Below are 93133 nucleotides of genomic sequence, written 5' to 3'. Positions count from 1 at the left end.
GCACCGTCAGGCGCTCAAAAAGTCTCGGGGGATCCGGCTGCTCGCGGGGCAGGGGGTGCCACGTCGCGGCGCCGGAACCATGTCCAACGACCGGCGGCCCGGGATGATTCCCGAGGACGTCTCACGCACCGTGGATAGCAGGTGCACGCCACCGGAACCGTGCTCAACGACGTGCCTGCCGGGATGATTCCCAACGACTCACGCCGCCAGAACCGTGCTCAACGCGTGGCGGCCCGGCGAGATTCCCCGGGACCCGCCCCGCCTGGGGCAAGCCGCGCTCGGTCGTTCACCCGGTTACAACGCCACCGACCCGCCGACGATTCCACCCCCAGAGTGCCGCCCACCACCCCCGAACCAGACACCCACCCCAAACCCCCAGCCCCGCCCCCAGCACCGCGCCCTGCCACCCGTGATCAAGGAGTTTGCGGCAGCTTTCTGCGCCGACGAGGACACAAACTCCTTGATCACCCCCCCCCTGAACCACCCCGGCCCCACCTTGCGTGGTCGATCATGAGGTTGACGGCGGCCGGTGTCCGGTTTGCCGTTGCCAACCTCATGATCGACCGCACTGGGGGCGATCCGTGCCGCTGGGCTGCGAAGACCAGGGGCCGTCGGGGATGGGGGGACGACTCGAACGGGCCGGACACGTGAGGGGTGCGCAGCAATCGCGGCGTCGCCTGCGCGATCTTGCACTTTGTGCCCGCCCTTTGCCCTATTTGCGAGGTTTGCGGGGCACCAAAGTGCAAGATCGCGGACGGGCACGCCGGAACAGCTGCCGATCTTGGAGTTGTGGCACCTCGCGAAAGGTGTCAGACCAGGGCATCCTGTGGCACCACAACTCCAAGATCGACGCGGGCGGGAGGCGGGCGGGAGGGAGGGCGGGCGGTAGGTCTGAGTCAGCGGCGGCCGTGGCGGGCGCGCAGGTAGTCGGAGACCACGTATTCGCCCAGGTCGTCCAGGTCCGGGGTGAACATCCGGCCGCCCGAACGCCGCGCCACCGCGTCCACGAACCGCCGCAGTCCCGGGTCGTCACCCAGCATGAACAGGTTGAGCGTGGCACCGTACCGGGTCAGCCGGTCCACCTCCCGGATCGTCGCCGAGATGGTCTCGGGCAGCGGCGGCCAGTGGAAGTACGCCTCGCCGTCCTCCGGGTCCAGGTGCGCTGTCGGCTCGCCGTCGGTGACGACCAGCACCACCGGCTCGGCACCCGGATGGCGCCGCAGGTGCCGCCCGGCGATCCGCAGCGCGTGCTGGAGGTTGGTGCCCTGCTGCATGTCCGGTTCGACCGCCGCCAGCTCCTGCTGGGTGAGCGGCATCGCCTCCCGGCCGAAGCCGACGATCTGCAGCGCGTCCTGCGGGAACCGGGTGGCCATCAGGTGTGACAGGGCCAGCGCGGTCTGCTTCATCGGACCCCAGCGGCCCTGCGAGATCATCGAGTACGACAGGTCGACGCAGAGCACCACCGCCGCCGACGCCCGCCGTTCGGTCTCCACCACCTCGAAGTCGTCGACCGCGAGCGGCACCGGCACTCCGGGGCCGACCCGTCGTACCGCCCGGGTGAGCGTGCGCACCACGTCGAGCGGCTGCTCGTCGCCGTACTCCCAGGGGCGTGATGCCCCGCTGACCTCGCCGGCGGCGCCCGCGGTGCGCAGGTCGTGCTGGCCGCGCGGGCCGGCGGTCAGGTCGGAGAAGACGCGCCGCAGCGCGGTGCTCGCGAGGCGGCGCAGCGCCTTCGGGCTGAGCGTCAGCCCTTCCGCGTCGCGGGTGACCCAGCCCTGGCGGCGCAGTTCGCGTTCCAGTTCCTGCAACCGGCGTACGTCGTCGGCGGCGTCGCGACCCAGCGTGCGGGCGACCGCCTCCACGTCGACGTCGTCGAGTGTGGCGCCGGGCTGGTCCTGGTCGAGGGAGTCCAGCAGCTCGTCGAGTTCGGCGATCTCGTCCAGCGCGCCGGTGGCCTCGCCGTAGCCGAGCGGCTGGTCGCCGCGGACCCGCTCGCCGCGCTGCCAGTTCAGGTCCGGTCGCAGCGACCGGAGGTGGGCGTCGAGTTGGGACAGCTCACCGGACAGCCGGTCGCCGAGCGACTGGCGCATCAGCCCGGCCAGTTCCTCGCGCTGCCGGTCCGACAGCGACCGCATCAGCCGTTCCCCGGCGGCGGCCCGCCGGGCCAGTACGTCGATCAGCTCGTCGACGTCAGTGGGCCGTTCCGGGAAGAACTCGCCGTGCCGGCGCATGAACTCGGCGAACGCGTCTGTGGTGTCCTCGGAGCGGGCGTGCCGGGCGAGCAGGTCGTTGAGGTCGCGCATCATCTCGGCGAGCTGCCGCTGGACGGCCGGGTCGGCGGTGGCCCGGGCCGCGTCGCGCAGCCCGGCGAAGCGCTGCTCCAGCACGTCGCCGCGCAGCCCGTCGAGGATCCGCTGGTACGTCTGCCGCGCCTCGGCGCTCGCCCAGTCGTACCCGGAGAGCTCCGACACCGCGCGGGCGGTGGAGCGGGGCAGGTTGTCGAGCACGGCCTCGGCGAACCGGGCGTCGTCGCCGTCGCGGCCGCGCAGCTCGTCGCGTTCGGCGGCGAGCGCCTGGTCGAGCAGGGCCCGGGCCCGGGTGACAGCGCCGTCCAGGTCGCCCCGGCGCAGCGCCTCCCGGCGCAGGCGGCGGGCCCGGGCAGCCAGGTCGTCCAGCCCGCCGCGCCCCTGCGGACCGCGCCGCAGCAGCTCGCGCAGCGATTCGCGCAGGCTGCCGCCGGCCAGCACGTCCGAGCCGACCGCGTCCACCGCGGCGCGCACGTCGTACGGCGGGGCGAGCGGATCGGGTCCGCCGCGCCACTGCCCGTACCGGAAGCGGTTGCCGCCGGCCATCGTCAGTCCCGGTCCCCGTAGACGGTGCGCCCGGAGTCGGTGACGTCCTTGCCGAGCCGGCGGGTCAGGTGCAGCCCTTCCAGCACGAACTCGATGCCGGCGGCGGCCTCCTCCGGGCTGGGCGCGTCGCCGAGGCCGAGCCGGTCGAGCACCTTGGCGAGCCCCGGTACGGTGCCGACCTGGCGCAGCAGCTCGGCCGAGGAGACCAGCTCGCCGGTCTCGACGGCGCCGCCCTCGGCGACCAGCGCGGTGAAGCCGGACAGGTCGAGCCCGGCGAGCCGGGCGCGGAACGTCTCGGCGGTGGCGGTACGCAGCAGGTGCGCGAGCACCTCGATCTCGCGTCCCTCCTCGCCGCTCTCGAACTCGACCTTGCCGCGCAGCGTGGAGGTCACCGACACGGTGTCCCCGATCCGGGCCACCGGCGCCTCCGGCCGGGACGCCGACCCGGCGCCGGCCGAAGCCGAGGCGACGGCAGAGGCACCGGCACCGGCACCAGCACCGGCACCAGCACCAGCACCAGCACCAGCACCAGCACCAGCACCAGCCAGCAGACCGGAACGGCGCAACGCGGCGGCCGCGACGGTCTCGGCGGCGGCGATGGCGAACCGGGCGGACACTCCGGAGCGCGGGTCCACCGACGGGGACTCCCGTACGTCGCGGGCGAACCGGGCGAGCACTTCCAGCACGTGCTCCGGCACGACGGCGACCAGGTCTGCCTCCTGCCGGATCAACGCCAGCTCCAGGTCGAGGTCGAGCGGGTAGTGGGTACGGATCTCGGCGCCGAACCGGTCCTTGAGCGGCGTGATGATCCGGCCCCGGTTGGTGTAGTCCTCCGGGTTGGCGCTGGCCACCAGCAGCAGGTCCAGCGGCAGCCGCAGCTGGTAGCCGCGCACCTGGATGTCGCGCTCCTCAAGCACGTTGAGCAACGCCACCTGGATGCGTTCGGCCAGGTCGGGCAGCTCGTTGACGGCGAAGACGCCCCGGTTGGTGCGCGGTACGAGCCCGAAGTGGATGGTCTCCGGGTCGCCGAGCGTACGGCCCTGGGCGAGGCGGATCGGGTCGACGTCGCCGATCAGGTCACCGACGCTGGTGTCCGGCGTGGCGAGCTTCTCGCCGTACCGCATCGAGCGGTGCAGCCAGGTGATCGCCAGGTCCTCGCCGGCCGAGGCGACGAGCGCCTGGGACGCGGGGGTGAGCGGGTGCATCGGGTGCTCGTTCAGCACCGAGCCGGGAATCACTGGGGTCCACTCGTCAAGCAGCGCGCCGAGCGAGCGGATCAGCCGGGTCTTGCCCTGCCCGCGCTCGCCGAGCAGCACCATGTCGTGCCCGGCGAGCAGCGCGCGCTCGACCTCGGGCAGGACCGTGTCCTCGTAGCCCACGATGCCGGGGAAGCGGTCCTCGCCGGAGCCCATCCGGGCGAGGAGGTTGTCTCGGAGTTCCTGTTTGACCGTGCGGTAACGGTGGCCGGCGGCGCGCAGCTCGCCGAGCGTGCTCGGCAGGTCGGCGGGCGGGACCGGGGAAACCTGATTGGGAGCGGTCACCCGATCCACGCTAGCGCGCTCCGGCGGCCGGCGGCCTCCGTCGTCGATGTCGCGACAGGGGAGGCCACCGGAACGCTCACCTGCCGAGCCGGGCGCGGACCATCCGGGGCACGGCGGCCAGCCCGGTGACCGGGCGGAACGCGTGCGCGGCGGCGACCAGGGCGGCGTACTCGTCGTCGGCGAGGTCGATCTCGGCGGCGGCCGCGTTGCGTTCCATCTGCTCGACCCCGGAGGCGCCCGGGATGGCCACCACGTTGGGGTGCCGCAGCACGTACGCGAGCGCGATCTGGCTCGGCGTGGCGTCGTGCGCGTCGGCGACCTCACGCAGCGTGGCGATCAGCGCGGTGCCGCGTTCCAGGTTCTCCGGCAGGAAGTACGGGTTGGCCCGGCGTACCGCCCCGGCCGGCGGGTTCGTGGCGTCGTAGCGGCCGGAGAGGAAACCCTGCGCCAGCGGGGAGTACGCGATGACGATCCGGCCGGCCTGCTCCGCGTACGGGATGAGGTCTTCCTCGGGGCCGCGGTCGATCATGCTGTAGCGGACCTGGTTGCTCAGCACCCGGCGGCCCAGCGCGGCCTCGGCGAACCGCCACCGGCGCAGGCCGTAGTTGCTGACGCCGACCTCGCCGACCAGCCCGACGTCCTGCAGCGCGCGCATGCCGCGCATGGTGGTGGTGTCGGCGACCACCGGGTTGGCCTGGTGGACCTGGTAGAGGTCGATGCCGTCGACGCCGAGCCGGGCGGCGGAGGCGACAGCGCGCTGCTGCACCACGGGGGCGACCGGCAGCAGCGGGAAGATCTTGGTGGCGACCACGACCTTGGCCCGGTCCTCGCCCAGCGCCTCGCCGAGGATGCGCTCGCTGCGGCCGAAGCCGTACAGCTCGGCGGTGTCGAACAGCGTGACGCCCAGGTCGAGCGCCCGCCGGACGATCTCGGCGGCGCGGCGCTCGTACTCCGGGCCGTAGCCCCACTCCTTGGAGCCGAACTGCCAGGTACCGAGGCCGATCTTGGAAATGGGCTTGGGGGTGTCGAGCGGCACGTAACGCATGAGGCCGAACGTACCCGCGCCGCTGCGGCCACACTCCCACGGCGACAGAATGACCTCGTGACATACCTCGCCAGCGACGACCGTTACCACGAGATGATCTACCGGCGCAGCGGCCGGAGCGGGCTGAAGCTACCCGTCATCTCCCTCGGCCTGTGGCACAACTTCGGACCGGACCGCCCCTTCGAGCGGCAGCGCGACATCGTCCGCCGCGCCTTCGACCTCGGCATCACCCACTTCGACCTGGCGAACAACTACGGCCCGCCGCCCGGTTCGGCGGAGGAGAACTTCGGCCGGCTGCTCGCCACCGACCTGAAGCCGTACCGGGACGAGCTGGTGATCTCCAGCAAGGCGGGCTACCTGATGTGGCCCGGCCCGTACGGCGAGTGGGGCTCGCGCAAGTACCTGATCTCCTCGCTGGACCAGTCGCTGCGCCGCCTCGGGGTGGACTATGTCGACATCTTCTACTCGCACCGGTTCGACCCGGGGACCCCGCTGGAGGAGACGATGGGCGCGCTCGACGCGATCGTCCGCTCCGGCAAGGCGCTCTACGTGGGCATCTCCAACTACGACTCGGAGCAGACCGAGCGGGCCGCCGCGATCCTGCGCGACCTGGGCACGCCGCTGGTGATCAACCAGCCGTCGTACTCGATGATGAACCGCTGGACCGAGCGCGACGGCCTGCTGGACACGCTGGAGCGCGTCGGTGCCGGCTGCGTCGCGTACAGCCCGCTCGCCCAGGGCCTGCTCACCGACCGTTACCTGGACGGCATCCCGGCCGACTCCCGGGTGCGCACGAGCGTCTTCCTGGACGAGAGCGACCTCGACGACCAGACGATGGCGACGGTCCGCGGGCTCGCGGCGGTGGCGCGGCGGCGCGGGCAGACCCTCGCGCAGCTCGCCCTGGCCTGGGCGCTGCGCGACCCGCGCATGACCAGCCTCATCATCGGCGCGAGCAGCGTGGCGCAGCTGGAGGGCAACGTCGCCGCGCTGGAGGACCTCGACCTGGACGGTGACGACCTGGCCGCGATCAGGGCGGTGCTGGGCTGAGTCACCAGATCCGGCGCCGCCCGGCGCGGTGGTTGCGGACACCGCACGGCCGCCCGGGCGGCGGCCCGCCGGTCCGGCTCAGTCGCATCCCGACCACTGCCGCCGCGAGCAGCGCGACGACGAGCGCCGCCGCGCCGACGAGCAACGGCCGGGACAGCGGTCCGTCGTCGGTCACCGCCGCGACCGGCACCGCCGGCTCGTCGCCGGTCGCCGCTCCGGCGAGGGTACGCGGAGGTGACGCGCTCGCCTGCGGCGCTGCCGGCGGCGCGTCCGGCTCACCGCGTGCCGCCCGGAGGATCACGTCCGAGCAGGAGTAGTACGTGTCCTGGGTGTCCGAGTTCTGCCAGATGACGTAGACGATGTGCCGGCCGGTCCGCTCGGCGGGCAGCCGCCCCCGCATCTCGTACGCGCCCGAGCGGATCGGCGGGTCGGTGACCTGAAGGAACGGCTTCTTCTCCAGGTCCGCCCAGGTCAGCACGCGCTTCGGTGAGTACGAGCCGGTGGTGACGTAGTACCGGAACGTGCCCCGGTGCGGGATGGTGGTGCGGTAGCGGAACGTGTGCGACGCCCCGGCGGTCAACGTGGTGGCCGGCCAGTCGGCGCGCGGCAGGTCCAGTCCCCGGTACGCGGACAGCCCGCCGCTGCACAGCTCCCCGTCCGGGATGCGTTCCCGGTCCCGCCCGTCGATCCGGGCCACCCGGATGTTGTCCCACTCGCGTACCGCCGCTCCGGCGGCGACCGCCGCCCGGCAGGCGGGCGTCTTCGCCCGACCGCCCTCCGGCCCGCACGCGGCGGCCCGGCTCAGCGGGCTGGTCGGCGCACCGTGCGCCGCGGCCGGCGCGGCGGTCAGCGGCACCGTCGCGGCGACGGCGGCGAGCGCGGCGAGCGCGCGACGTGCGGCCATGTGATCGACCTCCCGCGCACTGGTACGGCCACGAGCCGCCAAAGGTTCGATCCGCGCCGATCGGCCGGGGCAACGTGACCGAACGGACAACCGGGACGGCGGCGGACGCCGTAGGGGTCCTACAGTGACGAAACCCTGTGATCGAGGAGCGCCCCTTGACCGAGCCGGCACCGTCCCCCGAGCCGTCCCGCGCCGCCCCCGCGGCCGGCCCCGCCCCGGGCGACGTCCCCGCCACCGCGCAGCCGTACCTGCTGGTCCTGCCCACAGTGGAGGGTGCTCCCCCGCCGGTGCCCTGGCCCGGCGCCGAGGGGCAGCCCGGCTGGGCCATTCCGGTCAGCGTGCCGCCCGGCACCCAGGGGTACGCCTTGTTCCTCCCGCTGGTCCCCGCGATCGGCCAGCCGACGGCGACCGGCCAGCCTGCGGCGGCGGTGCCCGCCCAGGCCACCGCGCCCGCCGCCGAGCGCTCCCCCGTGGAGGGCGTCGCCCCTGCCGCCGCACTGGCCGACCGGCCGGCGGGCGAAGAGCCTGTCGCCGCCCCACCGGACGCCGTTCCGGCCGCTCGCCGGGAGCAGGCGGGCGGAACGTCCTCGGCCACCGGCGACGCGGCATCGTCCACGCCGGATGCCGCCCCGGCGGCGTCGGCCGGCACCCAGGCGGCCGACTCGAAGCCGTCCGTCGCAGGCGCCGCCGCAGCGGAGGCGGCCACGACCGGCTCCGGTGAGGCCGGCGCGATTCCCGGAGATGGCGCTCCGCAGACGGCCACGCCCGCGACCTCCGGCCCGCCGGGAGCCTCGCAAACGCCTGCTGCTCCCCCGGGCACGCAGCCGGCATCCGGGTCATGGGTGGCGCCGGGGACGCAGTCGGCCTCCGGGCCGTCGCCCGCGCCGGGTGCGCCGCGCGCTCCGGGTACGCCGCCTCCACCCGGCGTTGGGCCGACGCCCGCGCCGCCGCACCCCGGCATGGCGTGGGGTGGGCACCCGCAGGCGCCGGTGTGGGCGCCGCGCCCGCCGGTGCCACGGACCTCGTTCCTCGGCGCGCGCTGGCCCGGCCCGAAGGCGGCGACCGGGCGGGCCGTGCCGCTCGCGGTGCTGGCCGCCGCGATCGGCAGCGCGGTCTTCGTGCCGCTGGGCCGCGTCGGCGTCGGCTGGTTCCTGGGGTGGCTCACGCTCACGCTCGCGGTGGGGCTGGCGGTCCGGTCCAGGACCACGGATCTGCCGCGCGCCGACAAGCTCATCCGGGCCGGGTGGGCGGTGGCCGCCCTGGCCCTGATCGCCGTACCGGCGTTCCGCAACGCCTGGTGGCTGGTGACGTTCTGTGTGCTCGGCGCGCTCGGCTGCGCCACGCTCGCGATCATCGGCGGCCGGCTGGTGCGCTCGATCCTGTTCGGCCTGGTGGCCACGCCGTTCGCGGCGTTGCGGGGCCTGCCCTGGGTACGCCGGCACGTCACCGCCTCGCCGCAGGAGGCGACGGTGCGCAAGGTGACCGTCTCGGTCGTCGCCACGGTCGTGGTGCTCCTGGTCTTCGGCAGCCTGCTCGCGTCGGCCGACGCGGCGTTCTCCGAGGCGCTCGGCTCGCTCGTTCCCGAGATCAACATCGGTACGGTGTTCGGCTGGCTGTTCCTCGCAGTGGTGGGCGGGCTGATCGCCGTGGCCGCGCTCTACACGCTCGCCGCGCCGCCCGACCTGTCCACCGTGGATCGCGCGGGTGAGCGCCGTCTCGGCCTGCTGGAGTGGGCCCCGGCCATCGGCGCGCTCACGCTGCTGTTCGCCGGGTTCGTGGTGGTGCAGTTCACCACGCTCTTCGGCGGGCAGCGGCACGTGCAGCGGGTGGCCGGTCTCAGCTACGCCGAGTACGCGCGCAGCGGTTTCTGGCAGCTGCTGTTCGTCACGCTGCTGACCGTGGTGGTGCTGGGCGGGGTGAGCCGCTGGGCACGCCGGGAGCAGCCGGTCGAGCGGCTCCTGCTGCGCGTCCTGCTCGGGCTGATCAGCGCGCTGAGCGTGGTGATCGTGGCGTCGGCGCTGTCCCGCATGTGGACGTACCAGAAGGTCTACAGCTTCACCGGCGAGCGGATCTTCGTGATGGCCTTCGAGATGCTGCTCGGCACGGTGTTCCTGATGATCCTCGCGGCGGGCGTGCGGTGGCGGGGCCGGTGGATTCCCGGCACCACGCTCGCGCTGGCTGTGGCGATGCTGCTCGGCCTGGCCGTGCTCAACCCCGAGGACTACGTCGCCCGCCGCAACACGCTGCGCTACGAGCAGACCGGCAAGATCGACGCGTGGTACCTGCGGGCGCTGTCCGCCGACGCCACGCCGGCGCTCGCCAAGCTCCCCGATCCGGTACGCCGGTGCACGCTGAGCTGGATCGCCGACGACCTCGCCGAGCCGGACCCCTGGTACGCCTGGAACCTGGGCCGCCAGCGCGCCCGGAAGGCGCTGGAGAAGGTCGGCCCGCAGGCGATCGGCGGCCAGAAGGACTGCCGCCGGGCCGACCAGTTCGACCTGCCGAAGACGCGACGCCCCCGCTGACCTCGCCGGCCGGGCCGCGGATCACCGCGGCCCGGTCAGGCCGGGGCGCCGCCGAAGCCGATCTCGTTGCCGTCCGGGTCGTGGAAGATCACCTTGCGGACGCCGTTGTCGTAGGTCTCCCGCGCGGCCGGCTCCAGCCCGCGGGCGGCGATCGCCGCGACACGGGAGTCGAAGTCTTCGACGAAGATCGTCTGCATGGCGTGACCGGCGTGGCCGGGCCGCACCTCAATGTAGAGGTAGCGGTGCTCCGCCAGCTCCCACACCGCTTCGTGGTCGTTGGGCAGGAACTGCGGCGGGTCGCCAAGCAGTCGCTCGTACCAGGCCGTCGACATGGCGAGATCACTGATCGGGACGCCGGCGAACAGGTCGACAGTCATCCGGCCAATCTAGCCGGGGCGACGTGCCGGCGCGGGCTCACGCCGTACCGGCGCTTGAACGCCGTACTCAGGGCGAACGAGCTGCCGTAGCCGACCCGGCGGGCCACCGCGCCGACTGTGGCGCCGGGCTCGCGGAGCAGGTCGGCCGCGAGCGCCAGCCGCCAGCCTGTCAGGTACGACATGGGCGGCTCGCCGACCAGCGCGGTGAAGCGCCGGGCCAGCGCCGCCCGGGACATCCCCACCTCGGCGGCGAGCGACGCCACCGTCCACGGCCGGGCCGGCTCGTGGTGCAGCATCCGCAGCGCGCGGCCGACCACCGGATCGGCGTACGCCCGGTACCAGGCGGGCGCGGCGGCGCCGGGCCGGGCGAACCACTCCCGCAGCGCGGCGATGAGCAGCAGGTCGAGCAGGCGGTCGAGGACCGCCTCCTGGCCGGGGTCGTCCTTGACGATCTCGGCGGCCAGCAGCGGCACCAGGGGCGTGTCCCAGGACTCGCGCCGGACCACCGCGAGCTGCGGCAGCGCGTCCAGCAGCCGCCGCCCGACAGTGCCCCGCACCGGGTACGTGCCGGTGAGCAGCACGGTCCGGCCGTCCGGCCCGTTGCCCCAGGTGCGTACGCCCCAGCGCGTCATCGCGAACAGCTCGCGCCCGTCCGGTGTGGTGCAGCGCTGCCCCGGGTGCACGACCACCTGCGGCACCGTCGCCGGGTCGTCCGCCACCGTGTACGGGGCCGGGCCGCGCACGATCGCCACGTCACCGTCGCCGAGCCGCGCGGCCTCCCCCTCCTCGGGCACGATCCAGGCGTCCCCGCGCACCACGGCGACCAGCGTGAGCGGTGCCTCGTCCCGGATCAGCATCGACCAGGGCGGGGTGAGGATCGAGCGCAGCAGGAAGGCGCCCCGCGCCCGGGGACCGTCGAGCAGGCCGGAGACGGCGTCCACGAGACGATTGAACACAGGGTCGCGCGTCCTGACCATGGGCCGTCTCACCGCGCGGCGGTTCGATGAGGACATGCGACTCGTACAACAACTGACGCTGGTCGGTGCCACAGTCGGGGCCGGGCTGATGGCGGGCCTGTTCGCCGCGTTCGCGTACGCCGTGATGCCGGCGCTGCGCGGCGCGGACGACCGCACGTTCGTGGACGCCATGCAGCGCGTCAACGTCACCATCGTCAACGGCTGGTTCCTGCTTGCCTTCCTGGGCACGCCGGTGCTGGCCGCGCTCGCGGCGGTGCTGGCGTGGCGGGGTGCGGCCCGGCCGGCGCTGCCGTGGATCGTCGCCGGGCTGGCGCTCTACCTGGTGATGTTCGCCGTCACCGTGGCGGTGAACGTGCCGCTCAACGACGCGCTCGCGGCGGCCGGGGCGGCGGATCCCGGTGTGGCGCGGGAGCGCTTCGAGTCCGCCTGGGTCACCTGGAACGTGGTCCGGACGCTGGCGAGCACGGCCGGGTTCGGCGCGCTGTGCTGGGCGCTGGCGCTTGCGGGCCCGGCGGCCGGTTGAACTGCTACCGCGGGTCTTCGATCAGCGGCAGGTAGCTCTCGGGCAGCCAGCGGACGACCACCTTCGGGAAGAGCATGCCGCCGAGCCGGCGGTAGAACCGCTGCGCCGCCTCGTTCTCCGGCTTCACCTCCCACCGGATGACGAGCCGGTCGACGGCGGCCCGCTCGGCCAGCGCGGTCATCAGCCGTCGGCCCACACCACCGTCCCGGGCCTCGGCACGGACGAACAGGTCGTCGAGCGCGACGATGTCCTCACCGCTCCACATGTGCAGGCGCCGCTGCGCGGAGACGTAGCCGAGCGTCTCACGGTTCCGCTCGGCCAGCAGGACCGTCACGTCGGCGCGGCCGAGCACCTCGCGCCATCGATCGGGGGTCGCGCCGACGTGCTCGCTCTCCCCCTCGTGGGCCGCGATCTCCCGGACCAGGGCGTCCACCGCAGCCGCGTCGTCCGGGCCGGCCTGGCGGATGCGGATGGCGTCGTTCACGGTGCTCTCCCTCACGGTCGAATCACGGGTGGACGCTCATGATCATCCCCCGGAGGCACCGCCTGATGATCCGACTTTCGGGCCGAGACTGCTGCCGTCAGGACGCCGCGAGCAGTCGGACCTCGCAGCGCACGCCGCCGGCCTTCGCGAGCCGTCCGTCACCGGTGACCAGGGGGCAGGCCAGCAGCTCCGCCGCGGCGACGTAGGCCGCGTCGTACGCCGACACGTTGCCCCGCAACTGCCACATCCGGTCCAACAGCGCTGCGACGCCTACCTCGTCGATGACCAGCGAGGGCAGGATGTCGATCGCCTCCTGCGCCCGGGCAGGGCCGAGCCTCCCACCGAGCACCTTGCCCCTGATCACGGACATGACCTCGACCAGCAGATGGCTCGGCGCGGCCCAGTGTGGATCTCCGGTCAGTTCCGCTCGCGCCGCATCCCCGATCGGACCGTCGTCGATCAGGGCGTCGGCCAGCACCGACGCATCCACCACTATCACGCGGCGCTCCCCTGCGGCCCGCGCTGCTCCCGCTGGTCGTTCAGCTCGGCGGCACTCTCGCCCGGCAGGGAGCGAGCGCCGTCCGATCGACCGGCGAAGCGATCGAGGGCGGCTGTGTTTCGCAGCCGTCGAGCCTGCGTCTCCACCAGTTCCAGCAGGTACGTCTGGAGCGACTGCCCGCGCGCCTTTGCCTGCGCCGCCAGGGCATCTCGCACCTCTTCCGGCACGTCGCGGATCTGAAGAGCAACCATGCATTCATTATGCATGCAGAAGGGGCCTGCACAGCAGAGTCCTGCGAGGCTGTGCTCCCACCAGAGCGTTTCGCTCGCATGGAGCCCTCCATCGCTGGCGGGAGTGGCTCGCCGGCCCGCTCAAGTCCTCGTTACACGCTCGGCCCCTCCCGCTGATCGTTCAACCCATCGGATATCGATGCCCGCCGAAGGGCGAGTGCCGAGCGGACACTCATCCGAACGACACGGCGAGCACGGGAACATAAAGTCAGTCCTTTCGCATCGCAGCCGCGATATGGGGAGGGCCATATGAAGCGCAGACGAGTAAGCCTGCTGGACCTCGGCCTGGATTCATCGTTCGACGCGGCGATGACCTTCGTGCAGTCGACGCTTCAGAACATCAACGCCGGGTGCGACGAACCCGTCGTCGACATCGACTTCGTTCGGTCCCGAGATCCCAGCACGGTGTTGTCCGCATTCACCGCGTCATGCGATGTCCTTCACGTCATGGCGCACGGCGACCACACAATCACGCCGACATTCAGCAGCACGGGCGGCGAGGTCGAGATCTCCTTGGAGCATCTTGGGGAGGTGGCGGCGGCACAGAGCAAGGGGATTTCGACGAGCGCCATCATCGCGGACGGCTGCAGGACCGGCACCGGCGTGTGGCAGAAGGCGGTGCGCGACTGCCTACAAGGGGAAGTGACCTACATCGGCACCTCCGCAAACGTCGGCTGGCACGAGAGCGGCGTGTTCTGCTCCGCGTTCTACGGCGCTCTCTTCCGGAACCGCGGCAGAGGCATGTCGCCGGCCGAGCAAGCCTGGGACGCCGCCGATCGCGCCATCAATGCCTACACCTTGCTGACGGACAGGAACTGCCCGTACAAGGTCACGACCTTAAGGCCGAGCCAAAGGGCCCGCACTCTGTTGGGATAGCGCCCAGCCGTTGCACCACGGAATAGAGGCCGGAGAGGCCCTCCAAGCAAGGACCAAGCACTACCGGTGTCGCTGACCGACCGCCACCCCGCCTGCCGTCGCGCGCACTCAGAACCGTCGGCAGGGACCGTCGTGCAGGCATGCCAATTGCTGCCTCGACAACTGGTCACTGCGGTGCCCAGTTCCTCGCCCCTCAGAGGAATGGGCAATGACAACAAGCGGGAACGTCGGGCGAAAAGCAATCAGCGACCCGGTCGATGATCATCCGACCAGGCCGCTGACCTGTTGTCCCAAGGGTGGAGCCGAGGGGACTCGAACCCCTGACCCCCACACTGCCAGTGTGGTGCGCTACCAGCTGCGCCACGGCCCCTTGCGGTCGTCCCCGGTCGCCCGGGCACGGAGAGAACTATACACACGCCGTCCGGCATGGTCATCTCGCGGGGTCCCCCGCACCCGGGTCAGTTCAGCGCCACGTCCGGCGGGAAGTGGGCCACCGCCGCCATCATGCCGCCCTGCCGGCGCAGCACCATCGGCCAGAGATCATCCGGCCGGTCGACGAAGGCGTCGCCGGGCAGCGCGTCGAACACGAACCAGGAGCCCTCCTCGATCTCGCGCTCCACCTGACCGGCGCCCCAGCCGGAGTAGCCGGCGAACACCCGGATGCCGCCGATGGCCTCGCGCAGCTTCTCCGGGTCGACCGAGAGGTCGATGGTGCCGACCGCGCCGGAGACGCGGTGGAAGCCCTTGACCGGGCGGACCGGGTGCCGCATGCGGGCCAGGCAGATGGCCGAGTCGGGCTGCACCGGGCCGCCCTCGAACAGCACCGCCGGGTCGCCGGCCAGGTCGCTCCAGTCGCCGAGCACGTCGGCCACCGAGACCTCGGTGGCGCGGTTCAGCACCACCCCGAGGGCGCCGCCGGGTTCGTGGGCGACGAGCAGCACGACCGTACGGTCGAAGTTCGGGTCCTTGAGCCCCGGTGTCGCGACCAGCAGCCGTCCGGTCATCGACTCCATGGCCCGGCCACCGATCGCCTGCCCCTCACCCTGCATGTCCGACACCCGTCAGCCGTGTGCCCGTACGGGCCCGAGGCCGTCGACCGTCCACCCTGTCAACGCCATGTCACGCACCATAGCCTGCACCCGGCCCGCTGGTTAAGGTCTGACGGCGGGTGATCACGACGGATCGAGGGAGGGCCGAATGGCGGCGCAGGCCGAACTGGCGGTGATCGGCGGGTCGGGGCTCTACGCCCTGCTCGACGGGGTGGAGCACGTGGTGGACACCCCGTACGGCGCACCGTCGGGCCCGATCACGGTCGCCGAGGTGGGCGGTCGCCGGGTGGCGTTCCTGCCCCGGCACGGGCGCGACCACAGGTACCCGCCGCACCTGATCCCGTACCGGGCGAACCTGTGGGCGCTGCGGTCGCTGGGCGTACGCCAGGTGCTGGCGCCGTGCGCGGTGGGCGGCCTGCGGCCGGAGCTGGGCCCGGGGACGTTCGTGGTGCCGGATCAGTTGATCGACCGCACCAGCGGGCGCACGCAGACCTACTACGACAGGGGCGCGGTGCACGTGTCGTTCGCCGATCCGTACTGCCCGGCCGGGCGGCGCACGCTGCTGGACACGGCGGCCGGGCGTGGCGTGCCGGTGGTGGACGGCGGGACCGTCGTGGTGGTCGAGGGTCCGCGCTTCTCGACGCGGGCGGAGTCGCGCTGGTTCGCCTCGATGGGCGGCACGATCGTCAACATGACCGGCCACCCGGAGGCGGTGCTCGCCCGTGAGCTGGCGCTCTGCTACACGTCGATCGCGCTGGTGACGGACCTGGACGCGGGCGTCGAGGCAGGCGAGTCGGTCACCCATGAGGAGGTGTTCCGGGTCTTCGCGGAGAACACCGACCGGCTGCGTGGGCTGCTGCTGGACGCCGTGGCGGCGCTGCCCGCCGAGCGGGACTGCCGGTGCGGGAGCGCGCTGGACGGGATCACGCTGCCGTTCCCGCTGCCCTGAGCGCGGGAAGCGCCCGAAAAGTCGGCTTAAGCCCGATAGATTCGGCTGGTCGGGAGACTGGGCACCGGACCGGATCCGGCATCCGCGTGTGAGGACGGAGGCGGCCGGCCATGGCGACGGTGCGGGAGGCGACGTACGACCTGCTGCGCGCGCTCGGCCTGACCACCGTCTTCGGCAACCCCGGCTCGACCGAGGAGCCGTTCCTCGCCGACTTCCCGGACGACTTCCACTACGTGCACGCGCTCCAGGAGGCGTCGGCGGTCGCCATGGCCGACGGGTACGCCCAGGGCACCGGCCGGCCCGCGCACGTCAACCTGCACACCGCGCCGGGCACCGGCAACGGCATGGGCAACCTGGTCACCGCCTGGCACAACCGGACCCCGCTGATCGTCAGCGCCGGGCAGCAGACCCGCGAGATGCTGCTGATCGAACCGCGCCTGGCCAGCCCGCGGGCGGTCGAGCTGGCCCAGCCGTACGTCAAGTGGGCGCACGAGCCCACCCGCGCGCAGGACATCCCGGCGGCCTTCATGCGGGCGTACGCCTCGGCGGTGCAGCCACCGGCCGGGCCGGTGTTCCTCTCCCTGCCGATGGACGACTGGGACCGCCCGGCCGACCCGCCGCCGCAGGTGCGCACCGTCGCCACCCGGATCGCGCCGGACCCGGACCGGCTGCGGGGCTTCGCCGACGTGCTGGCCGCCGCCAGGACCCCGGCGCTGGTGCTCGGAGCGGCGGTGGACCGGTCGGACGCCTGGCCCGAGGCGGTCGCGCTGGCCGAGCACCTGGCCGCCCCGGTCTGGGCCGCCCCGGCGCCGGAGCGGGCCGTGTTCCCCGAGCGGCATCCGCACTTTCGGGGCGTGCTGCCGTACGCGATCGGACCGCTGTCGGAGGCGCTGCGCGGCCACGACGTGGTGCTCGTGGTGGGTGCCCCGGTGTTCCGCTACTACCCGCACGTGCCGGGCGACTACCTGCCCGGCGACACGCGGCTGCTGCACGTCACCGACGACCCGGACGAGGCGGCCCGCGCGCCGGTCGGCGAGAGCCTGCTCGGCGACGCCGGGCTGACCATGGCCGCGCTGTGCGAGCTTCTGCCGGCGACCGGCCGGGCGGCGCCGTCACCGCGACCGCGGCCGGCCCCGCCCGAGCCGGCCGACCCGCCGAGCGCCGACGCGCTGTTCGCCGCGCTGGCTGACGCGTGGCCGGCGGACGGGGTGCTGGTGCAGGAGTCGCCGTCGAACCTGGCCGCGCTGCGCCGCCGGCTGCCGATCGACCGGCCGCGCTCGTACCTGACGATGGCCAGCGGCGGTCTCGGGTTCGGGCTGCCGGCTGCGGTCGGGATGGCCCTTGCCGAACGCGACACCGGGCGTGGCCGCCCGGTGGTCGCGGTGGTCGGCGACGGCTCGTTCCACTACTCGGTGCAGGCGCTGTGGACGGCGGCGCGGCTGCGCCTGCCGCTCGCCGTCGTGGTCCCGGTGAACCGGCAGTACGCGATCCTCAAGGCGTTCGCCGAGCTGAAGCACACTCCGGGCGTGCCGGCGCTGGACCTGCCCGGGCTCGACGTGACGGCGGTGGCGCACGGCTACGGCTGCGCCGGTGAGGCGACCACCCTGGACGGGCTCGGTGCGGCGCTCGCCACAGCGCTGGCCGCGGACCGGCCGACGGTGCTGCCGGTGGCGATCAGCACCGACGTGCCACGGATCCTGTGAGCCTCAGCCGGGCCGGACGGTCAACGGGGCGCCGCTGCCGGCGTCCAGCACGACACGTCCGCCGAGCGGCGCGTCGAGCGTGACGCTGACCGGCTTCAGCACGAGCTGCGCGGTGCAGACGCCGGTGGAGGCGATCACGGCGCCGCCGATCACCACCACGTCCGGCCGTTCCAGCACCAGCGGGGTGGGCGGCCCGTCGCAGGCGCCGACGCCGAGCACGTAGTCGATCCGGTTGCCCTCGACCGCCCGCAGCTCCTGCGCGGACACCAGGCCCGCCGGCAGCGGCCGGGTGGGCACCGCGCCGCCGGGGGCCCGGCCGGTCACGCGCGGCGCCACGGCGATCCGCGCCACGGGTACGGCCAGCTCGTCCACTGTGAACAGCCAGGCGGGCACCTCGGCGCGGCCACGGCTGGTCAACACCGGCGCGCTGCCCAGCCGTACCCCGGTCACGGTGAGCGCCACGCACGCGCCCGGCGCCGAGGTCGACACCGGGTCGTTCGGGCCGGGCCGCCCGGTCGGTGCCGGGTCCGGTGCGGCCGGGCGCCCGTCGCAGGGCGGCGGGTCGCCCTGGCGGAGCTGGGCGTACGCGTCGGCGGCGCTCACCAGCGGCACCCGCAGCGTGCCGTCGGGGAACCGGATCGTGCCGTCCTTCGGCACGGCGGCCGGGATCGGGATCTGGTCCCGGTACCAGCCGGCCCCGAACGCCGTCTTCGTCTCGTCGGTGAAGCCCGGGTCGCCGGTGAGCACTGTGGCTTCCTGGAGCGGCACGTACCCGTCGCGCCAGCCCGGCACGGGCCGCCAGCCCGCTGCGACCTCCTGCGCCCGCTCGGTGAACGCGGTCCGCTGGTCCGGGCCGGCCGGCGGGGCCACCCCCGGATCGGCGCCGGGCGAGGCGCAGGCGGAGAGGGCCAGCAACGGGATCCCGAGCAGGGCGAGCACGCGGCGCATACCGCTTGGACGCGTGGCCGCCCCGGCCGGTTCCCGGCTCAGTCCTCGCCGCCGAGGTCGGCCTGGTACGCCTCCCAGAGCAGGTCGGCACCGTGCCGCCGGTGCCGGTCCAACGCGCGCAGCAGGTCGCGGGTGCGCGCCCGCACCTCCGCCGCGGACACCCCCGGCAGGCGTACGGCGTGCTGGAGCGCGGCGAGCGCCCCGCTGATCGCGGCGTGCTCGGCGACCAGCAGGCGTACGCCCCGGTCCAGTCGCGGCGCGGCGCGCACCAGGTCGGCGTAGTGGCCGCCCGGTTCCTCGGTGACGCGGACGTGTTCGGCGAAGCCCCGCCGGACGGGGTCGAGGTCGGCGAGCAGTCTCTCCCGCCAGCGCGGCCCGGCGGTGGCCAGCGCCCGCCCGAGGGCGCGCAGGTCGCCGGAGGCGCTCGGGAGCACTACGGTCGGCTGCTGGATCGGACTGGTGACCATGGGACACCTCCCGCTGCTGGGTGCGAACCCGTATGGCGATGGTGAACCCGGTCACCGGCGCTGTCCAGCGGTCGGGGCCGCCTCATCTGCCCCTCGGGCCTCACCTGCCCCGATCGCATCTCGCGCCTCAGACGGCTGTGCGCCCCGGTCCTCGTAGACCGGGGCGCACAGGCCGTGTAGTGGAGGTGCCGGGAATCGAACCCGGGTCCTTCGCCGGTTTGTCAGGGCTTCTCCGAGCGCAGCTCGCTATGCCTCTACTCGGCCCCACCGCTCACGCGAGCAAGTTGGTGTGACGGGCCCAGTCGCTGATTGATCTCGCCGCACGGACCCCGCGACCGGGTCCGATTGGCCAGCCTTCTAGCTGATGCCGGCTAACTGGGTCGAAGGCGCTCCCAGGCCGACAGACTTGCTACTCGCCTCAGGCGGCGAGAGCGAAGTCAGCGCGATTGTTCTTGGCGCTTATTGGTTTCCGACGACCGATTCTCGAGACGACGTCGGCTTCCTCGGCTCGCTTCCCCTGTCGCTGCGTACGAAGTCGAAACCAGTCACCCCCTCGAAGCGCTGCCCCTGTCGGCAGCACACCAAGCGTAACGCCTGGCGCAACCGGATTCATCCCGAGGCCCACTGGACGCGGGCAGCCGGACGAACCGGACGTATCACTCAGCCATGCCCTTGCCGCGCCGGCCCACCGCCCGGGCGATCTCCTTGGCGGCGTCCCGCTTGGCCAGGTCCTGGCGCTTGTCGTACGACTTCTTACCCCGGGCCAGGCCGATCTCCACCTTGGCCCAGCCGTCGGAGAAGTAGACCTGCAACGGCACCAGCGTCAGGCCGCTCTCCTTGAGCTTGCCCAGCAGCCGGTCGATCTCCAGCCGGTTGAGCAGCAGCTTGCGGGTGCGCCGGGGCTCGTGGTTGGTCCAGGTGCCCTGGGCGTACTCCGGGATGTGCATGGCGTGCAGGTAGATCTCGCCGTCCCGCTCCTGGGCGAACGCGTCCACGAGCGACGCCCGCCCCGCCCGCAGCGACTTCACCTCGGTACCGGTGAGCGCCATGCCCGCCTCGTACGTGTCGAGGATGGCGTAGTCGTGGCGTGCCTTCTTGTTGGAGGCGACCACCTTCCGACCCTTTTCCCGTGGCATCGGCGCCACCCCCTTCCCGATCGACTCACCGGCCACCGGCCGGCGAGCGGAGATCATGCTACCGGAACCACAAGGGCCCTCCCGCGCGGTTTATTCCGGCGCGGAAGGGCCCTCGTCGAGCCGCAGGAGGTGACTAGACCCGCAGGTAGAAGCGGAGCGTGACCCAGGCGGTGACCGCGCTGACCACGCCACCGACGGCGGCCATCAGCGGGAAGGTCAGGAAGATCTCGGACCAGGAGATCGGGGTGATCAGGCCCTCCAGTGCGGCCATCGAGCTGCCGGCCGCCACCACCTTCACCCCGATCAACGCGAGCAGGCCGAGGATGGAGCCGAACAGACCGGCCACCACCGCCTCCAGCACGAACGGCGCCTGGATGAACCAGTTCGACGCGCCGACCAGCTTCATGACCGCCACCTCACGCCGCTTGCTGTACGCGGCGACCTGGATGGTGTTCGCGACGAGCAGCAGGGCGGCGATGGCCATCACCGTGGCGATCGCGAGCGCTCCGTTCTGGAAGCCGCTCAGCACGCCGAAGACCTTGTCGAGCAGCTTGCTCTGGTCGACGATCGTGTCGATGCCCTCGGTGGCCTTGTACTTGTCGTAGATCTCCTTGTACTGCTCCGGATCGTTCAGCTTGACCCGGTACGACTCGGGAAGCTGGTCCGGCTTGACGGCGCTGACCAGGTCCGGGGCGTCGGCGTACATCTGCTGGAAGCGCTCGTACGCCTGCTCCTTGTTGACGTACGTCGAGTCCTTGACCAGCGGGTCCTGGCCGAGCTGCTGGCCCAGCGCGTCGACCTGTTCCTTGGTGGCATCGGTCTTCAGGAAGATCGAGACCTCGACGTTCTCGTAGTAGAGGTCCTTCATGTCGCCGACCTTCTGGTAGAGAAGGCCGCTGCCGCCCAGCATGAACAGCGACACCGCCATTGTGATGATCATGGCGATGGTCATCGTGACGTTGCGCCACAGCCCGACCAGTACTTCGGACAGGACGTACTTCATCCGCATCGGGATATCCTCCGGCTCTCCGGCGTGAGGTTTCGTCGTCAGGGTCTACGGAACGTCGGCCGGCTCAGCCGTAGACGCCCCGGGCCTGGTCGCGCACGATGCGGCCGCTCTCGATCTCGATGACCCGGCGCCGCATCTGGTTCACGATGTTGGAGTCGTGCGTGACCATCACGACGGTCGTGCCGGTGCGGTTGATCCGGTCCAGCAGGCGCATGATCTCGATCGAGGTGTCCGGGTCCAGGTTTCCGGTCGGCTCGTCGGCCAGCAGGATCAGCGGCCGGTTGACGAACGCCCGGGCCACCGCGACACGCTGCTGCTCACCACCGGACAGCTCGTGCGGGTAGCGGTGCTCCTTGCCGCCGAGACCGACCAGCTCCAGCACCTCCGGCACGACCCGGCGGGCGACCGCCTTCGTCTTACCGATCACCTCCAGCGCGAACGCCACGTTCTCGTACGCGGTGCGGTTCGGCAGCAACCGGAAGTCCTGGAAGACGCAGCCGATGGAACGCCGGAAGTGGGGTCGCTTCCAGGAACGCATCGAGGTGACGTCCTTGCCGTTGACGACGACCCGGCCCTTGTTGGGCGTGACCTCGTGCAGCAGCAACTTGATGATGGTGGACTTGCCGGAGCCGGATGGACCGATGAAGAAGACGAACTCGCCCTTCTCGATCGAGACGGACACGTTGTCGAGCGAAGGCCGGGACGCCTTCGGGTACGTCTTCGTCACTTGCTCAAGCTGAATCACGGGTCGGTAGTCTACGCGGTGTAACCGCAGAGCCAAGCCCCACGCCCCGCCGAAGCGGTGCGCGTCATCGATTTACCCGGTCAACACGAGATCGATGACGCGCTGCGTCCAAACGTGATCACGCACCGTCAGCGGTGAGCTGCTGCTGCTTCCGCCAGCGGATTCCCGCCTCGATGAAGCTGTCCAGGTCACCGTCGAAGACCGAGGACGGATTGCCCGTCTCCTGTTCGGTACGCAGATCCTTCACCATCTGATACGGGTGCAGGACGTACGAGCGCATCTGGTCGCCCCAGGAGCTGGTGCTGCCGGTCTTCAGGCCGGCCAGCTTCTCCTCCTCCTCCTGCCGCTTGCGCTCCAGCAGGCGGGACTGGAGCACCCGCATCGCGGAGGCCTTGTTCTGCAGCTGGGACTTCTCGTTCTGGCAGGTCACCACGATGCCGGTGGGGATGTGGGTCAGCCGCACCGCCGAGTCGGTGGTGTTGACGCTCTGCCCACCCGGCCCGGACGACCGGTAGACGTCCACCCGGACCTCGTTCTCCGGGATGTCGATGTGGTCGGTCTGCTCGGTGACCGGCAGCACCTCGACCCCGGCGAAGCTGGTCTGCCGGCGGCCCTGGTTGTCGAACGGGCTGATCCGCACCAGCCGGTGCGTGCCGGACTCCACGCTCAGCGTGCCGTAGGCGTAGGGCACCTTCACCGTGAACGTGGCCGACTTGAGGCCCGCCTCCTCGGCGTACGAGGTCTCGTAGACCTCGGTCGGGTAGCCGTGCCGCTCGGCCCAGCGCAGGTACATCCGCAGCAGCATCTCGGCGAAGTCGGCGGCGTCCACGCCACCGGCGCCGGCCCGGATCGCGACGAGCGCCTCCCGCGAGTCGTACTCGCCGGAGAGCAGCGTGCGGACCTCCATCTCCTGGATGGCCTTGGTCAGCCCGGTGATCTCCGACTCGACCTCGGTCAGCACACCCGGGTCGTCCTCGGCCTGGGCCAGCTCCAGCAGCACGCCGGCGTCGTCGAGCCGGGAGCGCAGGTCACCCAGCTTGGTGATCTCGCCGTTGACGTACGACAGCTGCGACGTCACCTGCTGCGCCTTGGCCTGGTCGTCCCAGAGGTCGGGCGCGGAGGCCTCCTGCTCCAGCCGGGCCTTCTGCTCGCGCAGCTTGTCGAGGTCGAGCACGGCCTCGATGTTGCGCAGCGTGGCGTCGAGATCCTTGAGCTGTTCGGCGTAATCGGCAGCGGTCACGACAGACAAGACTACCGGCGCGTGCGAGGAGTGAGCCTGCGAGCCCCGCAGTCACGCGCGAAAAGTCTGCGCTGCCCACTCCAGCGAGTGCGCCCCAGGTGGTCAGCCGACGGGCGCGGTCTTCAGCCAGGACAGCGCCGCCTTGTGGTAGGCGACGGCGAACTCCAGCGCGCTGGCGTCGTAGCTGTCGCCTTCCTTCTTGGCGTTCTTGACCTGCTCCCGCACCGCCGCCAGCGCCTCGGTGTGGTACTCGTTCGCCGTGGCGTACAGGTTCTTGAGCTGGCTCGCCGAGTGCAGGCCGCCGAACGCGATCCGTAGCGCTATCGGGTTACGGATCGTGTCCTTGCCGGGATTCTCCGCGAGCCAGCGGGAGAATGTCCGTTTTCCGGCCGCCGTCAGCGCGTACGGCTGGCTCATCCGCGGCCCGGGCTTGCCGAGCCGCACCAGACCCTTCTCGGCCAGGACCGGCAGCTCCCGGTAGACCTGGCTGCGGGTCATCGACCAGTACGGCGCCAGACGGCGCTCAGCGGCGGCCATCAACTGGCCGCCAGTCATCGGGCCGTCGTGCAGCAGACCGAGCAGAGCTGCTGCCGTCGGGTTGACTCCGGATTCCGCCATGCCCTCTAAGCTGCCACTTTGTCGGCTCCGGCGTCCAGGATTTGCTCATTTCGGCACCCGATGACGGGTCCGATGTGCACTGTCGGATGAGGAAGAGGGCCCGCCCCGGCCGGGACGGGCCCTCTTCGAGCGCCTCAGCCCATGTGCGGGTAGACGTGATCGGTCGCCGGGACGAACGTCTCCTTGATCGTCCGGGGCGACATCCAGCGGACCAGGTTGTGCCAGGAACCCGCCTTGTCGTTGGTGCCGCTGGCCCGGGCGCCGCCGAACGGCTGCTGCCCGACGACCGCGCCGGTCGGCTTGTCGTTGATGTAGAAGTTGCCCGCCGCGTACCGCATCTTCTCCGCCACCTGGTCGATTACCCGGCGGTCGGTCGCGAAGATCGACCCGGTCAGCGCGTACGGCGCGATCGACTCGGCCTGGGCGACCACCTCGTCGAAGCGGGCGTCGTCGAAGACGTGCACGCCGAGGATCGGCCCGAAGTACTCGGTGGTGAACGTCTCGTGCGCGGCGTCGGAGCACTCGAACAGCGTCGGACGGACGAAGTAGCCGACCGAGTCGTCGGCGGTGCCGCCGGCCAGGATCCGGCAGGAGTCGTCGCCCTTGATCAGCTCCAGCGCGGCGGTGTGCCGGCCGAACGCCTTGTCGTCGATCACCGCGCCGCCGAAGTTGCTGAAGTCGGTCACGTCGCCGTAGGTCAGCGAGTCGGCGGTGGCGGCGAGCCGGTCGCGCAGCCCGCCCTCCCAGAGCGACCGCGGGACGTACGCCCGGGAGGCGGCCGAGCACTTCTGGCCCTGGTATTCGTAGGCGCCCCGGATCAGCGCGGTGTGCAGCGCGTCCACGTCGGCGCTGGTGTGCGCGACCACGAAGTCCTTGCCGCCGGTCTCGCCGACCAGCCGGGGGTAGCCCCGGTAGCGGGCGATGTTGTCGCCGACGGTCTTCCACAGGTGCTGGAACACCTTCGTCGAGCCGGTGAAGTGGATACCGGCGAGGTCCGGGTCGGCGAGCACCACCTCGGAGACCTCCTCGCCGCGACCGGTGACCATGTTGATCACACCGGGCGGCAGGCCGGCGGCCTCGAACAGGCGCATGGTGAAGTGCGCCGCGAACTGCTGCGTCGGGGACGGCTTCCAGACCACCGTGTTGCCGAGCATGGCCGGCGCGGACGGCAGGTTGCCGGCGATCGCGGTGAAGTTGAACGGGGTGATCGCGTAGACGAAGCCCTCCAGCGGCCGGTGGTCGAGGCGGTTCCAGACCCCGGGCGAGGACAGCGGCTGCTCGGCCAGGAGCCGCCGGGCGAAGTGCACGTTGAACCGGAGGAAGTCGATCAGCTCGCAGGCCGAGTCGATCTCGGCCTGGACGGCCGTCTTGGACTGGCCGAGCATGGTGGCCGCGTTGAGCGTGTCCCGCCAGGGGCCCGCCAGCAGGTCGGCGGCGCGCAGGAAGACCGCGGCCCGCTCCTCGAACGGCAGCGCGCGCCACATCGGCGCGGCGTCCTTCGCGGCCCGGACCGCGGCGCGGGCGTCGTCGTGGGTGGCGTGCCCGGTGACGCCGAGGACGTGCGCGTGCTTGTGCGGCTGCACCACGTCGATCGACGCGCCGCCGGCCATCCGCCGCTCACCGGCGATAGTCATCGGCAGCTCGATCCGCTCGGCGGCCAGTTCGGCCAGCCTCCGCTGGAGCCGCTCCCGGTCGGCGCTGCCGGGCTCGTAGGTGTGTACCGGCTCGTTGAGGGGCTCGGGTACGGAGAACACGGCGTCCATCACAGCTCCTGGCGATCTCGACGACGGCGGCGAAACCGGACCCGCGGGCCCCGGCCGGGCGGCCGGACGCCGGACACCGCGGGGTGAGGCGGCGGCGGGACCTGCCCCCGATTCTGTCACGAGACGCGCCCGCGGGCCGCGCCTCCCCGGCACACCGGACAAGCCGGCTGTCTCCGGACCTTCGGCCGCCGCCCACCCACGACCGACGAAACATCGGAGTACGGGACGACACGTCGTTGATCCTTCGGCGTGATCGGTTCTGGCACCTGCCGCGCCCGGCCCGCCCGAGGAGCGGCGGCACGCCGCGTACGCTGGATGACCGGTGACCTGCCCGGCCCGGCGCGGGGAGATCCGGCGACCGTCGAAGGGAAGACGATGAGCAACCAGCCCGGCAACTCCACGGCCGCCGAGACGGATCAGCCCGAGGCCGTCGAGCCGTCGGTCGGCGAGGCGAGCACGGACGAGGTCGTCGCGGCCGGGCGTCCGGAGTTCGCCCCGGGCGCGCTCGTGCTCGCCCTGGTCTCGATCGGGTGGCTGACCGCCATGCTCTGGTCCACCCGGGAGGCGATCCACTCGACAGCTGCCGGCGTCACCGCGATCAGCCTCTCCGCGTACGCGCTGCCCGGCGTCATCACCGCCGCGCTGGTCACCGGCGCCACAGTGGCCCTGCTCGCGACCAACCGGCTGGGCCGCGCCACGCTCCGCTTCCTGGCCGCCGTCGGCGCCGGCCTCCTGGTCGGGCTCGTCGCCGCCGTGGCGATCAACCTGACGTACGCGGACAACGCCACCACGAACACCATCGCCGGCACCACGGCGGCAGCCGCGATCATCGGCGGGGCGATGGCCGGTGCGCGCCAGGCCCGGGTGGTGGGGGCGATCACCGTCGCGACGCTCACCGCGCAGATCTTCGTGGTGCTGTTCAGCCGTGCCCGCGACCCGCTCTCCGACCTGTTCGGCGCCGGGGAGACGCAGCAGTCGGTGCTGGACGCCGCGAAGTGGGTCTCGCGTACCGAGTCGTTGCTCGCCGGGCTGCTCGCCGGGCTGGCCGCGTACCTCTATCTCACCTGGTCCCGGCGCCGGGCGGAGCGCCGCGACGGCGCGGCGTCGCCGCTGCGCTGGCCGGCCTACCTGGTCGCCGGGGCGGGCGCGGGCCTGCTCCTGCTGCTCACCGAGGTGATCATCCGGATCGGCGGGCGCGGGCTGCTCGACCTGGCCGCCGCGCTCAGCGAGGCCGACGAGGTGGCGCAGACCGCGCTGGGCACCTCGCGGGTGGACAACGGCATCTGGGTGCTCTTCGTGGGCGCGCTGACCACGCTCATCGTCTTCGGGCGCACGCTCGGCCCGCGTCCGGTGGACGACGAGGACGAGCCGGCGGCCTGAACCGCCGCGCCGTCAGCCCGCTTCGCGCAGCAGCAGGTCCAGCTCGGTCACGTCGTACCACTCCAGTTCGTGGTCCTCGGCGCCGTCGACTGTGAACTGGGCGTCCGGGTCGCCGGCCTGGGCCTCCACCACCACGTCGACGGCGGCCGCCACGTCCTCGACCGCGTCAGCGCCGTCCACGTGCAGCGCGGCCACCGACTTCACGGGAACCGGCCCGGCCGGCCGGACCACGCTCGATCCCAGGTCGCCGACGACCCGGCCGACCGCCCGGGCGGGCAGGTCGGCCGAGACCACCACCCGTCGCCGGGGCGCGGCGGGATCGTGCCGGAGCAGGAGCAGCGCGTCCTGGGCGGCCCGGGTGAAGGCCACGTACTCCAGTTCCTCCTCGTCGCCCTCGGCGTACCACTCGCGCAGCTCCGGGGTCACTGCGTGCGCCGCCTCGGCGCTCAGCCCCTCGTCGCGCAGCCGGGCGAGCATGGGGACAGTCGCCGGCAGGTACACCCGGACAAGCTCGTCGGTCACCGGTCACTCCCACACTCAGGCCGATCGCCGGCGGACGCCGGCTCCGGGCGCCGATCATGCCGTACGCCGAGACCGTCATACACCCGGCACCCGCGCGGGTGAAGTCTCCCGCCGGTGTGTCTCCCGAACGGGCACATGGCCGTGTCACTCAGTGATGGCAAACTGAAGCAAACGAAACCAACCCCGGGAGTCACCGTGGAGTCGAGGTTCCTGCTGCTGTCCGACGTCGCCGCCGAGCTGAACGTCTCGGACTCGCAGGTCTACCACATGGTCCGCAGCGGCGAGCTGCCCGCGATCAAGATCGGTGGCCGGGGCCAGTGGCGGGTCGAGCGCGCCCGGCTGGAGGAATACATCGAGCGCAAGTACGCCGAGACCGCCGAATGGGTGCGCGGCAACCCGCTCGGCGAGCGCGACGAGGAGTGACCGCCCGCCAACCGTGCGCCATTGACGGCGGTCGCACGAGTCCGGGAAGATGAGAGCCTGTCGGAGGCAAACGAAGGCAAACGCAAGGATTTGAGATGGTCGACACCCGCCGTCCCCGCGCACCCCGCCCGCCGGTCCGTCTCCGGCCCGCCCCGCCGCTCGATCCGCCCTGCACCGACGAGGAACCGATCTGGAGTCCCGCCGGGCAGCTCACACTCGACCTGGCCGGCCCGCGCCCCCGTGCCACCGCGCGCCCGCCCGGCCGCGCCCCCGACCCGGCAGCAGCGTGGCCACGCTGGTTCGGCACGCCCGCAACAGCCCTCGCCTCCGCCACGCCCGAGGGAGCGCGGGCCGCGCACCTGTTCGTGCGCACCTTCCTGGAGATCGTGAACGGCTTCCGGCCGCCCGGCCAGCTCCGGCCGCTCTGCGTGCCCGAGGCGGCCGGTCCGGTGTCGGTCGAGCTGACCCGCGCGGCCCGCCGGGTCACGCCGGTGCGCCGCCGTACCGCCCGACCGGCGTTGCTGCTGCGGCGTCTGCGGGTCTGCGAGCCCCGCGCGGGCGCGGTCGAGGCCACCGCCGTGTTCGCCGGGGCCGGCGGCGCGAGCTGGGCGGTCGCGATACGCCTGGAACGCCGCCGAGGCACCTGGCTGTGCCAGGTGCTGGACGTCCTTTGAGCCCGGCCGTCGCCTCTCCGACCTGACTCGACGCGCCGCGGCCACCCGCGTCGACCTGTGAGCGGGCGTAGCCAACCGGCTCCCGGCTCCCGGCTCCCGGCGGAACGCCAATCTCGCCTAACGAGAGGTCAGTGCAACAACCAGGATCTCCGGCCCGCGCCACCCCACCAAATCCCGCGATCTTGCACTTTCGGACCCCCATGTCGGCATGAATCGGTCACAACAGGGGCCGCAACTGCAAGATCGGCCCAGGGAGGACGGGAGGACGGACGGAAGGACGGGAGGACGGGCCGGAGGACGACGACGGGCCCCGGCCGGAAGGCCGGGGCCCGTCGGGGCGCGCGTTCGGGGTCAGTTGCCGCCGTTTGGCGAGCCGTGGCAGCGCTTGTACTTGCGGCCCGAGCCACACGGGCAGGGCGCGTTACGGGACGGGCCCTCGCCGCCGTCGACCTGGCCGGGAGCGGCCCGCCGGGCGGTGCTGGCGGCCACAGCCTGGCCGCTCGCCCCGGCCGGAGCACGGCGCGGCGTGGCGGCGGCCGGGCGCTCCGAGGACTGCTGGCCGATGCCGAGGGCCGGCGCCTGCTGCTCGGGCCGCTCGATCACCGGGGCGCCCCGGCCGGCCTCGCCGTCCACGGCGGGCGCGGAGTATTGCAGGCCCTGCTGCTGCGGCGCGCGGTTGAGACCCTTCGCCCGGATCTCCACCGGCTTCTCCAGCAGCTGCACCTCCTCGGCATCCGGCTCCGCCTCCTCGACCTGGACGTCCAGGTTGTAGAGGAAGCCGACAGTCTCCTCCTTGATGCCGTCCATCATGGTGGCGAACATGTCGAAGCCCTCGCGCTGGTACTCGATGACCGGGTCGCGCTGGGCGTACGCCCGGAGGCTGATGCCCTCCTGGAGGTAGTCCATCTCGTAGAGGTGCTCGCGCCACTTGCGGTCGATCACCTGGAGCAGGACCATCCGCTCCAGCTGGCGGACCGCCTCCTCGCCGAGGCTCTCCTCACGCCTGTCGTACGCGGCGTGCGCGTCCTCCTTGAGGCGGGCGAGCAGGAAGTCCTGGTCGATGCCGGAGCGGGAGCCGAGCTCCTCCTCCAGCTCGTCGATGGTGATGCCGACCGGGTAGAGCTGCTTGAGGCTGGACCAGAGCTGTTCGAGGTCCCAGTCCTCGGCGTAGCCGTCGCTCGTCGCGCCGACCACGTACGCGGTCACCACGTCGTCGATCATGTTGCGGACCTGGTCGGACAGGTCCTCGCCGTTGAGCACCCGGAGGCGCTCGGCGTAGATCACCTGGCGCTGCTTGTTCAGCACCTCGTCGTACTTGAGGACGTTCTTGCGGATCTCGGCGTTCTGGCCCTCGATCTGGGCCTGGGCGCTCTTGATCTGCCGGGTGACCATCTTCGACTCGATGGGCACGTCCTCGGGGATGTTGAAGCGGTCCATCACCGCCTCGACCGCGCCGGCCCGGAAGCGCTTCATCAGCTCGTCCTGCAGCGACAGGTAGAAGCGGGACTCGCCCGGGTCGCCCTGGCGGCCGGCACGACCGCGCAGCTGGTTGTCGATCCGGCGGGACTCGTGCCGCTCGGTGCCCAGCACGTAGAGCCCACCGGCGGCGGCGACCTCCTCCGCCTCGACGTCGCACGCCTGCTTCCAGGTCGGGAGGATCTCCTCCATCGCCTTGGCGTACTCCTCCGGCTGCTCGACCGGGTCGAGCCCGCGCTGGCGCAGCTCGTTCGCGGCGAGGAACTCGGGGTTGCCGCCGAGCAGGATGTCGGTGCCGCGGCCGGCCATGTTCGTCGCGACGGTGACCGCGCCCTTGCGCCCGGCCTGCGCGACGATCTCCGCCTCCTTGGCGTGGAACTTCGCGTTCAGCACCGAGTGCGGGATGCCGCGGCGGCGCAGCATGTGCGACAGGATCTCGGAGTTCTCCACCGAGACGGTGCCGACCAGCACCGGCTGGCCCTGCTCGTGCCGCTCGGCGATGTCCTCGACGACGGCGTTGAACTTGGCCTTCTCGGTCTTGTAGATGACGTCGGGCCGGTCGAGCCGGACCATCGGCCGGTGCGTCGGGATGGTCACGACGCCGACCTTGTAGACCTTGTTGAACTCGCCCGCCTCGGTCTGGGCGGTACCGGTCATGCCGGAGAGCTTCTCGTAGAGGCGGAAGTAGTTCTGGAGGGTGATGGTGGCCAGCGTCTGGTTCTCCTGCTTAATCTCCACACCCTCCTTGGCCTCGATCGCCTGGTGCATGCCCTCGTTGTAGCGACGGCCGTGCAGGATGCGGCCGGTGAACTCGTCGACGATCAGGACCTCGCCGTCGTTGACGATGTAGTCCTTGTCGCGCTTGTAGAGCTCCTTGGCCTTGATGGCGTTGTTCAGGTAGCCGACCAGCGGGGTGTTCACCGACTCGTAGAGGTTGTCGATGCCCAGGCGGTCCTCCACCTTGGCCACGCCGCGCTCGGTGATGGCGATGGTCCGCTTGGCGTAGTCGACCTCGTAGTCGCCCTCGCCGTCGGTGCCGGGCTGGAGCCGGGCCACCACGGCGGAGAACTCCTGGTACCACCGGGCGGAGTGCTCGGCCGGGCCGGAGATGATCAGCGGGGTACGCGCTTCGTCGATCAGGATCGAGTCGACCTCGTCGACCACGGCGAAGAAGTGGCCGCGCTGGACCAGTTCCTCCTTCGACCAGGCCATGTTGTCGCGCAGGTAGTCGAAGCCGAACTCGTTGTTCGTGCCGTAGGTGATGTCGCACTCGTAGGCCGCGCGGTGCTCGGTGGCGGGCCGGTTGGGCAGCACCACGCCGACGCTCAGGCCGAGGAACTCGTGCACCCGGCCCATCCAGGCGGCGTCGCGCTCCGCCAGGTAGTCGTTCACGGTGATCACGTGCACGCCCTTGCCGGCGAGCGCGTTCAGGTAGACCGGCATGACCGAGGTCAGCGTCTTGCCCTCACCGGTCTTCATCTCGGCGATGTTGCCGAAGTGCAGCGCCGCGCCACCCATCACCTGGACGTCGTAGGGGCGCTGGCCGAGCACCCGCGAGGCGGCCTCCCGGCACACCGCGAACGCCTCGGGCAGCAGGTCGTCGAGGGTCTCGCCGTCCTCGAGGCGCTCCTTGAACTGGTCGGTCATGCCGCGCAGCTCGTCGTCACTGAGGTTGACGTAGTCGTCCTCGATCGAGTTGACGGCGGCCGCGATGGCCTTCAGCCGACGCACCATGCGGCCTTCGCCGGCGCGAAGGACCTTTTCCAGAATCGACACGGATCAACGCTCCCCTAGACGGTCTCGAACCATCGTAGGCGCTCCGACGCGACGATGGTCACTGGTGGCGGCGGTCCGGACTCCGGAAACCGACATAACGCCGCCACCGTGCGCCACCGGCCGCTAATCGGGTTACGCCGTGCGCGAACGATCCGGCACGATGGCTCGAATGGAGCCTGTGGAGATCATCGAGGACGGCCTGCTGCTGCGCCCGTGGCGCGCCGAGGACGCCGACGCGGTGCACCGCGCCTGCCAGGATCCGGACATCCAGCGCTGGACCACCGTACCTCGCCCGTACCTCCCGGAGCACGCGACCGAGTTCGTCACCACGATCAGCGCCACCGCCTGGGCCGAGGGCACCGCCGCGCAGTTCGCGGTCTGCGACGCCGGCACCGGTGAGCTGTTCGCCTCGATCGGCCTGGTCTCCGTCGACCGCGCGCTGGAGTCGGCGGAGGTCGGCTACTGGACCGCGCCGTGGGCCCGGGGCCGGGGCGTCGCGGTCCGCGCCACCCGCGCGCTGGCCCGCTGGGCGTTCGACGCGCTCAAGCTGCGCCGGCTCACCTGGCAGGCCGAGATCGGCAACCACGCCTCCCGGCTGGTCGCGCTGCGCGCCGGCTTCCGGATCGACGGTGAGCTGCGGCTGGCACATCCCAGCCCCGGCGGGCGGGCCGAGGGCTGGATCGGCTCGCTGCTCCCCGGCGAGGTCGCCGCGGCGGGCGAGCCGATCCCCTACGGCCCGGACACGCTCCAGGCTCGCCGGGCCGCCGTCTTCGGCCGGCCGCAGCCGGTCCTGTTCGCCACCGCCGGGAACACCGAGCTGCGGCTGCGCGCGCTGGAGGAACGCGACCTGCCCGAGGTGACGCGCACCTGTCAGGACGAGCAGACCGTCCACTGGACCACGGTGCCGCACCCGTACCGGCCGGAGCACGCCGAGGGCTTCCTGCGCGACGTGGTGCGCCCGGCCTGGGCGCGGGGCACCGCGGTGACGTTCGCCGTGGCCGACCCGGACGACCGCTACGTCGCGTCGATCGACCTGCGCATCATGGCCGGAGACCCGCTGGTGGCCGACGTGGGTTACATGACCGCGCCGCACGCGCGCGGCCGGGGCTACCTGCCGGCCGCGCTCGCCGCGGTGTGCGCCTGGGGCTTCACCACGCTCGGCCTGGCCCGGATCGAGTGGCGCGCGAACGTCGGCAACACCGCCTCCCGGCGGGCCGCCGAGAAGGCCGGCTTCACCGTCGAGGGCACGCTGCGCGGCGGCGTCCAGCACCGCGGCGAGCGGCAGGACGTGTGGATCGGCGGCCTCCTGCCGGGCGACCTGGCGTGACGCCGGAGACGACCGAGGGGTACGGCGTACGGCTGCGGCAGTGCCACCTCGCGGACGTACCGGACATGGTGGCCGGTTGCGCGGATCCGGAGATCCGCCGGTTCATGCCCCTGCTGCCCGACCCGTACGACGCCGACGCCGCCCGGTGGTGGATCACCGAGGGGGCACCGGCGGCGTGGGCGGCGGGCGGCGCCGCGTACACGATCGCCGACCCGGCGACCGACCGGCTGCTCGGCAGCATCGGGCTGACCCGGCTCAGCGCGGAGCGGGCCACGTACGAGATCGGCTACTGGGTGGGACCGGCGGCGCGCGGCCGGGGCGTGGCCACCGCCGCCACCCGGCTGCTGACCGAGCGGGCGTTCACCGCCGGGGCGGCCCGGCTGGAACTGCTCACCCGGACGGAGAACGTGGCGAGCCAGCGCATCGCGCTCGCCTGCGGTTACCGGCACGAGGGCGTACGCCGGGCGGCGGGGGCGGACGGCGACGGCGTACGCCAGGATCTGATCGCCTGGGTGCGGCTGGCCGACGACCCGCCCGGGCCGGTCGCCCGGCTGCTGCCGGACCTGCCGGACGGCCGGCTCACCGACGGCGTCGTGACACTGCGCCCGGTGGAGCCGGCGGACACCGACACGCTGTACCGGCTGCACACGCTGCCGGAGGTGGTGGCCAACCGGGTGCCGCCGGTGGCACCGGAGCGCGCGGCGCTCGCGCGGCGCTGCCGGCTGGCGGCGAGCCGCTGGCTGGCGGGCGAGGCCGCCGACCTGGCGATCCTCGACGCGGCCACCGGCACTGTCGTCGGCGGCTGCGCGCTGTTCTACGACGAGCCGGCCACCGGGCAGGCCATGCTCGGCTACAGCCTGCTGCCCGAGGCGCGCGGGCGCGGGCTGGCGGCCCGCACCGTCCGGCTTGTCGCCGAATGGGCGTTCGGCATCGGGGTGGCCCGGCTCTGGGCCGGTACCCGGCCGGACAACGTCGCCTCGCAGCGGGTCCTGGAACGGGCCGGCTTCCGGCGGGAGGGGCTGCTGCGCGGCCGGCTTCCCGGCCCGGAGGGCATCCGCGTCGACTCGGTGGTCTACGGCCGGTTGGCCACCGACGGGAGCTGAGGACGGGCCCCGTGCGGAGCCCGTCCTGCCCGGTCGAGGGGTCACGTGTCGAGCTGGATGATCCCGTAGTCGTACGCGTGCCGCCGGTAGACCACGCTCGGGCGGCCGGACTCCTTGTCCTGGAACAGGTAGAAGTCGTGGCCGACCAGTTCCATCTGGAACAACGCGTCATCGACGGTCATCGGGTCGGCGGGGTGGACCTTCGCCCGGGCGATGTGCCACGGCTGGTCGTCGTATTCGGCGTAACGGTCCTCGTCGGGACGCTCGGCGACGGCGGTGGCGGCGCCGTGGCCGTCGCGCGCCGCCAGACCGGGCCCGTCGAGGTCGGCCACCGGCAGCCCGGCGGTCGCGGCGGCCACTGAGATCGGCGGCCGTCCCCGGTGCACCCGGCGGCGGTCCGCCGCGCGGCGGAAGCGCGTGTCCAGCTTGGCGATGGCGGCGTCGAGCGCGCTGTAGAAGTCGTTCGTGCAGGCCTCGGCCCGGATCACCGGGCCGCGCGTCACGCACGTGATCTCCACCCGCTGGCAGGTGTCCGCCTGGCGTGGATTGCGCTCGTGGAACAACTCGACGTCCACGCGAATGAGCTTCTGGTCGTAGCGTTCGATCTTCGCGAGCTTCTCGGCTACGTGTACCCGGTAATGGTCCGGCACTTCGACGTTACGGCCCTTGACCACGATGTCCACGTGACCTCCCTTGTTCGGACGGTCGTTCGGTCCGGATCATCCGGTCGACGCACCCGGGAGGGCCCGCTCGGCGTCGACCGGTGTTGTTCGGCTACGCCTCCTTCCAGTGCCGGGGGAAGGTTGGCATCCTCACTACCCCCGACACCGAAACGCTAACTCCTGTTCGGCCACCCGTCACCCCTGGTTGCCGAAGGCGGTCGCGGAATTTAACACCTCATACACCAAGGGGTGAAACGGATGCACGAAGCGTCACCGATGGTGCCGCTTTTGCGTTGCGGCGAGCACCGCCGCGGCCTTTGGCGTCATTCCCGCGCGGTGCAACATCCGGCTCACCACCGCCAGCGTGGCGCCGGTGGTGACGATGTCGTCGAGCAGCACGACAGTGCCGGCCGGCCGGTGTCCGCCCGGCGGACGGCGCAGCCGGAACGCGGCCTCGGCCGCGGCGGCCCGCCCGGCGCTGTCCAGCTCCACCGAGTCGGTCCGGGGCAGCGCGCGCAGCGGGCGCAGCACCCGTACCGGCCACCCGGCCGCGCGCAGCCGGTCCGCCGCCGGCCGGACCAACCGGTCGAGGTGGTCGCCGTAGCGGGCCCGGGCCGCGCGGGCGGTGTCCGGGACCGCCACCAGCGTCACCGGGCCGGGCGGCCCCACCGCCGCCGCGACCACCTCGGCCAGCAGCGCCCCCAGCGGCCGGGCCAGCCCGTGCCGACCCCTCTCCTTGTACGCCAGCAGCCCCTCGCGCAGCGCGCCGCCGTACGGGCCGAGCGCCACGCAGGGCGGAAGGCCGGGCGGGGCCGGATCGGGCCGGGCCGGTGCTGGACGCAACGACTCCAGCTCGCGCACGCAGCCGGAGCAGAAGCCGTGCCGCAGCCGCACCGACGTCGCGCCACAACCGGCGCACCCGGCAGGCAGCACGAGGTCGGTCAGGTCCGACCAGAGCCCGCCCAGGTCACGCACGGGCGGTCAGTAGAGGAAGAACGGCGCGGTCGGGTTTGTCGCCCGGCTTCCCGCCGGAACGTCGAGCACCTGCTCCCGCTTCACGTAGTCGAACGGGTTGTTCCGCCAGGCCGCGCCGTCCGTCTCGAACATGAACGAGAACGCGGCCAGGCCACGGTCACCGCCGCCCGGATACCCGGCGAGCTGGGTCACCGGTGCGCCGATCTCCACCGTCAGCGGGGTCTCCCAGGCGCCGTCGACGCTGAGCTGATGGATCGCCGAACGCCGGTCCGCCTCGTTGCCGGCCAGCGCCAGCTCGTTCTCCGCCACCCAGTCCACCACCGTCACGCCGGTGAGCAGCGTGGTGACCCGGCGGGGCTGTCCGAGGCTGACCACGCCACCGTCGACGCTCACCGCGGCGACGAAGACCGCGCCGCCGGAGGCCAGCACGATCCGGTGCCCGTCGAGTGAGCCGGCGACAGCCGTCACCGGCCCGGGTACCGACAGCGGGATCTCACTCATCCGGCCCACGCCGTCGAACCGGTAGAGCCGGCCGTCGGCCGCCACCAGACCGCCCGGGCGGGTCTTGCTCAGCGACCGCAGCCAGGTGGGACGGCTCATGGCCCGGAACGTCCGGTCGCCGGGGCTGAACACCGCGACCGGTTCCGGGCCGGTGCCCACCTTGAGCCGCCTGCGGTTGTCCGGCCCGGTCACCACGAGCGCGGCGAGCACCTGGTCCTCGGCGCGGGCGAGCGACGCGGAGACGACGTTGCGGTTCTCCGCGGGCGGCAGCGGCGCGGCGGCCCGGGACTCGTTGCCGAACCCGAGGGGACGGACGGCGCCGTCGTAGACGGCGTACCGCATCGGATCCGCGCCGCGGGGATAGGCGGTGACCGAGACGCGTTCCCGCCGCAGGTCGACGGTGAGCCGCTTCTGGTTCTGGATCTTCAGGTCGACCTGGCCGTCCAGGTCCGACAACGACCACGCCAACTGCGTGCCGAGCCGGGTCAGCCGCTGTTCGTTGGCGCCCGGCATGTTGAGGTTGATCTCCCAGTGACCGTCCGCGCCGGTCGCGTTGTTGATCAGCTGGGTGCCGTCCGGCAGCCCGGTCACGGCGGGGGCCAGCCAGTCCGACGGACGGTCGGCCAGCCACTTCATCACCTCGGTGATGCGCCGCTCGGTCGGCGCCGTCGAGAGCAGGTAGCGCTGGTCCGGCACCAGCCGGGTCAGGTCGGTGTTCCAGAAGTAGACGGTGCGGGCGCGGTAGTACTCGCGCACCGCCGAGTCACTGGCCAGCAGGATGTTCGGCAGGTCGGTGATCAGCAGGCCGGTGCCGGGGTCGGCGCGGCGCAGCTCGAAGACGTACTGCGTCTCGCTCGCCACCGGCGGGCCGAGCGTGCCGTCGGCGCGCAGCACGCCCACCTGCTGCACCTTGAGCGTCACGGTGCTGGTGCCCTGGTTGTTCGGCGGCGTGCTCTCCGGCTTCTCCCGCAGCCGCACCACCGTCAACTCGATCTCACTGGTCTGCGGCTTGCCCGGAAGCAGGTCGCGGGCCTCCTCGGCGAGGAACTTCCGGGCCCGGGCGTACGCCTGGTCGCGTTCCCCGGCCGCGGCGGCCCGCAGGTAGTTCTCGATGAACGGCACCGGCTCGTTGCTGTCGGCCGGTTCGGGCGGCCGGGCCGGGCTGCCGTTGAACACCCCGGACTCGGCGGCCGGCACCGAACCGTTCACCTGCACGTCGGTCTCGTCCGGGATGCCGCATCCGGCGAGCGTGACCGGCAGCAGCGCGCCGGTCAGCAACAGGGCCAGGACGCGGCGGTTCACGGCCGCGCCTCCGCGTGGTCGCCGCCGGCCGGTCCGGCGGTCAGTGCCGGCACGCCACCGGGCCCGACAGCGGGCAGGCCGCCGTCACGGGGGCCACCGAACGGCACCGTGGCGTCGGCCGGCACCAGCCGCAGCGGGGAGGTGGTGAGCCGGTCCCCGGCGCGGGCCGGCAGGGTGAGCCGGAACTGCGCGCCCTGCCCCGGCGCTCCCCACGCCTCCAGCCATCCGCCGTGCAGGCGGGCGTCCTCCAGGCTGATCGACAGGCCCAGCCCGGTACCGCCGGTCTGCCGGGCCCGCGACGGGTCGGCCCGCCAGAAGCGGTTGAACACCAGCTTCTCCTCCCCCGGCTTGAGGCCGACGCCGTGGTCCCGCACGGTGATCGCCACCGCGCTCTGGTCCTGGCCCAGGGTGATCCGTACCGGCTTGGCCTCGCCGTGCTCGACCGCGTTGCCGACCAGGTTGCGCAGCACCCGCTCGACGCGGCGCGGGTCGACCTCGGCGATCACCGGAGTGTCCGGCAGGTCCAGCTCGATGGTCACGCCGACCCGCTCGGCCAGCCCGGCCAGCCGCTCGGTCACCCGGTGCACCACCGGCACCAGGTCGGTGGGCTCGCTGTCCAGCACCGCGAAACCGGCGTCGAACCGGCTGATCTCCAGCAGGTCGGTGAGCAGTTCCTCGAACCGGTCCAGCTCGGCCTGGAGCAGCTCGGCGCTGCGGGCCACCGCCGGATCGAACTCGTCGCGCTCGGCGAAGATCAGGTCGGCGGCCATCCGGACCGTGGTCAGCGGCGTCCGCAGCTCGTGCGAGACGTCGGAGGTGAACCGGCGTTGCAGGCGGGACATCTCCTCCAGCCGGAGGATCTGCCGTTGCAGGTTCGTCGCCATCTGGTTGAACGAGGCGGCCAGCAGGGCGAGGTCGTCCTCGCCGGAGACCACCATGCGCTGGTCGAGCAGCCCGGCGGAGAGCCGTTGCGCGGTGCGCGCGGCCACCCGTACCGGCGTCACCACCAGGCGGGTGACCAGGGCGGCCAGCAGGCCGAGCAGGAGCACCAGCGCGACGCCGGTGGCGACCACGGTGGCCCGGGCGTCGGCCGCCGTCGCGTCCTGCCGCGCCAGCGGTACGAGGTAGTAGAGCTCGACCTGCCCGAACTTGGTCGGCACCGGGGAACCGTAGACGAGGTATTTCGTGCGCTCGCCGCCGAGCGAGCCGGTACGGATCTGGTGGGCGACCTTGCCGGAGGCGACGGCGGCCCGCAGCTCGTCACCGATCACCGCGTCCACGGGCACCTCGGGCGTGGTTCGCGGTTCGATGAACTCGGCGAAGTTGTCGGCGGTGATCGCCACCACCACGCCGCTGGTCTGGGTCGGGTCTCCGCCGGCCAGGTAGTTGACCGTGCCGTCGATGGTGTTCTGGAGCTGCGCCTCCTGCGGCTGGCTGTAGAGGTTGAACTGCTTGGCCGCGTACTCCCTGCCGTTGCTCAGCCGCAGTCGCACGTCGGTCTCGGCGTTCTCCAGCAGGATGCTGGTGATCTTGTCGGCGATCAGGTAGGCGAAACCGCCCACCAGCAGGCTCGACGCCACGAGCGTGATGGTGACGACACGGACCTGGAGCGACCGCCGCCACGCCTGGTGCACCGCGGCCGCGAGCCGGGCGGCCCGGCCGGTCAGGGCGAGCCAGAGCGCCCGCACGGCGGGTAGCCGGCGGGGCGCGGAGGGTAGCGGGGTCAACACAGTGCTGACCAGGCTATCCGGTGCCCGCCTTGTAGCCCACGCCTCGCACGGTGAGGATGATTTCGGGTCGCTCCGGATCCGGCTCGATCTTGGCGCGCAGCCGCTGCACGTGCACGTTGACCAGGCGGGTGTCCGCCGCGTGGCGGTAGCCCCAGACCTGCTCCAGCAGCACCTCACGGGTGAAGACCTGGCGCGGTTTGCGGGCGAGCGCGACAAGCAGGTCGAACTCCAGCGGCGTCAGCTTCACCTCCTCGCCGTCGCGGCTGACCGTGTGGGCCGGCACGTCGATGGTGATCTGGTTGCCGGGCGGGCCGATGGTCAGCATCTCCGGCGCCACGTCCTCGCCCCGGCGGAGCCGGGCCCGCATCCGGGCCACCAGCTCCTTGGGCTTGAACGGCTTGACCACGTAGTCGTCGGCGCCGGACTCGAGCCCGAGCACGACGTCGACGGTGTCGCTCTTGGCGGTCAGCATCACGATCGGCACGCCGGACTCGCCCCGGATGGCGCGGGCCACGTCGATGCCGCTCATGCCCGGCAGCATCAGGTCGAGCAGGACGATGTCCGGTCGGTTGTCGCGGAAGGCGGCCAGCGCCCGTTCGCCGTCCGCGACGAAGGACGGCACAAAGCCCTCGCTGCGCAGCACGATGCCGAGCATCTCGGCGAGGGCGGGGTCGTCGTCGACCACGAGTACCCGGGCTCTCATGGGGTTTATCGTTCCATCCCCGTTCGTCTGGAGTGTTCGGCGTCTCCACGGAACCGTAGCGCCGAGCGGCCCCACGCACCACAGCAGTCGGCGTGGCCGCCCAGCGTGGCGTGCCGGGGTGGTCGGGTCCACCGGATGCGGACCCGCCGTGCAACCATGATCCCCCGGGCGTCGCCCCGCCCGCCACCTCCGCTCCCCCGCCCAGGAGTACGCGTGCCCGACGCCGGCCCGACCGCGGTGCTGCCGCGCCGTCCGCTGACCGTCGGCGAGCTGCTCGACGCGGCGGTGCTGCTGCTGCGCGACCAGGCGCGGGTGCTCGTCCCCCTCGCCCTCCTGCTGGCCCTCGCCGAACAGGCGGTGCTCCACCCGCTGCGGATGCTGGTCGCGGCCGAACCGCCGGCCTGGTGGCCGGCGGAGATCGGCGACACCCTTCCCGGGTACTGGCTGCTGCTGGCGGCCGGCGCCGGCACCGAAGCCGCGATCATCGCGCTGCTCGGCGCCCCGGCCGCACGCGGTGCCGGCGCGGCGCTGCTGGGCCGCCGTTCCGCGCCGTCGGAGCTGCTGCGCGGCGCCCGGCCGGGCGCGACGCTGCCGGCCGCCGTCCTGGTCGGGCTGACCGTCACCGCCGCCGCGCTGACCGGGCCGGGCTGGTTCCTGGCGTACGCGCTGCTCGGCCTGGTGGTGCCGGTGCTGGTGCTGGACGGGGTGCCGGCGCACCGGGCGCCGTGGCGGGCGGTACGCCTCGCCGGCCGGGTCGGCGCGCGGGCCGCCGCGATCCGGCTGCTGGGCTACCTGGGCTGGTGGCTGATCCGGCTCGGCATCGGGCTGGGCGTCTACTACGGGCTGGGCATGCTGGGTCTGTTCGACGTCTCGGCCTGGGCGCTGCCGGTGACGATCGCCGCCTTCACCGCCGTGAACGCGCTGGCGTACTCGGCGCTCGCCTGCCTGGACGCGGTGCTCCACCTGGAGACCCGGATCCGCACCGAAGGGCTGGACATCCGGCTCTCCCGCGCGCCCGCCGGCGTGCCCGAGCCCGCCCTGCTGGCGGCGTACCGGTGAGCCGGTGGTGGACCGAGACGGTGGCGGCCCTCGGTGACGTGGTGCCGCTGCCGCTGGCCGCGCTGATCCTGCTGGGCGTCGCGCTGCTGGTGGCGCTGGCATGGTACTTCTTCCCCGCGTGGGTGCCCCGCCGGCTGCCCCGGTTCCGGTTCCCCCGGCTGCGGTGGCCACGCCTGCCCCGGCTGAGGTGGCCCCGGTTCCGGCGTCCTCGCCGGTCCCGTGACGACGACCCGCCGCCCGTGCGCCTGCCCGCGCCCCGGCTGCCGGAACCGGCCGGGCCCGGGCTGGCCGACCGGCTGGCGGCCGAGGGCCGGTACGCGGAGGCGGTCCGGGAGCGGCTGCGCGAGATGGTCCGGCTCCTGGTCGTGCGGCAGGTGGTGGAGCCCCGCCCCGGGCTCACAGTCGTCGAGCTGACCGAGGCGGCGGCCCGTGCCCGGCCGAGGGTCCGGCCCACGCTGCACGAGGCCGGGGCGATCTTCTCCGACCTCTGGTACGCCCAGCGCCCCGCCACCGCCGCGCACGACCGGCGGATGCGTGATCTCGCCGCCGACCTGAGTCGCGAGCTGACCGGGGAGGAGCCGCGGTGACCGCCACCGTCGAACCGGAGACCACGACTGCGGCCACGACTGTGCCGCGCCGGCGGCCGTACCGGTTGCTCGTCCCGCTCGGGCTGGCGGTGCTGCTGATCGTGACCACGCTCGTGCTGCGCGCGGTCGACCGGCCCGACGCGGACGAGCCCGGTTTCCTGTCCCCGGTCGCCACCGACGGCGACGGCGCCAGCCGGCTCGCGGAAGCACTGCGGACGCAGGGCGTGCCGGTACGCCGGGAGACGGATCTGACAGCGGCGCTGCGTACCGCCCGCGCCGAGCCGAGCACGCTGTTCGTGCCCGCGCCCGGGCTCGTGCACCCGGACCTGCTCGACGGCCTGACCACCCTCCCGCCGGGCAGCCGGCTGGTGCTGGTCGAGCCGTCCCGGCGGGTGCTCGCCGAACTGGACGTCCCGGTCGAGCCGGCCGGCGTTCGCTGGGCCGCGCGGGCGGTGCCGCCGGACGCGGACGGCACGCCGTGCCGGCTGCCCGAGGCGGTCCGGGCCGGTGTCGCCGCGATCGACCTCCAGCGTTACGCCGGACCGGCCGAGGTCGACCACTGCTACGGCGGCGCGCTGCTGCGCGTCCCCGGGCGGGTCGAGGTGGTGCTGGCCGGCGCCAGTGACCCGTTCCGCAACGAGCGGATCGGCGAGTGGAGCAACGAGGCGCTCGCCACCGGCCTGCTCGGCGGCGACCGCCCGCTGGTCTGGCTCGACCTGCCCGAGCCGGTACCGGCGCCGACCCGCCCGAGCTGGTCCCCGGCACCGTTCACCGAGCAGCCCGCGCCGGCCGGCAGCGGCCGGTCGGAACGACCCGATCCGCCCGACCGAGCCGACCGGTCGTGGGAGAACCCGCTCTGGGGCGCCTTCCCGCAGTGGTTCTGGGCCGTCCTGGTGCAGCTCGCCCTGGCCGGGCTGCTCGTGGTGCTGTGGCGGGCCCGCCGGCACGGGCCGCCGGTGTCGGAGCCGCTGCCGGTGACCGTCCGCTCCGCCGAGACGGTGCGCGGCCGGGCTCGGCTCTACCGCCGGGCGGGCGCCCGGGACACCGTCGCCGGGACGTTGCGCGCCGCCGCGCTGGACCGGCTGACGACCCGGCTCAACCTGCCCCCTGGGACACCCGACGACGAGGTGGCCGCCCGGGTCGCCGAGCGCGCCGGCGCCGACCCGGAACGGGTGGCCGACCTGCTCCACGGCCCGGCCCCGGCCAACGACCGCGAGCTGCTGGAGCTGGCCCGCGAACTGGACGCCCTGACCCGTACCCTGGCCCCGCATCCGAGCGAAGGAGACCCCCGGTGACCGGACCCGTCACGACCACCGCCCCGTCCGGCGCCCGCGCCGCCCTGCACCGCCTGCGGGCCGAGGTGGCGAAGGCCGTCGTCGGGCAGGACGCCGTGGTCACCGGCCTGGTGATCGCGTTGCTCTGCCGGGGGCACGTGCTGCTGGAGGGCGTACCGGGGGTGGCCAAGACGCTGCTGGTGCGGACCCTGGCCGCCGCGCTCGACCTGGACGCCAAGCGGGTGCAGTTCACCCCCGACCTGATGCCCGGCGACGTCACCGGCTCGCTGATCTTCGACCAGCGCACCGCCGCCTTCACGTTCCGGGAGGGGCCGGTCTTCACCAACCTGCTGCTCGCCGACGAGATCAACCGCACCCCGCCCAAGACGCAGTCGGCGCTGCTGGAGGTGATGGAGGAACGGCAGGTCTCCGTCGAGGGCGAGCGCCGTCCGCTGCCGGACCCGTTCATCGTCGCGGCCACCCAGAACCCCGTCGAGTACGAGGGCACCTACCCGCTCCCCGAGGCGCAGCTGGACCGCTTCCTGCTGAAGCTGACAGTGCCACTGCCGGAGCGGGAGGAGGAGCTGGGCGTGCTGCGCGCGCACCACGCCGGGTTCGACCCGCGCGACCTGGGCGCGGCGGGCGTACGCCCGGTGGCCGGCGTGGCGGACCTGGCCGCCGCCCGGGCCGAGGTGCGGAACGTGCACGTGGCCGAACCGGTGCTCGGCTACATCGTGGACCTGTGCCGGGGCACCCGCTCCGCGCCCGCGCTGGAGCTGGGCGCGTCCCCGCGAGGCGCGACCGCGCTGCTGAACACGGCCAAGGCGTGGTCCTGGCTGGCCGGCCGCGACCACGTCACGCCGGACGACGTCAAGGCGGTCGCCCGGCCCACGCTGCGGCACCGGCTGCGTCCTCGCCCGGAGGCCGAGCTGGAGGGCGTGACCGTGGACGCGGTGCTGGAGTCGGTGCTGGCCACCGTGCCGACGCCGCGATGACCTGGCGGGCGGGTCTGCTGCTCGGCGCGGGCGCGCTGACGCTGCCGTTCTGGCCGGCGCCGTTCCTCGGCGTCGCCGTGCTGACCGCCGTGGTGCTGCTGCTGGTGCTGCTCGACCGGGCGTTGGCGGTCCCGCCGGACGCGCTGGTCGTGACCCGTTCCGGGGAGCGGACGGTCCGCCTCGGCGGCACCGCCACCGTCTCGCTGCACCTGGCCAACCCGACCGACCGCACGCTGCACGCCCAGGTGCGCGACGCCTGGGTGCCGTCGGCCGGGGCTCGCCCGGACGTGCCGCCGGACCGCCTGCTCACCGTGCCGCCCGGTGACGCCGCCACGCTGCCGGTCCGGCTCACCCCGACCCGGCGCGGCGACCGGCGGGCGGTGGCGCTGACCGTACGCTCGCTCGGGCCGATGCGCCTGGGTGCCCGGCAGCGCGCCGGGCGCCCGGCCACCCCACAGTGGACGCTGCGGGTGCTGCCCCGCTTCGACTCCCGCCGGCACCTGCCGGAGAAGCTGGCCCGGCTGCGGGTCATCGACGGGGTGCAGGTGACCCGGGGGCGCGGTCACGGCACCGAGTTCGACACGTTGCGCGAGTACGCGGTGGGCGACGACGTCCGCTCGATCGACTGGCGGGGCAGCGCCCGCCGCGCCGACGTGCTGGTGCGCACCTGGCGCCCGGAGCGGGACCGGCGCCTGGTCTGCGTGCTGGACACCGGCCGCACGTCGGCGGTACGCCTCGGCGACGAGCCCCGGCTGGACACCGCCATCGACGCGGCGCTGCTGCTCACCGCGCTCGCCGCCCGCGCGGGTGACCGGGTGGACCTGCTGGCGGCGGACACCGAGATCCGGGCCCGGGTCACCGGCAGCGGCCGCCCGGCGCTGCTCGCCCGGCTGGTCGACGCGGTGGCACCGTTGCAGCCCGCGCTGGCCGAGACCGACTTCGAGCTGATCGCCGCCGAGGTGCTGCGCCGGGAACGGCAGCGCAGCCTGGTGGTGCTGTTCACCGCGCTGGAGGCGGGCGCGATCGGTGACGGGCTGTTGCCGGTGCTGCCCCGGCTGGCCACCCGGCACCGGGTGGTGCTGGCCGCCGCCAGCGACCCGGTGCTGACCGGGCTCGCCACCGCCACCCCGGCCGGCCCGGACGACCCGTACGCGGCCGCGTCGGCGTGGCGGGCGCTGGCCGAGCGGGACCGGGTACGCGCCGCCCTGTCGCGCTACGGCGTGACGGTGGTGGACGTGCCCGCACACCGGCTGGCCCCGGCCGTCGCCGACACCTATCTGCGGCTCAAGTCCCTCGGCCAGCTCTGACCGCACGCCGGCCGAGCACCAGCGCGTACGCCAGGAAGGCCAGCCACACCGCGGCACCGGCCGCCACCCGCAGCACGACCGGCACCGGCGCCGGGGTGACGAACGCCTCGATCAGCGCGGAGACCGCGAACATGCCGACCAGACCGGCCGCGACCACGACGGCGAGCTTTCCCGCCTCGGCGACCGCCGGGCCGCGGCCGAGGTGCGCGGGCGGGGCGATCCAGGCCCAGGCGGTACGCAGTCCGACCCCGGCGGCGACGAAGATGCCGGTCAGCTCCAGCAGCCCGTGCGGGGTGATCATGCCGAAGAAGACGTCCGCCCGGCCGTAGGAGACCATCACGCCGCCGACCACGCCGATGTTCAGCGCGTTCTGCCACAGCAGCCAGAACACCGGCACCACGAGCACACCGGCGGCCAGGCACTGGGCCGCCAGCCACGCGTTGTGCGTCCACAGGTGGAACGCGAAGGTAGGCGCGGCGTACTCGCTGTAGTAGCCGGCGAAGCCGGAGTCGACGAGTTCCCGGGCGGCCTGCTCGCCGATGAACGCGGCGGCGGTGTCCGGGTTGGCGGCGACGAACCAGATGAGGAAGGCGGTCAGGGCGCTGAACGCGGTGGCCACGCCGCACCACCAGGGCCAGGCCCGGTAGAGCGCGGCGGGCAGGTCGGCGGCCAGGAACCGGCCCACTGCCGTCCAGGACAGCCGGGGGCGGCCGGTGACCCGCGCCCGGGCCGCGAGGACGAGGTGGGACAGGCGGTTCACCAGCGCGGGCTCGGGGGCCCGGGCGCGCAGCGCGGACAGGTGCGTGGCGCTGCGCTGGTAGAGCGCGACCAGCTCGTCGACCTCGGCCGCGTCGAGGCGACGCCGCCCGGTCAGGTGTTCCAGCCGCCGCCATTCGGCGTTGTGCTCGGCCACGTACGCGTCGAGATCCACTCACCCTCCCCCGTCCGGCGTCCATGGTGTTCACTGTCGGGGTGCGCGCGCAACCTCCCCCACCGCCCCGGTGGGCCGACGCCGGTCTGGTCAGCGGCGAGGCGGTGGAGCTGGACATCCGGGCGGCCCGGCTGGGCTCCCGGGTGCTCGCCCTGCTGATCGACGCGGTGATCCAGCTCGTGCTGGCACTGCTGCTCGGGACGGTGCTGACGGTGGTGGCGCTCGCCCTGCTCGGTGACGTCCTCGACGCCGCGCTGGCCGGCGCGCTCCAGACCGTGCTGCTGGTGCTGGTCCTGCTCGGCTATCCGGTGGTGATGGAGCGCTTCGCCGGTGGCCGGACGGTGGGCAAACTGGCCGTGGGGCTGCGGGTGGTACGGGCCGACGGCGGCCCGGTCGGTGTGGGCCAGTCGCTGACCCGGGCGCTCGTCGGTGTCGCGGTGGAGTGGCCCGGCCTGGTGCTGCCGCTGTTGAGCTGGGTCGCCGGCGTCACGGTGATGCTCACCGACCCGCGTGGTCGCCGGCTGGGCGACCTGGTCGCCGGCACGCTCGTGGTGCACACCCGTGGCGCCGGAATGTGGCGGCCGCTGCCGCCGGCACCCCCGCCGCTGCTGGCCTGGGCGGCCACGCTCGACCTGACCCGGTTCGACGACGGGCTGGCGCTTGCCGTCCGGCAGTACCTGGACCGGTTGCCCCAGCTCGCCGAGCCGGACCGGTCCCGGCTGGGCCGGGCGCTGTGGGCCGAGGTCGCGACGGTCACCTCACCGCCTCCGCCCTGGGCGGCGCAGGACTGGGTCTACCTGTCCGCCGTGCTGGCCGAGCGGGGGCGCCGGGCCGCGCTGCGGTTGGGCCGCGCCCGGACGGTCACCGCCACGCTCTGGCCGGAGCTGGTCCCGGCGCAGGCGGGCGTACCGCACCCGGCCGCGCCGGCCGCCGGGTTACGGCCCGCCGCGCCGGAGGCCGCACCCGGTCCGGTACGCCGCTGAGCCGCGCTCAGGCGAACAGCTCCCGCCCCCACCAGTCGGCCGCGTCGCGGACGCCCGGCGGGCAGGCGAACAGGCCACTGGAGACGTGCCGCAGGTACTCGTTCATCGCGTCGTTGCGGGCCAGCCGGGTCTGGACGGGCACGAACTGCCGGCGCGGGTCCCGCTGGTAGGCGATGAAGAACAGACCGGCGTCGAGCCGGCCCAGCCCGTCCGAGCCGTCCACGAAGTTGTAGCCGCGGCGCAGCAGGCGGGCGCCGTTGTTCGCATCCGGGTGAGCAAGCCGTACGTGCGCGGTGGCCGCGATGAGCGGCTCGCCGTCGTCGCCCTTCGCGGCGAAGTCCGGCTCGTCGAACTCGTCGCGCCGGCCCAGTGGCGCGCCGCTGCCCTTGGTCCGGCCGACGATCATCTCCTGCTCGGCCAGCGGGCTGCGGTCCCATGTCTCGATGAGCATCCGGATCTTCCGGGTGACCAGGTAGGAGCCGCCGGTCATCCAGTCCGGGCCGTCGCCGGGCTGCACCCAGAGCTGGTCGCGCAGCAGGCCGGCGTCCTCGGCCTTGAGATTGGCGGTGCCGTCCTTGAAGCCGAACAGGTTGCGCGGCGTGGCCTGGTCCCGCGACGTCGACGAGGTACGCCCGAAGCCGAGCTGCGACCAGCGCACGCTCACCACGCCCATGCCGATGCGGGCCAGGTTGCGGATGGCGTGCACCGCCACCTGCGGGTCGTTGGCGCAGGCCTGCACGCAGAGGTCACCGCCGGACAGCTCCGGCCGCAGCGCGTCCCCGGCGAAGTGCGGCAGGTCGGCCAGCGCGGCCGGACGGCGGGCGGCGATGCCGAAGCGGTCCCGGCCCTGCGCGTCGCGGAACAGCGTCGCCCCGAAGCCCACGGTGAGGGTGAGCTGCGACGGGGGCAGTCCGAGCGCCTCACCGGTGTCGTCCGGCGGGGCCTCGGGCATGCCGCCGACCGCGCCGATCACCCCGGCGTCCTTGCCGGCGGTCATCCGGGCCCCGGCGGCGGTCCACTCCTGGAGCATCGCGACGAGCCGGTCCCGGTCCTTCGTGACCACGTCGAACGCGACGAAGTGCAGCCGGTCCTGTGCCGGGGTGGTGATGCCGGCCTGGTGCTCGCCGAGGAACGGCACGGAACCGGCGGCCGATCCGGTGGCGGACGCCTCGTTCCCGCCGGCGAGCAGAGCGCCCGCGCCGCCCGCCACCCCGGCGACCCCGGCCACACCGACGCCGGCCAGTGTCATCGCCCGGCGCCGGGACAGGCCACGGCCGCTCCGCTCGCTGTTCGGCTCGCTCGACGCGTCGCCGCCGGCCGGACCGGTCATCGCGCGACTGCCGCCGCGACCTTGCTGACCGGCTCGGCCAGCGCGTTCACCGCGTCCGACAGCTCCTTCAGCTCAGCCTTGCCGAGCTGCGTGTGCAGCTTCCAGCCGTCGCCGGCCCGGTGCCTGCCGAGCGTCGCCTCCACGTTCGCGAACTCGCCGTCGAGCTGCTTGACCAGGTCGGGCGCGCGCTGCTCCAGCGCCGGGCGCAGTGCGGCGATGGCCGCCTTCGAGCCCTCCAGGTTGGCGTTGAAGTCCCACAGGTCGGTGTGCGAGTAGCGCTCCTCCTCGCCGGTGATCTTGCCGCTGGCGACCTCGTCGAGCAGCGCCTTGGCACCGTTGGCGAGCTGGAGCGGGGTGAGCTTCTCGGCGTCGGCCTTGGCGACGATCGCCTTGACGTCGGCCAGGAGCCGGTCGGCGATCGGCCCGTCCTTGCTGACGTCGCCGGTGGTCCAGAGGTCCTTCTCGATCCGGTGGAAGCCGGTGAACTCCATGCCCTCCTCGACCACCTCCTCGCGGCCGTCGATCTTCGGGTCGAGGTCGCCGAAGCTCTCCGCGACCGGCTCGATCCGCTCCCAGTAGGTGCGGGCCACCGGGTACAGCGCCTTGGCCTTCGCCACGTCGTTCGCCTTGACCGCCGCCACGAACTCCTCGGTCTTCGTCAGCAGCGCGGCGGTCTGGCTGCGCACGTACCGCTGGTAGCTCTCGGTGGCCTGGGTGAGCGCGGCGTCGGGTGCGACGGTCGCGGCGGTGCCGGAGACCTTCAGCGCGCCCCGGATGCCCCGGCCGCTCATGCCCGGCTTGCAGGCCGTCTCGTACGTGCCGGCGGCCAGCTCGACCCGCAGCTCACGGCTGAGCCCGGGGGCGATGTTCTCCACCTCGCCCATCACCCGGTCACCGGCGGCGTAGACGTAGAACTCGTTGACCTTGGAACCGCTGTTCGTCACCTTGAAGGTGACCTGACCGGCGTCGATCTCGGTGTCGCCGACCTCGCAGGCGGTGTCGGTGGCCTTGACGGCGATCGGCCCGCCGTTCGTGGCGTCGGCGTCGTCACCGCCGCACCCGGCCAGGCCGGCGACGGCGAGCAGCCCGGCGGCGGCGGGCGCGACGAGTCGAGTGGTACGCATGGCGCGGGGTCTCCTCGGAAGGGGCGGGTCAGGCGCGGGATGACGGGACGGCGGCCACGTCGGCCGCAACCGGCTCGACGGGCTGAGCGGGCTCGACGGGCTGAGCGGGCTTGACCGGCCGGCCCGGCTTGCGCAGGAACAGCGCGAGCACCGGCACCGCGTACGCGACCCAGGCGATCAGCTCCAGCACCGTCGGCGCGGCCGTGACGTTGAACATGCCGGCGAGCAGCGCGCCGTACCAGGAACTCGGGTCGAGCGTGCCCGAAATGTCGAACGCCAGGTCGTTCAGGCCGGGCAGCACGCCCGCCTCCTGGAAGTCGTGCACGCCGTACTTGAGGATGCCGGCGGCGACCAGGATGAGCAGCGCGCCGGTCCAGGTGAAGAACCGGCTCAGGTTGATCCGTACCGCGCTGCGGTAGAGCAGGAATCCGATCACGACGGCGGTGGCGATGCCGCCGGCCAGGGCGAGCAGCGCGCCGGGCCCGGTGCCGCCGGCCGCACTCTCGGCGGCCGCGTAGAAGATCAGCGCGGTCTCCAGGCCCTCGCGGATCACGGCGAGGAACGCCATGCCGGCGACGGCCAGGGAGCCGACCGCGAGCGCGTCGGTGAGCTTGCCGCGCAGCTCACCGGCGATGGTGCGGGCGGCCCGGCGCATCCAGAAGATCATCCAGGTCACGAAGACCACGGCGGCGACCGAGGTGACCGCCTCGAACAGCTCGCGCGACTCGGAGGTGCGCAGCAGCGAGGTGGAGGTGTACTGGATCAGGGAGCCGAAGACGACGGAGAGCGCCACGGCCAGGCCGACGCCGGCCCACACCTGCGGCAGCCGGTCCCGGCGCTGCGACTTGACCAGGAAGGCGACGAGGATGCTGACCACGAGTGTCGCTTCCAGGCCCTCACGCAGGCCGATCAGGTACGTGGCGAACATGGGAACTCCGTAGTCAGGCTTGCCTCAGTTAACTTAGGGCAGCCATACCTTGCTCCTCTTCCCAGCAAACGTCAAGCTGATCCGCGTAACGTCACCCGGTTCGACATCCGCAAGCCTTCCCCGTACGCGAAAAGGGACCGGGACGGCCGCGCGGCGGCCGACCCCGGTCCCTCCGGGAGCGTGGAGACTCAGTAGCGGTAGTGGTCCGGCTTGAACGGGCCCTCCTGGGAGACGCCCAGGTAGGAGGCCTGCTCCTTGGTGAGCGTGGTCAGCTTCGCGCCGAGCGCGTCCAGGTGCAGCCGGGCTACCTTCTCGTCCAGGTGCTTGGGCAGCACGTAGACGCCGATCGGGTATTCGTCGGTCTTGGTGAACAGCTCGATCTGGGCGATCGTCTGGTTGGCGAACGAGTTCGACATCACGAAGCTCGGGTGGCCGGTGGCGTTGCCCAGGTTCAGCAGGCGGCCCTCGGAGAGCACGATGATGGCGTGGCCGTCGTCGAAGCGCCACACGTCGACCTGCGGCTTGATGTTCTCGCGGGTCACGTCGCTGCGCTTGGCCAGGCCGGCCATGTCGATCTCGTTGTCGAAGTGGCCGATGTTGCCGACGATGGCCTGGTGCTTCATCCGGGCCATGTGCTCGTTGGTGATGACGTCGAAGCAGCCGGTCGCGGTGATGAAGATGTCGGCCTGCTCCACCACGTCGTCGAGCGTGGCGACCTGGTAGCCGTCCATCGCCGCCTGGAGGGCGCAGATCGGGTCGACCTCGGTCACCACGACCCGGGCGCCCTGGCCGCGCAGCGACTCGGCGCAGCCCTTGCCCACGTCGCCGTAGCCCATGACCACTGCCATCTTGCCGCCGATCAGCACGTCGGTGGCGCGGTTGATGCCGTCGATGAGCGAGTGACGGCAGCCGTACTTGTTGTCGAACTTGCTCTTGGTCACCGAGTCGTTGACGTTGATGGCCGGGAAGAGCAGCGTGCCGGCGCGGTGCATCTCGTAGAGCCGGTGCACACCGGTGGTGGTCTCCTCGGTGACGCCCTTGATGGCGGCGGCGATCCGGGTCCACCGCTGGCCGTCCTCGGCCAGCGAGCGGTGCAGGAGTTCGAGGATGACCGCGTACTCCTCGGAGTCGGCGGACTCGACCGGCGGCACGACACCGGCCTTCTCGAACTCGGCGCCCTTGTGGACGAGCAGGGTGGCGTCGCCGCCGTCGTCCAGGATCATGTTCGGACCCTGGCCGTCCGGCCAGTTGAGCACCTGCTCGGTGCACCACCAGTACTCCGGCAGCGTCTCGCCCTTCCAGGCGTAGACCGGCACGCCGGCCGGGGCCTCCGGGGTGCCCTCGGGGCCGACCACCATCGCCGCGGCGGCGTGGTCCTGGGTGGAGAAGATGTTGCAGGACGCCCAGCGGACCTGCGCGCCGAGCGCGACAAGGGTCTCGATCAGGACGGCGGTCTGGACGGTCATGTGCAGCGAGCCGGTGATCCGGGCGCCGGCCAGCGGCTGGGCCTCGGCGAACTCGCGCCGGATGGCCATCAGGCCCGGCATCTCGTGCTCGGCGAGCCGGATCTCCTTGCGCCCGAACTCGGCGAGCGACAGATCCGCCACCTTGTAGTCGCCCTCGGCGAGGGTGCTCGGCCGGGCCTGCGACGACGCGCCGCTGGAGGCCGCCGGGAGGGTGCTGGTCATGGAAGCTCCTGTCGAACGATGGTGGTGCGCAGCTTTCCACCTTACGCTCGCGGACCACTCCCTCCGTGCCCGGTTTGCCGACCGCGCAATCGGCCGGTCGGCGGACAGCGCACGGGGCGGTCGGTGGTGAGCGAACTCTCCACTCACGGCCCGGCCGCCCCGCGCATCCCCCCGGTTTGGTTCCCCCGCACGTCACCGGACCTTTCGGCGCGACAACGCTGCGTACCCATAGGGTCACACCGCATTGGAGGACCGTCAAGCCGTTTCGGGAAAGTCGGACTTGCCCGGATCAGGGCATCCCGCAGGTGGCGACGAATGCCTCACCCGCCCCGCTCACCGCCAGCGGCCCCCCGGCCGCCGTACCCACGGCTGCCTGACCCGCGTCCAGCGTCACCACGCCCACGCCGTCGTCCACTGTCAGCTTCCCGGCCCGGCACAGCACCAGACGTGGCCCGGGCAGTGTCAGCCGCACCCCCGGCGACCCGGCGGTCACCTCGACCCGGTGCAGCGCGAAGTCCTCCACCGGCACCGGCCAGGTCAGCACCCCCGGCTCCACCTGCTCCGGCCGCAGCACCGGCCGGGTCAGCACCTCGAACCGGAGCACCCGCAGCAGCTCGTCCACGTCGACCCGCTTCGCGGTGAACCCGCCGCGCAGCACGTTGTCACTGGCCGCCATGATCTCCACGCCGGTGCCGCGCAGGTAGGCGTGCAGATTCCCGGCCGGCATCCAGATGCCCTCGCCGGGCGCCAGCCGGACGTGGTGCAGCAGCAGCGCCACCACCACGCCCGGGTCGGCCGGATAGCCGGACGCCAGCATGCGGACCAGCTCGGCGTCCGCCGAGCCCGGCGCGGCCTCCGCCGCCGCCAGCACGGCCGCCACCAGCCCGGCGCGCTCCGCCACCGGCCAGCTCAACAGCAGGCGTACCGCCTCCCGCAACCCCGCCGGCCCGTCGCGCAACGCCGCCACCACGGGCTCCAGCACGGGTACCCCGAACGCGGCGATGGCCGCCGCCGACTCCCCCGGGTCGCGGAAGCCGCACAGCGCGTCGAACTCCGACAGCGCCACCAGCAACTCCGGCTTGTGGTACGGGTCCACGTAGTTGACCCGCCCCACGTCGGCGGCGTGCCCGGCGCGGGCCTGCTCGGCGTCCGGATGGGCCTGGAGGCTCAGTGGCGACTCGGCCGCCAGCACCTTCAGCAGGAACGGCAGCCGGGTGCCGAACCGGCCGACCAGCCGCTCACCCAGCCAGTGATCCGGCTCGGCCACCAGCAGTTCGGTGAGGCTGACCGGCCGGCCGTCACGCTGCACGGTGGCCGGGGCGCCCGGGTGGGCACCCAGCCACAGCTCCGCCTCCGGCCCGTTGCTCGGCACCGGCCGCCCCTGCAACTCGGCGATAGCGGTGCGCGAGCCCCAGGCGTAGTCACGGATCCGGCCCTGCAACAACTCCATCGGTCAGCTCCCGGGCCGCCCGGCCACCTCGCCGGTCGCGTGCGCCTCACCCGCCGTGTGCGTGTCACCGGCCCTGTGCGCCTCGTCGGTGGTCGCCGCCTCCGGGACGGCGGTGTCCGCCGCCTGACCGGTGCCCGCGCGCTCGGCGGCCGGCGAGTAGATGTCCGGCTCCAGGTAGATCACCCGGGCGGTCGGCACCTCGCGCCGGATCCGCGCCTCGACGGCGTTGATGTCACGGGCCAGGTCGTGGGCGGTCTCCCAGGCCGGCACCGCGATCTTCGCGGCCACCATCAGCTCCTCCGGGCCCAGGTAGAGCGTCTTCATGTGGATGATCCGCTCCACCTCGGGACCGCTCGTGACGGCCTGCTCGATCTTTGTCAGCTCGCCCTGCTCGGCGCCCTCGCCGAGCAGCAGGCTCTTGGTCTCGACCGCCAGCGTGACCGCGATGACCACGAGCAGGACGCCGATCATCGCGGTGCCCGCCGCGTCCCACATGCCGTTGCCGGTGATCAGCGTCATGCCGACGCCGAACAGCGCGAACACCAGGCCGACCAGGGCGCCGAAGTCCTCCAGCAGAACCACAGGCAGCTCCGGGGCCTTGGCCCGGCGGATGAACCGGACCCAGGACTGGTTGCCCCGGATCAGGTTGGACTCCTTGATCGCGGTACGGAAGGAGAAACCCTCCATCACGATCGCGGCCACCAGCACCGCCACCGGCACCCACTGCCAGTTCTCGATCGGGTGCGGGTCGGACGCCTTGTGGTAGGCCTCGTAGAGCGCGAACAGGCCACCGAGACTGAACAGCACGATCGCCACGATGAACGCGTAGATGTAGCGCTCCCGGCCGTACCCGAACGGGTGCTGTGGCGTGGCCTGCCGCTTGGCCCGCCGGCCGCCGAGCAGCAGCAGGCCCTGGTTGCCCGAGTCGGCCACCGAGTGGATCGACTCGGCCAGCATCGACGACGAGCCGGTGAGGGCGAACGCGATGAACTTGGTGACGGCGATGCCGAGGTTCGCCGCCAGGGCGGCGACGATCGCCTTGGTGCCCCCGTTCGCGCTCATTCCCCGCCTCGCTCGATGCCCCGTATGTTCACTGGTTTGCCAGCTCCTTCATCTCCGTGATGGCCGGTACCGCCATCGGGTCCAGCCCGTGTGCCAGGGCGAGGTAGATCGAGGCGAAGTCGGGGACCGCCACCAGCGACGCGAGCCGTTCCAGCGCGGAACCGCCCTCGGCGGTCACCACGTCACAGCGCACGCCGCGGCGCTCGGCGAGCGTCTGCACCGCGTCCGCGCGGCGCTCCTCCACCGCCAGCGGCTCGTCGGTGTCGTCGTCGGCGTTGAGGCCGCCGTCGCGCAGCAGCACCAGCCGCAGCCGGGTGCCGTCGGACTCGTCGTCGCCCGGGTCGGCGAAGATGTCCCGCTCGCCCTCCGCCAGGCCGCCGAACACCCCGTCGAGCAGGCCGACGCGGCCCCGGCCCGCCTCACCCAGCGCACCGGCGACCACCGGGTAGCGGGCGTTCGCGGACAGCGTGTCACCGAACCGCCGGGCGGCCACGGTGGCCAGCGGGGACGAACCCCACACGATCGGGATCGAACCGGACAGGCCCAGAGCCAGCGACTTCGCCGGGTTGACGAAGGACTCCGCGGTCGGCCGGCATCGATCGGCGTCGGCGTCCAGCCGGGCCGCCGTCTCGGCCAGATCGGCCTCGTTGACCTTCACGAGCCCGAGGGTACGGGCGGCGAGCAGAACCGGCACGGTGAGCGCCCAGAGGCTGGCCCGGGCCGGCGCGCGCCGGGGCACCGGGATGAACGGCGCGCGGGCCCGCTCGGCCACCGACTGGAGCTGCGAGTCGGGCGCGCCGACAGCCACCAGCCGGGCGCCGCGCCGGTGCGCCGCCTCGGCCGCGCCGAGCGCCTCCGGGCTGCGACCGGACGCGCTCACCGCGATGACCACGTCCGCCGCGCCCACCCAGCCCGGCACGCCGGCGCTGCGGTGCGGGATGACCGGCACCGGACAGCGCGGCCCGGCGACCGTGGCCAGCACGTCACCGGTACGCCCGGCGGTGCCGATGCCGGCGATGACCACCGCGCGGGGCCGGCCGTCGTCGGCAAGCACTGACAGATTGGCCTCGGCGGCAAGCGCCGCCGACTCACGTACCTGGGCACCTGCGGACGCGGTGTGCCGGAGCATGCCGCCCGGATCCCGCTCGGAGAGCTGCGCCGCGTCGTCCAGCAGGGCCTCGTCGGCGTGCCGGTGCCCGCTGACCCCGGCCGTACCCTCCATCACCGCGACGACCCGCCCCGCGCCTCGTCGGCGGCGGGGCCACCGCGCGCCTCGTCCAGCAGGAGCACCGGGACGTCGTCCCGGACCTCGAAGATGCGACCGCACTCGGTGCAGGTCAGCGTCTGCGCCCCCGCGTCGTAGTCCAGCGGGGCGTGGTGCGTGTCCGGGCAGGCGAGGATGTCGAGCAACTGCGGGTCCAGGGCCACGGCGCGGCTCCTTCCACGTATGCGGTCTCACCGGTCGGCGGTGCCGAGCGGCGCACGCGATCTTATCGGCCGAGCGGCCACGGCACCGGGCCCCGTTCGGCCCCGGTGTTCCGTCCTCCAGCCGGACAGGTGGCGCCCTCCGGGTAACGGCATGACCACTCACGGTCACGGTAACCCCGGGAGCGGGTCGGGTTCCGGCTCAGTCCGGCAAGCGGGGCAGAACGGTCGTCGCGTCGCCGCCCGCCGGGGGCGAGGGCGGCGGCACAACGATTGTCGCGTCCCCGCCCGCCGGTGCCGGTGGCGCCGGGGCGGGCGCGGGCGCGCCGTACACGTTGCCGGCCGCGCGGGGCGGCGGCGTGCCCCCGTACACCGTGGGGGCCGGTCCGGGTGTGCCGGAACGGTAGGTGGTGGTGCTGCGCGGCAGCGGCACCGGCGGAAGGCCGGCGTCCGCGCCGCCACCGGCGCGGTCGGCGCGGTTGCGGCGCAGCAGCAGGACGATGAGGGCGGCGCCGGCGAGCACCAGCCCGATACCGAACCACATGATCATGGATCCTCCGAACGACGAGTCGTCGGCCGCGGCGGTGGCCGGGGGCACGGCGGCGGCCACCGGCGACGTGTCGGCCGCCTCGGCCGCCGTGGTCTCGCTCGCGCTGGGCGTGGGCGAGGGCTTGCGGGACGGACTGGGGCTGGGTGTGCGCGGGTCGCCGACCAGCCGGGCCGACCCACCGGCCCGGCCGAGCACCTCGCCGTCCGCGGCACTCGCCTCGCCGGCCAGCTCCAGCCGACCATCGGCGGCCCCGGCCAGGAAGGACACCCGGTAGCGCACGGTGACGGCCTTGCCCTTGCAGAGCGGCCGGTCGACCGGCGCGACGGCGGCCGTGGCGACGGTGCCGCCGTCCCCGGAGACCCGCACCGGCACCCATCGCCGCCCGGACGCCATCTCTACCCGGACCTGATCGGCCCGCAGGCCGTCCAGGCGGAGCCCGACCACGGTACGCAACCGCACGCAGCCGTCCGTCCGCTTGCGCACCTCGATCGCCACGGTGCCCGGCGCGCCACCGGCGGTGAAGCTCTTCGCCGAGCGCAGTCCCACCCGGTCGTCCCGGGCCGACGCCGGTGACGCCGGGACGGCGATCAGGCCACCCAGCAGCGCGCCGACGATGGCCCATCGCGCCGCTTGCCGCCCTGCCGACATCTCCACCTCACCGTTGCGTCCGGACCGGATCCGCCGGCCAGGTTACTACCGGCCCGGTCAGGCCCCGGAGCATCGAGCGGCCCACATGTGCGCCGCGCCACGCGATCACCGCCCGCCCAGGTCACCGCCCGACGCGTCCGCCCCGGCGAGGGCCTGCCGGCAGAGCCGGTCGGCCGTACGGGTCGTCTCCGGCAGCCGGTACCGGGGCGTCAGTGCCAGTACCCGATCCACCGCGTCGTCCAACCCCATCCGGTGGCCGACGCTGACGAAGACCGGCCGGACACCGTCCTGGGTCCGCAGCACCCGCCCGACCACCTCGCCGCCGTCGCACAGGTCGGCGCTGTCACCACGCCGAGGGCCCGGCCCCGGTCCACGTGCCGACGAGCGGCGTCTTGCCCACCCCGATCGCGGGCAGCCCGGTCACCAGGCCAAGGTGACAAGCCAGCCCGAACCGGCGCGGGTGCGCAAGCCCGTGCCCGTCACAGACCAGCAGCTCGGGACGGGTGGTGAGCCGGTCCAGCGCGGCGAGCAACGCCGGCATCTCGCGGAACGCGAACAGCCCCGGCACGTACGGAAAGGCGGGTCGCCCCACGCACACCGCCTCGTCCACCACCTCGAGGGTCGCCGCGTCGAGGACCGTGACGGCCGCCGCGAGCAGGTCAGCGTCCTGCGCGTACGCCACGTCCAGCCCGGCCACCGTCGCGGGCGCGGCAGGACCGGGCCCGGTCAGGTCCACCCGGGACCGCAACTCCTCCTGTACGCGTCTCGCCTCCGCCGCGTCGGCGGGCGGCACATAGGGCACGGGTACGCCATCGGTGGAGGGCATGTCGTTCGCGGCTGTCTCAGGAGGCGATGGTGGGGTCGGCGGCGGGGTCACCGGCCTGTTGGAGCTGTTCCTCGAACATCACGAAGGTCCGCCGCCGGATCCCCTTGATCAGCGCCGCCTCCTCCGTGGTGAACGGTCGCCTCTCCGCGATGGCGGGCGCCTCGAGCGCTCGGACCGTTTCGTAGAGCGCGAAGATCGGCCCCTCTCCGCTCAGGCTCAGCCCACGCTCTTCTTCGACGCGCTGCACGAACCGCTCAGGCGAGAGCACGAAGATTTCCTGTTCCCTGGCGAAGATGATCTCATCGATGATGTCGTTCGCCGGCCGCCAACCGCCGGTGGTGCGGTCGAGCCGCCACGCGGCGAGGCCGCCGTCGGAGGTCGGAAGAAACTTCACCGGGTTGTCGTAGTAGTCGTAGTAGCCCGCGAGGCCGAGCCCAGCCACTGCATCCGTCACTGCCGCTCACCGTTCAAGGTCGTTTGAAGCGCGGCCCAGAAGTATTCACGCTGCCGGCGGACGATGCCCTTCCGGATCGCTAACTCCGTGACAGAGAGGCTACGGGCCTCACTCCTGGGGACTGCCTCCAGGTCACGCCAGACCTCGAACAACGAGTGCTCCCACTCCGCCACCTGGTCAAGCGCCGCCAGATGAAGACGGAACTCACCGATGTGCCCGGTCGAGGTCTGCACCGAGAACTGAATATCTCGATATCCACTGTCCTGGGGCTCCCGGAAGCGATCGCTGAACTCCGCCACCTGGAAATGAGGGTTATTGCTCAACTCGGCCAGCCCGGCATACAGGTCGTCAAGCGTCTGGTAGGCGACCCGCCCTGCAGCAAGGTCGCGGAGGCGGGCAGCGTTGCCGCCATTCCGATCGATCTTGTCCTCAGCTCGAACGCGATCCTTCGGTCCGGGTCGTGGCTCGTACTCTGCCCCGCTTGCTGACGAACTGGCCAGTTCACGCCCCAGCGAATCAAGTTCGCGCTGAGCGGTCAAGGCCTCCTGGTACAGGTGATCCAGATACTGCTTGCGATACGCGACATCGCCGGAGCGTGACTTGTCAAAGCTCGGCTGGATAGCCACCGACCGTTCCCCATCGAAGCGACTGCTTACCTGTATCTGGTGCAGAGTAAGCGGGGTCGGCTCGATCGAAGGTGTGGCTGCAGTGGCAACAGTCTCGGAGCCGCGGTCTCGTATTTCAACTAGCACGTCATTCAGTACGTCGATGGCCTGCTGGTGGCTGGCCAGGTGGTGCAGGGTCAGCGGGCGGGCGGTCAGCGAGTTGGCGAGTTCGGGTGTGGCGAGGATCATCCGGACCAGGTCGGGCCGCTCCGCGAGCTGTCGCACCAGCGTCTCGGCCAGCAACTCCTCCCGTCGCGGCGGCGCCTCCCAGCTCTGGTCGAGCATCCGCTGTAGGCGCGGGTCGGCGAACAACCGGGTGAGATCGTTCGCGGCGCCCTCGTCCAGGCCGGGTACGAGCCGCCGCAGCGCCGGCACGTCGGCGTGCTGCGCCAGTTCGACTGGCGTCACCCCGGCGGCGAAGGCGGCATCCAGGTTCCCGCTCGCCGCGAGCACGTCACGCACGTAGAGCCCGGCCGCGATCCGGTCGGCGTGCGCCCGCCGGTGGTCCTGGCGTACCCGGTTCGGTTCCGGCTCGACCGGCGGCGCGTTGCCCGGCAGCGGTCCGTCAGTCCCGCGGTGGAAGGTGGTGGACTCGCCGAGCAGGTGAACGTGGTTGAAGTCCGGAACGTGGCCGTCGACGACCGGCGCTGGCGGCCGTGGCGGCACCGGGCGGGGCAGCGGCTCGGGCAGGACGTTGTAGGTGCCGGGTGGGCGGCCGGTGAGCGGCATCGGGCGCCCGTCGGGACCGAGCACCAGAGCGTCGACACCCACCACGTTGCTGCGGTCCGGACGGCCGCTGTGGTGGTAGATCGGCCGGTCCGCCACCGCGCCCGACTGCGGATCGAGGAAGAGGACAGTGCCGTTCTGGTTCAACGCCACCCACGCGTGCGACCCGCCGCCCTCGAAGCTGGTGATGAGGAACGCGTAGCTGCCGTGGCCGCCCGACGCGAGTTGCGCATACAGGTCCCGGTAGCCGCCGTCCACCAGCCGCTGCCGGTCCCGGCCGGTGATCCCGGGCCGATCCGGCGGGCAGAGGTTCTGGAACCGGCCGCCGGTCGTCTGCTCGACCCGCAGCGGTCCGTCCGCCTCGCCGCCCACCGGCCGGTTCACGTCGCCGTTCAGATAGCCGTCGAACGTACGCGGCGCGGCGACGCGCGGCCGCCCGTGGACCCAGGTCTCGAACAGCGACAACGTGCAGTCGAGGCAGTTGATCCCCCGGGTGGCGTCGGCCGCCGGTCCGCCGTCGTTGGCGAGGCGGAACCAGCCGCCGCGCCGGGGATCGGCGGTACGCGCGACGCTGCCGTCCGGGTTGCGGGGCATCTGCCGTTCGAGGTCGGTCTGGTGCAACGCGAGCGGAGGCCGGAGTCCTCCCCGGCGGCCGTAGGGCCGGGATCTGTCGACCGGCTCGGGGTGACCGTTACCGGTGAGCGCGGAGCGGTCGGTGGTCTCCACCGCACCGACGGCCAGGTCCGCCACGTCGTCGTTGATCCGGTAGAAGTCGAGGTCGTCCTCGACCATCACCTGCTCCGGCAGACGCCCGCCGGCGCGGATCACCTCCACCTCGTCGACGTCTCGGTAGTGCAGGCGTTCTCGCCGCCGGCCCTCCCACACGTGCCTGTCGGCAAGGTCGTGCTGGCCGGCCTGGCGCAGCTCGTGTGCCCGGGTCAGGAGCCAGCGCGCCGCCTCGTAATGCTGTTCGGCGCGACCACGTAGCACCTTGATCTGCGCCTGCCGCCTGTTCTCCTCGTGCAGGGCACGCTGTGACCGCAGGTAGCCCTGGTAGCGGCGCCGGTCGAGGCCCTCCCGATCGGCCTTCAGCCGCGCGGCGCGCTGCTGGGCGGTCTCGCGATGCCACGGCTGGACATCGATCGGACCAGGATTCGGCCCCGGCGTGTCGGTAGGCGGGTTATGCGGAGCCAAGGACTCCAGCAGCGGAAATCGGGGGTTGGGCCCTGGCCGGGGTTCGGGCCCGACATTCGGCGCTCCCGGATGCGGTCCCGGCTGAGGGCTCACCGGTGAGACCGATGACTGTCCCACAAGGCTTCCGTTGCTGATGTGCGCAGCCCGGTCTGTAGGAGTTGGTGCCGCAGCCAACGGTCGATCGGCGAGCGAGGCGGGATGTGTCGTCGGTGCGGCTGCCGCCTGAACCGGGGTGGTCGTAGACGGTGTGGCATGGTCGACCGGCGTCACCACCGGACCCGCGCCGCCATGGGCTCCGGTCGCGGGGAGGGGCGGACCGGCGACTGGCGCGTCCGTGACCACCGACGACAATGTGGGACTCGTGGCGACCGTCGGACGTGCCACGTCGTGCGGCACGGCCGCGCCGTCCAGGGCGGCACCGGCGTGCGGCGCCGTGGCCGTCGGCTCCGGGCCCGGGCGGGGCAGGTCCACGGCGAGCGGGTGTGCCCCGGCGACTTCGGGCGAGACGTGCGTGGGGGTCACGGGGACCGCCCCCGCCGTCGCATCGCCGCTCTGGACGACCGGCTCGGCAACCCGCTGGGCCGGGATCAGCCCGACCGGATCGGTGACGGGCGGCACGTCCAGGCCGACCGGCGAGACCGGCAGGCCGCTCAACTTCCCGTCGAGGCGGTGGTGCAGTGCCGAGTCCGCCTGGCCGGTGGCGGACCCGGTCACACCGGAGGCCGCCGCACGCGCCAGATCCTCCAGCGACGGTCCGTTGCCGGTGGCCAGACCAGCGGCGGTCTCGGCGAGCGTCTCGCCGGCCATCTCCCGCCCGAAACGCTCGCCGATCTCGGCGAAGCGCCCGTTGGCGTGCCGGCCCAGACCGGCAAGCGGGGCGACGGCACCGCCGGCGAATCCGCCGAGGGCCGACGTGCTCACGTCGGTCAGGTCGAGGCCGCTCCGCCGGCCGGTGGAGTTCTGATACGCCTGGGTGCCGAGGCTGGTGGCCGCCTCCTGACCGGCCTCCAGCAGCCCACCGACCACGGCCTGCCGGGCCAGCTTGCGAGCACCGGACTTGGCCACCTCCTTCGCGGCCCGTTCACCCGCCTCCTTGAGGCCCTGCTTGACCGCCTTCCGTGCGAGCTGGGCCACCAGCCGCTTGAAGATCTGCTGCACCACGACCCGCGTGGCGGTGACCGCTGCGGCGGCCGCCGGGGAGGCGGCGCCCAGGGTGAGCACTGCCGCCACCGCCAGCGACAGCAACTCGATGACCAGGATGCCCAGCTCGATCCAGGCTTCCAGCTTCGCGCCCTCGATGTCACAGCCGCAGGAGTCGACCAGCCGCGCCAACTCGTCGGTGGCCGAGATCAGGACGTGCAGCGGCGCGTCGTCGCCCTCGGCGAGCTTGTGCCAGGCCTTGTCGAACGCGCCGGCGACCAGGCCGACTCCCCCGTAGCCGCTCCTCACCTCACCGGCGGCGGTCATCGCGTCGTCGCGCGGACGGGTCAGGACGCCGGCCACGCCGTACCACTGGTCGGCCAGGTCCCAGACGGACCGCTCGTTGCCCTCCGGCCACTCGACGCCGACCACCCAGTCGAGCGCCTCATAGATCCAGCCGGGCACGTCCCAAGGGCAGAAGTCGAGCGGGTGCGGGATCGGGCTGGGCAGCATGCTCACGCGCGGGTCCTCCGGTGGTCAGCGCCGGGGCCGATGGGGGTGGTGCCCTTGCTGCGGGATCTTCCCGAGGTCGCGGGCGTTGCTCAGGTCTGTCTCGACGGTGGCCGCGACCGAACGGACGACGTCCGACCCAAGCACGTCGAGCGACCGGCCGAGAAGCTCCCACGCGCGCAGCAGCGTCTCGGCGTAACCCTGGTAGTGCTTGTCGAAGGCGGCGCCGATGTCGTCTCGGCCCCAGGGCCGCTGGGCGCTCGCGACGGCGATCGGATCGCCCGTCTCCCGCCGGGCCGCGCTCACCGCCCGCCCCGACAACGCCAGGTCAGCACCGCCGCGGCGGGCCCGGTCGGGGTCCAGCCAGATCTCTCCCCCGGCCACCTGTCACTCGCCGCGGGCCAGCACGGAGTCGGCCCGGCCGAGCAGCGCGCCGAAGTCGTTGGTACGCAGGAACTCGACCGACGGGGAACCCGGCGGCAGGTAGCCGGAGACCAGCTCCCGGGTCGCGGTGGTCGCGGCGGTGGAGGCGCGCAGCACGGTCTCGGTGATCTTCCGGCTCAACGCCCGGGCGTCCCGGTCGCGGAACACCGCCGGGCTCACCTCGACGCTGATGAGCTCGCCTCGCGCGCCCACCACCGCGGTCACCTGACCGTCGTCGGAGCGTTCGGTCACCCGCAGCTCGGCCAGTTTGATCTGGAGTTCGTCCAGACCGGACCGCAGGCGCTGGTATTGGCCGTACACCTCGTCGAATCGCGCGCGCAGTGCACGGTTCGCATCCCGGTCCGCACTCTCGGCCACCGTCGCTCCCCTTTCGTCACCGTGGGTAGGGCCGACCATACCGGGTGCCACGAAACCCGTGGGGTCCGGTAATTTCAGGTGGTGATCGAGCGACAGCAGGCCGAGCAGATCGCCTCCGTGTGGGCCCGGCGGGACTCCGAACGTCTCGGTTTTCCCTGCACTCCTGTGGTCGAGGAGTTCGACCTGGGCTACCTGGTCAGCTCCACGGTGTCGACCGACGCCCGGGCGCTGCCCGGCGACCTGCCGACCACTGTGATCGACAAGGAGACCGGCGAGGTGTCGACCTGGCCGCGGATCCCGGCTCCGGCGGTCGAGGAGATGTACCGCCAGCGACGCCCGGCCGAGCCACGCGCTCCGCGTACCGTCGATCCGGCCGCCCAACTGCTCCGCGAGCTGACCCGGCTGCCCACGCCCGGCGCGGCAGCGCACCTCACGCTCGACGGCCGGCAGCACGTCGCGCAGGGCGCGAAGGGCGACATCGAGGTGCGGCACCACCCGCTCGTGCGGTCCTATCTGGAGGAACTACCCGCCGGCCACCTGGTACGCGGCGGCGAGCGGCACGCCGAGATGATCGTCGTCTCCGACGCGCTGTACGAGCACGACCACCGCCGGGCCGCCGATGGTCTGCCGCCACTGTCCATCGAGGAGGCCCGTGACCTGCTCGGCGCCAGCCGGATCGAGGTCTACCGCAGCCGCGAGCCGGGTGACCCGCTGGGAGGGCTCGCCGAACTTCCCTGCGACTCGTGCGTCAAGTTCCTGGTGCGGATCGGGGTGCTGCCGTGGGCCGACCTCGCGTTCGTGGAGGAATGGCGACCGGAGCCGCGCCCCGTCATCGAACCCGGACGGTTTCCGGACGAGGTCGCCCACGCGCTCATCGAAGGCGGGTGGCAGGTCAGCATCTTCAACGAGGCACTCGCGATGGGCGCGATGGCCGAGACGAAGGCGATCGCGGGACAGCATCACCGGCATGAGCCCTTCCCTGCCGCAGAGGCAGCGCTCACCGCGTTCCCGGCCGTCCTGAGCCGACGGCGAGGGCCCGGGGAGCAGGTCTGGATCAGCCAGTTCACCACGAATCCGCTGCGGGCCGCGCACACCGCCGACTCCCTCGCCGACTTCGCCGCCGTCCTGGGCGCCCGCCTCTTCCCGCTCGGCAGCGAACGCCAGGAGAGCATCCTCGCGGTCGACGAGCACGGCCGGATCTTCGCCCTCGACCAGGCCGGCGAGTGGTTCCTCGGGGCCGACATCGACGCCGCCCTCACCACCCTGCTCCTCGGCCGCGCCCCCGCCCGGGTCCGCGACGACGGCACCTGGTGACGATCAGAGGGCCACGCCGGTCAGCACCGTGACCCGGGGTTCGGTGTAGTCGTCCATGGCGCTGCGCAGCCCTTCCCGCCCGACCCCGGAGCCCTTCGTCCCGCCGTACGGCATCTGGTCGGCCCGGTACGACGGCACGTCTCCGACGATCACGCCGCCGACCTCCAGCGTGCGGGCGGCGTCGAACGCCACGTCGAGCCGGTGGGTGAACACGCCGGCCTGGAGGCCGTACGCGGAGTCGTTGACGGCGGCGAACGCGGCCCGGTCGTCGGCGACCGGGGCGACCACGAGCACCGGCCCGAACACCTCCTCGGCGCACACCTTGGCGTCGGCGGGCACGCCGCTGAGCACTGTGGGCGGGTAGGTGGCGCCGTCGCGCCGCCCGCCGGCCTCGACCACCGCGCCGACGGCGACCGCCTCGTCCACCCAGTCCTCGACGCGCTGCGCCGCCTCGACCGACACCAGCGGGCCGACGTCGGTCTGCTCGGAGCGCGGGTCACCGGTGCGTAGCGCCCGCACCGCCGCGACGAGCCGGGGCAGGAAACCGTCGTAGAGCCGTTCGTGCACGTAGACCCGCTGCACCGCGATGCACGACTGCCCGGCCTGATAGTTGGAGAACGTGGCGATGCGCTGCGCGGCGAAGGTCAGGTCCTCGTCGGCCGACCAGTCCGCGCAGATCACCGCCGCGGCGTTTCCGCCGAGTTCCAGCGTGACGTGCTTGTCCGGCGCGGCCCTGCGGATGGCCGCGCCGACCGGTCCGGAGCCGGTGAACGACACCACCGGCAGCCGGGGGTCGGTGACCAGTTCGGCGGCGCGCTCGTTCGGCAGCGGCAGCACCGAGAACATGCCCTCGGGCAGGTCGGTCTCGGCCAGGATCTCGCCGAGCAGCAGCGCGGTGAGCGGGGTGGCCGGGGCCGGCTTGACCACGATCGGGGCGCCGACGGCGAGCGCCGGGGCGACCTTGTGGGCGACCAGGTTGAGCGGGAAGTTGAACGGGGTGATGCCGAGCACCGGGCCGCGCGGCACGCGCCGGACCAGGGCGATCCGCCCGGTGGCGGCGGGGTCGGTGTCGAGCCGCTGCAGGTCGCCGGAGAAGCGGCGGGCCTCCTCGGCGGCCCAGCGGAACGTGGAGATCGCGCGTCCCACCTCCGCCCTGGCCCACTTGACCGGCTTGCCGTTCTCGGCGGTGATCAGCGCGGCGACCTCGTCGGCCCGCTCGGCGAGCCGGCGGGAGACGTGGTCCAGGGCCGCCGCGCGGGCGTGCGCGGGCAGGGCCGCGGCCTCCGCGGCCACCCCGGCGGCGCCCGCGACGGCGGCTTCGACCTGGTCGGCCGTGGCGAGCGTGGTACGCCCCACCGGCTGCCCGTCGTACGGGTGGGTGACTGTCAGTTCGCTCTCGCCGTGGGCGGGGCGACCGGCGACGTAGAAGGCTCTCGGCTCCACGCCCGGCAGCCTAGACCAGAAGCGCCCACGCGGAAACAGTTGCCCAAACCCTTGTCTGCCTCGGATTTAGTAGCCAAGATGGCAGTCAGATTGCGATAACCTCCGCTGACCCTCTCCCCGGCCACCTTCTCGGAGACTTCTGATGAGCGACCAGCAGCAGCTGCGCAACTTCGTCAACGGCGAGTACGTCGAACCGGTGGACGGCGGCTACGCCGACCTGATCGACCCGTGCACCGGCGAGGTCTTCGCCCAGGCCCCGGTCTCCGGCGCGGCGGACGTGGACGCGGCGATGAAGGCCGCCTCCGCCGCGTTCGAGACCTGGCGGGACGCCACGCCGGGCGAGCGGCAGCGGGCGTTGCTGAAGTTCGCCGACGCGGTGGAGGCGCGGGCCGCCGAGCTGGTGGACGCGGAGGTCCGCAACACGGGCAAGCCCCGGCAGCTCACCACCGAGGAGGAGCTGCCGCCGGCAGTGGACGAGCTGCGCTTCTTCGCCGGTGCGGCCCGCCTGCTGGAGGGGCGCTCGGCCGGTGAGTACCTGGCCGGGCACACCTCGTACGTGCGGCGCGAGCCGATCGGCGTCTGCGCCCAGGTGACCCCCTGGAACTACCCGCTGATGATGGCGGTCTGGAAGATCGCCCCGGCGCTGGCGGCGGGCAACGCGGTGGTGCTGAAGCCGTCCGACACCACGCCGGTGTCGACGCTGCTGCTGGCCGAGATCGCCGCCGAGCACCTGCCGCCGGGCGTCTTCAACGTGGTCTGCGGCGACCGGGACACCGGCCGTGCGCTGGTCTCCCACCCGACGCCGCAGCTCGTGTCGATCACCGGCTCGACCCGCGCGGGCATGGAGGTCGCCGCCGCGGCGGCGCCGGACCTGAAGCGGACGCACCTGGAGCTGGGCGGCAAGGCCCCGGTGGTGATCTTCGACGACGCGGACGTGGCGGCGGCGGCCGAGGCGATCGCGATGGGCGGCTACTTCAACGCCGGTCAGGACTGCACGGCGGCGACCCGCGTGCTCACCGGGCCGGGCATCCACGAGGACTTCGTGGCCGCGCTCACCGAGCAGGCCCGCAACACCCGCACCGGCGCGCCGGACGACGCCGACGTGCTCTACGGCCCGCTGAACAACGCCAACCAGCTCGCCCGGGTGAGCGGCTTCGTGGACCGTCTGCCGGACCACGCGAACGTCACCACCGGTGGTGGGCGGGTCGGCGAGCGCGGCTTCTTCTACGCCCCGACCGTGGTCTCCGGCGTACGCCAGACCGACGAGATCATCCAGGACGAGGTGTTCGGGCCGGTCATCACCGTGCAGCGCTTCTCCGACGAGGACGAGGCGGTGCGCTGGGCCAACGGCGTGGACTACGGCCTGTCCGCCTCGGTGTGGACGCGCGACCACGGCCGGGCCATGCGGATGACCCGCCGGCTGGATTTCGGCTGCGTCTGGGTGAACACGCACATCCCGTTCGTCTCGGAGATGCCGCACGGCGGCTTCAAGCACTCCGGCCACGGCAAGGACCTGTCGGTCTACAGCCTGGAGGACTACACCCGGATCAAGCACGTCATGCACAACATCGAGGGCTGATCGGCGATGGCCAGCAGCGAGGAGTTGCACAAGCGCCGCGTCGAGGCGGTGGCGCGGGGCGTGGGCAGCACGATTCCCGCGTACGTGGACCGGGCGGGCGGCGGCACGATCACCGACGTGGACGGGCGGGAGTGGATCGACTTCGCCGCCGGCATCGCGGTCACCAACGTGGGCAACTCCGCGCCGCGCGTGGTCGAGGCGGTACGCGCGCAGGTCGAACGGTTCACCCACACCTGCTTCATGGTCGCGCCGTACGAGTCGTATGTGGCGGTCTGCGAGCAGCTCAACGCGCTGACCCCGGGTGGCTTCGAGAAGCGCTCGGCGTTGTTCAACTCCGGCGCCGAGGCGGTGGAGAACGCGGTGAAGATCGCCCGGCACGCGACCGGGCGGCCCGCGGTGGTGGTGTTCGACCACGCGTACCACGGCCGGACCAACCTGACCATGGCGCTGACCGCGAAGAACATGCCGTACAAGCACCGGTTCGGGCCGTTCGCCGGTGAGGTCTACCGGGTGCCGATGTCGTACCCGCTGCGCGACGGCGGGCTGGACGGCGCCACAGCGGCGGCCCGCTCGATCGAGATGATCGAGAAGCAGGTGGGCGCGGAGAACGTGGCGGCGCTGCTGATCGAGCCGATCCAGGGCGAGGGCGGCTTTGTCGTACCCGCGGAGGGGTTCCTGCCGGCGTTGCGCGAGTGGGCGACGGCGGCCGGGGTGGTGTTCGTCGCCGACGAGATCCAGACCGGTTTCTGCCGCACCGGCGACTGGTTCGCCTGCAAGCACGAGGGCGTCGAGCCGGACCTGATCACGCTGGCCAAGGGCATCGCGGGCGGGCTGCCGCTGGCGGCCGTCACGGGCCGGGCGGAGCTGATGGACGCGGTGCACGTCGGCGGCCTCGGCGGCACGTACGGCGGCAACCCGATCGCCTGCGCCGCCGCGCTCGCGTCGATCGAGACGATGCGGGAGCTGGACCTGGCCGCCGCCGCCCGCCGGATCGGCGCGGTGATGGGCGAGCGGCTGCGCGCCATCGCCGCCGGTGACCCGCGCGTGGCCGAGGTACGCGGCCGGGGCGCGATGCTCGCCGTGGAGATCGTCGTACCGGGCACGCTGACCCCGGACCCGGCCGCCACGGCGTCGATCTCGGCGGCCTGCCACGCGGCCGGGCTGCTCACGCTGACCTGCGGCACCTACGGCAACGTGCTGCGGTTCCTGCCTCCGCTGGTGATCTCCGACGACGAGCTGGGCCGGGGCCTGGACATCCTGGCGGCCGCATTCGGCTGACCCGCACGGGGAACACCTGATCCCGCACGGGAACACCATGGGCCCGATCTCCCAGGACCGGCCCATGGTGTTCCGCGCGGACGATCAGCGGAGCAGTTCCACAGTGTTGCGCCGGACCAGGTTCTTGCCGGGTTCCCGGATCGCGTCCATGGCTGCGGTGTTGAGCAGCACGCAACTGCCCGACGGCCCGGTCACCGTCACCGTCACCACCTTGTTGTTGTCCAGGTTCGTCACCCGCAGCCGGGTGCCGAGCGGGAACTGACCGCTGGTGGCAGCGGGTGCCCCGCCCTCGGCGAAGAACGTGATCGCGCCGGAGCAGACGCTGCCGCCGATCGGCTGCGCCGCGCCCGGGCGGGTCTCACCCAGTTGCGCGCCCGGGGCCGGGGCGGCGGCGCCGTCGAGGCGTTCCACCACGTTGCGGCGGATGACGTTCTTGCCCGGCTCGCGTACCAGGTCCATGGCGGCGGCGTTAAGCAGCACGCAGCTCCCGGACGGCCCGGTCACCGTCACCGTGGTCACCTTGCGGTTGTCCAGGTTCGTCACCCGTAGCCGGGTGCCGACCGGGAACCGGTCGCTCGTCGCGGCCGGCGGTCCGCCCTCGGCCGAGAAGGTCACCGACCCGGCGCAGACCGATCGCGCGGCCGGCGCGGTGTCCGCGAAACCGAGTCCGGTGCCCACCGAGACCGCCACCGTGGCGGTCACCGCCACCGTCGCCGCCAGCACGTGCTTGCGCTGCACCCTCACGTTCTCTCCCGTCGTCGCTGCTGTTCGACGCGTGGTACGGACGGGAGGGCCGGACCGTTCGATCCGGCCGGCGGTCCACAACGGAAGGTGAGGGCCCGGTGACGCTCCGGCCGTCCGTGCCGGTACCTGCCGCCACGCCTTGGCGCTCGGGGGTGAGGTGGGTCACGATGGGTGGAAGGAGGCGCTGGTGGCTGACCCGTGGCTCGCCCTGGAGTTCGGCGCGGATCCGGCGGAACGGATCGCGCAGGTCGGTGCCGCCCACGAGGCGTTCCTCGCCGCCGGCACCACCACCGGCGGGGTCCGGGAGGTGGTCGCCCGCTCCTGGAGGCGGTCCGCGCTGCTGGACCCGGAAGCCACGCCGCCTGTCGACCTCGTCGACGACGCGCTGGAGACGTACCGGGCCGCGCACCCGCTGGCCCGGGTGATGCCGCTGTTCCGTGACCTGCTCGGCGGCATCGCGCAGGACGGCGCGCACCTGATGGCGGTCTGCGACGCCGCCGGCCGGCTGCTCTGGGTGGAGGGCCACCCCGGGGTGCTGCGGCACGCCGAGCGGATGAACTTCGTACCGGGCGCGCGCTGGGACGAGGCGCACGCCGGCACCAACGCGCCCGGCACCGCCCTCGCCGTCGACCACGGCGTGCAGATCTTCGCCACCGAGCACTTCGTCCGGCCGGTGCAGCGCTGGACCTGCGCCGCCGCGCCGATCCACGACCCGGTCAGCGGAGCGCTGCTCGGCGCCGTCGACATCACCGGCGGGGACCACCTGGCCGCCCCGCAGAGCCTGGCGCTGGTCCGGGCCACCGCCCGGGCCGCCGAGGCGTTCCTGGCCGGCGCCGCGCCCGCCGCGCCGGACGTGGCGTACGTGTCGGCGCTCGGCCGCGACGTGGCGGAGCTGCGCGTCGGCGGCCGGCGCATCCGGCTCGGCCGCCGGCACAGCGAACTGCTGGTGCTGCTCGTCGACCATCCGGAGGGGCGCACCGGGGAACAACTCGGCCTCGACCTCTACGGCGACGACCGGCGGCACCCGGTCACGCTGCGCGCCGAGCTGTCCCGCCTGCGCCGCGTGCTCGGCGAGGAGCTGCTCGACTCCCGCCCGTACCGGCTGCGCCCGGCCGTGCGCGCCGACTTCCGTACCGTCACCGAACTGCTGGAACGTGGCGACCCGGCGGCGGCGCTGCGCGCGTACCCCGGGCCCCTGCTGCCCCTGTCGGACGCGCCGGGAGTCGCGCGACTGCGCCGCCTTGTCGACGGCCAGTTGCGCGCCGCCGTGCTGGCCGGCGGCGACCCGGGGCTGCTCGCGGCCTGGACCGCGACGGCGGCCGGGTCCGACGACCTGGCCGTCTGGCAGGCCCTGGCGCGGGCGCTGCCGCCGGGCGCGCCACGCCGGCCGCTCGCGCTCGCGCGGGCCCGCCAGCTCGCCGAGGAGTACGCGCTGCCGCGCGCAACGTTCCTGCAACGTCCCGGAAACTAGCCTGCCCGCCATCCACCCCAGACGGACGGCGGAGGTACCCATGACGCGCTACGACGCCCCGACCCACTGGCAGTCCCGCTACGACCACTACATCGGCGGCGAGTACGTGAAGCCGCACGGTGGCAAGTACTTCGAGAACCCGACCCCGGTGACCGGGCAGACCTTCTGCGAGGTGGCCCGGGGCACCGCCGAGGACGTGGAGAAGGCGCTGGACGCGGCGCACGGCGCTGCCGACGCGTGGGGCCGCACGTCGGTCGCCGAGCGCTCGCTGATCCTCAACCGGATCGCCGACCGCATGCAGGACAACCTGGAGTCCCTGGCGATCGCCGAGACGTGGGAGAACGGCAAGCCGGTACGCGAGACGCTCGCCGCCGACATCCCGCTCGCCATCGACCACTTCCGCTACTTCGCCGGGGCGATCCGGGCGCAGGAGGGCTCGCTCGGCGAGATCGACGACGACACGGTGGCGTACCACTTCCACGAGCCGCTGGGCGTTGTCGGGCAGATCATCCCGTGGAACTTCCCGATCCTCATGGCGGTGTGGAAGCTCGCCCCGGCGCTCGCCGCCGGCAACGCTGTGGTGCTCAAGCCGGCCGAGCAGACGCCCGCGTCGATCCACTACCTGCTCTCGCTGATCGGCGACCTGCTGCCGCCGGGCGTGCTGAACGTGGTGAACGGGTTCGGCGTCGAGGCGGGAAAGCCGCTGGCCTCCTCACCGCGGGTGGCGAAGGTGGCGTTCACCGGCGAGACCACCACCGGGCGGCTGATCATGCAGTACGCCAGCGAGAACATCAAGCCGGTCACCCTCGAACTGGGCGGCAAGAGCCCGAACATCTTCTTCGACGACGTCAGCGCCGCGTCCGACGACTTCCGGGACAAGGCGCTCGAAGGCTTCACCATGTTCGCGCTCAACCAGGGCGAGGTGTGCACCTGCCCGTCCCGGGCGCTCATCCAGCAGGGCCACTACTCCGACTTCCTGGCCGCCGCCGTGGACCGGACCGGTCAGATCAAGCAGGGGCACCCGCTGGACACCGACACGATGGTCGGCGCGCAGGCGTCGAACGACCAGCTGGAGAAGATCCTGTCCTACCTGGACATCGGGCGGCAGGAGGGCGCCCGCGTCCTCGCCGGCGGCGAGCGGGCGGACCTGGGCGGCGAGCTGTCCGGCGGCTACTACGTCCAGCCGACCATCTTCGAGGGCGACAACTCGATGCGGATCTTCCAGGAGGAGATCTTCGGCCCGGTGGTGTCGGTGACCTCCTTCGCCGACCTGGACGACGCCGTGAAGATCGCCAACGACACGCTGTACGGGCTCGGCGCCGGCGTGTGGACCCGGGACCTGAACACGGCGTACCGGGCCGGGCGGGCCATCCAGGCCGGGCGGGTGTGGACGAACTGCTACCACGCCTACCCGGCGCACGCGGCGTTCGGCGGCTACAAGCAGTCCGGCATCGGCCGGGAGAACCACAAGATGATGCTGGAGCACTACCAGCAGACCAAGAACCTGCTGGTCAGCTACTCGCCGAAGAAGCTGGGCTTCTTCTGATGGGTGACCCGGTGACAGTGACCCCCGCGGCGGCCGACCTGATCCGGTCGCTGCGGGGGCAGCACGGCCCGCTGATGTTCCACCAGTCCGGCGGCTGCTGCGACGGCAGCGCCCCGATGTGCTATCCGGCCGGTGAGTTCCGTACCGGCGGCTCGGATGTGCTGCTCGCCTCGCTGGCTGTCGACGGCGTGCCCGAGCCGGTGGAGTTCTGGATGTCCAAGGCCCAGTGGGGGCTGTGGCGGCACACCCGGCTCACCGTCGACGTGGTGCCCGGACGGGGCAGCGGCTTCTCCCTGGAGGCCCCGGAGGGCGTCCGCTTCCTCATCCGCTCCCACCTGAACCGCTGATCTGTCCGAGATCTTGCAGCTCGCGGGCATCGCGGCGGTGGGATGCTGACGCCGTCCACTTCGGAATCCGCGTCCCACCACCGCCCGACAGGAGACCGCGCATGAACCCGGTCCGACAGTCGTTGCTCGCCTCCGGCCTCACCGCCCTGGCCACCGCCGCCACGCTCGGGCTCGCGCCCGGCGCCGCCGTGGCCGCCCCGGCGGCCTCCCCCACCATCTCCGTCAACTGGTTCGGCTCGGCCGACGCGCGGGCGCACACCGCCACCGTGGGCGGCCGGTTCGACTGCGGGGCCGAACGCGGCCTCGCGTACATCGAGGTGCACCTCGACCAGCGGGTACGGCGCGGGTCGGTCACCGGCTTCGGATTCGGCGTGATCGGAGCCTGCACCGACGACCGCACCGCCGGCACCTGGACCGCGACCATCCCCGCCGACCAGGGCAGGTTCCGCCCCGGCCCGGCCACCACGACAGCCCGCCTGGTGGTGGAGCCCAACTCCCTCACCGAAACCACCGAACCCGTGCGCCTGCGCCCCCGCTGCGCCCGCCCCTGACCGGTCGACGGCCTCCGGTCAGGCGATCTGCCGGAGGTCGTCGCCGTAGTCGAAGATGATCCGTAGCCGGGCGCCGAGGGCGTTGGCGTACCGGCTCAGCGTGGCCACCTCGTTGACGTCGAGGTCGCCGTTCTCGATCTGGCTCACCCGGCCGGGCGTGACCCCCATGATCTCGGCGACCTGCCGCTGGGTGAGCCCCAGCCGCTTGCGCTCCTCGGCCAGGTGGAACGCGCTCACCCACGCGTCGGTCCGGGCGCGCTCCGCCTCGTACGCCTCGTCGTCGCCGCCGAGTTCGGCGCGGACCTCGTCCCAGTGATAGAAGTCGGTCACGACTCCCCCTTCGCTCGCGCTCGCTGTCGAGCCAAGCCTTGTAGGCAACCTCCGCTGCCGGGATGTGCTGCCGGTACCAGCGGGTCCAGTTGCCCGCCTTGTTGCCGGCGACCAGGAGGACCGCCTGCGACCAGGGATCGAAGATGAACAGCACCCGGATCGCCACCTCCCGACCGGAGCGAGGCCGCAGTTCCTTCAGATTACGGAGACTGCTTCCGCGCAGCGTGTCCACGAGTGGGCGCCCAGCCCTGGTCCGACCTCGGCCAGCTTGTCCACCGCCACCCGGACGCTCTCGTACGACGCCGGGTCGTGGTCCCACAGGTCGCGCAGCCAGTGCCGGACCTCTCCGGTCACCCGGACCGACCAGCGCTTCCCGTCCGCACCCATGGTCCGACTATAGCTTGAGCTAAACATGCCGGGGTAGCGGTCAGCGGCCGTCCAACAAGGGCTGGGTGGGGTTCCACTGGGTTCCGCCGGCGGCGTCGCGGCGGCGGCGGGCTATCGCGGACAGGGCCTCCAGCACCACCCGGTTACCCAGGTACGCGGTGATGTCGGCGTGGTCGTACGGCGGGGCGACCTCGACCACGTCCAGCCCGACCACAGGCAGCTCGTAACAGACCCGGCGGACCGCGTCGAGCAGTTGCCGGGAGGTGAACCCGCCCGGCTCGGGCGTGCCGGTGCCGGGTGCCATGCCGGGGTCGACCACGTCCACGTCGACGGAGAGGAAGACGCCCTCGCACTCGTCGGTCGCGATGCCGAACGCCTCGGTCAGGCAGGTGTCCAGCCCGCGCGCCACGATCTCGGTCATCTCGTACGAGCGCATCCGCTGCTCCGCCATCCACGCCAGCGTGTCCGGGCCGGGCCAGTAGCCGCGCAGCCCGATCTGGAGGAAGCGGTCGCCGCGTACCGCGCCGGACTCGATCAGCCGGCGCATCGGCTGGCCGTGCCCGTGCAGTGAGCCGAACTCGACGTCGCCGGTGTCGGCGTGCGCGTCGAAGTGCACGAGTGACACCCGGCCGAGCCCGTGGTGCCGGGCCACGCCCGTCGCGTCCGGCAGCGCGATGGAGTGGTCGCCGCCGAGGACCACCGGGATCGCCCCGGCGGCGGCGACCGCGTGCACGGCGGTCTCCAGTGCGGCGAGCGAACGTTCGATGTCGCCGCTGAACATCTCCACGTCGCCGGCGTCGTAGACGCACAGGTCCTTCAGCCCGTCCACGCGCAGCGCCAGCGACGGGCGGGAGCCGTCGTGCGGCAGGTAGCAGGCCTGCCGGATGGCTGACGGCCCGAACCGGGTGCCCGGCCGGTGCGAGGTGCCGCCGTCGAACGGCGCGCCGATGATCACGACGTCCGCGTCGGCGTACGTGACCGGCTCCTCGACTGTGCACGGCGGCACGCCGAGGAACGTGATGTCGGGGCCGAACATCGGGCCGTACCGGGTCATCGTTCCTCCATCCCCCACGGCGAACCGTAGCCGGTGAGCAGGTCCAGGAAGGGGACCGGCGGGAACGCCTCCGGCCCGAGCACGCCCGTGCCCGTCCACGCACCGGTGGCGAGCAGTTCCAGCGCGACGACCGGGTTGACGGCGGTCTGCCAGACCACAGCCTGGTGGCCGTACTCGGCCATCGACCACTCGTTGTCGACCACGTGGTACAGGTAGACGCGACGTGGCCGCCCGTCCGGGCCGGTGCCGGTGACGTACGTGCCGGCGCAGGTCTTGCCGCTCATCCGGTCGCCGAGCGTGGCCGGGTCGGGCAGCGCGGCGGCCACCAGGTCACGCGGGGACACCTCGACGCCGCGTACCCGCACCGGTTCGGTCGAGTCGAGGCCGAGCTTGTGCAGCGTGCGCAGGACCTCGATGAACTCGGCGCCGAGGCCGTACTTGAAGGTGACCCGCTTCGCCTCGACCCAGCGCGGGATGAGCAGCACCTCCTCGTGCTCGACGTTGACACACTCGACCGGGCCGATCCCGGCCGGGAAGTCGAACACCTCCGGCTCGCTGAACGGTTCGGTGGTGAACCAGCCACGCCCGGCCTCCCAGATCACCGGCGGGTTGAGGCACTCCTCGATGGTGGTCCAGATGGAGAACGAGGGCGCGAACTCGTAGCCGGCGACCGTCAGGTTCGCGCCGTCGCGTACCCCGATCTCGTCGATCTCGGCGAAGAGTTCGTCGGCGGCGTAGCGGGCGAAGACGTCGGACAGGCCCGGTTCGACGCCGATGCCGCACAGCGCCAGCCGGCCGGCGTCGGCCCACCGCTGTGCGACGGCGAACTGCTCGTCGCCGAGCTTGACCCCGGTCTCGGCGTAGGGACGCTCGGGGTGCGGCCGGGACAGCGACATCGCCATGTCGAGGTAGTCGGCCCCGGCGGCGAACGCGCCGTCGAAGATCGGCATGACGAAGCGGGGGTCGACCGCGTTGAGGACGTGGGTGATCCGGTGTTCCCGGCACAGCGCGGCCACCGCGTCGGCGCAGGAGGCGTCGACCGTGGCGGCGACGAACCGGTCGCCGTGCCCGGCGACGGCCCGCGCCGCGCGCGCCGGGTCGTGGTCGGCGACCACCATGGTCTCGAAGAAGGTACGGCGGGCGGCGATGGATACGGCGGCGGAGCCGACGCCACCGGCGCCGACGAGGAGGATACGCATCAGGAGTCGAACCCCAGTCCAAGACGGTCGAGAGTACGGAGCCAGAGGTTGCGCCGTCCGTCGCGCGCGTCGGCGCGGGCGAGCGACCAGCGGGTGAGGTTGATGCCGACGGACCGGACCGGTTCCGGCGGGAACGGCAGCGGCTTGCGGCGCACCAGGTCGAGCCGGGTCAGCGGGGTGTCAGCGCCGGAGAGCAGGTCGAGCGTCACGCGGGCGCCGAACCGGGTCGCGCCGACGCCGAGCCCGGTGAACCCGGCCGCGTACGCCAGTCGCCCGGAGTAGGCGGTGCCGAAGAACGCGCAGAACCGGGTGCAGGTGTCGATGACGCCGCCCCAGCGGTGGCTGAACCGCAGCCCGTCCAGTTGCGGGAACGTGGTGAAGAAGTGCGCCGCCAGCGTGTCGAAGGTGGCCTCACGCTGCTCCAGCGCGGGTGCCACGCGGTTGCCGTAGTGGTAGATCGCGTCGTAGCCGCCGAACAGGATGCGGTTGTCGGCGGTGAGCCGGTAGTAGTGGAACTGGTTGCCCGTGTCGGCGAGCCCCTGCCGGTGCCGCCAGCCGATCGCGTCGCGCTGCGCCACGGTCAGCGGCTCGGTCATCAGCGCGTAGTCGTACACCGGGACGACCCAGGAGCGCAGCCGACGCAGCAGCGGCGGGAACGCGTTGGTGGCGAGCACGACCTGCCGCGCCCGTACCGCGCCGGGCGCCGCGTCAGCGCCGCCCGCCGTGGTGGCGCGCAGCCCGGCGCCGTCGTCGGCCAGGCCGGTGACGCGGGTGTGCTCGTGCACGCGTACGCCCAGGTCGAGCGCGGCCCGGCGCAGTCCCCAGGCGAGTTTCGCCGGGTCGAGCAGGGCCACCCGGTCGGCGTCCCACATCCCGCCCAGGTACGTCGGCGACGCCACCTCGGCGCGTACCTCGTCGCGGTCGAGCAGCCGCACGTCGTGGCCGTACCGGCGGGCCAGCTCGGCGTCGGCGGCGAGCCCGTCCAGCTGGTACGGCTCGACCGCCACCGCCAGCTCACCGGTGCGTTCGAGGTCGCAGTCGATGTCGTACTTCGCCACGGTGGCGGCGATGGCGTCCAGGTTCTCCCGGCCCAGCCGCTCCAGCTCGGCGATCTCGCCGGGGAACCGTTCGACGCCGTTGGCGAGCCCGTGGGTCAGCGACGCGGCGCAGAACCCGCCGTTGCGCCCGGACGCCGCCCAGCCGCACGTGCCCGCGTCGACGAGCAGCACGTCGCGGTCCGGGTCGGCCTCCTTCGCCAGCAGCGCGGTCCACAGTCCGGCGTACCCGCCGCCGACCACGAGCAGGTCGGCGGCGTGCGACCCGGACAGCGGCGGCAGCGGGTCGGGCCGAACCGGGCGGTCCAGCCAGTACGGCACGGGCGCGGCGTCGGCCAGCGCCCGGCCGGTATGCGGCAGTGTCATGGCTTCCCCGCCGGTGTGGCGACCACCGCGAGGGCGGCGCGTCGGGCCCGCCGCCCGCGCAGCGAGGTGACCCCGACCAGCAGCAACGCGATCACGAACATGGCCGTGCCGATCACGTTCACCTGCGGCGGGATGCCCCGCTGGGAGGCGCCCCAGACGTACATGGGGAACGTGACTGTGGTGCCGGCGTTGAAGTTCGTGATGATGAAGTCGTCGAAGCTGAGCGAGAACGCCAGCAGCGACGCGGCCATGATGCCGGGCAGCACGAGCGGCAGCGTGATCCGGCGGAACGTCTGCCACTCGCTGGCGTACAGGTCCATGGCTGCTTCCTCCAGCCGCCGGTCCATGCCGGCGAGCCGGGCCTTCACGGTGACCACCACGAACGACAGGCAGAACATGACGTGCGCGATGACGATGGTCCAGAAGCCCTGCGGCACCCCGGCGGCCACGAACAGGGCGAGCAGCGAGGTGCCCATCACCAGTTCCGGGGTGGCCATCGGCAGGAAGATCAGCCCGTTGAGCCCTGACCGGCCCCGGAAGGTGTGCCGGACCAGCGCGAACGCCATCAGCGTGCCGAGGAGTGTGGAGACGACCGTGGCGATCAGGCCGATCTGCATGCTGCGCACCACGGCATCGCACATGTCCGAGGTGGCGCAGGGCTGCTTCCAGTTGTCGAGCGTGAACTCGTTGAAGTCGTAGGAGAGCCGGCTGGAGGGCCGGTTGAAGGAGAGCCCGGCGACCACCATGATCGGCAGCGTCAGGTAGCCGAGGACGAGCAGTGCCACGCCCATCACCCACCGGTCGGCTAGCCAGCGCCTGAGTCTCATCAGAGCCTGCCTCCATTCGCGACTGCGGGGCTCCGCTTCGCTGCGCTCCTCGCGCTCATCAGAGCACCTCCTCCGTGCCGGCCTTCCGCAGGTAGACGAAGACGATCGCCAGGATCGCGGCCATCAGCAGGAACGACAGCGCCGCGCCCTGCGGATAGTCCAGCCGGACCAGGAACGCCGAGTCGATGACGTTGCCGATCATGTACTCGTTCGGGGTACCGAGCAGTTCGGCGTTGATGTAGTCACCGGTGGCCGGGATGAAGAACAGCAGCGTGCCGGCGATCAGGCCGGGCATCGACAGCGGCAGCGTCACCCTGGCGAACGCGCGCGCCGGGCTCGCGTACAGGTCGCTCGCCGCCTCGAGCAGCCGGGGATCGAGCCGCTCCAGGCTCGCGTACAGCGGCAGCACCAGGAACGGCAGGAAGTTGTACGTCAGGCCGAGCACCACGGCGATCGGCGTGGCCAGCAGCCGGCCGTCCGGGCCGAGCAGGTGCACGTCGCGCAGCAGCCCGACCAGCGCGCCGTTGTCCGACAGGATGGTCTTCCAGGCCAGCGTGCGCACCAGGAAGCTGGTGAACATCGGCGCGACCACCGCCACCAGAAGCAGGTTCTTCCACCGGCCGGCCTTCTGCGCGATCGCGTACGCCAGTGGGTAGCCCATCAGCAGCGCGAGCACCAGCGCGATGGCCGAGTAGAGGAAGGACCGGGAGAACTGCGGCCAGTACGCCTGCAACGCCTCCGGGTAGTTGCTGAACGCCCAGGTCATGGCGTACCCGGTGGAGAGCGACCCGGCCGGGTCGTAGAGGCTGGCCGAGGCGAGCTGCACCAGCGGGAGCGCGAAGAAGACGAGCAGCCAGACCGCGCCGGGCAGCAGCAACAGGTACGGCAGGAGGCGGCTGCGCCCGCGCCGCACCGGCGGCGGCGCCGGTTTCCCGGCGGAGGTCGGTACGTGGGCCAGCGCGCTCATGCCGCCACTCCGCTTCGCTCGCTCATGGCAGCGCACCCACCGGCGGCTCGTCGAGCAGCGGCGCGGTCTGGTCGTCCTCACCGGCGGCCCGGGGCAGCAGGAACGCGTGCCGCGGATCCCAGTGCGCGGTCACCGCCGTGCCGACCGCCAACTGACCGCCCAGCCCGCTGTTAGCGGCGAACGCGGTCAGCTCGCTCCCCCACGCGGTGCGCACCAGGTACTGGGTGCTCACCCCGACGTAGGAGGCATCGGTGACGACGCCGCCGACGTGCTGGTGCCCGGCCGGCACCCGGTCCGGGCCGTCGGCCAGGTGCAGCTTCTCCGGACGTACGCCGAGGAAGGCCGGACCGTCGGTGAGCCGGGCCCGGCCGGCGGGCACCGAGAAGCGCGCGCCGTGCGCCGTGACCAGCACGTCGTCTGCGGCGCGACCGCCGGCTTCGGCGGCGAGCAGGTTGGACTGGCCGAGGAAGTTCGCCACGAACGCGGTGGCCGGGTACTCGTAGATGTCGGCGGGCGCACCGAGTTGCTCGATCCGGCCGGCGTTCATCACCGCGACCGTGTCGGCCATCGTCATGGCCTCCTCCTGGTCGTGGGTGACGTGCACGAACGTGATGCCGACCTCGGTCTGGATCCGCTTCAGCTCGATCTGCATCTGCCGGCGCAGCTTGAGGTCGAGCGCACCGAGCGGCTCGTCGAGCAGCAGCACCTGCGGGTGGTTGATGAGCGCCCGGGCCAACGCGACGCGCTGCTGCTGGCCGCCGGAGAGCTGGGCCGGACGGCGGCGGCCGTAGCCTTCGAGCTGGACCAGCGCGAGCATCCGCTCGACCTGGTCACCGACCTTGCGGATGCCGCGGCGGCGCAGCCCGAACGCCACGTTCTCGTGGATGTCCAGGTGCGGGAAGAGGGCGTAGCTCTGGAACACGGTGTTCACCGGCCGCTTGTACGGCCGCAGCCCGGCGATGTCCTGCTCGCCGAGCAGCACCTTTCCGCTGGTGGGCTGCTCCAGCCCGGCGATCATCCGCAGCGTGGTGGTCTTGCCGCAGCCGGACGCGCCGAGCAGGGCGAAGAACGAGCCCTGCGGGATGGTGAGGGTGAGGTCGTCGACGGCGGTGAAGACGCCGAAGCGCTTGGTCAGGTCGACCAGTCGCAGGTCACCGGCCGGGGTCTGCTGCCCCTTCACGCGCCGATCACCTGCTGGAACTTGGTCTCGTACTCCTTCTCCTGCGCCTCGTCGAGCGCCATGAAGACCTTGGCCTTGGACAGCATCGCGTCGTCCGGGAAGATCAGCGGGTTCTTCGCCAGATCCGGGTCGATCTTCTCCATCTCGGCCTGCGCGCCCTGCACGGGGCAGATGTAGTTGACGTACGCGGCCAGCTTCGCCGCCACCGCCGGGTCGTAGTAGTGGTTCATCAACGCCTCGGCGTTGGCCTTGTGGGTGGCCTTGTTCGGCACCAGCATGTTGTCCGACCAGAGCATCACGCCGGACTCGGGCACCACGAACTTGATCTTCTCGTCGTCGAAGCCGAGCTGCACCACGTCGCCGGACCAGCCGATGCACGCGGCGATGTCACCCTTGGCCAGGTCGGGCGCGTAGTCGTTGCCGGTGAAGCGCCGGATCTGCTTGCTGTCCACGGCCTTCTTGAGCTTGTTCAGCGCGTCGTCGAACTGGGCCGACGTGAACTTGGCCGGGTCGTGGCCGAGCGACTGGAGCAACAGGCCGATGGTGTCGCGCATCTCCGACAGCACAGTCACCTTGCCCTTGAGATCGGGGCGGGTGAGCAGCTCGTCGACAGTGCGGATCTCCTTTGTGACGTTGGCGTTGTACGCGAGCCCGGCCAGGCCGGACTGCCACGGGACGGCGAGCTGGGTCTCGGCGTCGAAGGAGCGACCGCGCAGCGACTGCAGCAGGTTCGCCTCGACGTTCGGCATCTTCGACTTGTCAAGCTTCTGCACCCAGCCGAGGCGGATCACCCGGGCGGCCATCCAGTCGGTGAGCACCATGATGTCCCGGCCGGTGCTCTGACATCCGGCGAGCTGGTTGCGTACCTTGCCGAAGAACTCGTTGTTGTCGTTGACGTCCTCGGTGTACGTCACCTGGATGCCGGAGGCGGCGACGAAGGCGTCGAGCGTCGGGCGCTTCGACTCGTCCTTCTCGTCGGTGTCCATGTACTGCGGCCAGTTCGAGAAGGCGACCTTCTTCTCGGTGGCGGACAGGTCCTCGCTCTTGCACCCGGCTTCGGTCTGCTGGGCGCCCTTGGTCCCGCAGCCGGCCAGGGTGCCCGCGGTGGCGAGCAGTGCGGCCGAGCCGACGGTCCCGGTGAGCAGACCACGCCGGGTGAGGGGCCGGAGGGGACGACGCATGTGACGACTCCTTGGGGGGCATCGTCGGCGGGCGGGACGGAGGGGCGCGCCGGCGGGAGGGTCAGTGGCGATGGACGACTGATCCTGACATGAGAAACCATCACTCACAAGGGATTCCGTTGCCGGAATAGCTAGTCACCACGAATTACGCCAGACTGCGTCGGGGCATTACGCTCGACACCGAGAATCGGACACAAGGAGCGCTCGATGGTCAACCGGCATCAGGAGAACGGAAACGGCGGCCGTCGCGTCACTGTGCGTGATGGCGCCAACCACGCTCTGCTCGATGACGTGGCCAAGCAGATCATCGAGCAGCTCCAGGAGGACGGGCGCCGCCCGTACGCGAGCATCGGCAAGGCGGTCGGACTCTCCGAGGCGGCCGTACGCCAGCGGGTGCAGCGGCTGCTCGACGCGGGCGTCATGCAGATCGTCGCGGTCACCGATCCGCTCCAGCTCGGCTTTCCCCGCCAGGCCATGATCGGGCTGCGCACCGACGGCGACCTGGAGTCGGTCGCCGACCGGCTGGCCGAGTTCGAGGAGATCGACTACGTGGTGATCACCGCCGGCTCGTTCGACCTGCTGGCCGAGGTGGTCTGCCGCAACGACGCGCACCTGCTGGAGATCCTGCAGAGGCTGCGCGGGGTTCCCGGCGTGCTCTCCACCGAGGCGTTCGTCTACCTGAAGCTGCGCAAGCAGACCTACAGCTGGGGCACCGCCTGATGCGGATTCCGTTGGCGTGACGCTCAGGAGACGCTGAATTCGTCGCCCTTAGGCTTGTTCACTTGCCTTATCGGCACCGCCTGTGGGATAACCGTGGGCAGAGCGGCCGGTGTCACCCCTGACCGGCCCGAGACCCGATGGGGCTGACATGGCCAACGCCACCGACCACCTGTGGATGCACTTCACCCGCATGGCGAGCTACCCCGCCGGCGAGGTTCCGACAATCGTCCGGGGCGAGGGCGCGTACGTCTGGGACGCGCAGGGCCGCCGCTACCTGGACGGGCTGGCCGGGCTGTTCGTCGTCAACGCCGGCCACGGCCGCGCCGAACTGGCCGAGGCCGCCGCGAAGCAGGCCGGCGAGCTCGCCTACTTCCCGCTCTGGTCGTACGCCCACCCGAAGGCCGTCGAGCTGGCCGAGAAGATCGCCACGCTCACGCCCGGCGACCTGAACCGGGTCTTCTTCACCACCGGCGGCTCCGAGGCCGTCGAGGCGGCGTGGAAGCTGGCCCGGGCCTACTTCAAGCGCACCGGCAAGCCCACCAAGCACAAGGTGGTCAGCCGCTACATCGCCTATCACGGCACGTCGATGGGCGCGCTGTCGATCACCGGGCTGCCCGGCATCAAGACCGACTTCGAGCCGCTGGTCCCGGGCGGCATCAAGGTGCCGAACACCAACTTCTACCGGGCCCCCGAGCACGGCGACGACCCCGAGGCGTTCGGCCGCTGGGCCGCCGAGGAGATCGGCCGGGCGATCGAGCGGGAGGGACCGGAGACGGTCGCCGCCGTCTTCCTGGAGCCGGTGCAGAACTCCGGCGGCTGCTTCCCGCCGCCGCCCGGCTACTTCGAGCGGGTCCGCGAGATCTGCGACGCCTACGACGTGCTGCTGGTCAGCGACGAGGTGATCTGCTCCTGGGGCCGGCTCGGCGAGTACTTCGGCGCCGTCCGCTACGGCTACCAGCCGGACATCATCACCACCGCCAAGGGCATCACCTCCGGCTACGCCCCGCTCGGCGCGATGATCGCCAGCGAGCGGCTGATGGAGCCGTTCCTCACCGAGACCGGCATGTTCGCGCACGGCGTGACGTTCGGCGGGCACCCGGTCTCCTGCGCCGTGGCGCTGGCCAACCTGGAGGTGTTCGCCCGCGAGGACCTGATCGGGCACGTCCGCGCCAACGAGGACGCGTTCCGGTCCACCCTGGAAAAGCTGTACGACCTGCCGATCGTCGGCGACGTCCGGGGCGACGGCTACTTCTACGGCATCGAGCTCGTAAAGGACAAGACGACCCGGGAGACGTTCGACGAGGCCGAGTCCGAGCGGCTGCTGCGCGGCTTCCTGTCCACCGCGCTGTTCGACGCCGGGCTCTACTGCCGGGCCGACGACCGGGGTGACCCGGTCGTGCAGCTCGCCCCGCCGCTGATCGCCGACCAGCAGCACTTCGACGAGATCGAGCAGATCCTGCGCGCGGTGCTGACCGAGGCGTGGTCGCGGCTCTGACCCCGATGACCGACTACCGGCACCTGTCGTACTGGCTGTCCGGCCTGGACGAACCGCTGACACCGCGACCCGGGTTGCCCGGCGACACGGACGCCGACGTGGCGATCGTGGGCGCCGGGTACACCGGGTTGTGGACGGCCTACTACCTGGCCGAGGCCGACCCCACGTTGCGCGTCGTCGTGCTGGAGCGGGAGATCGCCGGGTACGGCGCGTCAGGGCGCAACGGCGGCTGGTGCTCGGCGCTGTTCCCCACCTCGCTGCCGGCGCTGGCCCGGCGGCACGGCCGGGACCGGGCACTGGCCATGCAGCGGGCCATGCACGACACGGTCGCCGAGGTGGGGCGGGTCGCCGCCGCCGAGGGCATCGACTGCGACTGGCGGGCCGGCGGCACGGTGACACTGGCCCGCAACGAGGCGCAGCTCCAGCGGGCCCGGGCCGAGGTCGCCCAGGCCCACGCGCACGGGCTGACCGACGACGACCTGACGCTGCTCGACGCCGGCGAGGCCGCCGCGCGCTGCGCAGCCGACGGGGTACGCGGCGGCACGTACACGCCGCACTGCGCCGCCGTGCACCCGGCGAAGCTGGTCCGGGGCCTGGCCCGGGCGGTGGAACGCCGGGGCGTACGCATCCACGAGCGCACCCCGGTGACCGCGTTGCGGCCGGGCGCGGCGGTGACCCCGGCGGGCGTGGTCCGGGCACCGGTGGTGGTCCGCGCGACCGAGGGCTACACGCCGGGGCTACCCGGCCAGCGGCGGACGGTGGCCCCTGTCTACTCGCTGATGGTGGCCACCCCGCCGCTGCCCGAGGAGACCTGGGCGCGGATCGGGCTGGCGGAGCGGGAGACGTTCTCCGACTACCGGCACGTCATCGTGTACGGCCAGCGCACCGCCGACGGCCGGCTCGCGTTCGGCGGGCGGGGCGCGCCCTACCACTACGCCTCCCGGGTGCGGCAGGGATTCGACCGGGAGCCCCGGGTGTTCGCGGCGCTGCGCCGGGCGCTCGGGGAGCTGTTCCCGGTGCTCGGGCCGGACGCGCCGGTGACGCACGCCTGGGGCGGGCCGCTCGGCGTGGCCCGGGACTGGGCCGCGTCGGTGGGGCTGGACCGCCGCACCGGGCTGGCCTGGGCCGGGGGCTACGTCGGTGACGGCGTCGGCACCAGCAACCTCGCCGGGCGTACGCTCGCCGACCTGATCCGGGGCGTGGACAGCGACCTGACCGCGCTGCCCTGGGTGGGCCACCGCTCCCCGCGCTGGGAGCCGGAACCGCTGCGCTGGCTGGCGGTGAACGCCGGCCTGAGGGTCATGTCCTCAGCCGACCACACCGAGCACCGCACCCAGCGCCCGTCCCGCCGGGCCCAGACCTTCACCCGCTTCCTAGGCCACTGACCCACCCGGCTCCCACCCGGCTCTCACCCCGGCTCCCACGCCGTTGATCAAGGAGTTTGTGTCTTCCGGACACGGGTTCCGTGACACAAACTCCTTGATCAACGCGCGGAGGACCGGGGTGGGGGTCAGTGGTGGGGTGGGATTACCCGGAGGTGGCCCCGGCGGCCCTGCTGGGGGGTCTGGGGCTTCGTGGTGGGCTCGTCCTCGGGAGGGCGCGGTGGGGCGGGGCGGGCGGCCTCGCGTACCGCCTCGGCCAGCGCCACCAGGTCGTCGGTGGTGGGCGGCGGCGGCTCGAACTCGCCCTCGTGCCGCACCACGTCCCAGCCGCGCGGGGCGGTCAGGTTGCGGGCGTGCGGCTCGCACAGGTCGTACGTGTGCGGCTCGGCGAACGCGGCGAGCGGGCCCACCACAGCTGTCGACTCGTTGTAGACATAGGTCAGCGTGGCGACCGCTTGCCGGGGGCAGCCGTTACGGGAGCAGCGCCGTGGTGACCTCACCGCGGCAGGGTATCCCCATTACCGGGTCCGGCGCACCGCTTCGCGTTACGACACGCCCGTCTTGGTGATCACAATTCCACCGATCGACGCACCGGCACGCCGGACGGCCGCGCGACGGCGGGTGGACCGCCGGCCCGGGCTACCCTGTCCGACATGACGAGCCCCCAGAACCGCCGTCCCGGCTCCGGCCGGCGCACCCATCGTGACCGGCACGGTCGCGGGCTGCGCGGGCGGCTGGTGCCGGCCACCGTGCCGCTGGCCCGGACGAAGGCCGAGGTCTTCGACGATCTGGTGCTCGACACGGTGGAGTCGCTCGAACGCCGGTTCGCCAAGGAGCTGGCCGGGGTGGAGTTCGCAGTCGAGGACGTACCGCCGGATCTGAACGTCTACGACTCGGACGTGCTGGAGGACGGCGAGGTGCCGCTCGCCCGGCTGCTGCCCGGGCGTCCCGGCCGCCAGGAGGTGCCGCCGCGGATCGTGCTCTACCGGCGGCCGCTGGAGTTCCGCGCGATGGACCGCGAGGACCTCGCCGACCTGGTGCACGACGTGATCATCGAGCAGGTGGCGAACCTGCTCGGGGTCGACCCCGACGAACTGGCCTGACCTCGGCCGGCCCGGCTGGGCGCCGCCACCCGGCCGGACGCGCCGGCCGGACGGCGACCCGGGTCCGGGCGGCCCCCACCGCCCACGGACCCGTACGCGGATCAGGCGGCGACCCGCCGCTTGAGCTTGCGCCGCTCCCGCTCGGAGAGGCCACCCCAGATTCCGAACCGCTCGTCGTGGCCGAGCGCGTACTCCAGGCATTCCGTCTTCACTTCGCACCGCGAGCAGATGCGCTTCGCCTCGCGGGTCGAGCCGCCCTTCTCGGGAAAGAACGCCTCCGGGTCGGTCTGCGAGCAGAGCGCTCGCTCCTGCCACTCCGGCGCGTTCCCGAGCAGGTCGGCCACCTCGAGCTGGCCGTCCATCGATTGCCTCCTTGTCGCGCACCGGCGTCATTCGCCGCTGCAACCCCCCACGCGAAAGGCGTGCCTGTCCGTACGGTCACCATTTGTTGCGTTCCGTGCGAACAACCCCATTCAAATTACACGCGTGTAATGCGTGCGCCGTCAAGCCAAACTTGATAATGGAGTCGCCCTCCCGACACGTCCGGGACGACCGCCGCGGTCGCCCGTAGCCTCGCAACCTGCCCTATCGATTCAGACCCCGGACGAGTAACGCCCTCCCCGGCGAGTTGCCGGAAGTTTTCTGCCGTGGCGTATCGCCGACAGGCCGGCCGGACGCCCCCGCCGGCCGCTCGTACCAAGATCAGAATGGTGGGGCAAAGGGTAACGCGCCTCCCGCGGTACCGCCCGTCGAGCCGGCCAACGCCGACCGCGCCCCGTCCACCATGTGGACGAGGCGCGGGTTCCGGCGCGACTGACGGATCAGTCCAGGCGAGCTGGTGAGCTGGTGGGCCAGACGAATTCGGCGATCGACCCGCCGGTGACCGAGATCGCGCCGGCCGACGTCTTCTCGTCCCACCAGACGGTATAAACACCCGCCTCCAGATCCGGGTAGACGGCACTGTGGAAAACCCCGTCCCGGACGTGCCGCTCGCGTACGGCGGAGTGGGTCCGCGAACCGCCGAGGTCCACGCGGCTGATCTCGATCTCCCGGCCGTGCAGGTCCCGGCCGGTGTGGATGATCAGTGCGCCCCGGTCGCCGCCGAGGTCGAGCACGACGCTGCCGACCTCAGACGGGCCGAGATCGTGACGGTGTGACATTCGCCGGCTCCCGTCAGGACTTCTTCGCCTGCGGGTTGCCGAACCCGTCGTACGGCGTACCGAGGAACGGGAAGTCGGCCAGGAACGGCGCGGTGACGTCGGCCGCGCTCAGGCCCGGTGTCACGGCCGCCGCGGCGGCGTCCGGCCGGAACGTCTTGTCGACGAGCGGCACGGTCAGCCCGGCGATGGCACGCAGCGCGATCGTCACCACGTCGTCGGCGACCCGGCGGCCGTTGGGGAACCCGGCCAGATCGCCGCCGAGCACGCCGAACCGGTCCGGCTTGCCGGTGGGCCGGATCGCCGTGTTCAACCGCAGCATGTCCGCCTGCGTGTCGCCGGTGGTGTTGGCGAAGCCGTCGATCAGTCCGGCCGGGATGCCGGTGAGCAGGATCGCCACCAGGTCGGCGCGCGGCTTCTTGGACTTGTTCAGCGCGTCCAGGTTTCCGAACACGCCCGGGTAGAGCGCCGGCAGCAGCGCGGCCAGCTCGGGCCGCTCGACGAACCCGGCGAACCGCTTGTCCTCCGACGGTGGCAGCGTGTTCCACAGGTCCTTCCTGGACATCGGCACGACGACCTCGTTGAACAACGGGTTACCGAGCCGCGACACCTGCGTGAAGGGCCCGGCTGCGGTGTCGGCGGACACCCGGTCACCGAGCACCCGCACCTGCTGGCGGGACGCGCTGGTCCAGACCCCGATCGTCGAGGCACGGTCGGCGTAGCCGTAGCGGGCGGCCTTGCGGCGTACCTGGTTCAGCGGCACCTGCACGGCGAGGGAGTGCACGTTGAGCCGGTCCAGCGCGTTGACCGGCTCCCCCTCGTTCCGGAACAGCTTCTTGCCGGCGACGTGCAACTGCTGGAACGGCCGCAGCGTACCCAGGTCGAACACCGCGCCCAGGTCGACGAAGAAACCGTCGGCCCGCTGGCCGGCGAAGACCTTCTCGCCGGTGGACAGCTTGAACGTCGCCTGCCGGACCAGGTTCTGGTAGTTCGGCGTGGAGAGCGGGCCGACGTTGCACGGCGGACAGGGCAGCTTGTGCGCCAGCACCCGGGCACGGCCGTCGGCGATCCGGGTCAGCCGGTAGAACTGCCGCCGGTTCCAGTTCTTGCTCTCCAGCGACTCGATCGGCCCGGTGTTGTAGAGAAAACTGTTCGGGTTCGTGATCTCGGTAGTGAATTCGAAACGATAGGTGACGTCCGGATAACCGTCTCCATCGTTGTCGATGTGAATCTCGTACCGGACGTCGTCTCCGAACTCGAAGAAGTTCGGGCCGCCGGAGGGGAGCTGCACCGGCACGTAGTTGGCGATCAACGTGACGGTGTCCGGCTGGCTCGGCGTGACGAACGCGTACAGGTCGGAACTGTCGGCGACCGGATCCTTGGCGATCTCCGGGGCCTCGCGGTGAGAGGACATGGCGGACGCACCTTCGTCGGGGGAACGGAAAGCGGAACCGGCGCCGGGAAACCGCGCCGGCGGAGCGTGGATCAGCGCCGGCCGGCGGCGCGCACCAGGCGGTCGGCCAGGCCGCGGTCGCGCACCTCGACCCGGTTGGTACCGACGAAGACGTCCATGACGCCGGCGGCGGCGTCGCGCAGGTGGACCACGATCGGCTCGTCGCGCCGGCTAGCCGTGGGGGCGTTCTGGGCGGCGGACAGGCCCGGCACGGTGAGGGCGGCGGCGCCAAGTGTCGCGCTCGCCGCGGCGGTGAGCGTCTGCCTGCGGGTCAACCGCGGCCAGGTCCGCCGTTTCGGCGCGTCGGTGGTCTCGTCAGTGCTCATCGGCAACCTTTCCGGACCGGCGCCGCAGCGCCGCAGCGGGCCGGGCACCCGGACGCCGCCGGGCCCCGGTTCGGGGTCACCGGCGGCGGTCCTCGCCGAAACCGCCGCCGGCATCCACAGGTACGGCGCGCGGCGGGGAAAGGTTCGACCTCAGGCGCGGGCGTGACCGTACGCGGTCGTCCGCTTGCGGAACGGCCGCCCCGCGGCGGTGGCGATCGCGCGCAACTGCTCCTCGGTACGGGCCGAACCGTTGCCCGAGCCGGCCATCCGGGAGATGGTCTCCTCCATCAGCGTGCCGCCCAGGTCGTTGCAGCCGCCGCGCAGCATCGCCACGGTGCCCTCGTCGCCGAGCTTCACCCAGGAGCACTGGATGTTGTCGATCCGGCCGTGCAGCAGCAGCCGTGCCATCGCGTGCACCACCCGGTTCTCCCGCCAGGTCGGGCCCGGGCGGGCGATGCCGGCCAGGTAGATCGGCGCGTTCGTGTGCACGAACGGCAGCGCCACGAACTCGGTGAACCCGCCGGTGCGGTCCTGCACGCCGGCCAGCACCCGGAAGTGGGCCAGCCACTGGCCCGGGTGGTCCACATGGCCGTACATCATCGTGGAGCTGGACCGGATGCCCAGCTCGTGCGCCGTGCTCACCACCTCGACCCAGGCGGCGGCCGGGAGCTTGCCCTTGGTGAGCACCCAGCGCACGTCGTCGTCGAGGATCTCGGCGGCGGTGCCCGGGATGGTGTCCAGCCCGGCCTCGCGGAGCCGCAGCAGCCACTCCCGCACCGGCACGCCGGCCTTCGCGGCGGCGGTGACGATCTCCATCGGGGAGAACGCGTGCACGTGCATGCCCGGCACCCGCGCCTTGATCGCGCGGACGATGTCGGCGTAACCGGTCACCGGCATCTTCGGGTCGATGCCGCCCTGGAGGCAGACCTCGGTCGCGCCCGCCACCCAGGCCTCCTCGGCGCGGTCGGCGACCTGCTCCAGGGAGAGCCGGAACGCGTCGGCGTCGCTCTCCCGCTGGGCGAACGCGCAGAAACGGCAGCCCACGTAGCAGACGTTCGTGAAGTTGATGTTGCGGTTGACCACGTAGGTGACGTCGTCGCCGACCGCGTCCCGGCGCGCGTCGTCGGCGAGCCGGCACAGTTCTTCCAGCGCCGGGCCGTCCGCGCCGAACAGCGCCAGCGCCTTGGCCTCGTGCGCCGGCGTGAGCAGCGCGGCCGGGTCGTCGGCGGCCAGCCGCAGGCCCGCGCGCAGGTCGGCGTCCGCGCCCGCACCCGGGGGTACGCTCACGCGCGCCTCCGGCGCCACCTTGCCGGCCACCTCGGCCCAGTCGCCGTAGACGCTGTCGAAGTCGCCCCGCCGGTCCTCGGTGCGGCCGGTGACGTCGATGGTGGCGTGCAGGTCCGTCCGGCCGCCGTAGACCTCCTCCGGCTCCTGCCACGGCCGACCCACCGGGCGGGCCGTCTCGACCGCGAGCCCGGTGGCCGGGTCGGCGAGCGCTGTGACGTGCGGCAGCAGACGCGGATCAAGCCACGGCTCGCCCGCGCGGACGTACTCCGGGTAGACGGTCAGCCGCTCGCGCAGCGTGAACCCGGCACTCGCGGTACGCGCGGCCAGCTCCTCCAGGTGCGGCCAGGGCCGCTCCGGGTTGACGTGGTCGGGCGTGACCGGGGAGACGCCGCCCCAGTCATCGATGCCGGCGCTCAGCAGCAGGTCGTACTCGCCCGCGATGAGGTTCGGCGGGGCCTGGATGCGGGCCTTCGGGCCGAGCAGCACCCGGGCCACCGCCACTGTGGCGGCCAGGTCGTGCAGCTCCGCGTCGGGCATGCCGCGCATCGCGGTGTCCGGCTTGGCGCGGAAGTTCTGCACGATCACCTCCTGGAGGTGGCCGTACTCCCGCATCGCCCGGCGGATCGCGAAGATCGCGTCGACCCGCTCCGCCCGGTCCTCGCCGATGCCGATCAGGATTCCGGTGGTGAACGGCACCCCGACCCGGCCGGCGTCGTCGAGCACCCGCAGGCGTACCGCGGGCTCCTTGTCCGGCGAGCCGTAGTGCGGGCCGCCCGGTTCCGACCAGAGCCGGGTGGCCGTGGTCTCCAGCATCATGCCCATGCTCGGCGCGACCGGCTTGAGCCGCTGCAACTCCGACCAGGTGAGCACGCCCGGGTTCAGGTGCGGCAGCAGGCCGGTCTCCTCCAGCACCGCCACCGCGCAGGCGCGCAGGTAGTCCAGCGTCGAGTCGTACCCCCGCTCGTCCAGCCACCGGCGGGCCGCCGGCCACCGCTCCTCCGGCCGGTCGCCGAGCGTGAACAGCGCCTCCTTGCAGCCCTGCGCGGCGCCCTCGCGGGCGATCGCCAGCACCTCGTCGCGTTCCAGGTAGGCAGCGGGCAGCCGGTGCGGCACTGTGGCGAACGTGCAGTAGTGGCAGCGGTCCCGGCAGAGCCGGGTCAGCGGGATGAAGACCTTCTTCGAGTACGTGACCACGCCCGGCCGCCCGGCCTCGCGCAGCCCGGCGTCCCGGATGTCGGAGGCGATCCGGAGCAGCTCGTCGAGCATCGGCCCGCGCGCGGCCAGCAGCGCGCCCGCCTCGGCGGCGTCGAGCGCCCGGCCGGTGGCGGCCCGCCCCAGCGCCCGCCGGATGCTCGCCTCGGTCGGTTCGGGGTCGCTGCGATCAACCATCCGCCCAGCCTATGCGCTGCCGGACGCCTCGCCGCCCGCGCCCGGTTCCGGTCCGGGCAGCGGGACGCCGGCGGTGACCCGCCGCACGGCGACGGCCCGGACGCGTACGACCGGGGCGGCCGCGCGGCGGAACCGCCGGCGGCGGGCGACCGACCGGCAGGGACTGGACCCGGTACGGGTCGAGGCCGAGCAGGCGTACGGCCGCACTGGCCGCACCGGTCACC

General features: G+C 72.6%; 83 protein-coding genes, 1 tRNA gene, 1 other RNA gene and 2 pseudogenes. 28 read left to right on the top strand and 59 right to left on the bottom strand.

The annotated features are described in order from the left end of the window. Positions 1-896 precede the first annotated feature (896 nt). The 3 genes from AB0C17_RS26425 to AB0C17_RS26415 all read right to left on the bottom strand — a co-directional run bounded on the left by AB0C17_RS26425 (position 897) and on the right by AB0C17_RS26415 (position 5438). On the bottom strand, positions 897-2852 hold the full coding sequence (locus tag AB0C17_RS26425) for a VWA domain-containing protein (RefSeq protein WP_357480959.1): 1956 nt from the start codon (positions 2850-2852) through the stop codon (positions 897-899). A 2-nt stretch (positions 2853-2854) separates the two neighbouring features. Next, complete coding sequence (locus AB0C17_RS26420; protein WP_357480956.1) at positions 2855-4402, bottom strand: magnesium chelatase; 1548 nt, start codon at positions 4400-4402, stop codon at positions 2855-2857. A gap of 67 nt (positions 4403-4469) precedes the next feature. Further along, positions 4470-5438: an aldo/keto reductase gene (locus tag AB0C17_RS26415; RefSeq protein ID WP_357470333.1), complete on the bottom strand. Its 969-nt coding sequence runs from the start codon at positions 5436-5438 to the stop codon at positions 4470-4472. 57 nt (positions 5439-5495) lie between these two features. Here AB0C17_RS26415 and mgrA point away from each other — a divergent pair, with 57 nt between their 5' ends. Continuing rightward, a complete protein-coding gene (mgrA, locus tag AB0C17_RS26410) occupies positions 5496-6485 on the top strand; it encodes an L-glyceraldehyde 3-phosphate reductase (protein WP_357470330.1) in 990 nt (329 codons plus the stop codon). 1 nt (position 6486) lies between these two features. Here mgrA and AB0C17_RS26405 read toward each other — a convergent pair whose 3' ends face one another. After that, a complete protein-coding gene (locus tag AB0C17_RS26405) occupies positions 6487-7389 on the bottom strand; it encodes a lytic polysaccharide monooxygenase (protein WP_357480953.1) in 903 nt (300 codons plus the stop codon). A 155-nt stretch (positions 7390-7544) separates the two neighbouring features. Between AB0C17_RS26405 and AB0C17_RS26400 the strand changes: the two genes are divergently transcribed. After that, positions 7545-9914 carry a DUF4153 domain-containing protein gene (locus AB0C17_RS26400; protein WP_357480950.1) on the top strand — a complete coding sequence of 790 codons (2370 nt, stop codon included), beginning with the start codon at positions 7545-7547 and terminating at the stop codon, positions 9912-9914. Positions 9915-9949: 35 nt separating this feature from the next. On the opposite strand, the gene AB0C17_RS26395 is transcribed toward AB0C17_RS26400, so the two are convergent. Together AB0C17_RS26395 and AB0C17_RS26390 are read right to left on the bottom strand one after the other, a co-directional pair. Next, the gene (locus AB0C17_RS26395) at positions 9950-10291 is read right to left on the bottom strand and encodes a VOC family protein (protein ID WP_357387857.1); all 342 of its coding nucleotides are present in this window, start codon (positions 10289-10291) and stop codon (positions 9950-9952) included. After that, entirely contained in the window at positions 10288-11232 is a 945-nt protein-coding gene (locus tag AB0C17_RS26390) for an AraC family transcriptional regulator (RefSeq protein WP_357480947.1), read from the bottom strand. Before AB0C17_RS26390 ends, AB0C17_RS26395 begins: the two co-directional genes overlap by 4 nt. A 70-nt stretch (positions 11233-11302) precedes the next feature. On the opposite strand from AB0C17_RS26390, the gene AB0C17_RS26385 reads away from it, so the two are divergent. Beyond that, on the top strand, positions 11303-11791 hold the full coding sequence (locus tag AB0C17_RS26385; protein WP_357387861.1) for an anthrone oxygenase family protein: 489 nt from the start codon (positions 11303-11305) through the stop codon (positions 11789-11791). 4 nt (positions 11792-11795) lie between these two features. On the opposite strand, the gene AB0C17_RS26380 is transcribed toward AB0C17_RS26385, so the two are convergent. The 3 genes from AB0C17_RS26380 to AB0C17_RS26370 all read right to left on the bottom strand — a co-directional run bounded on the left by AB0C17_RS26380 (position 11796) and on the right by AB0C17_RS26370 (position 13025). Continuing rightward, positions 11796-12275: a GNAT family N-acetyltransferase gene (locus AB0C17_RS26380; RefSeq protein WP_357470322.1), complete on the bottom strand. Its 480-nt coding sequence runs from the start codon at positions 12273-12275 to the stop codon at positions 11796-11798. A 97-nt stretch (positions 12276-12372) separates the two neighbouring features. Continuing rightward, complete coding sequence (locus tag AB0C17_RS26375) at positions 12373-12774, bottom strand: type II toxin-antitoxin system VapC family toxin (protein ID WP_357387865.1); 402 nt, start codon at positions 12772-12774, stop codon at positions 12373-12375. Further along, complete coding sequence (locus AB0C17_RS26370; RefSeq protein WP_030501430.1) at positions 12771-13025, bottom strand: hypothetical protein; 255 nt, start codon at positions 13023-13025, stop codon at positions 12771-12773. Before AB0C17_RS26370 ends, AB0C17_RS26375 begins: the two co-directional genes overlap by 4 nt. A 288-nt stretch (positions 13026-13313) precedes the next feature. Between AB0C17_RS26370 and AB0C17_RS26365 the strand changes: the two genes are divergently transcribed. Continuing rightward, positions 13314-13940, top strand: coding sequence for a hypothetical protein (locus tag AB0C17_RS26365; protein ID WP_357480944.1), 627 nt, complete (start codon positions 13314-13316; stop codon positions 13938-13940). Positions 13941-14237: 297 nt separating this feature from the next. On the opposite strand, the gene AB0C17_RS26360 is transcribed toward AB0C17_RS26365, so the two are convergent. Then, positions 14238-14310, bottom strand: a tRNA-Ala gene (locus tag AB0C17_RS26360). An 88-nt stretch (positions 14311-14398) separates the two neighbouring features. Continuing rightward, positions 14399-14989: a YqgE/AlgH family protein gene (locus AB0C17_RS26355; RefSeq protein WP_357470317.1), complete on the bottom strand. Its 591-nt coding sequence runs from the start codon at positions 14987-14989 to the stop codon at positions 14399-14401. Between the two features lie 148 nt (positions 14990-15137). Between AB0C17_RS26355 and AB0C17_RS26350 the strand changes: the two genes are divergently transcribed. Then, a complete protein-coding gene (locus tag AB0C17_RS26350) occupies positions 15138-15938 on the top strand; it encodes an S-methyl-5'-thioadenosine phosphorylase (protein WP_357480941.1) in 801 nt (266 codons plus the stop codon). Between the two features lie 110 nt (positions 15939-16048). After that, positions 16049-17641 carry a benzoylformate decarboxylase gene (gene mdlC / locus AB0C17_RS26345; protein WP_357387873.1) on the top strand — a complete coding sequence of 531 codons (1593 nt, stop codon included), beginning with the start codon at positions 16049-16051 and terminating at the stop codon, positions 17639-17641. Positions 17642-17644: 3 nt separating this feature from the next. On the opposite strand, the gene AB0C17_RS26340 is transcribed toward mdlC, so the two are convergent. From AB0C17_RS26340 to pruA, 9 genes are all read right to left on the bottom strand, one after another. Further along, positions 17645-18589, bottom strand: coding sequence for a hypothetical protein (locus AB0C17_RS26340; RefSeq protein WP_357387875.1), 945 nt, complete (start codon positions 18587-18589; stop codon positions 17645-17647). A 38-nt stretch (positions 18590-18627) separates the two neighbouring features. Beyond that, a complete protein-coding gene (locus AB0C17_RS26335; protein ID WP_357387877.1) occupies positions 18628-19056 on the bottom strand; it encodes a hypothetical protein in 429 nt (142 codons plus the stop codon). 177 nt (positions 19057-19233) lie between these two features. Beyond that, positions 19234-19609, bottom strand: a transfer-messenger RNA (tmRNA) gene (gene ssrA / locus AB0C17_RS26330). A gap of 103 nt (positions 19610-19712) precedes the next feature. After that, positions 19713-20192, bottom strand: a complete 480-nt coding sequence (smpB, locus tag AB0C17_RS26325) for an SsrA-binding protein SmpB (protein WP_116511188.1) — start codon at positions 20190-20192, stop codon at positions 19713-19715. 133 nt (positions 20193-20325) lie between these two features. After that, positions 20326-21201, bottom strand: coding sequence for a permease-like cell division protein FtsX (ftsX, locus tag AB0C17_RS26320; protein ID WP_357387880.1), 876 nt, complete (start codon positions 21199-21201; stop codon positions 20326-20328). Positions 21202-21265: 64 nt separating this feature from the next. Further along, on the bottom strand, positions 21266-21946 hold the full coding sequence (ftsE, locus tag AB0C17_RS26315) for a cell division ATP-binding protein FtsE (RefSeq protein WP_013284225.1): 681 nt from the start codon (positions 21944-21946) through the stop codon (positions 21266-21268). Positions 21947-22064: 118 nt separating this feature from the next. Further along, complete coding sequence (prfB, locus tag AB0C17_RS26310) at positions 22065-23186, bottom strand: peptide chain release factor 2 (RefSeq protein ID WP_357387882.1); 1122 nt, start codon at positions 23184-23186, stop codon at positions 22065-22067. A 102-nt stretch (positions 23187-23288) separates the two neighbouring features. After that, positions 23289-23804 carry a PadR family transcriptional regulator gene (locus tag AB0C17_RS26305; RefSeq protein WP_354865139.1) on the bottom strand — a complete coding sequence of 172 codons (516 nt, stop codon included), beginning with the start codon at positions 23802-23804 and terminating at the stop codon, positions 23289-23291. Between the two features lie 134 nt (positions 23805-23938). Beyond that, on the bottom strand, positions 23939-25567 hold the full coding sequence (pruA, locus tag AB0C17_RS26300) for an L-glutamate gamma-semialdehyde dehydrogenase (protein ID WP_357387884.1): 1629 nt from the start codon (positions 25565-25567) through the stop codon (positions 23939-23941). 375 nt (positions 25568-25942) lie between these two features. Here pruA and AB0C17_RS26295 point away from each other — a divergent pair, with 375 nt between their 5' ends. Then, the gene (locus AB0C17_RS26295) at positions 25943-26947 is read left to right on the top strand and encodes a hypothetical protein (RefSeq protein WP_357480938.1); all 1005 of its coding nucleotides are present in this window, start codon (positions 25943-25945) and stop codon (positions 26945-26947) included. 12 nt (positions 26948-26959) lie between these two features. Here the strand turns inward: AB0C17_RS26295 and AB0C17_RS26290 are convergent, their stop codons facing one another. Further along, the gene (locus tag AB0C17_RS26290; RefSeq protein ID WP_357387886.1) at positions 26960-27469 is read right to left on the bottom strand and encodes a hypothetical protein; all 510 of its coding nucleotides are present in this window, start codon (positions 27467-27469) and stop codon (positions 26960-26962) included. 195 nt (positions 27470-27664) lie between these two features. On the opposite strand from AB0C17_RS26290, the gene AB0C17_RS26285 reads away from it, so the two are divergent. Beyond that, positions 27665-27892, top strand: coding sequence for a helix-turn-helix domain-containing protein (locus AB0C17_RS26285; RefSeq protein WP_013474124.1), 228 nt, complete (start codon positions 27665-27667; stop codon positions 27890-27892). Between the two features lie 95 nt (positions 27893-27987). Beyond that, a complete protein-coding gene (locus tag AB0C17_RS26280) occupies positions 27988-28566 on the top strand; it encodes an Rv3235 family protein (RefSeq protein ID WP_357470296.1) in 579 nt (192 codons plus the stop codon). Positions 28567-28917: 351 nt separating this feature from the next. Here AB0C17_RS26280 and secA read toward each other — a convergent pair whose 3' ends face one another. Further along, positions 28918-31818: a preprotein translocase subunit SecA gene (gene secA / locus AB0C17_RS26275; protein WP_357387891.1), complete on the bottom strand. Its 2901-nt coding sequence runs from the start codon at positions 31816-31818 to the stop codon at positions 28918-28920. A gap of 169 nt (positions 31819-31987) precedes the next feature. Between secA and AB0C17_RS26270 the strand changes: the two genes are divergently transcribed. Beyond that, positions 31988-33145 (top strand): GNAT family N-acetyltransferase, encoded by a 1158-nt coding sequence (locus tag AB0C17_RS26270; RefSeq protein WP_357387893.1) that lies wholly within the window; start codon positions 31988-31990, stop codon positions 33143-33145. Then, positions 33142-34248, top strand: coding sequence for a GNAT family N-acetyltransferase (locus AB0C17_RS26265; RefSeq protein WP_357470293.1), 1107 nt, complete (start codon positions 33142-33144; stop codon positions 34246-34248). Before AB0C17_RS26270 ends, AB0C17_RS26265 begins: the two co-directional genes overlap by 4 nt. A gap of 41 nt (positions 34249-34289) precedes the next feature. Here the strand turns inward: AB0C17_RS26265 and raiA are convergent, their stop codons facing one another. From raiA to mtrA, 5 genes are all read right to left on the bottom strand, one after another. Then, the gene (gene raiA / locus AB0C17_RS26260; RefSeq protein WP_357387897.1) at positions 34290-34931 is read right to left on the bottom strand and encodes a ribosome-associated translation inhibitor RaiA; all 642 of its coding nucleotides are present in this window, start codon (positions 34929-34931) and stop codon (positions 34290-34292) included. Between the two features lie 249 nt (positions 34932-35180). Continuing rightward, the gene (locus AB0C17_RS26255) at positions 35181-35885 is read right to left on the bottom strand and encodes a ComF family protein (protein WP_357387898.1); all 705 of its coding nucleotides are present in this window, start codon (positions 35883-35885) and stop codon (positions 35181-35183) included. A 6-nt stretch (positions 35886-35891) separates the two neighbouring features. Next, positions 35892-37688 (bottom strand): hypothetical protein, encoded by a 1797-nt coding sequence (locus AB0C17_RS26250; protein WP_357387900.1) that lies wholly within the window; start codon positions 37686-37688, stop codon positions 35892-35894. Then, positions 37685-39418 carry an MtrAB system histidine kinase MtrB gene (gene mtrB / locus AB0C17_RS26245; protein WP_357387902.1) on the bottom strand — a complete coding sequence of 578 codons (1734 nt, stop codon included), beginning with the start codon at positions 39416-39418 and terminating at the stop codon, positions 37685-37687. The genes AB0C17_RS26250 and mtrB overlap by 4 nt, the downstream gene beginning before the upstream one ends. Before the next feature lie 13 nt (positions 39419-39431). Next, positions 39432-40121, bottom strand: coding sequence for an MtrAB system response regulator MtrA (gene mtrA, locus AB0C17_RS26240; RefSeq protein WP_013284210.1), 690 nt, complete (start codon positions 40119-40121; stop codon positions 39432-39434). A gap of 213 nt (positions 40122-40334) precedes the next feature. Here mtrA and AB0C17_RS26235 point away from each other — a divergent pair, with 213 nt between their 5' ends. The 5 genes from AB0C17_RS26235 to AB0C17_RS26215 are packed head-to-tail and all read left to right on the top strand — an operon-like array spanning position 40335 to position 45343. Further along, positions 40335-41180, top strand: a complete 846-nt coding sequence (locus tag AB0C17_RS26235) for a hypothetical protein (RefSeq protein ID WP_357387904.1) — start codon at positions 40335-40337, stop codon at positions 41178-41180. After that, complete coding sequence (locus AB0C17_RS26230; RefSeq protein WP_357387906.1) at positions 41177-41767, top strand: DUF4129 domain-containing protein; 591 nt, start codon at positions 41177-41179, stop codon at positions 41765-41767. Before AB0C17_RS26235 ends, AB0C17_RS26230 begins: the two co-directional genes overlap by 4 nt. After that, positions 41764-43062, top strand: a complete 1299-nt coding sequence (locus tag AB0C17_RS26225) for a DUF4350 domain-containing protein (RefSeq protein WP_357480934.1) — start codon at positions 41764-41766, stop codon at positions 43060-43062. The genes AB0C17_RS26230 and AB0C17_RS26225 overlap by 4 nt, the downstream gene beginning before the upstream one ends. Continuing rightward, positions 43059-44036 carry a MoxR family ATPase gene (locus AB0C17_RS26220; protein WP_357387910.1) on the top strand — a complete coding sequence of 326 codons (978 nt, stop codon included), beginning with the start codon at positions 43059-43061 and terminating at the stop codon, positions 44034-44036. The genes AB0C17_RS26225 and AB0C17_RS26220 overlap by 4 nt, the downstream gene beginning before the upstream one ends. Further along, positions 44033-45343 (top strand): DUF58 domain-containing protein, encoded by a 1311-nt coding sequence (locus AB0C17_RS26215; RefSeq protein WP_357470282.1) that lies wholly within the window; start codon positions 44033-44035, stop codon positions 45341-45343. Before AB0C17_RS26220 ends, AB0C17_RS26215 begins: the two co-directional genes overlap by 4 nt. Here the strand turns inward: AB0C17_RS26215 and AB0C17_RS26210 are convergent. After that, complete coding sequence (locus tag AB0C17_RS26210) at positions 45321-46274, bottom strand: stage II sporulation protein M (RefSeq protein WP_357387914.1); 954 nt, start codon at positions 46272-46274, stop codon at positions 45321-45323. The two genes, AB0C17_RS26215 and AB0C17_RS26210, sit on opposite strands and share 23 nt — an antisense overlap. A 41-nt stretch (positions 46275-46315) precedes the next feature. Here AB0C17_RS26210 and AB0C17_RS26205 point away from each other — a divergent pair, with 41 nt between their 5' ends. Then, complete coding sequence (locus tag AB0C17_RS26205; RefSeq protein ID WP_357387916.1) at positions 46316-47257, top strand: RDD family protein; 942 nt, start codon at positions 46316-46318, stop codon at positions 47255-47257. Between the two features lie 7 nt (positions 47258-47264). On the opposite strand, the gene efeB is transcribed toward AB0C17_RS26205, so the two are convergent. From efeB to AB0C17_RS26135, 14 genes and pseudogenes are all read right to left on the bottom strand, one after another. Beyond that, positions 47265-48587, bottom strand: coding sequence for an iron uptake transporter deferrochelatase/peroxidase subunit (efeB, locus tag AB0C17_RS26200; RefSeq protein WP_357387918.1), 1323 nt, complete (start codon positions 48585-48587; stop codon positions 47265-47267). Beyond that, on the bottom strand, positions 48584-49711 hold the full coding sequence (gene efeO, locus AB0C17_RS26195) for an iron uptake system protein EfeO (protein ID WP_357387920.1): 1128 nt from the start codon (positions 49709-49711) through the stop codon (positions 48584-48586). The genes efeB and efeO overlap by 4 nt, the downstream gene beginning before the upstream one ends. A 28-nt stretch (positions 49712-49739) precedes the next feature. After that, positions 49740-50639, bottom strand: coding sequence for an iron uptake transporter permease EfeU (gene efeU, locus AB0C17_RS26190; RefSeq protein ID WP_357387922.1), 900 nt, complete (start codon positions 50637-50639; stop codon positions 49740-49742). A 188-nt stretch (positions 50640-50827) separates the two neighbouring features. Then, on the bottom strand, positions 50828-52327 hold the full coding sequence (gene ahcY / locus AB0C17_RS26185) for an adenosylhomocysteinase (protein WP_357470279.1): 1500 nt from the start codon (positions 52325-52327) through the stop codon (positions 50828-50830). Between the two features lie 289 nt (positions 52328-52616). After that, complete coding sequence (gene manA / locus AB0C17_RS26180) at positions 52617-53777, bottom strand: mannose-6-phosphate isomerase, class I (protein ID WP_357387926.1); 1161 nt, start codon at positions 53775-53777, stop codon at positions 52617-52619. Positions 53778-53780: 3 nt separating this feature from the next. Continuing rightward, positions 53781-54839, bottom strand: coding sequence for a cation diffusion facilitator family transporter (locus AB0C17_RS26175; protein ID WP_357387928.1), 1059 nt, complete (start codon positions 54837-54839; stop codon positions 53781-53783). A gap of 28 nt (positions 54840-54867) precedes the next feature. After that, positions 54868-56064, bottom strand: coding sequence for an SIS domain-containing protein (locus AB0C17_RS26170; RefSeq protein ID WP_302904039.1), 1197 nt, complete (start codon positions 56062-56064; stop codon positions 54868-54870). Next, positions 56061-56267 (bottom strand): Trm112 family protein, encoded by a 207-nt coding sequence (locus tag AB0C17_RS26165; RefSeq protein WP_357387930.1) that lies wholly within the window; start codon positions 56265-56267, stop codon positions 56061-56063. The genes AB0C17_RS26170 and AB0C17_RS26165 overlap by 4 nt, the downstream gene beginning before the upstream one ends. A 199-nt stretch (positions 56268-56466) precedes the next feature. Beyond that, a complete protein-coding gene (locus AB0C17_RS26160) occupies positions 56467-57462 on the bottom strand; it encodes a hypothetical protein (protein WP_357387932.1) in 996 nt (331 codons plus the stop codon). A gap of 105 nt (positions 57463-57567) precedes the next feature. Further along, a pseudogene (gene nfi / locus AB0C17_RS26155) lies at positions 57568-58288 on the bottom strand (deoxyribonuclease V). Between the two features lie 16 nt (positions 58289-58304). Then, positions 58305-58742 carry a hypothetical protein gene (locus AB0C17_RS26150; protein ID WP_357480931.1) on the bottom strand — a complete coding sequence of 146 codons (438 nt, stop codon included), beginning with the start codon at positions 58740-58742 and terminating at the stop codon, positions 58305-58307. Next, a complete protein-coding gene (locus tag AB0C17_RS26145; RefSeq protein ID WP_357480928.1) occupies positions 58739-62830 on the bottom strand; it encodes a toxin glutamine deamidase domain-containing protein in 4092 nt (1363 codons plus the stop codon). The genes AB0C17_RS26150 and AB0C17_RS26145 overlap by 4 nt, the downstream gene beginning before the upstream one ends. Positions 62831-63004: 174 nt before the next feature. Continuing rightward, positions 63005-63361, bottom strand: coding sequence for a hypothetical protein (locus AB0C17_RS26140; RefSeq protein WP_357387938.1), 357 nt, complete (start codon positions 63359-63361; stop codon positions 63005-63007). 3 nt (positions 63362-63364) lie between these two features. After that, the gene (locus AB0C17_RS26135; RefSeq protein ID WP_357387940.1) at positions 63365-63778 is read right to left on the bottom strand and encodes a YbaB/EbfC family nucleoid-associated protein; all 414 of its coding nucleotides are present in this window, start codon (positions 63776-63778) and stop codon (positions 63365-63367) included. An 81-nt stretch (positions 63779-63859) separates the two neighbouring features. Between AB0C17_RS26135 and AB0C17_RS26130 the strand changes: the two genes are divergently transcribed. Next, complete coding sequence (locus tag AB0C17_RS26130) at positions 63860-65092, top strand: SUKH-3 domain-containing protein (protein WP_357470263.1); 1233 nt, start codon at positions 63860-63862, stop codon at positions 65090-65092. Between the two features lie 3 nt (positions 65093-65095). On the opposite strand, the gene AB0C17_RS26125 is transcribed toward AB0C17_RS26130, so the two are convergent. Next, positions 65096-66535, bottom strand: coding sequence for an aldehyde dehydrogenase family protein (locus AB0C17_RS26125; protein WP_357470260.1), 1440 nt, complete (start codon positions 66533-66535; stop codon positions 65096-65098). 142 nt (positions 66536-66677) lie between these two features. Between AB0C17_RS26125 and AB0C17_RS26120 the strand changes: the two genes are divergently transcribed. Further along, entirely contained in the window at positions 66678-68114 is a 1437-nt protein-coding gene (locus tag AB0C17_RS26120) for a gamma-aminobutyraldehyde dehydrogenase (protein WP_354865071.1), read from the top strand. Between the two features lie 6 nt (positions 68115-68120). Next, positions 68121-69392 carry a 4-aminobutyrate--2-oxoglutarate transaminase gene (gene gabT, locus AB0C17_RS26115; RefSeq protein ID WP_357480925.1) on the top strand — a complete coding sequence of 424 codons (1272 nt, stop codon included), beginning with the start codon at positions 68121-68123 and terminating at the stop codon, positions 69390-69392. Between the two features lie 84 nt (positions 69393-69476). Here the strand turns inward: gabT and AB0C17_RS26110 are convergent, their stop codons facing one another. Next, positions 69477-70136, bottom strand: a complete 660-nt coding sequence (locus AB0C17_RS26110; protein ID WP_357470254.1) for a hypothetical protein — start codon at positions 70134-70136, stop codon at positions 69477-69479. A 187-nt stretch (positions 70137-70323) separates the two neighbouring features. Here AB0C17_RS26110 and AB0C17_RS26105 point away from each other — a divergent pair, with 187 nt between their 5' ends. The 4 genes from AB0C17_RS26105 to AB0C17_RS26090 all read left to right on the top strand — a co-directional run bounded on the left by AB0C17_RS26105 (position 70324) and on the right by AB0C17_RS26090 (position 74051). Further along, positions 70324-71607: a transcriptional regulator gene (locus AB0C17_RS26105; RefSeq protein WP_357387950.1), complete on the top strand. Its 1284-nt coding sequence runs from the start codon at positions 70324-70326 to the stop codon at positions 71605-71607. 40 nt (positions 71608-71647) lie between these two features. Beyond that, complete coding sequence (adh, locus tag AB0C17_RS26100) at positions 71648-73153, top strand: aldehyde dehydrogenase (RefSeq protein ID WP_357387952.1); 1506 nt, start codon at positions 71648-71650, stop codon at positions 73151-73153. Continuing rightward, positions 73153-73500, top strand: coding sequence for a DUF779 domain-containing protein (locus AB0C17_RS26095; protein ID WP_357387954.1), 348 nt, complete (start codon positions 73153-73155; stop codon positions 73498-73500). The genes adh and AB0C17_RS26095 overlap by 1 nt, the downstream gene beginning before the upstream one ends. A 101-nt stretch (positions 73501-73601) precedes the next feature. Beyond that, complete coding sequence (locus AB0C17_RS26090) at positions 73602-74051, top strand: hypothetical protein (protein WP_357387956.1); 450 nt, start codon at positions 73602-73604, stop codon at positions 74049-74051. An 18-nt stretch (positions 74052-74069) separates the two neighbouring features. Here the strand turns inward: AB0C17_RS26090 and AB0C17_RS26085 are convergent, their stop codons facing one another. From AB0C17_RS26085 to AB0C17_RS26045, 9 genes and pseudogenes are all read right to left on the bottom strand, one after another. Further along, positions 74070-74381, bottom strand: coding sequence for a helix-turn-helix domain-containing protein (locus AB0C17_RS26085; protein WP_216932161.1), 312 nt, complete (start codon positions 74379-74381; stop codon positions 74070-74072). Between the two features lie 28 nt (positions 74382-74409). Then, positions 74410-74768, bottom strand: a pseudogene (locus AB0C17_RS26080) (type II toxin-antitoxin system RelE/ParE family toxin); the annotation flags it as partial. Between the two features lie 40 nt (positions 74769-74808). Continuing rightward, positions 74809-75822: an agmatinase gene (gene speB, locus AB0C17_RS26075; protein WP_357387958.1), complete on the bottom strand. Its 1014-nt coding sequence runs from the start codon at positions 75820-75822 to the stop codon at positions 74809-74811. After that, complete coding sequence (locus AB0C17_RS26070; protein WP_357480922.1) at positions 75819-77021, bottom strand: saccharopine dehydrogenase C-terminal domain-containing protein; 1203 nt, start codon at positions 77019-77021, stop codon at positions 75819-75821. The genes speB and AB0C17_RS26070 overlap by 4 nt, the downstream gene beginning before the upstream one ends. Further along, entirely contained in the window at positions 77021-78442 is a 1422-nt protein-coding gene (locus tag AB0C17_RS26065; protein ID WP_357480919.1) for an FAD-dependent oxidoreductase, read from the bottom strand. The genes AB0C17_RS26070 and AB0C17_RS26065 overlap by 1 nt, the downstream gene beginning before the upstream one ends. Further along, on the bottom strand, positions 78439-79269 hold the full coding sequence (locus AB0C17_RS26060; RefSeq protein ID WP_357387964.1) for an ABC transporter permease: 831 nt from the start codon (positions 79267-79269) through the stop codon (positions 78439-78441). Before AB0C17_RS26060 ends, AB0C17_RS26065 begins: the two co-directional genes overlap by 4 nt. 58 nt (positions 79270-79327) lie before the next feature. Further along, positions 79328-80236, bottom strand: a complete 909-nt coding sequence (locus AB0C17_RS26055) for an ABC transporter permease (RefSeq protein WP_357387966.1) — start codon at positions 80234-80236, stop codon at positions 79328-79330. Positions 80237-80258: 22 nt separating this feature from the next. After that, on the bottom strand, positions 80259-81416 hold the full coding sequence (locus AB0C17_RS26050; protein WP_357470237.1) for an ABC transporter ATP-binding protein: 1158 nt from the start codon (positions 81414-81416) through the stop codon (positions 80259-80261). After that, positions 81413-82597, bottom strand: a complete 1185-nt coding sequence (locus AB0C17_RS26045) for a spermidine/putrescine ABC transporter substrate-binding protein (RefSeq protein ID WP_357387969.1) — start codon at positions 82595-82597, stop codon at positions 81413-81415. Before AB0C17_RS26045 ends, AB0C17_RS26050 begins: the two co-directional genes overlap by 4 nt. 207 nt (positions 82598-82804) lie before the next feature. On the opposite strand from AB0C17_RS26045, the gene AB0C17_RS26040 reads away from it, so the two are divergent. The 3 genes from AB0C17_RS26040 (at position 82805) to AB0C17_RS26030 (ending at position 86197) form a co-directional block, all read left to right on the top strand. Next, a complete protein-coding gene (locus AB0C17_RS26040) occupies positions 82805-83317 on the top strand; it encodes an Lrp/AsnC family transcriptional regulator (RefSeq protein WP_357387970.1) in 513 nt (170 codons plus the stop codon). A gap of 148 nt (positions 83318-83465) precedes the next feature. Beyond that, positions 83466-84812: an aspartate aminotransferase family protein gene (locus AB0C17_RS26035; RefSeq protein WP_357480916.1), complete on the top strand. Its 1347-nt coding sequence runs from the start codon at positions 83466-83468 to the stop codon at positions 84810-84812. Between the two features lie 5 nt (positions 84813-84817). Then, positions 84818-86197 carry an FAD-dependent oxidoreductase gene (locus AB0C17_RS26030; RefSeq protein ID WP_357480962.1) on the top strand — a complete coding sequence of 460 codons (1380 nt, stop codon included), beginning with the start codon at positions 84818-84820 and terminating at the stop codon, positions 86195-86197. Between the two features lie 125 nt (positions 86198-86322). Here the strand turns inward: AB0C17_RS26030 and AB0C17_RS26025 are convergent, their stop codons facing one another. After that, positions 86323-86694 (bottom strand): DUF3499 domain-containing protein, encoded by a 372-nt coding sequence (locus AB0C17_RS26025; RefSeq protein ID WP_357387972.1) that lies wholly within the window; start codon positions 86692-86694, stop codon positions 86323-86325. 153 nt (positions 86695-86847) lie between these two features. On the opposite strand from AB0C17_RS26025, the gene AB0C17_RS26020 reads away from it, so the two are divergent. Beyond that, positions 86848-87297 carry a metallopeptidase family protein gene (locus AB0C17_RS26020; RefSeq protein ID WP_357387974.1) on the top strand — a complete coding sequence of 150 codons (450 nt, stop codon included), beginning with the start codon at positions 86848-86850 and terminating at the stop codon, positions 87295-87297. 101 nt (positions 87298-87398) lie between these two features. Here the strand turns inward: AB0C17_RS26020 and AB0C17_RS26015 are convergent, their stop codons facing one another. The 5 genes from AB0C17_RS26015 to AB0C17_RS25995 form a co-directional block, all read right to left on the bottom strand. Further along, positions 87399-87659 carry a WhiB family transcriptional regulator gene (locus AB0C17_RS26015; RefSeq protein ID WP_013284161.1) on the bottom strand — a complete coding sequence of 87 codons (261 nt, stop codon included), beginning with the start codon at positions 87657-87659 and terminating at the stop codon, positions 87399-87401. A gap of 459 nt (positions 87660-88118) precedes the next feature. Next, a complete protein-coding gene (locus tag AB0C17_RS26010; RefSeq protein WP_357470230.1) occupies positions 88119-88457 on the bottom strand; it encodes a phospholipase in 339 nt (112 codons plus the stop codon). Positions 88458-88470: 13 nt separating this feature from the next. Further along, positions 88471-89868, bottom strand: a complete 1398-nt coding sequence (locus tag AB0C17_RS26005) for a DUF4331 domain-containing protein (RefSeq protein ID WP_357470227.1) — start codon at positions 89866-89868, stop codon at positions 88471-88473. Between the two features lie 71 nt (positions 89869-89939). Further along, positions 89940-90233 (bottom strand): hypothetical protein, encoded by a 294-nt coding sequence (locus AB0C17_RS26000; protein WP_357387980.1) that lies wholly within the window; start codon positions 90231-90233, stop codon positions 89940-89942. Between the two features lie 150 nt (positions 90234-90383). Beyond that, complete coding sequence (locus AB0C17_RS25995) at positions 90384-92909, bottom strand: bifunctional FO biosynthesis protein CofGH (protein WP_357470224.1); 2526 nt, start codon at positions 92907-92909, stop codon at positions 90384-90386. Positions 92910-93133 lie beyond the last annotated feature (224 nt).

Origin of the sequence: Micromonospora sp. NPDC048887, assembly GCF_040649715.1 — a bacterium.
Classification (GTDB): Bacteria; Actinomycetota; Actinomycetes; order Mycobacteriales; family Micromonosporaceae; genus Micromonospora.
The sequence above is the reverse complement of the archived record's forward strand: the minus strand, read 5'-3'. Positions and strand labels throughout refer to the sequence as shown.

Coding starts and splice junctions, on each gene's coding strand:
- AB0C17_RS26295 (WP_357480938.1), top strand. CDS start 25,943: ATGAGCAACCAGCCCGGCAACTCCACGGCCGCCGAGACGGATCAGCCC.
- AB0C17_RS26385 (WP_357387861.1), top strand. CDS start 11,303: ATGCGACTCGTACAACAACTGACGCTGGTCGGTGCCACAGTCGGGGCC.
- AB0C17_RS26005 (WP_357470227.1), bottom strand. CDS start 89,868: ATGTCCTCTCACCGCGAGGCCCCGGAGATCGCCAAGGATCCGGTCGCC.
- AB0C17_RS26280 (WP_357470296.1), top strand. CDS start 27,988: ATGGTCGACACCCGCCGTCCCCGCGCACCCCGCCCGCCGGTCCGTCTC.
- AB0C17_RS26060 (WP_357387964.1), bottom strand. CDS start 79,269: ATGAGACTCAGGCGCTGGCTAGCCGACCGGTGGGTGATGGGCGTGGCA.
- AB0C17_RS26065 (WP_357480919.1), bottom strand. CDS start 78,442: ATGACACTGCCGCATACCGGCCGGGCGCTGGCCGACGCCGCGCCCGTG.
- AB0C17_RS26000 (WP_357387980.1), bottom strand. CDS start 90,233: ATGAGCACTGACGAGACCACCGACGCGCCGAAACGGCGGACCTGGCCG.
- AB0C17_RS26015 (WP_013284161.1), bottom strand. CDS start 87,659: ATGGACGGCCAGCTCGAGGTGGCCGACCTGCTCGGGAACGCGCCGGAG.
- AB0C17_RS26175 (WP_357387928.1), bottom strand. CDS start 54,839: ATGAGCGCGAACGGGGGCACCAAGGCGATCGTCGCCGCCCTGGCGGCG.
- mdlC (WP_357387873.1), top strand. CDS start 16,049: ATGGCGACGGTGCGGGAGGCGACGTACGACCTGCTGCGCGCGCTCGGC.
- AB0C17_RS26035 (WP_357480916.1), top strand. CDS start 83,466: ATGGCCAACGCCACCGACCACCTGTGGATGCACTTCACCCGCATGGCG.
- AB0C17_RS26160 (WP_357387932.1), bottom strand. CDS start 57,462: ATGTCGGCAGGGCGGCAAGCGGCGCGATGGGCCATCGTCGGCGCGCTG.
- AB0C17_RS26010 (WP_357470230.1), bottom strand. CDS start 88,457: ATGTCACACCGTCACGATCTCGGCCCGTCTGAGGTCGGCAGCGTCGTG.
- AB0C17_RS26215 (WP_357470282.1), top strand. CDS start 44,033: ATGACCTGGCGGGCGGGTCTGCTGCTCGGCGCGGGCGCGCTGACGCTG.
- AB0C17_RS26055 (WP_357387966.1), bottom strand. CDS start 80,236: ATGAGCGCGCTGGCCCACGTACCGACCTCCGCCGGGAAACCGGCGCCG.
- AB0C17_RS26070 (WP_357480922.1), bottom strand. CDS start 77,021: ATGCGTATCCTCCTCGTCGGCGCCGGTGGCGTCGGCTCCGCCGCCGTA.
- mtrA (WP_013284210.1), bottom strand. CDS start 40,121: ATGAGAGCCCGGGTACTCGTGGTCGACGACGACCCCGCCCTCGCCGAG.
- AB0C17_RS26030 (WP_357480962.1), top strand. CDS start 84,818: ATGACCGACTACCGGCACCTGTCGTACTGGCTGTCCGGCCTGGACGAA.
- AB0C17_RS26305 (WP_354865139.1), bottom strand. CDS start 23,804: ATGGCGGAATCCGGAGTCAACCCGACGGCAGCAGCTCTGCTCGGTCTG.
- ahcY (WP_357470279.1), bottom strand. CDS start 52,327: ATGACCAGCACCCTCCCGGCGGCCTCCAGCGGCGCGTCGTCGCAGGCC.
- AB0C17_RS26350 (WP_357480941.1), top strand. CDS start 15,138: ATGGCGGCGCAGGCCGAACTGGCGGTGATCGGCGGGTCGGGGCTCTAC.
- ftsX (WP_357387880.1), bottom strand. CDS start 21,201: ATGCGGATGAAGTACGTCCTGTCCGAAGTACTGGTCGGGCTGTGGCGC.
- AB0C17_RS26040 (WP_357387970.1), top strand. CDS start 82,805: ATGGTCAACCGGCATCAGGAGAACGGAAACGGCGGCCGTCGCGTCACT.
- AB0C17_RS26335 (WP_357387877.1), bottom strand. CDS start 19,056: ATGGTCACCAGTCCGATCCAGCAGCCGACCGTAGTGCTCCCGAGCGCC.
- efeB (WP_357387918.1), bottom strand. CDS start 48,587: ATGACCGGTCCGGCCGGCGGCGACGCGTCGAGCGAGCCGAACAGCGAG.
- AB0C17_RS26395 (WP_357387857.1), bottom strand. CDS start 10,291: ATGACTGTCGACCTGTTCGCCGGCGTCCCGATCAGTGATCTCGCCATG.
- AB0C17_RS26365 (WP_357480944.1), top strand. CDS start 13,314: ATGAAGCGCAGACGAGTAAGCCTGCTGGACCTCGGCCTGGATTCATCG.
- manA (WP_357387926.1), bottom strand. CDS start 53,777: ATGGAGTTGTTGCAGGGCCGGATCCGTGACTACGCCTGGGGCTCGCGC.
- AB0C17_RS26425 (WP_357480959.1), bottom strand. CDS start 2,852: ATGGCCGGCGGCAACCGCTTCCGGTACGGGCAGTGGCGCGGCGGACCC.
- speB (WP_357387958.1), bottom strand. CDS start 75,822: ATGACCCGGTACGGCCCGATGTTCGGCCCCGACATCACGTTCCTCGGC.
- adh (WP_357387952.1), top strand. CDS start 71,648: ATGACGCGCTACGACGCCCCGACCCACTGGCAGTCCCGCTACGACCAC.
- AB0C17_RS26370 (WP_030501430.1), bottom strand. CDS start 13,025: ATGGTTGCTCTTCAGATCCGCGACGTGCCGGAAGAGGTGCGAGATGCC.
- AB0C17_RS26415 (WP_357470333.1), bottom strand. CDS start 5,438: ATGCGTTACGTGCCGCTCGACACCCCCAAGCCCATTTCCAAGATCGGC.
- smpB (WP_116511188.1), bottom strand. CDS start 20,192: ATGCCACGGGAAAAGGGTCGGAAGGTGGTCGCCTCCAACAAGAAGGCA.
- AB0C17_RS26045 (WP_357387969.1), bottom strand. CDS start 82,597: ATGCGTCGTCCCCTCCGGCCCCTCACCCGGCGTGGTCTGCTCACCGGG.
- AB0C17_RS25995 (WP_357470224.1), bottom strand. CDS start 92,909: ATGGTTGATCGCAGCGACCCCGAACCGACCGAGGCGAGCATCCGGCGG.
- pruA (WP_357387884.1), bottom strand. CDS start 25,567: ATGGACGCCGTGTTCTCCGTACCCGAGCCCCTCAACGAGCCGGTACAC.
- AB0C17_RS26355 (WP_357470317.1), bottom strand. CDS start 14,989: ATGCAGGGTGAGGGGCAGGCGATCGGTGGCCGGGCCATGGAGTCGATG.
- efeU (WP_357387922.1), bottom strand. CDS start 50,639: ATGTTCGCCACGTACCTGATCGGCCTGCGTGAGGGCCTGGAAGCGACA.
- AB0C17_RS26020 (WP_357387974.1), top strand. CDS start 86,848: ATGACGAGCCCCCAGAACCGCCGTCCCGGCTCCGGCCGGCGCACCCAT.
- AB0C17_RS26270 (WP_357387893.1), top strand. CDS start 31,988: ATGGAGCCTGTGGAGATCATCGAGGACGGCCTGCTGCTGCGCCCGTGG.
- efeO (WP_357387920.1), bottom strand. CDS start 49,711: ATGCGTACCACTCGACTCGTCGCGCCCGCCGCCGCCGGGCTGCTCGCC.
- AB0C17_RS26405 (WP_357480953.1), bottom strand. CDS start 7,389: ATGGCCGCACGTCGCGCGCTCGCCGCGCTCGCCGCCGTCGCCGCGACG.
- AB0C17_RS26095 (WP_357387954.1), top strand. CDS start 73,153: ATGGGTGACCCGGTGACAGTGACCCCCGCGGCGGCCGACCTGATCCGG.
- AB0C17_RS26120 (WP_354865071.1), top strand. CDS start 66,678: ATGAGCGACCAGCAGCAGCTGCGCAACTTCGTCAACGGCGAGTACGTC.
- AB0C17_RS26090 (WP_357387956.1), top strand. CDS start 73,602: ATGAACCCGGTCCGACAGTCGTTGCTCGCCTCCGGCCTCACCGCCCTG.
- AB0C17_RS26340 (WP_357387875.1), bottom strand. CDS start 18,589: ATGCGCCGCGTGCTCGCCCTGCTCGGGATCCCGTTGCTGGCCCTCTCC.
- gabT (WP_357480925.1), top strand. CDS start 68,121: ATGGCCAGCAGCGAGGAGTTGCACAAGCGCCGCGTCGAGGCGGTGGCG.